83 protein-coding genes, 2 tRNA genes and 1 other RNA gene (1 of these 86 running past the window's edge) are annotated in these 93241 nt (G+C 49.2%); 51 read left to right on the forward strand and 35 right to left on the reverse strand.

Features of this window, described 5'->3' with window-relative positions; translation table 11 throughout:
- Nucleotides 1-353: the beginning of a calcium/sodium antiporter gene (locus R3289_RS15995; RefSeq protein WP_318926691.1), read on the reverse strand. It extends 613 nt beyond the left edge of the window; 353 of the gene's 966 nt are visible here — the first part of the coding sequence; the start codon lies at nt 351-353; its stop codon lies off the left edge, out of view.
- 632 nt (nt 354-985) lie between these two features.
- On the opposite strand from R3289_RS15995, the gene mlaF reads away from it, so the two are divergent.
- The 7 genes from mlaF to murA are packed head-to-tail and all read left to right on the forward strand — an operon-like array spanning nt 986 to nt 5658.
- Nucleotides 986-1810: a phospholipid ABC transporter ATP-binding protein MlaF gene (gene mlaF / locus R3289_RS16000; RefSeq protein WP_318926766.1), complete on the forward strand. Its 825-nt coding sequence runs from the start codon at nt 986-988 to the stop codon at nt 1808-1810.
- Between the two features lie 22 nt (nt 1811-1832).
- Nucleotides 1833-2615: a lipid asymmetry maintenance ABC transporter permease subunit MlaE gene (mlaE, locus tag R3289_RS16005; RefSeq protein WP_318926692.1), complete on the forward strand. Its 783-nt coding sequence runs from the start codon at nt 1833-1835 to the stop codon at nt 2613-2615.
- 39 nt (nt 2616-2654) lie between these two features.
- The gene (mlaD, locus tag R3289_RS16010) at nt 2655-3134 is read left to right on the forward strand and encodes an outer membrane lipid asymmetry maintenance protein MlaD (RefSeq protein ID WP_318926693.1); all 480 of its coding nucleotides are present in this window, start codon (nt 2655-2657) and stop codon (nt 3132-3134) included.
- Nucleotides 3135-3144: 10 nt separating this feature from the next.
- Nucleotides 3145-3804, forward strand: coding sequence for a phospholipid-binding protein MlaC (gene mlaC, locus R3289_RS16015; RefSeq protein ID WP_318926694.1), 660 nt, complete (start codon nt 3145-3147; stop codon nt 3802-3804).
- Nucleotides 3797-4108, forward strand: coding sequence for a lipid asymmetry maintenance protein MlaB (locus R3289_RS16020; protein WP_318926695.1), 312 nt, complete (start codon nt 3797-3799; stop codon nt 4106-4108). Before mlaC ends, R3289_RS16020 begins: the two co-directional genes overlap by 8 nt.
- A gap of 19 nt (nt 4109-4127) precedes the next feature.
- Nucleotides 4128-4385 carry a BolA family iron metabolism protein IbaG gene (gene ibaG / locus R3289_RS16025; protein WP_318926696.1) on the forward strand — a complete coding sequence of 86 codons (258 nt, stop codon included), beginning with the start codon at nt 4128-4130 and terminating at the stop codon, nt 4383-4385.
- Between the two features lie 10 nt (nt 4386-4395).
- Nucleotides 4396-5658, forward strand: coding sequence for a UDP-N-acetylglucosamine 1-carboxyvinyltransferase (gene murA / locus R3289_RS16030; protein ID WP_318926767.1), 1263 nt, complete (start codon nt 4396-4398; stop codon nt 5656-5658).
- 111 nt (nt 5659-5769) lie between these two features.
- Here murA and degS read toward each other — a convergent pair whose 3' ends face one another.
- The 3 genes from degS to zapG form a co-directional block, all read right to left on the reverse strand.
- Nucleotides 5770-6834 carry an outer membrane-stress sensor serine endopeptidase DegS gene (gene degS / locus R3289_RS16035; RefSeq protein ID WP_318926697.1) on the reverse strand — a complete coding sequence of 355 codons (1065 nt, stop codon included), beginning with the start codon at nt 6832-6834 and terminating at the stop codon, nt 5770-5772.
- A gap of 197 nt (nt 6835-7031) precedes the next feature.
- Nucleotides 7032-8399, reverse strand: a complete 1368-nt coding sequence (locus tag R3289_RS16040; RefSeq protein WP_318926768.1) for a Do family serine endopeptidase — start codon at nt 8397-8399, stop codon at nt 7032-7034.
- A gap of 164 nt (nt 8400-8563) precedes the next feature.
- Entirely contained in the window at nt 8564-8986 is a 423-nt protein-coding gene (zapG, locus tag R3289_RS16045; protein WP_318926698.1) for a Z-ring associated protein ZapG, read from the reverse strand.
- Between the two features lie 141 nt (nt 8987-9127).
- On the opposite strand from zapG, the gene zapE reads away from it, so the two are divergent.
- From zapE to sspB, 8 genes are all read left to right on the forward strand, one after another.
- Nucleotides 9128-10231 (forward strand): cell division protein ZapE, encoded by a 1104-nt coding sequence (zapE, locus tag R3289_RS16050; protein ID WP_318926699.1) that lies wholly within the window; start codon nt 9128-9130, stop codon nt 10229-10231.
- A gap of 302 nt (nt 10232-10533) precedes the next feature.
- Nucleotides 10534-10962 (forward strand): 50S ribosomal protein L13, encoded by a 429-nt coding sequence (gene rplM, locus R3289_RS16055; RefSeq protein ID WP_318926700.1) that lies wholly within the window; start codon nt 10534-10536, stop codon nt 10960-10962.
- A 15-nt stretch (nt 10963-10977) separates the two neighbouring features.
- Nucleotides 10978-11370 carry a 30S ribosomal protein S9 gene (rpsI, locus tag R3289_RS16060; protein ID WP_107283668.1) on the forward strand — a complete coding sequence of 131 codons (393 nt, stop codon included), beginning with the start codon at nt 10978-10980 and terminating at the stop codon, nt 11368-11370.
- Between the two features lie 314 nt (nt 11371-11684).
- Nucleotides 11685-12275, forward strand: a complete 591-nt coding sequence (gene petA, locus R3289_RS16065; RefSeq protein WP_318926701.1) for a ubiquinol-cytochrome c reductase iron-sulfur subunit — start codon at nt 11685-11687, stop codon at nt 12273-12275.
- On the forward strand, nt 12275-13540 hold the full coding sequence (locus tag R3289_RS16070; protein WP_318926702.1) for a cytochrome bc complex cytochrome b subunit: 1266 nt from the start codon (nt 12275-12277) through the stop codon (nt 13538-13540). The genes petA and R3289_RS16070 overlap by 1 nt, the downstream gene beginning before the upstream one ends.
- Nucleotides 13537-14274: a cytochrome c1 gene (locus R3289_RS16075; RefSeq protein ID WP_318926703.1), complete on the forward strand. Its 738-nt coding sequence runs from the start codon at nt 13537-13539 to the stop codon at nt 14272-14274. The genes R3289_RS16070 and R3289_RS16075 overlap by 4 nt, the downstream gene beginning before the upstream one ends.
- 86 nt (nt 14275-14360) lie before the next feature.
- Nucleotides 14361-14999: a stringent starvation protein SspA gene (gene sspA, locus R3289_RS16080; protein ID WP_318926704.1), complete on the forward strand. Its 639-nt coding sequence runs from the start codon at nt 14361-14363 to the stop codon at nt 14997-14999.
- On the forward strand, nt 14999-15505 hold the full coding sequence (gene sspB / locus R3289_RS16085; protein WP_318926705.1) for a ClpXP protease specificity-enhancing factor: 507 nt from the start codon (nt 14999-15001) through the stop codon (nt 15503-15505). Before sspA ends, sspB begins: the two co-directional genes overlap by 1 nt.
- 75 nt (nt 15506-15580) lie before the next feature.
- Here the strand turns inward: sspB and R3289_RS16090 are convergent, their stop codons facing one another.
- From R3289_RS16090 to R3289_RS16105, 4 genes are read right to left on the reverse strand one after another with little or no spacing between them, the layout of a single operon-like run.
- Entirely contained in the window at nt 15581-16120 is a 540-nt protein-coding gene (locus tag R3289_RS16090; protein ID WP_318926706.1) for a BON domain-containing protein, read from the reverse strand.
- 3 nt (nt 16121-16123) lie between these two features.
- Entirely contained in the window at nt 16124-16714 is a 591-nt protein-coding gene (locus R3289_RS16095; protein WP_318926707.1) for a phosphoheptose isomerase, read from the reverse strand.
- A gap of 3 nt (nt 16715-16717) precedes the next feature.
- Nucleotides 16718-17092, reverse strand: coding sequence for a YraN family protein (locus R3289_RS16100; RefSeq protein WP_318926708.1), 375 nt, complete (start codon nt 17090-17092; stop codon nt 16718-16720).
- Nucleotides 17070-18899 carry a penicillin-binding protein activator gene (locus R3289_RS16105; RefSeq protein ID WP_318926709.1) on the reverse strand — a complete coding sequence of 610 codons (1830 nt, stop codon included), beginning with the start codon at nt 18897-18899 and terminating at the stop codon, nt 17070-17072. Before R3289_RS16105 ends, R3289_RS16100 begins: the two co-directional genes overlap by 23 nt.
- A gap of 60 nt (nt 18900-18959) precedes the next feature.
- Here R3289_RS16105 and rsmI point away from each other — a divergent pair, with 60 nt between their 5' ends.
- From rsmI to lpxC, 16 genes are all read left to right on the forward strand, one after another.
- Nucleotides 18960-19820: a 16S rRNA (cytidine(1402)-2'-O)-methyltransferase gene (rsmI, locus tag R3289_RS16110; RefSeq protein WP_318926710.1), complete on the forward strand. Its 861-nt coding sequence runs from the start codon at nt 18960-18962 to the stop codon at nt 19818-19820.
- A gap of 261 nt (nt 19821-20081) precedes the next feature.
- Nucleotides 20082-20463, forward strand: an RNA gene (gene rnpB / locus R3289_RS16115) — RNase P RNA component class A.
- 349 nt (nt 20464-20812) lie between these two features.
- Nucleotides 20813-21760 (forward strand): 16S rRNA (cytosine(1402)-N(4))-methyltransferase RsmH, encoded by a 948-nt coding sequence (gene rsmH / locus R3289_RS16120; RefSeq protein WP_318926711.1) that lies wholly within the window; start codon nt 20813-20815, stop codon nt 21758-21760.
- Nucleotides 21757-22077: a cell division protein FtsL gene (gene ftsL / locus R3289_RS16125; protein ID WP_318926712.1), complete on the forward strand. Its 321-nt coding sequence runs from the start codon at nt 21757-21759 to the stop codon at nt 22075-22077. The genes rsmH and ftsL overlap by 4 nt, the downstream gene beginning before the upstream one ends.
- Nucleotides 22078-22085: 8 nt before the next feature.
- Nucleotides 22086-23855: a penicillin-binding transpeptidase domain-containing protein gene (locus R3289_RS16130; RefSeq protein WP_318926713.1), complete on the forward strand. Its 1770-nt coding sequence runs from the start codon at nt 22086-22088 to the stop codon at nt 23853-23855.
- The gene (murE, locus tag R3289_RS16135; protein WP_318926714.1) at nt 23842-25419 is read left to right on the forward strand and encodes a UDP-N-acetylmuramoyl-L-alanyl-D-glutamate--2,6-diaminopimelate ligase; all 1578 of its coding nucleotides are present in this window, start codon (nt 23842-23844) and stop codon (nt 25417-25419) included. Before R3289_RS16130 ends, murE begins: the two co-directional genes overlap by 14 nt.
- Complete coding sequence (gene murF, locus R3289_RS16140) at nt 25416-26801, forward strand: UDP-N-acetylmuramoyl-tripeptide--D-alanyl-D-alanine ligase (protein ID WP_318926715.1); 1386 nt, start codon at nt 25416-25418, stop codon at nt 26799-26801. Before murE ends, murF begins: the two co-directional genes overlap by 4 nt.
- Nucleotides 26798-27880 (forward strand): phospho-N-acetylmuramoyl-pentapeptide-transferase, encoded by a 1083-nt coding sequence (mraY, locus tag R3289_RS16145; RefSeq protein ID WP_318926716.1) that lies wholly within the window; start codon nt 26798-26800, stop codon nt 27878-27880. The genes murF and mraY overlap by 4 nt, the downstream gene beginning before the upstream one ends.
- Nucleotides 27881-29224: a UDP-N-acetylmuramoyl-L-alanine--D-glutamate ligase gene (gene murD / locus R3289_RS16150; RefSeq protein ID WP_318926717.1), complete on the forward strand. Its 1344-nt coding sequence runs from the start codon at nt 27881-27883 to the stop codon at nt 29222-29224.
- The gene (gene ftsW, locus R3289_RS16155) at nt 29218-30432 is read left to right on the forward strand and encodes a cell division protein FtsW (RefSeq protein WP_318926718.1); all 1215 of its coding nucleotides are present in this window, start codon (nt 29218-29220) and stop codon (nt 30430-30432) included. The genes murD and ftsW overlap by 7 nt, the downstream gene beginning before the upstream one ends.
- Nucleotides 30425-31489 carry an undecaprenyldiphospho-muramoylpentapeptide beta-N-acetylglucosaminyltransferase gene (gene murG / locus R3289_RS16160; RefSeq protein ID WP_318926719.1) on the forward strand — a complete coding sequence of 355 codons (1065 nt, stop codon included), beginning with the start codon at nt 30425-30427 and terminating at the stop codon, nt 31487-31489. Before ftsW ends, murG begins: the two co-directional genes overlap by 8 nt.
- Before the next feature lie 15 nt (nt 31490-31504).
- Nucleotides 31505-32965 carry a UDP-N-acetylmuramate--L-alanine ligase gene (murC, locus tag R3289_RS16165; RefSeq protein ID WP_318926720.1) on the forward strand — a complete coding sequence of 487 codons (1461 nt, stop codon included), beginning with the start codon at nt 31505-31507 and terminating at the stop codon, nt 32963-32965.
- A 246-nt stretch (nt 32966-33211) separates the two neighbouring features.
- Nucleotides 33212-33976, forward strand: a complete 765-nt coding sequence (locus tag R3289_RS16170; RefSeq protein WP_318926721.1) for a cell division protein FtsQ/DivIB — start codon at nt 33212-33214, stop codon at nt 33974-33976.
- A gap of 12 nt (nt 33977-33988) precedes the next feature.
- A complete protein-coding gene (gene ftsA / locus R3289_RS16175; RefSeq protein ID WP_318926722.1) occupies nt 33989-35245 on the forward strand; it encodes a cell division protein FtsA in 1257 nt (418 codons plus the stop codon).
- Nucleotides 35246-35278: 33 nt separating this feature from the next.
- Nucleotides 35279-36472 (forward strand): cell division protein FtsZ, encoded by a 1194-nt coding sequence (gene ftsZ, locus R3289_RS16180; RefSeq protein ID WP_318926723.1) that lies wholly within the window; start codon nt 35279-35281, stop codon nt 36470-36472.
- A 291-nt stretch (nt 36473-36763) separates the two neighbouring features.
- The gene (gene lpxC, locus R3289_RS16185) at nt 36764-37681 is read left to right on the forward strand and encodes a UDP-3-O-acyl-N-acetylglucosamine deacetylase (protein ID WP_107283692.1); all 918 of its coding nucleotides are present in this window, start codon (nt 36764-36766) and stop codon (nt 37679-37681) included.
- Between the two features lie 128 nt (nt 37682-37809).
- Here lpxC and R3289_RS16190 read toward each other — a convergent pair whose 3' ends face one another.
- Complete coding sequence (locus R3289_RS16190) at nt 37810-38265, reverse strand: DUF721 domain-containing protein (protein ID WP_318926724.1); 456 nt, start codon at nt 38263-38265, stop codon at nt 37810-37812.
- 422 nt (nt 38266-38687) lie between these two features.
- Between R3289_RS16190 and secA the strand changes: the two genes are divergently transcribed.
- On the forward strand, nt 38688-41414 hold the full coding sequence (gene secA, locus R3289_RS16195) for a preprotein translocase subunit SecA (RefSeq protein WP_318926725.1): 2727 nt from the start codon (nt 38688-38690) through the stop codon (nt 41412-41414).
- Between the two features lie 143 nt (nt 41415-41557).
- Entirely contained in the window at nt 41558-41956 is a 399-nt protein-coding gene (mutT, locus tag R3289_RS16200) for an 8-oxo-dGTP diphosphatase MutT (protein ID WP_318926726.1), read from the forward strand.
- A gap of 103 nt (nt 41957-42059) precedes the next feature.
- Here mutT and yacG read toward each other — a convergent pair whose 3' ends face one another.
- The 8 genes from yacG to nadC form a co-directional block, all read right to left on the reverse strand.
- Nucleotides 42060-42245 (reverse strand): DNA gyrase inhibitor YacG, encoded by a 186-nt coding sequence (yacG, locus tag R3289_RS16205; RefSeq protein WP_318926727.1) that lies wholly within the window; start codon nt 42243-42245, stop codon nt 42060-42062.
- 30 nt (nt 42246-42275) lie between these two features.
- The gene (gene zapD, locus R3289_RS16210; RefSeq protein ID WP_318926728.1) at nt 42276-43013 is read right to left on the reverse strand and encodes a cell division protein ZapD; all 738 of its coding nucleotides are present in this window, start codon (nt 43011-43013) and stop codon (nt 42276-42278) included.
- 65 nt (nt 43014-43078) lie between these two features.
- Nucleotides 43079-43684: a dephospho-CoA kinase gene (gene coaE, locus R3289_RS16215; protein WP_318926729.1), complete on the reverse strand. Its 606-nt coding sequence runs from the start codon at nt 43682-43684 to the stop codon at nt 43079-43081.
- Nucleotides 43681-44559 carry an A24 family peptidase gene (locus R3289_RS16220; RefSeq protein WP_318926730.1) on the reverse strand — a complete coding sequence of 293 codons (879 nt, stop codon included), beginning with the start codon at nt 44557-44559 and terminating at the stop codon, nt 43681-43683. The genes coaE and R3289_RS16220 overlap by 4 nt, the downstream gene beginning before the upstream one ends.
- A 191-nt stretch (nt 44560-44750) precedes the next feature.
- On the reverse strand, nt 44751-45971 hold the full coding sequence (locus R3289_RS16225) for a type II secretion system F family protein (RefSeq protein WP_318926731.1): 1221 nt from the start codon (nt 45969-45971) through the stop codon (nt 44751-44753).
- 85 nt (nt 45972-46056) lie between these two features.
- Nucleotides 46057-47742, reverse strand: a complete 1686-nt coding sequence (gene pilB / locus R3289_RS16230; protein WP_318926732.1) for a type IV-A pilus assembly ATPase PilB — start codon at nt 47740-47742, stop codon at nt 46057-46059.
- Nucleotides 47743-47745: 3 nt separating this feature from the next.
- Entirely contained in the window at nt 47746-48150 is a 405-nt protein-coding gene (locus R3289_RS16235; protein WP_318926733.1) for a pilin, read from the reverse strand.
- Between the two features lie 438 nt (nt 48151-48588).
- The gene (nadC, locus tag R3289_RS16240) at nt 48589-49476 is read right to left on the reverse strand and encodes a carboxylating nicotinate-nucleotide diphosphorylase (RefSeq protein ID WP_318926769.1); all 888 of its coding nucleotides are present in this window, start codon (nt 49474-49476) and stop codon (nt 48589-48591) included.
- Between the two features lie 349 nt (nt 49477-49825).
- Here nadC and ampD point away from each other — a divergent pair, with 349 nt between their 5' ends.
- The 4 genes from ampD to aceF all read left to right on the forward strand — a co-directional run bounded on the left by ampD (nt 49826) and on the right by aceF (nt 56118).
- Nucleotides 49826-50383, forward strand: a complete 558-nt coding sequence (gene ampD, locus R3289_RS16245; RefSeq protein ID WP_318926734.1) for a 1,6-anhydro-N-acetylmuramyl-L-alanine amidase AmpD — start codon at nt 49826-49828, stop codon at nt 50381-50383.
- A 297-nt stretch (nt 50384-50680) separates the two neighbouring features.
- On the forward strand, nt 50681-51454 hold the full coding sequence (pdhR, locus tag R3289_RS16250) for a pyruvate dehydrogenase complex transcriptional repressor PdhR (protein WP_318926735.1): 774 nt from the start codon (nt 50681-50683) through the stop codon (nt 51452-51454).
- Between the two features lie 82 nt (nt 51455-51536).
- A complete protein-coding gene (gene aceE / locus R3289_RS16255) occupies nt 51537-54215 on the forward strand; it encodes a pyruvate dehydrogenase (acetyl-transferring), homodimeric type (protein WP_318926736.1) in 2679 nt (892 codons plus the stop codon).
- Nucleotides 54216-54228: 13 nt separating this feature from the next.
- Nucleotides 54229-56118, forward strand: a complete 1890-nt coding sequence (gene aceF, locus R3289_RS16260) for a pyruvate dehydrogenase complex dihydrolipoyllysine-residue acetyltransferase (protein WP_318926737.1) — start codon at nt 54229-54231, stop codon at nt 56116-56118.
- 10 nt (nt 56119-56128) lie between these two features.
- Here the strand turns inward: aceF and R3289_RS16265 are convergent, their stop codons facing one another.
- Nucleotides 56129-56257, reverse strand: coding sequence for a hypothetical protein (locus R3289_RS16265; protein ID WP_318926738.1), 129 nt, complete (start codon nt 56255-56257; stop codon nt 56129-56131).
- A 98-nt stretch (nt 56258-56355) separates the two neighbouring features.
- Between R3289_RS16265 and lpdA the strand changes: the two genes are divergently transcribed.
- Entirely contained in the window at nt 56356-57783 is a 1428-nt protein-coding gene (lpdA, locus tag R3289_RS16270; protein WP_318926739.1) for a dihydrolipoyl dehydrogenase, read from the forward strand.
- A gap of 94 nt (nt 57784-57877) precedes the next feature.
- On the opposite strand, the gene R3289_RS16275 is transcribed toward lpdA, so the two are convergent.
- Complete coding sequence (locus R3289_RS16275; RefSeq protein ID WP_318926740.1) at nt 57878-59794, reverse strand: methyl-accepting chemotaxis protein; 1917 nt, start codon at nt 59792-59794, stop codon at nt 57878-57880.
- Nucleotides 59795-60044: 250 nt separating this feature from the next.
- Here R3289_RS16275 and R3289_RS16280 point away from each other — a divergent pair, with 250 nt between their 5' ends.
- Nucleotides 60045-62279: a patatin-like phospholipase family protein gene (locus R3289_RS16280; RefSeq protein WP_318926741.1), complete on the forward strand. Its 2235-nt coding sequence runs from the start codon at nt 60045-60047 to the stop codon at nt 62277-62279.
- A 227-nt stretch (nt 62280-62506) separates the two neighbouring features.
- Nucleotides 62507-65104: a bifunctional aconitate hydratase 2/2-methylisocitrate dehydratase gene (acnB, locus tag R3289_RS16285; protein WP_318926742.1), complete on the forward strand. Its 2598-nt coding sequence runs from the start codon at nt 62507-62509 to the stop codon at nt 65102-65104.
- 165 nt (nt 65105-65269) lie between these two features.
- Here the strand turns inward: acnB and R3289_RS16290 are convergent, their stop codons facing one another.
- The 3 genes from R3289_RS16290 to R3289_RS16300 form a co-directional block, all read right to left on the reverse strand.
- Complete coding sequence (locus tag R3289_RS16290) at nt 65270-66406, reverse strand: glycerate kinase (protein WP_318926743.1); 1137 nt, start codon at nt 66404-66406, stop codon at nt 65270-65272.
- A gap of 13 nt (nt 66407-66419) precedes the next feature.
- Nucleotides 66420-67685 (reverse strand): GntP family permease, encoded by a 1266-nt coding sequence (locus tag R3289_RS16295; RefSeq protein WP_318926770.1) that lies wholly within the window; start codon nt 67683-67685, stop codon nt 66420-66422.
- Between the two features lie 166 nt (nt 67686-67851).
- Entirely contained in the window at nt 67852-69048 is a 1197-nt protein-coding gene (locus R3289_RS16300; RefSeq protein WP_318926744.1) for a sugar diacid recognition domain-containing protein, read from the reverse strand.
- 68 nt (nt 69049-69116) lie between these two features.
- Here R3289_RS16300 and R3289_RS16305 point away from each other — a divergent pair, with 68 nt between their 5' ends.
- The 6 genes from R3289_RS16305 to R3289_RS16330 all read left to right on the forward strand — a co-directional run bounded on the left by R3289_RS16305 (nt 69117) and on the right by R3289_RS16330 (nt 75381).
- Complete coding sequence (locus tag R3289_RS16305; protein ID WP_318926745.1) at nt 69117-69485, forward strand: YacL family protein; 369 nt, start codon at nt 69117-69119, stop codon at nt 69483-69485.
- A gap of 188 nt (nt 69486-69673) precedes the next feature.
- Nucleotides 69674-70012: a P-II family nitrogen regulator gene (locus R3289_RS16310; RefSeq protein ID WP_318926746.1), complete on the forward strand. Its 339-nt coding sequence runs from the start codon at nt 69674-69676 to the stop codon at nt 70010-70012.
- 58 nt (nt 70013-70070) lie between these two features.
- Nucleotides 70071-71300, forward strand: a complete 1230-nt coding sequence (locus R3289_RS16315; protein WP_318926747.1) for an ammonium transporter — start codon at nt 70071-70073, stop codon at nt 71298-71300.
- Nucleotides 71301-71500: 200 nt separating this feature from the next.
- The gene (locus tag R3289_RS16320) at nt 71501-72514 is read left to right on the forward strand and encodes a Fe(3+) ABC transporter substrate-binding protein (protein WP_318926748.1); all 1014 of its coding nucleotides are present in this window, start codon (nt 71501-71503) and stop codon (nt 72512-72514) included.
- A gap of 198 nt (nt 72515-72712) precedes the next feature.
- Nucleotides 72713-74341: an iron ABC transporter permease gene (locus tag R3289_RS16325; RefSeq protein WP_318926749.1), complete on the forward strand. Its 1629-nt coding sequence runs from the start codon at nt 72713-72715 to the stop codon at nt 74339-74341.
- The gene (locus tag R3289_RS16330) at nt 74341-75381 is read left to right on the forward strand and encodes an ABC transporter ATP-binding protein (protein WP_318926750.1); all 1041 of its coding nucleotides are present in this window, start codon (nt 74341-74343) and stop codon (nt 75379-75381) included. Before R3289_RS16325 ends, R3289_RS16330 begins: the two co-directional genes overlap by 1 nt.
- A gap of 81 nt (nt 75382-75462) precedes the next feature.
- Here the strand turns inward: R3289_RS16330 and R3289_RS16335 are convergent, their stop codons facing one another.
- A complete protein-coding gene (locus tag R3289_RS16335; protein WP_318926751.1) occupies nt 75463-76068 on the reverse strand; it encodes a TetR/AcrR family transcriptional regulator in 606 nt (201 codons plus the stop codon).
- Between the two features lie 226 nt (nt 76069-76294).
- On the opposite strand from R3289_RS16335, the gene hpt reads away from it, so the two are divergent.
- A complete protein-coding gene (gene hpt, locus R3289_RS16340) occupies nt 76295-76828 on the forward strand; it encodes a hypoxanthine phosphoribosyltransferase (protein WP_318926752.1) in 534 nt (177 codons plus the stop codon).
- 38 nt (nt 76829-76866) lie between these two features.
- Here the strand turns inward: hpt and can are convergent, their stop codons facing one another.
- Nucleotides 76867-77523 (reverse strand): carbonate dehydratase, encoded by a 657-nt coding sequence (gene can, locus R3289_RS16345; RefSeq protein WP_318926753.1) that lies wholly within the window; start codon nt 77521-77523, stop codon nt 76867-76869.
- 97 nt (nt 77524-77620) lie between these two features.
- Between can and R3289_RS16350 the strand changes: the two genes are divergently transcribed.
- Nucleotides 77621-78544, forward strand: a complete 924-nt coding sequence (locus tag R3289_RS16350) for an ABC transporter ATP-binding protein (RefSeq protein WP_318926754.1) — start codon at nt 77621-77623, stop codon at nt 78542-78544.
- On the forward strand, nt 78541-79311 hold the full coding sequence (locus R3289_RS16355; RefSeq protein ID WP_318926755.1) for an ABC transporter permease: 771 nt from the start codon (nt 78541-78543) through the stop codon (nt 79309-79311). The genes R3289_RS16350 and R3289_RS16355 overlap by 4 nt, the downstream gene beginning before the upstream one ends.
- Nucleotides 79312-79519: 208 nt before the next feature.
- On the opposite strand, the gene panC is transcribed toward R3289_RS16355, so the two are convergent.
- From panC to thpR, 8 genes are all read right to left on the reverse strand, one after another.
- On the reverse strand, nt 79520-80395 hold the full coding sequence (gene panC, locus R3289_RS16360; protein WP_318926756.1) for a pantoate--beta-alanine ligase: 876 nt from the start codon (nt 80393-80395) through the stop codon (nt 79520-79522).
- 10 nt (nt 80396-80405) lie between these two features.
- Nucleotides 80406-81200, reverse strand: coding sequence for a 3-methyl-2-oxobutanoate hydroxymethyltransferase (gene panB, locus R3289_RS16365; protein ID WP_318926757.1), 795 nt, complete (start codon nt 81198-81200; stop codon nt 80406-80408).
- A 27-nt stretch (nt 81201-81227) separates the two neighbouring features.
- On the reverse strand, nt 81228-81713 hold the full coding sequence (folK, locus tag R3289_RS16370; RefSeq protein WP_318926758.1) for a 2-amino-4-hydroxy-6-hydroxymethyldihydropteridine diphosphokinase: 486 nt from the start codon (nt 81711-81713) through the stop codon (nt 81228-81230).
- Complete coding sequence (gene pcnB / locus R3289_RS16375) at nt 81710-83122, reverse strand: polynucleotide adenylyltransferase PcnB (RefSeq protein WP_318926771.1); 1413 nt, start codon at nt 83120-83122, stop codon at nt 81710-81712. Before pcnB ends, folK begins: the two co-directional genes overlap by 4 nt.
- Nucleotides 83123-83225: 103 nt before the next feature.
- Nucleotides 83226-84098 (reverse strand): tRNA glutamyl-Q(34) synthetase GluQRS, encoded by an 873-nt coding sequence (gene gluQRS, locus R3289_RS16380; protein WP_318926772.1) that lies wholly within the window; start codon nt 84096-84098, stop codon nt 83226-83228.
- A gap of 253 nt (nt 84099-84351) precedes the next feature.
- Nucleotides 84352-84801, reverse strand: coding sequence for an RNA polymerase-binding protein DksA (dksA, locus tag R3289_RS16385; RefSeq protein ID WP_318926759.1), 450 nt, complete (start codon nt 84799-84801; stop codon nt 84352-84354).
- A gap of 129 nt (nt 84802-84930) precedes the next feature.
- The gene (gene sfsA, locus R3289_RS16390) at nt 84931-85641 is read right to left on the reverse strand and encodes a DNA/RNA nuclease SfsA (protein WP_318926760.1); all 711 of its coding nucleotides are present in this window, start codon (nt 85639-85641) and stop codon (nt 84931-84933) included.
- Nucleotides 85638-86213 (reverse strand): RNA 2',3'-cyclic phosphodiesterase, encoded by a 576-nt coding sequence (gene thpR / locus R3289_RS16395; RefSeq protein ID WP_318926761.1) that lies wholly within the window; start codon nt 86211-86213, stop codon nt 85638-85640. The genes sfsA and thpR overlap by 4 nt, the downstream gene beginning before the upstream one ends.
- A 62-nt stretch (nt 86214-86275) precedes the next feature.
- Between thpR and hrpB the strand changes: the two genes are divergently transcribed.
- Together hrpB and mrcB are read left to right on the forward strand one after the other, a co-directional pair.
- Entirely contained in the window at nt 86276-88798 is a 2523-nt protein-coding gene (hrpB, locus tag R3289_RS16400; RefSeq protein ID WP_318926762.1) for an ATP-dependent helicase HrpB, read from the forward strand.
- Between the two features lie 83 nt (nt 88799-88881).
- Nucleotides 88882-91299: a penicillin-binding protein 1B gene (gene mrcB, locus R3289_RS16405; RefSeq protein WP_318926773.1), complete on the forward strand. Its 2418-nt coding sequence runs from the start codon at nt 88882-88884 to the stop codon at nt 91297-91299.
- 47 nt (nt 91300-91346) lie between these two features.
- On the opposite strand, the gene R3289_RS16410 is transcribed toward mrcB, so the two are convergent.
- The 3 genes from R3289_RS16410 to R3289_RS16420 form a co-directional block, all read right to left on the reverse strand.
- Nucleotides 91347-92603, reverse strand: a complete 1257-nt coding sequence (locus tag R3289_RS16410; RefSeq protein WP_318926763.1) for an HD-GYP domain-containing protein — start codon at nt 92601-92603, stop codon at nt 91347-91349.
- A gap of 381 nt (nt 92604-92984) precedes the next feature.
- Nucleotides 92985-93060, reverse strand: a tRNA-Thr gene (locus R3289_RS16415).
- A gap of 41 nt (nt 93061-93101) precedes the next feature.
- A tRNA-Asn gene (locus R3289_RS16420) sits at nt 93102-93177 on the reverse strand.
- Between the last annotated feature and the right edge of the window lie 64 nt (nt 93178-93241).

Consider the following 93241-nt stretch of genomic DNA (forward strand, 5'->3'; position numbering starts at 1 on the left):
AGGAACCCGGCGATTAAGGTGACAGCCAGCATCAGCGGTAATTCCCGACGAATGATCGTAGAGCTGATGGACAGCGGTTTTATCAGGGCAGTTAGGCCGAGGATAAGCGCAATATTGGCGATATTCGAACCCAGGACATTACCGACAGCCGTATCGGTTTTTCCTGCCAGAGAAGCGGTAGCCGAAACCATCATTTCCGGTGCCGATGAGCCCATCGCAAGGATGGTCATACCGATCACCAGCGGTGTAACACCTAAATTTTTTGCTAGCGCGGCAGCACCAAAAACGAGTCGATCTGCGCTCCATACCAGTAACACTAAACCAATACACAGCAACACTATGGCTTCGAGCATTCTTATCCCTTTAGTTTTTAAGACAAAGTTTCATTGTTAGTTCAATCACATTAACTTACAGCATTGAATGGTGTGCTGATAAATGCAATTGGTATATATAAGAGGGGGTAATTTTGACGGTAAGCAAGACAAAAGGGAAGGGAAAGCCGTGACTAATTGATTGGGACAATACTTATTATTATCAATACCTGTATTTATTGTGCCATTCTTTACTCAAATCATAATCGTACGAAGGATCGTCATCGCTAACGGTGAGTTCATTGAAACAGCGTTCAAAAAACTGTTATCCTTAACTGAGGAAAAATATAATTGGGCAGCAGAGCAGAAGATGCCAGCCGGTTACCAGGGCGCGAAATTCGGGTGATGGGCCTTTTAGTGATGAAATAACAGGAAACTAACAATTAGTCTCTTGAGTCAGTTGCATAATGTACTTATGATCGTTAGCTCACACGAATGATCAATCCCTTTGTTGTTGAAATAGTTACTATTGTTTAAACATTCTTTGTTAAGAACAATCACCGCGAGCTAAGCCGCGGCAGAGATAAATGAGATGAATGTGTTTTTATCCCTGTTAATGCATGGATATTGACGGGGAATAGGTTGAGATGGCCAAAGTGGCCGACAGGATGGATATGGAGCCGACTGAAACGCTAGTTTCAATAAAAAACCTCACGTTCTCACGAGGAGAACGGAAGATCTTTGATGATGTCAGCTTGGATGTGCCAAGAGGTCAAATCACCGCCATCATGGGGCCATCAGGGATCGGGAAAACCACCCTGCTGCGCCTGATTGGTGGTCAGTTAGCCCCGGACAGCGGAGAAATCTGGTTTGAGCAATGGAATATTCCCCGCTTGAATAGCCGTGATCTCTATGTGGCACGAAAACAAATGAGCATGCTATTTCAGTCTGGCGCACTGTTTACCGATCTGACGGTGTTCGATAATGTGGCCTACCCACTCCGTGAGCATACCGATCTACCCGACGACTTGCTGCGTACTTTAGTGCTCCTGAAGTTAGAGGCGGTCGGGCTGCGCGGTGCTGCGGAGCTGATGCCTAATGAGCTCTCTGGCGGTATGGCACGACGTGCTGCGCTGGCCAGGGCAATAGCGCTTGATCCTGACTTAATCATGTTCGACGAACCTTTTGTCGGTCAGGATCCGATCACCATGGGGATCCTGGTTAAACTTATCGACAGCCTGAATAAGGCGTTAGGGATAACGGCGGTGATCGTTTCCCACGACGTGCCGGAAGTGATGAGTATTGCCGATCGGGTGTATTTATTGTCGGGCAGTAAAATTATTGGCAGTGGTACACCTGATGAACTTCAGGCCAATCCTGATCCTCGCGTTCGTCAGTTTCTTGATGGCGATGCGGACGGCCCGGTGCCATTTGACTTCCCTGCCCAACCATTGGAACAAGATTTGTTTACTGGCGCTGGCAGTAAAAGTATTCGCTGAAATAGAAAAGGCAAGTCTCATCATGATTATTGATTTTATTGCGCGACTGGGCCGAAGGGGGATCGACAAATGTCAGCTCTTCGGACGTGCAACATTACAGCTTTACGGGGCATTGGTCTGTAAGCCTCAGCCGAGAATAATGTTTCCGCTATTGGTCAAACAATTGTATTCGGTCGGGGTGTTATCGGTCGCCATCATTATGGTTTCCGGATTGTTTATCGGGATGGTACTGAGCCTGCAGGGCTACATTGTTTTAATCGATTTTGGGGCTGAAACCAGCCTCGGGCAGATGGTTGCCTTGTCGCTGCTACGTGAATTGGGCCCTGTCGTGACGGCCTTGTTATTTGCCGGACGAGCCGGCTCAGCGCTTACCGCTGAAATTGGTTTGATGAAGGCAACAGAACAGCTTTCCAGCCTGGAAATGATGGCCGTTGATCCATTGCGCCGGGTGATCGCCCCGCGTTTCTGGGCGGGTGTGATTTCGATGCCGCTGCTATCATTGATTTTCTGCGCCGTAGGTATCTGGGGCGGACAGCTGGTCGGTGTCGACTGGAAGGGGATTGACTATGGTAGCTTCTGGTCAGTGATGCAGTCTTCCGTCGAGCTGGGGCAAGATATCGGCAACAGTATTATTAAAGCAGTGGTCTTTGCCATAACCATAACCTGGATTGCGGTATTTAATGGCTATGACACCGTACCGACGTCAGAGGGGATCAGTCGGGCAACCACGCGAACGGTCGTTAACTCATCTCTCGCGGTATTGGGATTAGACTTTGTACTGACAGCCTTAATGTTTGGGAACTAAAGGGTGTTTGGTCATTCATCGATTTTTGGGAATTAACGGATGCAACAGAATAAAAATTTAGAGTTATGGGTAGGGTCGTTTGTGCTGGCTGGTATTGTTGCCTTGCTGGTACTTGTTTTTAAAGTCGCTGATGTGCAGAACATCGGGGGTAATGATACCTATACGTTAAAAGCACAGTTTGACAATATCGGGGGACTGAAAGTGCGCTCCCCGATCAAGGTCGGCGGTGTCTCTGTCGGCAGTGTGACCGCAATTACGCTGGATGCTGAAACCTATACGCCGGTTGTGACATTGGCGATCGAGAAAAAATACGGGAATTTTCCTGAAACCAGTTCAGCTGCCATCCTTACATCAGGACTGCTGGGAGAGCAATACTTGGGCATTAGCCCGGGCTTTGTGGATGAGGATATCGCTATGCTGGAAGATGGCGATTTGATTGAAGATACCAAGTCAGCGTTAGTGCTGGAAGATATGATAGGCCAAGTGCTTTACAGCATGAACGGCGATAGTCAGGAATAGAGGGGGGATCATGAAACTAGTACGATACGTTTTACTGTGGATGGCAAGCCTGCCGCTGTTTATTACTACAACGTTTGCTCATGCTTCTTTGGTGGATGCCACGGAACCTTATCGGATGATCGAGAAAGTTTCACAGATAACGTTCGACCGTATGAAGTCTGAGCAAACCGAGATTCAAGGTAACCCGGACTATTTACGCACGGTAGTCAAAGAAGAACTACTGCCATACATCAATACCCGTTATGCCGCCTATAAAGTGCTGGGGCCGCAATTAAAAAAAACCACCAGAGAGCAGCGCAACGAGTTTGTTGATGCGTTTAGCCATTATTTGGTGGCTTCTTATGCTCAGGTACTGACCCAGTATACGGATCAGGATATTAGGGTTGAACCGCCGAAACCTATTCCCGCCGATCGTACTATCGTCTCGGTTCGGGTTGAAATTCTCGACAGGCAGCGCCCGCCGATCCGTCTGGATTTCAAGTTACGCTTAAATAAGACAACCCAGGAATGGCAGTGCTTCGATATGATAGCAGAGGGCATCAGTATGATTTCCACCAAACAGAGCGAATGGAGTGGACAGCTTCGCACTGAAGGGGTGGATGTGGTTATCCAAAACCTTAAAGACCTCGCTGCCAAGCCGATCCGCCGTGAGGATAAGGCGAATGAGTAAGCCTGAGATTTCGTTGCAGGTACTGGGAAATGGCCATTATCGCTTGTCAGGTGAGTTAGAACGTGACACAGTTCCGGACTTTTGGCGGCAAAGACATGAATGGATGCCACAAGATTCTAAGGTAACGCTCGATCTTTCAGCCTTAGCTCGGGTAGACTCTGCAGGCATGGTAATGCTGATTCATGTATATCAAGAATTGAGCAGCACGGGGTGTGACGTCACCTTGTTAAATGTGCCGGAGCAGCTTATAACTTTGCTACGCCTTAGCCATGTAGAATCAATGTTAGCTGCCTGTATTAAATAAGCAGCAAAGAGGATAGCTTGTGGAAATCTCTGAAATCAAAAAAATTCTGGAAACAGCCCTAGAACTCGATGAAGTTATCGTGAAAGGTGAAGGCAGCCACTATGAAGTGATCGCGGTGGGTGCTCTGTTTGACGGAATGAGCCGCGTCAAGAAACAACAAACCATCTATGGCCCTCTGATGGGGCATATTGCGGCTAACGATATCCATGCGCTAAGCATTAAAACATTCACGCCACAAGAATGGGCGCGTGATAAAAAGCTAATGTCGCTGTCTTAAGAGGTTAATGATGCAGAAGTTTCAAATCCAGGGCGGTGGCCCATTAAGTGGCGAAGTCTCCATTTCTGGTGCTAAGAATGCAGCATTACCGATATTATTTGCTTCGCTACTGGCCGAAGAGCCCGTTGAAGTTGCGAATGTTCCGAAGTTGCGCGATATCGATACCACGATGGAGCTGCTGAGCCGTTTAGGGGTGAAAATTTCCCGTAATGGCTCTGTGCATATCGACGCCAGTGGTGTTAATGAGTTCCGTGCACCGTATGATCTGGTAAAAACCATGCGGGCGTCGATTTGGGCGCTGGGTCCATTGGTTGCGCGTTTTGGCCAGGGCCAGGTATCGCTACCGGGCGGCTGTGCGATTGGAGCCCGTCCGGTAGATTTACATATTCATGGCCTTGAGCAGCTCGGTGCAAAAATCACCCTGGAAGAAGGTTATGTGAAAGCTTCTGTCGATGGTCGTTTAAAAGGCACCCATATCGTGATGGATAAGGTCAGTGTCGGTGCAACCGTGACGATCATGTCGGCTGCCACGCTGGCGGAAGGCACGACGATCATTGAAAATGCCGCACGTGAACCTGAAATTGTTGATACGGCGGACTTTTTAAACGTGCTGGGTGCGAAAGTGACTGGCGCAGGTACCGACACCATTACGATTGAGGGTGTTGAGCGTTTAGGTGGGGGCTACCATGAAGTCGTTGCTGACCGTATCGAGACCGGTACCTTCCTGGTTGCATCCGCGGTGTCTGGCGGAAAAATCACTTGTCGAAATACCCGGCCTTCACTGTTGGAAGCCGTGTTAGCTAAGCTTGAAGAAGCCGGGGCGGCCATTGAAACGGGTGATGACTGGATCAGTCTGGATATGACGGATCGCGAGTTGAAAGCGGTAAATATCCGCACCGCGCCGCACCCGGGTTTCCCGACTGATATGCAGGCACAATTCTCACTGCTTAACTTAGTGGCGAAAGGTACTGGCATTATTACCGAAACCATTTTTGAAAATCGATTCATGCACATCCCTGAACTTATTCGGATGGGGGCGCAAGCTGAGATCGAGGGCAACACGGTGATTTGCGGTAATACCGATGGCCTGAGCGGTGCCCAGGTGATGGCGACAGATTTACGGGCATCAGCAAGTCTGGTTATCGCCGGAAGCATCGCTGAAGGGGAAACAATTGTTGATCGTATCTACCATATTGACCGTGGCTACGAGCACATTGAAGAGAAATTCAGTGCGTTAGGCATGAAGATTAAGCGCATCAACGAAAGCGAATAAGCCAACGCCGAATTTGTTGAGAACCAGAAAAAGCCTCGTTATGACGAGGCTTTTTGCTGTTTACGTTTTTTCCATGGCTTCGAGTCCGTGACGCCAGAGGTAATGTCTACATTAATAGCCGTTAGGCTCATCAGAGACTAAAACAGACAGTATTTTTGTTTCACCATTGCGCAGAATCTTCATTTCAACAGTACTGCCAGGGCGGATTTCAGTGACGATATCCAGTACATTACGCTTGTCGGTGACTGGCCGGCCATCAATTTCCACCAGTATATCTTGGATCTTGAAGCCGGATTTAGCGGCTGGCCCTTCCGGATCCATCCCCATCACAATAATTCCGCTGATTTGGTCGGCATCATACAAGCGCGCCATCACAGGGTTAATGTCTCGCCCGTCAATACCGATATAGCCGCGAATGACGCGACCATCAGCAATCAGCTTCTGCATAATTTTATGGGTCAGCTCGTAGGGAATGGCAAAAGAGATCCCATAGGTTTCAATGTCGGTTGCCTGCTGAAACGAGGCTGTATTAATACCGACCAGCTCTCCCCGGGCATTCACCAGTGCGCCACCCGAGTTACCGTCGTTAATCGCGGCATCCGTTTGCAGGAAATCCTGACGACCAAAGCTCATACCCGAGCGACCTGTTGCCGAAATAATACCGTAGGTCGTGGTTTGACCAAGGTTATACGGGTTACCTATCGCTAACACCACATCACCCACTGCCGGTTGGTAATTAGGGTTTAATGGGATAACGGGCAGGTTGTCAGCCTGAATTTTTAAGACGGCAATATCGGTACGGCGATCTTTACCAATCAGTTGGGCGGTGAAAAAACGGCCATCCTGTAGGGCAACAATCACTTGGTCGGCTTCTGCTACCACGTGATAGTTGGTCACGATATAACCTTTATCGCTCATAATGACACCGGAGCCCAGCCCTTGGGTGCTCAATTGCAGGCGGTCTTCGGCGTTATAGCGGCGGTTGTAAATATTAACGACGGCAGGCGAGGCCCGGCGAACGGCATAATTAAATGACATTTGGCTCTGGCTTGTTTCTACCGTACTCAGAGAGTCTGGTGCCGTGAACATTTTATGGCGTAATTCAGGGATAGCGACGAGTAACACAACGGCCGTGATGATGCCAAGTAAGATGGATCGACTAAAAAAAGCCAGCATCAATGCTCCCTTGAAAACGGTTGGAAATAACGGGTAAAAATAGCATTAAATAACTGAGGTGAATGCCACTTATTTAATATAATTGCAATTAATACGAGGCAGGATATCACTCCATTGCCTTTCTCAACAAGTTTTGATGATCTGAGGCCCCCAGACCATGATGATCTGGGGGAAGGGAGCAGGAATGGAAGGGATGATTAACGAATAACCAGGTACAAGATGTTGTCAGCACGCTTAATTTCCAGTGCCAGGACATTAGGGTTCTTATCCAGTGACTTGCGCAGCTCACCTAAATTTCTTATAGGCTTGCGGTTTAGCCCAATAATAATGTCATCTTTTTGCAACCCGTAACGGGCGACAAGCGACTTTTCATCAACACTGATGACCTTAACCCCACTAACACCATCGCTGCTGGTTGTGTTGGCAAACTCAGCACCTGCTAGCCCCGGATGAAGGTTATCGGCCTTAACCTTATTCTGGGTTGCTTCTTGCAGCGTCACGGTAAAGTCTTTCTCTTTACCGTCTCGAATTACGCCTAGGCTGATCTTTTTGCCGGCACCTAATGTTGCAATTTTTGCGCGTAATTCACTAAACGTACGAATTTGTTTGCCGTTGACAGACACAATAATATCACCGGCTTTCAGGCCCGCTTTTTCCGCTGCAGAGGCAGGCATAACCTGATTGATAAAGGCTCCCTGGTTGGTTCCATAGCCGAATGCTTCGGCCAGTTCAGCCGTGAGCTCCCCGCCTTGCACCCCGAGTACGCCGCGTTTGACTTCACCAAATTCCAGGATCTGTTCGGAGAGGTTTTTTACCATATTGGCAGGAATGGCAAAGCCAATACCGACGTTGCCGCCGTTGGGGCCTAAAATGGCGGTATTAATACCAATGAGCTCACCGTTGAGGTTGACTAGAGCACCGCCAGAGTTGCCACTGTTGATCGCAGCATCCGTTTGAATAAAGTTCTCAAAGTTCTCGATATTGAGGCCGCTGCGGCCCAGGGCTGAGATAATACCCGATGTCACGGTTTGGCCTAAGCCGAAGGGGTTACCGATTGCGACGGCAAAATCACCGACGCGAAGTTTATCGGAATCAGCCAGCTTGATCTCTGTGAGGTTTTTGGCTGTTTCCACTTTTAGCAGTGCAATATCGGACATCTTATCGCTACCGATAAGTTCGGCCGTTAACTCCCGCCCGTCATACAGTTGTACTAATATCTTGTCGGCACCGTTGATAACATGATGATTAGTTACAATAAAGCCTTTCTTTGCATCGACAATAACGCCAGATCCTAAGCCTCTGAATGGCTGCTCACGGACTTGTTCGGCGGGAAAATCAGGGCCAAAGAAAAAGCGGAATGAGTCGGGGATCTGCTGCCTTGAAACATGCTTACCTTCTACCGCAATGCTGACGACTGCGGGGGTCACTTGCTCTACCATCGGGGCAAGGCTCGGAAGCTGCTGGTGATCCACGGATAATGGCAGGGCAGCGGTTGCGGGAATTGGCGCGATAACAGAACTGATGCTTAATGCCAGCGCACTTAAAACAAGCAAAGGTTTTTTCATCATAACTAAACTCCGGGTGGACAAGTGATACCAATCCACCTAAGCAATATGGAACCGTCCAGATCCTTAGGGGATTGCAATATTTCGACTTAAATACCGGAGTTTAGTTCAAAAAAATACCAAGTGATCAAATTCACGTTAACAAAGACCGATGTTACGGTAAATTAACTTGCCTTTGATTCTTCGAGTTTTTCCGGCTCACCTTTCAGTAAGCCTGTGGCACCGTTGGCATAGTCTCGAGGTTGATCATGAATTGGCTCGGCTATTTTCTGCACCGATTCCAGTGTGCTGATGCGGCGAGAGAACGGGTTGTCCTGATCAGGCAGATTCGGCATTAACTCGGTTGATGTTTTGGCCATGTGTTCGTAAAGCTTGCTGTAGTCTTTTGCAATATTATCGAGCAGCTCAGCACTGCACGCAAAATGGTCGACCAGCTCTTGACGATACTGCTCGAGTTCGTATTTTGATTTATCGAGGTCTTTCTTTAGCTCTTTTTGCTGTTTTAGGTTTTTGTTGCCTAAACGGGCTGCAAACGCACCAATGACGATACCAGCGGATAAAATAAGAAGCGCATAAATCCAAGCCATAAAAAACTCCTTGTGACTGAATTGAAAACGAGGTCAATACCTGCCTATTCATTTACTATACATGCTGAATCATAGGCATGGTACTCTATTGTTTGTTAATTGTGGTCGATCATAAAGATGAGAATAAGTGGGTGGTAAAGGATGACACCAAAGCAAAAATATCAACAAGATCTCCAGTTGCCGGCATTTTTTGCTGATCACGCGCAGGCAATCGCAGTCTCGCACCTTGATGATCTTTACCATCGCATGCTGGCCCCCAGAGCCGAACGGAAAAGCTCTTTCGTCGACCGTTTCTTTAGGCGCGATCACAAGCAACCAGAGATCGCACCTGTCAGAGGTTTGTATTTTTGGGGGGGAGTGGGGCGAGGCAAAACCTATCTGGTGGATACGTTCTTTGAATGTTTACCGATCGAACGGAAAATGCGGATCCACTTCCATCGATTTATGCACCGTGTGCATCATGAACTGCAGCGATTATCGGCACAACCCGATCCTTTAGAGCGGGTCGCCGATACGTTTAAAGATGAAACGGACATCATCTGCTTTGATGAATTTTTTGTATCGGATATTACTGACGCAATGATCCTGGGAACATTATTTGAGGCCCTGTTTCAGCGAGGTATAACCTTAGTGGCCACTTCAAACATCCCTCCTCAAGATCTTTATCGCAATGGTTTGCAGCGCGCCCGTTTTCTACCTGCAATTGCGATGATTGAGCGCCATTGTGAGGTGGTGAATGTCGACTCAGGTGTTGATTATCGGCTGAGAACCCTGGAGCAGGCAGAAATCTATCACTCACCACTCGATGCTCAGGCAGAGCAAAATATTGAGCAGTATTTTTATCAGTTGTCGGTAGAGCCGCGCACATTCGACGTAGAGATTGAAATTAATAATCGGATGCTGCCGGCCCGTCATGAGGCGGATGGGATTGTGCATTTTACGTTTAAGACCTTATGCCAGACAGCCCGTAGCCAGAACGACTATATGGAAATTGCCCGTGTCTATCATACCGTATTGCTTTCAGAAGTGATTGTCATGGGCGAGAGTGACGACGATTCTGCACGCCGTTTTATCGCGATGGTTGATGAGTTTTATGAACGCAATGTTAAATTAATTATTTCTGCCGCCACCGGATTAGAGGGTTTGTATTGCGATGGGCGGTTGGAGTTTGAGTTTAAGCGATGCTGCTCTCGACTTATTGAAATGCAAAGTCACGAGTACTTAGCAAAACCGCATTTGGCGTAACTGACCGGTTCAACATTGGCGACAGGTCGCCGACTAATTGCCCATCGATGAACCTTGTGAGGTGGGCGATATCATTCAACTCGAATCTGTGATGGGGCGATAGAGAGAAAAAACCATTTTTTTTTGAAAAAAAGGTGATTTTTTCTCCACCCTTCCCTATAATCTTCCGACCCACCGTACCTGTACGGCGAAAGCCGGGAGTGCCAACCGCTCGAAGGGGTGATGACTGGGCTCTGTACAGTAGGGAGCGTTTTTTGACGTTCCCTGTAGTGAATCAATTTAATAATCGGGTAATTATTAGCATGAAAACTTTCGTTGCTAAACCAGAAACAGTAAAACGTGACTGGTACGTTGTTGACGCTGAAGGTAAAACTCTTGGTCGTCTGGCAACTGAAATCGCATCTCGTCTACGTGGTAAGCACAAGCCGGAGTACACTCCGCACGTTGACACTGGTGACTACATTGTAGTTATCAATGCAGAAAAAGTGACTGTAACTGGCGCTAAGAAGACTGACAAAATGTACCACCACCACACTGGTTTCATCGGTGGTCTGAAGTCAATCAGCTTTGAAAAGCTTATCGATAAGAAGCCAGAAATGGTTATCGAAACTGCTGTTAAAGGCATGCTTCCTAAGGGTCCTCTAGGCCGTGCAATGTACCGTAAGCTGAAAGTTTACGCAGGTACTGAGCACAACCACGCGGCACAACAGCCGCAAGTACTAGACATCTAATTGGGAATTATGACAATGGCAGAGAATCAATACTACGGCACTGGCCGTCGCAAAAGCTCAGCTGCTCGCGTTTTCATTAAACCGGGTACTGGCAACATCGTAATCAACAAGCGTAGCCTTGACGTATACTTCGGTCGTCCAACAGCACGTATGGTTGTTCGTCAGCCACTTGAGCTTGTTGAAATGACTGAGAAGCTAGACCTGTACATCACTGTTAAAGGTGGTGGTATCACTGGTCAATCTGGCGCTATCCGTCACGGTATCACTCGCGCTCTTATGGAGTACGATGAAACTCTACGTCCTGTTCTACGTGCAGCTGGCTACGTTACTCGTGACGCTCGTTGCGTTGAGCGTAAGAAAGTTGGTCTACGTAAAGCACGTCGTCGTCCACAGTTCTCTAAGCGTTAATATTACGCACCAGGATTTATTCTGGTTACTGTGTGCAGAAAAGCTCAACCTTCGGGTTGGGCTTTTTTTTTTGCGTCTTTTCCAGGCGATTTTTGTATTTTAAAGCAAAAAGAACATACCTCTCACATTTGTTGCGGAAAAGTAGCTTTATCTTGTCATAATGTAGGCTTTTCATTATCATTTGGTAGTTAACAACAGCTAGAAAATGTAATTAATATCTGTTGTTTCTTTCCGTTTTAAAGTTAGCCGCAAGCTCCATGGACGCAAAAGGACATAATAATAATCCAGAGCGGGAGCACATTGGAGAAAGTTGGATGAGCAAAGCGCCAGTAAGTAACGGCCGACGCCGCTTCCTGACTGTGACGACTTCGGTTGTTGGAGGTCTGGGTGCAGCTGCTGTAGCTGTGCCTTTTATCAAATCGTGGAACCCGAGTGCGAGAGCGAAAGCAGCCGGTGCGCCAGTTGAAGTTGATATCAGTAAATTGGAAGATGGCCAGATGGTACGCGTCGAGTGGCGTGGTAAGCCTGTTTGGGTCGTGCGTCGTAGTGATGCAATATTAAAAGAATTGGCTGGTCATGATGGCCAGCTTCGCGATCCGGCTTCGGCTGAACCGCAGCAACCAGATTATGCCCAGAATCAATTCCGTTCAGTTAAGCCTGAAATTTTTCTAGCTGTGGGTATTTGTACTCACCTTGGTTGTTCCCCCACCTATCTGCCCGACAGCTTCAGTGAACAAGTGAGTGGTGTCAGTGCAGGTTTCTTCTGCCCATGTCACGGCTCCAAGTTCGATATGGCAGGACGGGTATTTGCGGGAGTTCCGGCACCGCTAAACCTGGTGGTACCGCCTCATTTGTTTGTGGACGATCACACGATTATTGTCGGTGTTGATGAGGGGACAGCATAATGGATGCTTTACTCGGTTGGATTGAAAAGCGATTACCCATGATGGATGCTTACAAAAAGCATTTGTCTGAATACCCGATGCCGAAGACCTTTAACTTCTGGTATCTCTTCGGTTCGTTAGCGATGCTGGTGCTGGTTAACCAGCTGATTACGGGTATCTGGCTAACCATGAACTATGTACCATCTGGTGATGGTGCGTTTGCCTCTGTTGAATACATCATGCGTGATGTTGATTACGGCTGGCTGCTGCGTTATATGCACTCAACAGGCGCATCGGCGTTCTTTATTGTCATCTATCTGCATATGTTTCGTGGTTTGATCTACGGTTCATACCAGAAGCCCCGTGAGCTGCTGTGGCTGTTCGGTATGTTGATCTTCCTGGTGCTGATGGCCGAAGCCTTTATGGGTTACCTGTTACCCTGGGGACAAATGTCTTACTGGGGAGCCCAGGTCATTATTTCGCTGTTTGGTGCGATTCCCGTTATCGGTGATGATCTGACGCTGTGGATCCGTGGTGACTATGTTATCTCGGGGGCCACGCTGAACCGTTTCTTTGCACTGCACGTTATTGCGCTGCCTATCGTACTGCTGTTACTGATTGTTCTGCACGTACTGGCATTGCACGAAGTGGGGTCAAACAATCCGGATGGTATTGAAACCAAACTGCCTAAAGGCAGCAAAGGTGAAGGGTACAAAACGCAGTTCAAATTCCATAAGCAATACAGTGATAAATACGACATTATCGATTCTATTCCGTTCCACCCTTACGGCACGGTAAAAGATATGGTCGGCATTGCCGTATTTGCCTTTTTGTTCAGCTATGTCCTGTTCTTTAACCCGGAAATGGGCGGCTACTTCCTTGAGCCACCTAACTTTGAAGCAGCTAATCCGCTGAAAACACCTGAACATATTGCGCCGGTATGGTATTTCACGCCGTTCTACGCCATCTTGCGTGCGGTACCTGACAAATTGTTAGGTGTTGTGGCCATGGGGGCGTCAATCGTCGTGCTATTCCTGTTGCCGTGGCTGGATCGCTGTAAGGTTCGTTCATTCCGCTACCGCAGCAAGCTTCACCTGATCAACATTGCTCAGTTCACGGTCAGCTTTATTGCTCTGGGTATTTTGGGAGCCTTACCGGCAACGGCAACGTACACCGTGATGGCGCAGATCTTTAGCTTAGGTTACTTCATGTTCTTTGTTTTACTGTTTTTCTACAGTAAGAATGAAGCAACTAAACCGCTACCAGAGAGGGTGACATTCAAATGAAAAAATGGATTGTAATGCTATTCGCTCTGTTGCCCTCGTTAGCGATGGCCGCTGGTGGTAACGTGCATTTAGATGCTGCGAATAATGATATCTCTGATCAGGCATCGTTGCAGAATGGCGCTAAAACATTTATGAATTATTGTTTTGGTTGCCATGCTACGCAGTATCAGCGTTATGAGCGTGTCGCAACGGATTTGGGTATTCCGTTTGACTTGATGAAAGAGAACCTGATTTTCGATAAAGATGCGAAGATCGGTGATCTGATGACAAATTCAATTTCTACCGAATATGCTGCGGCTTCGTTTGGCGCTCCTGCACCGGATCTAACCCTGGTTGCACGTGTCCGTGGACCCGATTGGATCTATACTTATTTACGTTCTTTCTATGCTGATCCTAGCCGTCCATTCGGCGTTAACAATGTGGTATTCCCAAGTGTGGGTATGCCACATGTACTGGAAGAGCTGCAGGGTGTACCAACTAAAGTGTATGAAACGCGACTGGTTGATGGCGAAGAAGTTAAAGAATATATGGGCATTGAGTCTGACGGTACCGGCGAGTTAAACTCGGACGAATACGACGAAGTAGTTCGTGATTTGGTGAACTTCCTCGAATATTCAGCCGAGCCTATCAAACTTGAACGTCAGCGTTTAGGTTGGTGGGTAATGGGCTTCATTGTTATATTCTTTGTTCTAACTGTACTGTTGAAGAAAGAATATTGGCGTGATGTCTACTGATCGGGTAATCTAGTCGGTTAAGAATCTCGCAATGGGGGCTCCAGCCCCCATTGCTTTTTGTGTATTTGATTATACTGGAGGGGTCAATGGCTGTTGCTGCCAATAAACGCTCTGTGATGACTCTGTATTCTGATGCTTCAGATATCTATAGCCATCAGGTGCGTATTGTACTAGCAGAAAAAGGTGTTAGTGTTGAAATTGAGCTGGTTGATCCAAATAACCTGCCAGAAGATCTACTGGACCTGAATCCATACAATTCTGTTCCAACTCTTGTTGATCGTGAGCTGGCTCTGTACCAGGCTGGTATCATTATGGAGTACTTGGATGAGCGTTTTCCTCACCCGCCTCTAATGCCTGTTTACCCAGTTGCCCGTGGTAACAGTCGTTTGATGATGTACCGTGTTGAACGAAACTGGTACACACTGGCTGAAAAAATTAATAAAGGTACAGCGGAAGAAGCAGAGAAAGCTCGTAAACAGTTACGTGAAGAACTGCTTGCTCTGGCACCTGTATTTGCTGAATACCCATACTTTATGAGCGACGAGTTTAGCTTGGTAGACTGTTACCTTGCTCCGTTACTATGGCGTCTGCCTGAGATGGGTATCGAATTAAGTGGTGTCGGCGCGAAAGAAGTGAAAGCATACATGACACGTGTGTTTGAGCGTGATTCGTTCCTGGCATCTCTGACTGAAGCTGAACGAGAAATGCGCCTGGCTGGTCAATAATGGATATGGAAAAACTAACGCCGCGTCGTCCGTATTTGATGCGTGCGTTTTACGACTGGTTAGTGGATAACGACCTGACGCCTCACCTGGTAGCAGACGCTACTTTACCGGGTGTTAAAGTGCCGATGGAATTCGTTAGTGATGGGCAGATTGTTCTGAACATTGCACCACGTGCGGTAGGCAATCTGGAACTGGGGAATGAAGCGGTCAGCTTTAATGCCCGTTTCAGTGGCCGCCCACACTCTGTCATCGTACCTTTGTACGCCGCTGTTGCGATTTATGCGCGCGAGAATGGCGCAGGAACGATGTTCGAGCCTGAACCGGCTTATGCTGGGGATATAGCAGCTTCTGACGAAAACGATGAAGCAGAACATGACAGTAGTGTCGAACAAAAGGAAGAGGCGTTAACGTCGGTTTCAGCTCTGGTTGAAGTCACTGATGACGGCGAACCTGAGGATGAGCCACCACGCCCTCGTGGCAGGCCAAGTCTTCGAGTCGTAAAATAAAAAAGCGCAGCCAATTGGCTGCGTTTTTATTTGTCGGCGCTAAGATTTCGATTCTATCATTTTCTCGCTACTTTCTTATCCTTCCTGATACTCGAAGACCTTCACTACTTTCTTCACCCCAGAAACATTACGGGCGATATCTGATGCGGTGTCAGCTTGGGCGCGAGTGACATAACCCAGCAAATAGACTTCCTGGCCTTCCGTTATCACCTTGATTGAGACGTCTTTCAGTTTTTTACTGCCGACGATCTGTGATTTAACTTTCGTCGTGATCCAACTGTCTTTGCTCACTTCCGCCAAGTCAGGCAATGGGCGAATACGTACCTGGTTATAAACCAACCGGACATTATCCAGCTGGCGAACATTCTGCGCCAGTAACTGGAGAATATCCTGCTCAACGGCCTGGCCAACGATCAAGACTTTGCCCTCGATGGAAATGGCATTTATCCGGACTTGCTGGCGAAATGGCGGTTTATTCGCGAGTCCGCCAACTTCCATTTCAATTTGTTGATCATGCCATTGCTGTTTGGTATCGCGAGGATCTGCCGAAGAGAGTCCTGAACAGCCCTGTAGCAGGGCTAACAAGGCTATCACCAGTAAATGGTGCCGTTTCATTGCTTATCCTTCATGTTGTGGGAATAACACCTGATCAATCAAATCACATAAACAGTGTACCGTCAGCAAATGACCTTCCTGAATGCGAGCGGTGCGCTGGGACGGGATCCGAATTTCAACATCCTGCACCCCCAGCAGGCCGGCCATTTCACCGCCGTCCTTTCCTGTCAGGGCGATAATGGTCATATCGCGGGTCAGGGCTGCTTCCATTGCCTTGATAATATTCTTGCTGTTGCCGCTGGTTGATAACACCAGCAGAATATCGCCGGCCTGGCCCAGTGCACGCACCTGTTTCGAAAATATCTCATTGTGGTGGTAATCATTGGCCACCGCCGTCAGGATTGTGGTATCGGCGGTTAGCGACAGTGCTGGCAGGCTCGGGCGCTCTGTCTCAAAGCGGTTGATCAGACAAGACGCGAAGTGCTGTGAGTTAGCGGCTGATCCGCCGTTGCCGCAAGATAAAATTTTATTACCGTTCAGCAGGCTCTGCACCATAATCTGCGCGGCTTTTGAAATAGCATCAGGCAAAGCTTCCGCCGCCGCGATTTGAGTTTGGATACTTTCGGTAAAACTTTCTTTAATGCTGTCTAGCATGGATCAACCTTCAACTAGGATGTTGGTAAACCACTCAATCTGGTGATCGGGGCCCTGAATAGCGACCACATCAAACCGAAACGCGGTGTGTTCGGATGATAAGCCATTTTTTTGTAGCCAAAACAGCGCAGCACGCTTCAGCTTTTGTTGTTTTCGCCAGTTTACGGCTTCGGCCGGGGAGCCGAAGTGGATCTGCTTTCTGTATTTTACTTCGACGAAAACCCAGCAATCACCGTCGCGCATGATCAGATCAATCTCACCGCTGCGACACTGAAAATTGCGCGTAACAGGGCTAAGGTGATGGCGTTGTAAAAAACGTTCGGCCATCGCCTCATAGACCTGGCCTTGCTGGCGCTTATTGAGCTGGCTCAATGCCATTTCCGGTAAAGACCGCCCAACTGATCTGGCGTTGCACCACACACTGGTCGTCAATGCCAAGCCGGCCGGTTTTTCCTGACGTGGTGTAATTGTCGACGACACGCATTTGCGGCAGCTCAGTGATCATCTTATAAGCATCCATCCCGAAGGCGTGGAGGCGAATTGTGGTGTTGTTCTGGTTCGGCCACAATTGGCTGAAACGTTCCATAAAGCGCTGGTCAGGATCAACCAGCAACGGAATATCACTGAACTCGATGCCTCGTAACTCACTCATGTTAGTGCTGGTGCCAGGATTACTGCGCGAGCTGGCATAGAGCTGAGGCGGTTTAACATCCGGGTTAATGGCGACGTCAATGAATGGCTTAAGCAGGGTTAATTCATTATTGCTGGCCACCAGGTAGACCGCATCGGTATCACGGCGGCTGCGTTGCTGAGATTCCAGCTCAATCTCTAACAGCTGCTGCATCTGATTGATGCGGGTCTGGCTGTCGTTAAGACCGAAAGTGGTCGCGATTTGCTGCTGGATTTCTTTGCGTGAGCCGAAGTCTTTGGTATCCGGTAATTTGCCTGTCAGCTGTTGCCATTGTTCGGCGAAAGCATCGCTCACACGCTGGCCAAAACTATTGTCGGGTGCCAGCACCAGCGGGTAACGATGACCTTTGGCAAACAGGTGCCGGGCAGCCTGCTCGGCTTCCTGCTCCGGTGATAGCGAGAAATAGCAGGCATTGGTCTGGCGCAAATCCAGCTCTTCCGGCCGGTTCAACGCCAGCATGGTGATCTGTTCAGTATTATCTTGCTGGAATTCAATCACTTTATCTTTACGCAAGGGGCCGATAACAAATTGCACGCCATCTTGCTGTAGCTTGGCCATGATGGCTGGTATCGATTCGGCTTCCGTGTCGTAAATCGTCAGCTCGGTGTCAGCATCGCGGCCAGTATCATCGAGCATGGCGTTGACAAAACCATCCCGGACGGCCTTACCCTGCGATTCAAAACGTCCGTTAAGCGGCAATAATAAGGCAACATTATCCAGTGCCGTGATTTCCAGCGCCATAATAGCTTGCAGTTCAGCAGGCAGATACTGGTTAGCCGGATGGTAAGGATTGCTGCCTAGCCATTCATCCACCACACTTTTCAGCCGTACCGGACGCGGTGAATAGGTGTTTTTCAGAATGCTCAGCTGAACCCAGCCTCGCAGTACGGTTTCATCCTCGTTAAGGCGAAGAGACTGCAGCTGATTATTGTTATAGCGTGACAAATCACGCCACAGGTTTTGCCAGTTAGCGTGTTTTTGCTCTGCGGCCAGGTACTGATCCAGTGCGGTACGTTCACGAGCCGCCTGGAGCGCCTGATCGAGCTGGGAAAAAAGCTCAGCTCTTAGCATATGGAAACGCTGGTACTGGTTGTCTGCCAGTTGCCACCATGGCTGGAAGTTCAGGGTATCCAGCGCTTGTTGTGGCTGACCTTGCTGGTAGCGAAGCGTCGCACGGGCCAGTTGCCATTCAGCCATTTGGATCTGACTGAGTGACATCCGGGCAAGGCGCTCGGCCTGCAGCTCGGCTTGCGGCCATAGGCCTTCTTTAATGAAGGCTTTCAGTGCCAGAATTTGCCAGTTAATGCTTTCTAAACCTTCACTGGATTCGGCTTTTATCAGATAATTCGCAGCGCTGTCAGTCGCGGCGGCGGTAATATCAGTGGCCACGGCCTGCTGTTGATCCGACGAGCTACAACCGGCCAACATCACAGCAAAGGCTACAGGCGCCAGCAGTCGTGATACACTTTTACGCTTATGGGTAAAATTGAGCATTGAATTCATTCAACTGTGAAAATTACTCTCTATATTAATTGCAGATGAGATCTTAGACAAATGAGTGAGACCAATTCATGCACGGTAGATGTCGCAACTTTGTACATCGTACCTACACCAATCGGTAATTTAGCGGACATCACGCAGCGTGCATTGGATGTTTTAGCAAATGTAGATTTAATTGCTGCTGAAGACACACGCCATACATCGCGTTTGCTGTCACATTTCTCTATCTCTACCCGCACCTTTGCGCTTCACGATCATAACGAGCAGCAGAAAGCTGACTTTTTGATTGAGAAGCTTCAGGCAGGTACCAGCATTGCACTTGTGTCGGATGCCGGTACTCCCCTGATTAGTGATCCAGGATACCATTTAGTCAATCGTTGTCGTCAAGCGGGTGTCAAAGTTGTGCCATTACCTGGCCCATGCGCCGTTATCACCGCGCTAAGTGCTGCAGGCTTGCCTTCTAACCGATTTAGTTTTGAAGGCTTTTTGCCCCCCAAAAGTAAAGGGCGTCGAGATTGTTTTCAGGCACTGGCCGCTGACGAGCGTACATTGATTTTTTATGAGTCTCCGCATCGTATTACAGACTCTCTGGCTGACATGTTAGCGGTGTTAGGCCCAGATCGCCAGGTTGTACTGGCACGTGAGCTGACGAAAACGTTTGAAACCATTCATGGTGCTCCGTTGGGCGAACTTATTGAGTGGCTGAAAGAAGACAGTAACCGGACTCGTGGCGAGATGGTGGTGCTGGTGACGGGTCATCGGGTTCAGAAAGATGACCTGCCGCCAGAGGCATTGCGCACTTTGGGCCTGTTGGCGAAAGAGTTGCCTTTGAAGAAAGCGTCTGCCCTGACTGCTGAAATCCATGGGGTGAAAAAAAATGCCCTGTATAAATGGGGGCTGGAGAATCTAGACTAGATAAAGCGGGAAGAGCGGTCCTAAGGTTTTGGGGTTCTAGGGATAAGAGGCTCGCGTAAGTAGGTTCGAGCGGCGAGAAAAAGCGAACGGCTTGATTCTCAACTCGGCTCGGTGAATCCGTCCTGCAGGACCACAGGACTGTTCTCAAATCTCGCCTCTAGACACTCGATTCTGACTTTTTTGCTCTATTTTCGAGCGTTTTGGCTTCTTGTGGGATTTTTCGCTGGTAACCAGGCTCTGACTCTTATAATATCCGTCGCCGGAGTTGGCCAGGTAATCGCTGCTTCGTTGATGTCCTTAGGGAGACTGACGAAGGGGAGGAAAGTCCGGGCTCCAAAGGGCAGGGTGCCAGATAACGTCTGGGAGGCGCAAGCCTACGACCAGTGCAGCAGAGAGCAAACCGCCGATGACTCGCTTGCGAGAACAGGTAAGGGTGAAAGGGTGCGGTAAGAGCGCACCGCGCGGCTAGTAATAGTTCGTGGCACGGTAAACTCCACCCGGAGCAAGACCAAATAGGTCCCTAATGGCGCGGCCCGCGTTGGGGACGGGTAGGTTGCTTGAGCCTGTGAGCGATTGCAGGCCTAGAGGAATGATTACCACCGCGTAAGCGGTACAAAACCCGGCTTATAGGCCAACTCCCCTCTTTTAGAATAAAAGGTGGTGTTGATTTCTCTTGAGAAGTTAACATCGCCTTTTGTCGTTTATACAACCTAATGCCGATCTCGGTTGGTACAATATCGATATTCCACCCTAAAACTTGATCTTGCGGGGATCTCTGGCGCTAAATCCCCACCTCTCGCTTGACAACTTTTTTGTCTCATACGTACACTTTGTGACGGATTTTGTGGGAAATTGTGGTACAACTGCCCGTCATCATCATTATTGCGGCAATAACACGTTGAACGCGATATACAACTCCAGGCTAAGGCTGAGACAGAATTGTCCCTGTGCCTTAGTGAGCTTTCACTTTAGCTGAACCTTGAACCTATTTTATGTCTGAACAATTTGAGCACGTTTCCGTTTTACTCCATGAATCTGTTGATGGCTTAGCGATTAAGCCTGACGGTATTTATATCGATGGTACTTTTGGTCGCGGTGGCCACAGCCGTTTGATCCTGTCTAAATTAGGTGAAAACGGCCGGCTGTATGCTATCGACCGTGATCCACAAGCAATTGCTGAAGCTCAGAAAATCGATGATCCCCGTTTTACTATTATCCATGGTCCTTTTTCCGGAATGGCTCAATACATGGAAGAACGTGGCTTAATCGGTCGCGTTGATGGCGTTCTGTTGGATTTAGGGGTCTCTTCACCACAACTTGATGATGCCGAACGTGGCTTCAGCTTCATGCGTGATGGTCCGTTAGACATGCGTATGGATCCAACGTCTGGTATATCTGCTGCTGAATGGCTGGCAGAGGCAGAAGCTGATGACATTGCCTGGGTGCTTAAAGAGTTTGGTGAAGAACGTTTTGCTAAACGCATTGCACGCGGCATTGTTGAACATCGAGAAAATCCAGAAAAAGAACCGCTGACACGTACCAAGCACTTGGCATCCCTGATTGCAGAAGTATCACCGTTTAGAGATAAGCATAAACATCCGGCAACCCGTAGCTTCCAGGCGATCCGTATTTATATTAATAGTGAACTGGAAGAGATTGAAATTGCACTAAATGGTGCGATGAAGGTGCTGGCACCACAAGGTCGTTTATCGGTGATCAGTTTCCACTCGCTAGAAGATCGCATGGTTAAACGTTTCATGCGTAAACATAGCAAGGGACCGGATGTACCTGCAGGTTTACCCTTAACGGAAGATCAAATTAAAGCGTTAGGTTCTGCCAGTCTAAAGCTTGCCAGTAAAGCTATTAAGCCATCTAAAAATGAATTAGGTGATAACACGCGTGCCCGTAGTTCAGTCTTACGTCTTGCTGAGCGTTTATGACTCAAGATCCTGAATTATCGTCTAATCTTGCTCACCTGATCGCCCGTGATATCGTGTCGGTCGGGCGTGTTCCTGCGATTTTATCGGTTTTTATTCTGATTTCAGCCCTTGCAGTGGTGTATATCACGCACCAGTCGCGTCAGCTGATCGCGCAGCAAGAGCTGCTGCTAATTGAGCGTGACCAGCTTGATATTGAATGGCGAAACCAAATTTTAGAAGAGAATTCATTAGCGGAGCATAGTCGTGTGGAGCGGTTGGCAGAAACCGAGCTGGAGATGAAGCGACCTTCTGCGAGCAGCGAAATCGTTGTGCATTAATCATATTTATGAAATTTCTTAAGCGTCCTCAAACTAAAAATCAACGTCGCCATGAAGCGCCACCGGTATTTATCCCGTGGCGCTTTGGTGTTATATGCGGGTTTGTTGCTCTCGCCTTGTTCGCACTGGTTGGCCGTGCGGCCTATATCCAGGTGCTGGAACCGGGCCGGCTCATTCAGGAAGGGGATTTGCGTTCGTTACGCGTCAAAGCAATGCCTTCTGCCCGAGGAATGATTTCTGACCGTAACGAAGAGCAACTTGCCGTCAGTGTACCGGTTCAGGCTATTTGGGCTGATCCGGTCCAGATCTACAAAACCGGCGGTATTCAAGAGGTTCAGCGGTGGCATGCCTTAGCGGATGTGCTGGGGGCCGACCGCCAGGAATTACTCTCCCGCCTCGAGAAAAATAAAAATCGCCGTTTTATCTACCTGCAACGTCAGGTCAGCCCTGCAATGGCAGCCTATGTCAGTAAGTTAAAGCTGCCCGGTATTGGCCTGAAAGATGAATCCCGCCGTTTTTATCCTGCAGGCGAAGTGAGCGCACACATTATCGGGGTAACCGGCATCGACAGCCATGGCCTGGAAGGTGTCGAGCGTACCTACGATGGCTGGCTGACGGGTGAGCCGGGGCGTCGTACCGTGAGGAAAGATCGCTACGGGCGTGTAGTCGAGAATATTTCACTGCAAAAGCGTGAGCCGGGTAAACCGTTGGTGCTGAGTATTGACCAGCGTTTGCAGGCTGTCGCGTATCGTGCGGTGAAGCAAGCGGTTGTGGATTACCGGGCGACGTCAGCGTCAGTGGTGATGGTTGATGTCCGAACCGGTGAGATCCTGGCGATGGTGAACGCACCGTCTTACAATCCCAATAACCGCAGTCAGTTACAAAGTTACCGGATGCGTAACCGCGCCATTACGGATGCCATGGAGCCGGGTTCGACCATTAAACCGTTTGTGGTGTTGGCGGCGATGGAAAATGGGACGGCTGATGAAAACACCATTATCAATACCGGTAACGGCATCTTTCAAATCGGTGGTAGCCGTGTACGGGATGTCTCCAGAGTCGGTAAGGCTGACCTGGCGAAGATTTTGAGAAAATCCAGTAATATCGGTGTAAGTAAGCTGTCACTGGCGATGCCGGTTGATGCTCTATTAGGGATGTACAGCAGTGTCGGCTTAGGGGATGAGTCAGGTATTAACTTAATCGGCGAGGCGATGGGATTTTTCCCCGATCGACGTCGCTGGTCTGATTTTGAACGTGCGACACTGGCATTTGGCTACGGGATTTCCGTCACGCCGATCCAATTGGTTCGGGCCTACGCCACGCTGGGTGCGCTTGGGGTAAACCGCCCGCTGTCGATTTTGAAAACAGAAGATGTCGTGCCAGGCCGTCAGGTAGTGTCGGCTGAAAATACCCGTAAGCTACTTAATATGCTGGAAGAAGTGACGCATGCCGGAGGGAGCGCCAAACGTGCGGCGGTGCCGGGTTACCGTGTCGGCGCGAAAACGGGAACGGCCAAAAAAGCCGCGGCAGGCGGTTATAGCGACGAGTATGTGGCGATGACTGCCGGGCTTGCCCCTATCAGTAATCCCCGCCTGGCGATGGTGGTGGTGGTGAATGAGCCTCAGGGCGATCAGTATTACGGCGGGGCCATCGCCGCGCCGATCTTCTCTGAAGTCATGGGCAGTGCCCTTCAAATATTAAATGTCCCGCCGGATGCCGGTACGGGAGATCAGTTAAATATCGTTCATAACAAGGGCAATATGCATGGTGATACCTAGTCAGAACCGTAAGATAGGAGTGTTGTTGTCTCCGCTGTTTTCAAACTTATGGTTTTCAAAATTACGGCTTTCCAAATTGTCTTTACCTCAATCGCTGGCTGAACTTGAGGTCAATAGCCTGACCTTAGATAGCCGAAAGGTGCAGGCCGGCGGTCTGTTTGTGGCGATAAACGGTCATGCGGCTGATGGCCGCCGCTTTATCCCTGCGGCAATAGATGCAGGGGCGAGTGTTGTACTGGCAGAAGCCGATGGTATCGCGGACCATGGCGATATCGTCGAGCAAGCGGGTACCTTCATCATTTATGTTGCCAATCTCGGCTCACAGCTTTCTGCTCTTGCCGGTCGTTTTTATGGTCAGCCTGACAGCCGGTTAACGCTGATTGCCGTGACCGGTACTAATGGCAAAACCACCATCAGCCAGCTGCTGGCCCAGTGGGCCGATTTGCTTGATTATAAGTCTGGCGTGATGGGAACAACCGGCAATGGTTTACTGAACCAGTTGGAACCCGCCGCCAATACCACGGGCAGCGCCATTGAAATTCAGCAAGTGCTGGCCGAACTGGTGGCGCAGGGCGCGAATTTGGCAGCGATGGAGATCTCTTCCCATGGCTTGGTCCAGAGTCGGGTGAGGGCTCTGAATTTTAGCGCCAGTATTTTTACCAACCTGAGCCGTGATCATCTTGATTATCATGGTGATATGGCCAGTTATGCCGACGCCAAGAAAAGCTTGTTTACTGAGCATAATACTGGCATCCCGGTGATTAATGCTGATGATGAAACGGGCCGGGCCTGGCTGTCAGAGCTGCCGGATGCCGTCGCTGTTGCGACAGAGAAAGCATCGATTGCTGGGCATCAAGGACTGGCGTTATGGCTTACCGATGTAACGTACAGTACCCAGGGCGTGAGTATCGCGTTTGACTCTTGCTGGGGACAAGGACACTTTACCGCGCCGCTGGTCGGATCGTTTAATGTCTCCAATCTATTACTGGCTCTTGCCGCGTTATTAGCATTAGGCCACCCCCTAGCCCGGCTAGTTGCGACAGCACCAAAGTTACAAGCTGTGATGGGGCGGATGGAAGTTTTTCAAAGATCTGACAAAGCAATGGTTGTTGTTGATTATGCTCATACCCCTGATGCACTGGAAAAAGCCCTGCAGGCTTTACGGGTCCATTGTCGCGGTAAATTGTGGTGCATTTTCGGTTGTGGCGGCGATCGTGACAGCGGTAAGCGCCCGATGATGGCACAAGTGGCTGAACGTTTGGCCGATCATATTATTCTGACCGATGACAACCCGCGCAGCGAAGATCCGGCGATCATCGTTGCGGATATGCTGCGGGGATTATGCCAGCCGGAAATGGCAACGGTGATCCATGATCGCAAAGCGGCGTGCCAGCAGGCGCTGGAGCAAGCCGATGCCGATGATATTGTCTTGCTGGCAGGGAAAGGCCATGAGGATTATCAAATTCTGGCCGATCGCACTATCTATTATTCTGACCGTGAAACGGTACAAGCCCTGCTGATGGAAAACGAAGGTTCAGATAAAACTAACGGGGAAAACGCATGATCGAGGTTCAGCTAACACAACTGGCTGACATTCTGGAGGCAGAGCTGATTGGTTGCGATACCAGAATTGCCGAGGTATCAACGGATACCCGGAGTATAACGGGTGAGACGTTATTTATCGCCCTGAAAGGCGAACGTTTTGATGCCCATGATTTTTGTCAGAGTGCCATGGATAACGGTGCCGCGTCGCTATTAGTGAGTCGTCACTTACCTGTTGGCTTACCACAACTGGTCGTCAAAGATACTCGTATTGCGCTGGGCCAGCTAGCTGCCTGGCTGAAACAGACCATGCAGCAAGAGCAGGGGCTGAAGACATTAGCGCTGACCGGCAGCTGTGGAAAAACCACAGTGAAAGAGATGGCGGCAGCGATTTTAAGCCAGAAAGGCAAAGTACTGGCCACGGCGGGTAATTTTAATAATGACATCGGTGTTCCGCTGACCTTGTTGCGACTGACCCCTGAGCACCAATATGCGGTGATTGAGCTGGGTGCCAACCATCAGCATGAGATTGCTTACACCACCAATCTGGTCAAGCCTCAGGTTGCCTTGGTCAATAACCTGGCGGAAGCACACCTTGAAGGTTTCGGCTCCTTGGCGGGAGTTGCCAGGGCCAAAGGTGAAATATTTGAAGGCTTAGCGGCGCAGCCTCACGGGGCACCAGCAACCGCGATTATTAATCTGGACTCTAACGAACGGGCAATGTGGCAGCCGTTATTGGCTGAACATCAGGTTTTAACCTTCTCGATCACTCAATCTGGTGCCGATCTCTCAGCAACTGACATATTTATTAACTCTGATGGGCTCGCTTGTTTTACAATGCGCACCCCTGAAGGCGAAACTGAGATCACATTAACGTTAGCGGGCACTCACAATGTGGCAAATGCCCTGGCCGCGGCGGCGTTAACAATGGCAACGGGGGCAACTCTGGCACAAGTCAAAGCGGGTCTGGAGCAGGTGGAAAACGTTAAAGGGCGGGTGGAAGTCAGCCAGCCACGTGACGGATTGCGCCTGATTGATGATACCTATAATGCGAGTGTCGCTTCGGTTAAAGCCGCGATTGATCTTCTGGCGTCGTTTAAGGGACAACGCTGGTTCATTTTAGGTGATATGGCTGAGCTGGGTGAAGACAGTGACAAACTGCACCGTGAGATTGCCGAGTATGCAAGCCGCAAAAGCTTGGATCAGGTGCTGACCTACGGCCGTGCCAGTGCTGTCGTTAGCCAGATGAACCAGGGACAACATTTTGAAGACAAGTCAGCATTGATCCAATTGTTGACAGAGCAGCTTAATCCCCAGCACCCAGAGATAACGGTGCTGGTAAAAGGAGCACGTAGTTCCCGAATGGAAGAAGTTATTGCCGCATTGCAGGAAAACACACAATGATTTACTGGTTAGCCGACTTATTAGAGTCCTCTTTTCCTTTTTTCCGCCTGTTTGAATATTTGACGTTTCGGGCAATCGTCAGTGTCCTGACGGCACTGATCCTGTCTCTGTGGATGGGACCTCGGCTTATCGCCCGTTTGCAAATACTGCAAATTGGCCAGGTAGTACGTAATGACGGCCCTGAGTCTCACTTCAGCAAGCGTGGTACGCCAACCATGGGCGGTATCATGATCCTGGCAGCGATCACGATCACGGTTTTATTATGGGCTGATCTATCCAACCCTTATGTCTGGGCGGTATTAACCGTCATGCTGGGTTACGGTGTGGTTGGCTTTGTCGATGATTACCGTAAAGTGGTGCGCAAGAATACCGATGGGCTGGTTGCTCGCTGGAAGTACTTCTGGCAGTCCGTGATTGCTTTTGTGGTCGCTTTTGCGCTGTATGTATACGGTAAAGATACTGTTGCAACGCAACTGGTGGTGCCGTTCTTCAAAGACGTGATGCCTCAGCTTGGTCTGTTTTATATTGTCTTCACCTATTTCGTGATCGTGGGCACCAGCAATGCGGTGAACCTGACCGACGGCCTTGACGGCCTGGCGATTATGCCGACGGTAATGGTTGCTGCGGGCATGGCATTTATTGCCTGGGCGACCGGCAACGTCAATTTTGCCAACTACTTGCATATTCCTTATCTGAAGGATGCCAGTGAGCTGGTGGTCGTGTGTACCGCGATTGTCGGAGCCGGACTCGGTTTCCTCTGGTTTAATACCTATCCGGCTCAGGTGTTTATGGGCGATGTCGGTTCTCTGGCGCTGGGTGGCGCTCTGGGTACGATTGCGGTGCTGGTACGCCAGGAGTTGCTGCTGGTTATCATGGGCGGGGTGTTCGTGATGGAAACTGTGTCGGTGATCCTGCAGGTGGGCTCTTACAAATTGCGAGGTCAGCGGATCTTCCGTATGGCGCCGATCCATCACCACTATGAACTGAAAGGCTGGCCGGAACCTCGTGTTATCGTTCGTTTCTGGATCATTACATTAATGTTGGTATTGATTGCCCTGGCAACGCTAAAGGTACGCTAAATGAATGGCTTAGACGGTGTGAAAAAGGTAGTCGTCATCGGGTTGGGAATGACCGGCCTGTCGGTGGTTAATCATCTGCTGCGTCAATCTGGCGAACGCGATATCAAAGTGATTGATACCCGGATCGCACCGCCTGGGCAAGATAAGTTGTCTGCGAGCGTGGAGTTATGCTCCGGGCAGTGGAACATGGATTGGTTATTAGCCGCCGATCTGATTGTTGTCAGTCCGGGCATTGCCCTGGCCACGCCAGAACTGCAGGCAGCCGCTGCCGCAGGGATTGAGATCGTTGGCGATATCGAGCTATTTGCACGGGCCGTAACCCAGCCTGTTGTCGCGATTACCGGATCAAATGGCAAGAGTACCGTTACCAGCCTGGTCGGCGAGATGGCCAAAGAAGCCGGCATTAACGTCGGTGTGGGAGGCAATATCGGCTTTGCTGCTCTGGATATGCTGGCACAAGAACATGATTTGTATGTATTAGAGTTATCCAGCTTTCAGCTGGAGACGACCTCATCACTGCAACTTAAAGCCGCGGTCTATCTTAATTTGTCAGAAGATCACATGGATCGCTACCAGGGGCTGGATGATTACAGCCAGGCAAAGCTGCGGATCTTTAACCATACGGATTTGGCTATCTATAACCGTGATGATCTGGCGACCCGTCCCCGGGATTATACCCATCCGATGACCAGTTTTGGTTTTGACGCCGAAGAATACGGTCTCAAACTGGATCAGGGTGAAGAATATTTAGCGATTGCCGGTCAATCGCAGATAAAAGTCCGCGATATTGCGCTAGTCGGTCGTCATAATGTAGCCAACAGCCTGGCCGCCCTGGCATTGGCAGACGCGGTTAATATTGATCGTCAGGCGGCTTGCCGCGCTTTGAAAAACTATACCGGGCTGTCACACCGCTGTCAGCTAGTGGTTAATCAGCATGGAGTGCAATGGGTCAATGACTCTAAGGCAACCAACCTGGCCAGTACGCTGGCGGCGCTGAAGGGGCTGAACTTATCGGGCCGGCTGCACCTGTTAGTGGGTGGGGACGGGAAAGGGGCTGATTTTTCTGAACTAAAGCCCGTTCTGGCTGACTTAAATGTACAGCTGTACTGTTTTGGCCGTGATGGTCATATTTTTGCGTCTCTGGTTGCAGCGCCGGTTTGTGTCGAAACGATGGCACAAGCGATGGACATCGCCGCAAAGGCGGCACAGGCGGGTGATATGATCTTGTTGTCGCCGGCATGCGCCAGCTTGGATCAGTTTCCTAACTTCATGGCACGTGGGGATGCGTTTATCGAACGGGCGAAAGTCCTGCAGCATCACGTAGTCGGAGCAACGGCATGCTAAGACAAGCCAGAGACGGCATGTTATCGGTGAGTGACTGGTTAACCAAACCGTCAGCGCCTTGCATGTATGACCGTCAGCTGGTGTGGATAGCCCTGGCCTTGATGATGACGGGCCTGGTGATCGTCACCTCAGCTTCCGTGCCAGTGGCTACCCGTCTGACCGATATCCCTTTTTATTTTGCCTTGCGTCACGGTTTCTTTCTGATTTGTTCACTGGTAATTGCCGCCTTTATCGTCCAGGTACCGCTGGATCGCTGGCGCCAGCTCAGTGTGCCGATGTTGCTGGTGTCAATCTTCCTTCTGATCGCGGTACTGATGGTCGGCCGTTCGGTGAATGGTGCATCGCGCTGGATCCCGCTAGGGATTTTCAACCTGCAGCCAGCGGAAGTGGCGAAGCTATCGCTATTTATTTTTCTAGCCGGTTATCTGGTTCGTCAATACAGCCAGGTACGAGAGAGTTTTTTTGGCTTTATTAAGCCGTTAGTCGTCTTGGGTATTTTGGCTGTATTGTTGCTGCAGCAACCAGATTTAGGTTCCTTTGTCGTGATGTTTGTCACGACCGTTGGCATGTTGTTTATTGCCGGGGCCAAGTTATGGCAATTTCTGGCAATGATTGCGACCGCGTTACTGGGTATCGGGGTTTTGATTGTGTTCGAGCCCTACCGGATGCGTCGTGTCACATCCTTTTTGGATCCGTGGGAAGACCCGTTTGGCAGTGGTTACCAGCTGACTCAGTCATTAATGGCCTTTGGCCGTGGCGAGTGGCTGGGACAGGGGCTGGGTAACTCGATTCAAAAACTGGAGTACCTGCCAGAGGCGCATACCGACTTTGTGTTTGCGGTGCTGGCTGAAGAGCTGGGGCTGATCGGAGTCACGATTGTACTGATACTGATTTTCGCCCTGGTATTTAAGGCGCTGTTTATTGGCCGTAAATGTTTACAGTCAGAACAGCTGTTCGGTGGCTTTCTGGCATTTGGCTTTGGTTTCTGGTTCGCATTTCAGTCTTTGGTCAATGTCGGCGCAGCAGCCGGTATGGTGCCGACCAAAGGCCTGACATTACCCTTGATCAGTTATGGTGGCTCAAGTTTATTTATTATGGCCGCCGCGGTCGCTATTTTGCTACGCATCGACCATGAGCAGCGGCTGGTAGCGAAATACGGACCTGAAGAGTCAGAACAATCGGATGACGAAAAGACCAACGATGAATAAGAATAAACGTTTATTAGTGATGGCTGGTGGTACTGGTGGCCATGTATTTCCGGGATTGGCTGTCGCGAAGGAATTACAACAAGAAGGCTGGGAAATTCGCTGGCTGGGTACTGCCGACCGCATGGAAGCAGACTTGGTGCCTAAAAATGGGATTGAGATCGACTTCATTAAAGTGAAAGGCTTACGTGGTCAGGGCGTGATGCGTTTGTTAGCTGCGCCCTTTAAGATTGTTGGTGCGATTCTGCAAGCAAGAAAACACATTAAAGCCTGGCAACCCGATGTCGTACTTGGCATGGGCGGTTATGTCAGCGGTCCCGGTGGCGTTGCGGCCTGGCTCTCAGGTATCCCCATAGTATTGCACGAGCAGAATGCCGTGGCAGGGTTAACCAACCAGTGGTTATCTCGGATCGCGACAACCGTTTTGCAGGCATTTCCCGGCGCGTTTGCCAATAAAGAGGTGGTTGGTAATCCCGTCCGTCAAGATGTGACGGCGCTGGCAAGCCCTCAAGAACGTTTTGCTGGCCGTCAAGGCCCGGTACGTATTCTTGTTATGGGCGGAAGCCAGGGAGCACGTATCCTGAATCAGACACTGCCTGAAGTTGCCGGTTTATTAGGCGATAAGGTGACTATCTGGCATCAGGCCGGGAAAGGAAGTCAGGCTGAAACCGAGCAAGCTTATGCCGCCCAAACCGACAGGACTCATAAAGTCACCGAGTTTATTGATGATATCGCGGCAGCATATGCCTGGGCGGATGTTGTGGTGTGCCGTTCCGGTGCGTTGACGGTTTCAGAGTTGTCGGCAGCCGGAGTCGGGGCGATTTTCGTTCCTTTCATGCATAAAGATCGCCAGCAGGCATTAAATGCCGCTCATCTGGTACAGGGTGGTGCCGCTAAAATGATTGAGCAGGCGGATTTAACCGCCGCGGGCTTAGCGGCAGAATTAAACCAATTAGATCGTCGTACACTTGAGAAAATGGCAAGTGCAGCACGGGATGCAGCGATTGTTGATGCTGACGTTCGGGTGGCGGGCGTGATCAAATCGCTAGCAACAAAATAAGATGAGAACAGAGTGATGAGTAAACTGGATAACCAGCAATTAGCAAAAATCAGAACCATGGTGCCAGAGATGCGCCGCGTTGAGCGTATTCACTTTGTTGGAATTGGTGGTGCCGGGATGAGCGGCATCGCAGAAGTATTAGTGAATGAAGGTTATCGTATTAGCGGGTCAGATCTTGCCCCGAACGCCGTGACCGATAGCCTGACGGGCAAAGGTGCTGAAATATTTTTTGGCCATGCGGCTGAAAATGTCACCGGCGTCAGCGTGGTTGTGGTCTCGACCGCGATAGCACAGGATAACCCTGAGCTGGTTGCCGCAAGGGAACAGCGTATTCCGGTGGTACGCCGGGCAGAGATGCTGGCAGAGCTGATGCGCTACCGTCATGGTATTGCAGTTGCCGGAACCCATGGTAAAACCACGACCACCGCTTTGCTGACCCAAATTTATTCTGAAGCCGGCCTCGACCCGACTTTTGTTAATGGGGGGTTGGTAAAGAGTGCGGGTACCAATGCCCGTTTAGGCTGTAGTCGTTACCTGATTGCGGAAGCGGATGAGAGTGATGCGTCATTCTTGCATCTGCAGCCGATGGTATCGATTGTCACCAATATTGAAGCTGATCATATGGATACCTATGGCGGCGATTTTGAAGTGTTAAAGCAGACATTTATCGATTTTCTCCATAACCTGCCATTTTATGGTTTGGCGGTGATGTGTATCGATGATCCTGTAGTTCGTGAGCTGTTACCCAAAATTGGACGCCAAATCATCACATATGGTTTTTCTGATGATGCTGATGTGCGCATAGTTGATTATAATCAGCAAGGCCAACAGGGCTATTTTTCAATTTTACGCAAAGGAAAACCTAGCCTTAACGTAAAATTGAATGTTCCGGGTAAGCACAATGCGCTCAATGCAACGGCGGCAGTGGCCGTGGCAACAGAAGAAGGCGTCAATGATGACGCGATTGTTCACGCATTGGCAGAGTTTCAGGGAACAGGACGTCGTTTTGACCATCTGGGCGAATTTGAAACAGGTAATGGCTCGGTCATGCTGGTTGATGACTATGGTCACCATCCAAGTGAAGTCGATGTGACGATTCAGGCTGCCCGTGCTGGCTGGCAAGAGAAGCGTCTGGTCATGGTTTTTCAGCCGCATCGATACAGCCGTACCCGGGATCTGTATGATGATTTTGCCAATGTATTGGAACAGGTTGACGTGTTGCTGATGCTGGATGTCTATTCGGCCGGTGAAACACCGATTGCTGGGGCCGATGGACGCGCACTGTGCAGAACGATTCGGGGACGAGGCAAAATTGATCCGATTTTTGTACCGACAATCGATGGATTGCCGGCGGCACTGGCTAATATTATTCAAAATGATGATTTAGTTCTGACACAAGGTGCCGGCGATGTGGGTAAAATTGCCCGCCAATTGGCAGACATGAAGCTGGATATTACTGAAATGAGAGGCAAATAGTCTTTTAGGCAGGTGCGGCGCTGGAAATGCCAGCATTATTATTTGTGCGCTTTGCTACTGTTTTTGTGGGTTTTATTACCGTCAGCATGGAATAAGCATCAGGTTATGCAATGAAAACGTCAACAATAGTTGGAGAGCAACGAGTTGGTCGGTATAATCGCTCAACTTTGCTTAGTGTTACCTGGTAGCCCCATGATTTACAGATTGGCAATATTGGCTGGTTAGGTAAGGGTAAGCAGACAAAATATGGCTGAAGCAGTCGTAAAAAGAGTAAGCTATTTTTCACCTTCAGTTGTTAGCAGACACTGGGGGGGATTGGCATTTTTTCTTTTTGTCATTGGTTTTACCGTATGGTTGATCAGTGCCACGATGAACTGGATGACAGACGCAAACCGTTTGCCTCTGTCTCAACTGGTCATTCAAGGCGAACTCGATTACCTGAGCACCGAAGATGTCCGTCAGGCGATTTTGCAGCTTGATCATCTGGGTAGTTTTATGACTCAGGATGTCGATGACATGCAGGCAATATTAGAGTCGTTACCTTGGGTGGCACGTGCATCAGTACGTAAGCAGTGGCCAGATACAGTAAAAGTGTTTCTTGTTGAGCATCAACCTGCTGCGGTCTGGAATGACGAGCATCTGGTTAATCAGCAAGGTGTGGTTTTTGCCGCGCAAGCACAACAGGTGGCTGATTTAGGGTTGGCTCATCTGACAGGACCTGATAAAAATAGTCAGGAAGTGCTTGCTGCGTTGCGTGAAATGCAACCAAGATTACAGCTTGCGGGCTTTGAAATTGATACGCTTGCATTAAACGAGCGACGATCCTGGCGAGTATGGCTGACCAATGGAACTCGGCTTGAACTGGGTCGAGAGGCCCGGATGGAGCGCCTGGAGCGCTTTATATGGCTTTATCCTGACTTAGAACAGCAGGATAAGGCGATAGAGTACGTAGACTTGCGCTATGATACTGGCGCAGCTGTGGGTTGGAAAATTGTTCCTGAACAAGAATAAGAGCGTGCGCTAATGACTAAGGCGGCAGATAAAAAACTCATAGTTGGCCTTGATATCGGCACCTCCAAAGTCTGTGCTTTGGTTGGAGAAGTGCTTCCTGATGGCCATGTAAATGTCATTGGGGTCGGCAGCAGCCCGTCACGTGGAATGGATAAAGGTGGGGTCAATGATCTTGAATCCGTCGTCAAATCGGTTCAGCGTGCGGTTGATCAAGCGGAACTGATGGCAGATTGCCAAATCTCTTCCGTGTATTTGTCGTTATCAGGCAAACATATTCGTTGTCAAACAGAAAAAGGTATGGTGCCTATTTCTGACAAAGAGGTAAGCCAAGATGACGTCGATAATGTTATCCATACGGCGAAATCGGTAAAAATTAGCGATGAACACCGAACTTTACATGTAATTCCTCAGGAATTTGCTATTGATTATCAGGAAGGCATAAAAAACCCGGTTGGTTTATCGGGGGTCCGGATGGAAGCCAGTGTTCATCTGATCACTTGTCACAACGACATGGCGCGTAATATCGTGAAAGCGGTTGAGCGTTGTGGGTTGAAAGTCGATCACCTTATTTTTTCTGGTCTGGCTGCCAGCTATGCCGTGCTCACCGCAGATGAACGTGAGCTGGGTGTTTGCGTGGTCGATATCGGTGGTGGAACCATGGATCTTGCGGTCTGGTCTGGTGGCGCATTACGCCATGCAGAAGTGATTCCGTATGCCGGTAATGTTGTCACCAGCGACATTGCTTACGCATTTGGTACGCCGCCAGGCGACGCAGAAGAGATCAAAGTGAAATACGGCTGTGCACTGAGTGAATTGGTAAGTAAAGATGCCAAGGTTGATGTCCCTAGTGTGGGAGGTCGCCCTTCACGAAGTTTACAAAGTCAGACTTTAGCGGAAGTGATAGAGCCTCGATACAGTGAATTACTGGGGCTGGTTAATCACAAGCTAGTCGAAATACAGGATCAACTGCGAGATGCGGGTGTAAAACATCATTTGGCGGCCGGTATTGTCTTAACAGGCGGTGCCGCGCAGATTGAAGGCTTGATTGAGTGTGCTGAGCGGGTTTTCCGCAATCAGGTACGTATCGGTCAGCCCTTGGAGCTAAGTGGTTTAACTGATTATGTTCAGGCGCCGCATTTTGCGACAGCAGTAGGTTTACTGCATTACGGAAAGGACAGTCAGGCATTTGATGACAGTGAACTGGAACCTAAACGCTCGGTTTCAGGAATATTCACTAAAATCAGTGGCTGGCTAAGAAAAGAATTTTAACCCTGATGCGAACAGGATGAACGGAGAGAACAAATGTTTGAACCGATGATGGAAATGTCTGATGAAGCGGTAATTAAGGTCATTGGCGTTGGCGGCGGCGGCGGTAATGCAGTCGATCACATGGTACGTGAGTCTATTGAAGGTGTTCAGTTCATCAGTGTAAATACTGATGCTCAGGCACTTCGTAAAACCAGTGTTAGCACGGTTATCCAGATTGGTGGAGACATCACTAAAGGTCTGGGAGCAGGGGCAAACCCACAGGTGGGTCGTGATTCTGCGCTTGAAGATCGCGAGGCGATTAAAGCGGCGCTTGACGGTTCTGACATGATATTCATCGCAGCCGGTATGGGCGGCGGCACCGGTACTGGTGCGGCTCCTATTATTGCTGAAGTGGCGAAAGAACTCGGTATTCTGACCGTCGCTGTTGTGACTAAGCCATTTAGCTTTGAAGGCAAAAAGCGGATGGCTTTCGCGGAACAAGGTATCGAAGAGCTTTCTAAGCACGTCGATTCCCTGATTACGATTCCGAATGAAAAGCTACTGAAAGTATTAGGTCGTGGTATCACTCTGTTAGACGCATTTGCGAAAGCCAATGATGTCTTGAAAAATGCCGTACAAGGTATTGCGGAGCTGATCACTCGTCCTGGTATGATCAACGTCGACTTTGCTGATGTGCGTACTGTGATGTCAGAAATGGGCCACGCGATGATGGGTAGCGGTGTCGCTACCGGTGATGATCGTGCTGAAGAAGCGGCAGAAATGGCGATTTCAAGTCCGCTATTGGAAGACATCGATCTTGCGGGTGCTCGTGGCGTCTTGGTTAACATTACTGCTGGTCTGGATATGCGTCTTGATGAGTTTGAAACTGTGGGTAACACAGTGAAAGCTTTTGCATCTGACAACGCAACGGTCGTTATCGGTACTTCACTTGATCCTGATATGAGTGATGAACTACGCGTAACGGTAGTCGCAACAGGCATTGGTAAAGAATCCAAGCCGGATATTACCTTGGTAACGACGTCGAAACCCGTTCAGGCCGTGCAGCAGGAAAAATCAGCGGTATCGGTTCAAGCGCCAAAGACTGCACCGCTTTCTCAGCCATCTGCGGCAGTAGAGAGTAGCAGTGTTCAGCCGTCTTCATCGACGGCGGCGGCACAAAAATCTAAGCCTCAAGCTGAGCATGACTACCTTGATATTCCAGCATTTTTACGTAAGCAAGCAGACTGATTTTCAGTGAACGGTCGGTAAGATTATTTTGGGTTGTTCAGACCGCTGTGATGTTGTTCAGACGCGAGACGAGAGTGCAGAGTTTATAATGATAGATGAGCACTTTCGTTACCGTTAATGAGCGATTTTCGTTAAGCACTGGAGAGCTGAAAGTAAATTGTTTGGGTTATATCTGGATATATGGTATGATTTCTGCCCATTTTCTTTATGTAACAGGTCGTTATGTAACAGAGGAATGGGCGGATTAGTAGTCTGGAGAAGACAGACTAGAAAAACAGTTGAGACAGGCAGATGATCAGACAACGTACGCTTAAAAGTATTGTGCAAACGACTGGAGTGGGTCTTCATTCCGGGCGTAAAGTCACGCTTATTTTGCGCCCAGCGGCTGCAAATACGGGTGTGATTTACCGTCGTACAGACTTAAATCCCCCTGTGGATTTTCCTGCAGACGCAAATTCTGTGCGTGATACCATGCTATGTACTGCGCTTGTGAATGAACAAGGCGTGCGTATCTCAACCGTTGAACACTTGAATGCAGCATTAGCCGGTATGGGGATCGATAATGTTATTATCGAAGTTGATGCACCTGAGATCCCAATTATGGATGGCAGTGCAAGCCCGTTTATTTATCTGCTTCAGTCTGCGGGAATTGAAACGTTGAATGCGCCTAAGCGCTTCTTACGTATCAAAAAGCCTGTTCGCATTGAAGATGGCGACAAATGGGCGGAGCTGGTTCCTTATAATGGTTTCCGTCTCGACTTTGCTATCGACTTTAATCATCCTGCGATTGATTCAGATCAGCAGCGCTTGGTGCTGGACTTTTCAAGCAAGTCATTCGTAAAAGATATCAGCCGCGCTCGTACCTTTGGCTTCATGCGTGACATTGAATATCTTCAGTCTCAGAATTTGTGTCTGGGCGGAAGTTTTGACAATGCAATTGTTTTGGATGACTACCGGATCTTAAATGATGAAGGTCTGCGTTTTGACAATGAACTCGTGACTCACAAAGTCTTGGACGCGATTGGCGACCTGTACATGTGTGGCCACAATATTATTGGTGAAATGCGTGCATACAAATCAGGTCATGCACTGAATAACCAATTATTGCGTGCAGTTTTGGCAGATCAAGAAGCGTACGAGTGGTCAACCTTCCAGGAAGAACAAGACGTTCCTGTGACGTTTGCCCAACCGGGTATGGTGCTCGCCTAAGCACAGATTAAGCATTTAAAAAAAGCCGGACTCAGTCCGGCTTTTTTATCTCTGAAGGTTGTCATTTTTCGAAAAGAGAGCCAGTAGACAGATGAATATGAATGGTTTGAACAAAAGAGTTAAGATCGTTAACTCTTTTTTGCCGCCAACTGAGCCAGGCGCTCAAGCTTCGCTTTCACTTTCTCGGGGGCGTTGGCCGCAGTGGCTAATAAGTGCTGAGCGGCAACTGCGCTGATCGGTTTTTGCACAATATCCGGCTTTTTATCTTCTTTAGCCTTCTGTACTGCAGCAAGTTCCGGATTCACCTTGATCTCAATATTGACCAGTTTCGGCAGCAGGTTAGAACGTAACTGGCTGATTAAGGTATTGCGTTCATAGTTGAGCCGCATAGACCAGGCTGCAGAAGACGTTTCAATAATTAAGATCCCCTGGCGATAGTTACTAACACGGCAATGCTGGGCACAATTTAAGTGTTGGCGCACCGCATCATTGAGCTTGCTAAGCGCAATCGCACGCTGCTGAATATTGCTCAGACTGCTGTCATCCAACAGGTTGGCTGTTGTTTGGGGACGATGATCTCTCATAACATTTGTGTTTCCTGATCAAAATTAGGCTAACCAGACTGGTATAAGTTCTAATTTTTCATATATGGAAGCAAGTCACTTGCTTTTACCATAGGCGGCACCGTTAATATGGCTTATTATATCAGCTCCATGGGAAGTCATGCGCCGAAATGATCTGTTAACCAATGGGAATGGCTGCTTATTATTGGTCGTTCCATCCGACACTATCTCATAACAATGGTATTGTTTTCTTATTTCCCTTGAAAGTGACAAGGAGTGACACAATATCATTTATAACCATTGTTTTAGGTGTTGGCCTCATTGTCACCCAAAGTGACGGATTCAGGCGGAACAGGGATGACTATGATCCCCGTCAATGACCCTCAGACTAAGCTATTCAGCGTGTATTGTAAGCTGAAATAAACAAAGAGAACGGCATCGTCATGTTATCAAAACTACTGACTAAAGTTATCGGTAGCCGTAACGACCGCACCCTGCGTCGTTTGCGCAAAATTGTTGATGAAATCAACAAATTAGAACCTCAATTTGAAAACCTTCAGGATGAAGAGCTGAAAGCAAAAACAGCCGAATTTCGTGAGCGTTTAGATCAGGGTGAAACACTGGATCAGCTGCTTCCAGAAGCATTTGCAACCGTTCGAGAAGCATCTAACCGTGTGTTTGGCATGCGTCACTTTGACGTTCAGCTGCTTGGCGGTATGGTACTGAATGATTGCCAGATTGCAGAGATGCGTACCGGTGAAGGTAAAACACTGACTGCAACCTTGCCTGCTTACTTGAATGCGCTGACAGGTAAAGGCGTTCACATTGTTACCGTGAATGACTACCTCGCTGCGCGAGATGCTGAAACAAACCGCCCACTATTTGAATTCCTCGGTATGAGCGTTGGTGTCAACGTACCCAATATGCCGCCGCAAGCGAAAAAAGAAGCTTACGCCGCCGATGTGCTTTACGGTACCAACAACGAATTTGGTTTTGATTACCTGCGCGATAACATGGCGTTCCGTCCGGAAGATCGTGTTCAGCGTGAACGCTTCTTCGCCGTTGTCGATGAGGTCGATTCCATTCTTATCGATGAGGCCCGTACTCCGCTGATCATCTCCGGCCCTGCCGAAGATAGTTCAGAGCTTTATACCAAGATTAATGAGCTGATTCCCTTGCTGATCAGACAAGATCAGGAAGATAGCGAAGAGTACCGTGGTGAAGGCCACTATACTGTTGACGAGAAATCCAAGCAGACTTACCTGACTGAAAACGGTCAGGAGTTCGTGGAAGAATTACTGCAGCAGCACGGGATGATGGCAGAGGATGATACCTTGTATTCGCCATCGAACATCAGCCTGTTGCACCATGTGAATGCCGCACTGCGTGCCCATGTTCTGTTTGAACGCGATGTTGATTATATTGTTAAAGATGACGAAGTGATCATTGTCGATGAGCACACGGGACGTACTATGCCCGGTCGTCGCTGGTCTGAAGGTCTTCACCAGGCGGTTGAGGCCAAAGAAGGTGTGAAGATCCAGAACGAAAACCAGACGCTGGCATCGATAACTTTCCAGAACTATTTCCGCTTGTACAGCAAACTGTCGGGTATGACCGGTACTGCTGATACCGAAGCGTTTGAGTTCCAGTCAATCTACGGCTTAGAAACGGTCGTTCTGCCGACGAACAAACCAATGATCCGTGATGATATGGGTGATTTGGTTTATATGACCGAGGCAGAGAAGTTTGCGGCAATTTGCGAAGATATTAAAGAACGTGTTGCCAAAGGCCAACCGGTATTGGTGGGTACAGTTTCGATTGAAAAATCTGAAATGCTTTCTAATGCATTGAAAAAACAAGGTATTAAGCACCAGGTTCTGAACGCCAAGTTCCACGAAAAAGAAGCCGACATTGTTGCCCAGGCGGGGCAGACAGGTTCTGTCACTATCGCGACCAACATGGCCGGTCGTGGTACGGATATCGTGTTAGGTGGCAGCTGGCAGAGTGAAATTGCCAAGCTGGAAGCACCAACGGATGCCCAAATCGACAAGATTAAAGCGAAGTGGAAAGAAGATCATGCCGCTGTTCTTGCTGCGGGTGGCTTGCATATTATCGGTACCGAGCGTCATGAGTCTCGCCGTATCGATAACCAGTTGCGTGGTCGTTCGGGCCGTCAGGGTGATGCCGGCTCTTCTCGTTTCTATCTATCAATGGAAGACGGCCTGATGCGTATCTTTGCGTCAGAGCGTGTTTCTAACATGATGAAAAAGTTGGGGATGGAAGAAGGCGAAGCGATTGAACATCCTTGGGTGACCAAAGCGATTGAAAATGCCCAGCGTAAGGTTGAAGGCCGAAACTTTGATATCCGTAAGCAATTGCTTGAGTTCGATGATGTGGCGAACGATCAGCGTAAGGTCGTTTATGAATTACGTGATGAACTGATGAATGCTGATGATATCAGCGAGATGATCGGACATAATCGCGAAGATGTTCTGCTTACGATCATTGACAACTACATTCCGCCACAGTCGCTGGAAGAAATGTGGGATGTGAAAGGGCTGGAAGATCGCCTGAAAGCCGATTTCGATCTGGATCTGCCGATCCAGGAATGGCTGGACACGGAAGACAAGCTTTACGAAGAAGCTTTGCGCGAACGTATTGTTGAGCAAGCGGTGTCCATTTATCAGCAGAAAGAGAATGTGGTCGGCGCCGAAGTGCTGCGTAACTTCGAAAAGACGGTCATGCTGCAAAATCTGGATATGCTTTGGAAAGAACACCTTGCTGCGATGGATCACCTGCGTCAGGGGATTCACCTGCGCGGCTATGCCCAGAAGAATCCAAAACAAGAGTACAAGCGCGAGTCGTTTGAACTGTTTGAGGAGATGCTGGAAAGCCTGAAATCTGATGTGATTGCAATCCTGAGCAAAGTGCGTGTACAGCAGCAGGAAGAAGTGGATCGTATGGAAGCTGAGCGCCGCCAGCAAGCGGAAGAGCTGGCTCGTCGCCAGCAGTATCAGCATCAGAGTGCCGATAGCCCAATTGCTGATGACCGTGATGAGCAAGCATCTGCCGGTACTTTCCAGCGTGATGAGCGTAAAGTGGGCCGTAACGAGCCTTGCCCATGTGGTTCTGGCAGAAAATATAAACAATGTCACGGTAAGATCAATTAATTGATCAAGTATCGTTCTGTTTGATATTGTAAAAAGGCCGCGCAAGCGGCTTTTTTTATAGCAGAGACGAGTGGCGAGAAGTGAGTTACGCGTGTTGTAAAGACGCGTTTCTCGTGATTCGATACGGTTAACAGGAAGTCAGTTTGGATAAAAAGCGCATTTGGATCTCGGCCGGGATCATTCTCAGCCCTGATCATGATCAGGTCTTTATTACCCGACGTGCTGCAAAAGCACACCAGGGCGGGTTCTGGGAGTTTGCCGGCGGTAAAGTGGAAGCCGGTGAAACAGCGGAACAAGCGGTCATCCGTGAGCTGTTTGAAGAGGTGGGTATTACAGCCACGGAATTAGAACATTTTATCGCGCTGGAGCATGATTTTCCCGATAAGGCACTCAAGTTCGACTTTTATTTGGTAAAAGCCTTTCGTGGTGAGGCCTATGGTAAAGAAGGCCAGCCGGGGGAGTGGGTGAGACTGACGGATTTGACACGCTATGCGTTCCCGGATGCCAATGATGCGGTGTTGGAAAAGCTGATGGGGATGTAAACTGGCCCTATGGTCCTATGGTACGGGCATTAGTACCATAGGTCCTCAGGACCGTTCTTCCCGCTTTTTAGAGAGACTCGGATCTCGCCTCTTGATACTGGAATTATTCTCCCATATCTTCCGACCAGATATCGGAATCAGACGTATCAGGCGCGCCTGGGATCGCTTTATCTTCTTCCGCCCATTCGCCGAGATCAATCAGCTGGCAGCGCTTTGAGCAAAAAGGTCGGAATTGACTTGCCTCATTCCATTCCACTTCGGCTTTACAGGTAGGGCATTTAACGATCATAGGATTCTTTGATTGTGGCACGAGGTGACCTCAGCAGATAGCTAGTTGAAATTCAATATTATCCGCAATCGCTGTGCCTTCCTCAAATGGCAGGAAACGTATGGCAAAACGGCTACGATGTCCCGATATCATAGGGTATACCCCATAGCTAGGGCAAATATACAGACGTAATAAATGTGCATTCTCTGCCTCATGCTGGAAAAAGCCACCACGTGCAATTTGCGGTTGGACTTGCCCTGATTCTCGGGTAAAACGAAGCCATAAATTGAGCGCGTCGGTCATTTCTGCCAGCTGCTTAAGCCAGTTAGCAATATCATTTTGCTTATGGGCTAAAGGTAAATGCAGCCAGTGGTGCAGGGCCGGAAGATCAAAGCAGCAACTGCCGCCGGGAATCGAGAAGCGTTGCCTTATGCCACTTAAAAAGCGGTCATCACGTAAATCCTGCCCCAGGCGCGTCGCGGCAATTAATTTGTGGTGCGCGATATCCATATTATCAAGTAACTTTAAAAGCGCGGTCTGATCCACACCCTCGACATTTAACCAATTTTTTAACCGGACTCTTTGTTTCTCAAGATCTTTAGCCAGCTCGGTTTTAAGCTGAACCTGATCAAGAATTTCCAATAAGTCAAACAGCGCGCGGAAGAATACCTGATGCTGCCATTGGTCGCTCAGCTGGCTGGCATGGGTCATTTGCCGGATCAAAGACTCAAGGCGTAAGTAAATACGCACTCTTTCATTCAACGGATGTTCAAAACGGTTTGTCTGCATGAGTGCACCTTGAATTGAACCTCTAGAGAAGGCTCTGAATGTATCGTTACTTAATGTCAGTGGAATTACTGATAAAGCCGGCTCATTTCGAGATATTGTTGATGTAATTCCGCTACTTTATTTTCAAGTACAGTGCTGTCGCCATTATTACAAATGATGTCGTCTGCAGCGGCGTTTCTTTGTTCTCGAGAGGCCTGCGCCGCCAGGATCTTTTTTACCTGCTCAGGAGCAACCTGGTCGCGCTGCTGAGTACGGGCTACCTGTATCCCTTCATCCACATCCACCACTAACAGGCGGTGAGTCATCGCTTGCAGATTATTTTCAACCATCAATGGCACCACCAGCAAGCAATAAGGGGAGGTTGCCTTCTTTACCTCATCCTGCATTTTTTCCCGAATAAGCGGGTGTAACAGGTTGTTCAGCCACTCTTTAAGAGGTTGTTGATTAAAAATGGCCTGTCTGAGTTTACTTCGGTCAAGGGTGCCATCTGTCAGCAATATGTCAGGACCCAGCTTGTTGATAATCGCCGTTAATCCGGGCGTTCCCGGCTCAACGACCTCCCTGGCAATGACATCGGCATCAATAACGTTTATCTCATATTTAGCGAATAAATCAGCGACAGTGGTTTTCCCACTGCCAATACCGCCCGTTAAGCCAACGACCATAGTCATAGCGACAGTCCTAAATATGAACCGAGGTACCAGTCAATGACTCGGCTCCCCCATAAAATACCGACCCAACCCGCCATCGCCAGGTAGGGGCCAAATGAAAAAGGTGTTTGCGAATCTGATTTTTGCATACGCAACAAGATGATGCCACAGATTGCACCTACCAAGGAAGAGAGCAGGACCACAAAAGGCAGAGTCTGCCAGCCCAGCCAGGCACCAAGCGCGGCTAACAGCTTAAAATCGCCATATCCCATACCTTCTTTGCCGGTTAGCAATTTAAAGCACCAGTATAAGCTCCATAGCGAGAGGTAGCCGGCCATCGCCCCGATAATAGCATCTTGCAGCGAGACCGGCCCCCAGCCAAGCAAGGCAACAAAAATACCGGTCCACATCAGCGGTAAGGTGATTTGATCGGGCAGTAACATTTTATCGAGATCAATAAAGGTCAGAGCGATCAGTGCAAAGCTGAAGAAAATAACGGCCAGGGCCCATGGTGAAGGCGGCAGCATCATGGCTATTGTGGCGGTCATTATTGCCGTTAATAGCTCAATCGCCGGATAGCGGGCACTGATTTTGGCCTGACAGGCACTGCAGCGACCTTTAAGCAAGAGCCAGCTGATCACCGGGATGTTCTCCCACATGGTGATAGAATGCTGGCAGTGCGGGCAGCGGGAACGGGGTACGTTGAGGTTAAACGGTGTTGCCGTTTCAGCATTCGTGCCAAATTCAGGGAAGCAGTCAATGCAATCAGCTTTCCATTGCCGTTCCATCATAACGGGTAAGCGGTAAATCACCACATTTAAGAAACTGCCAATCAACAGCCCGAAAATAGCACTGGAGAGAGGAAATAACCAAGGGTAGTAAGTAAGCAGTTCCATGAAAATGTCTCATATTAGTTATTACGGTTATTGTAGGGGATTAAGGGGGGAGATCCTAGCGATCAGGCATAGCGGCCCTATGGCCCTATGGCCCTAAGACCCTATGGCTAAAGCGGAAAAGCTGGGATCCGACGCGGCTTGGCAAACCTGTTTTCAGGACCACTTTACTCTAGGATCTCGAACCTCCATCATTACCCAATGACACTCATCAAGGTGAAAATAGGCATATACATGGCGACCAACAGGCTGCCAATAAGCCCGCCCAGGATCAGAATAATCAGCGGCTCGAGAATTTTGCCCAGATTATCGACCGTGTTATCGACATCGTCTTCATAGAGCAGGGCCATTTTATTGAGCATGTCATCCAGCGCCCCCGACTCTTCACCAATCATGGTCATTTGCAGCATAAGCTCAGGAAAAACATTACACTGACGTAGAGATAGGTATAGAGGCATCCCAGCTGCCGTACTGGTATACGCTTCGTGAATTGCTTGTTGAATATGGAGGTTGCCGGTGGTTTTACCGGCTGATTGCAGCCCGGTGAGCAGAGGGATTCCGGCACTGAACGTGGTCGCCAGGGTGCGGGCAAAACGCGCAATCGTGGCTTTGAGCAGTACTTTACCCAAGATGGGGAGCTTCAGAGTGAGTCGATTGGAGGCCAGTCTTAAGCGGTAGAATTTTTTATAGCAGGAGCGGTAGAGTAATAAGAGGGCGGTGAGCGCAATGGCCAGATAGCCTCCGTCGTTAGTCAGAAAATCCGATGCCTTAATGACCTGACGGGTAAACCACGGCAGTTCAGCGCCAAAACTGCTGAAAATACTGGCAAATTGCGGGATCACAAAGACCAGCATCATAATGGTGACCAATACGGCCGTAAAGGTCACCATTGCCGGGTAAATCATCGCCTTAATGACTTTCTTGCGGGTGGATTCGCTTTTTTCCCGGTAAGTGGCAATACGGGAAAAGACCTCACCGAGGTGTCCTGTTTGCTCGCCGGTCTCTACCAGATCACAAAAAAACGTATCAAACAGCGGGGAGCTGGTTTTCAATGCCTTGGCTAACGACGAACCCGCTTCAACCTGGGTTGTGACCTGTGACAGTACAGCCCGAACTTCCGATTTATGGTGGCTTTGTGAGATCAGTTTGAAAGATTGTACCACTGGTACGCCCGATTCAATCATGGTGGCCAGTTGACGAGTCGTTTCGGTGATATCTCCCGATGACATCTGGTTTCTCAGTTTGCTGAACGTTGACGGTTTGCGGCGTTTTATTTTTTTTATTTGGATCCGTTGTTCCGTCAACTTGCTGCGAATTTCCTGTTCCTGAAAGCCAATAATGACGCCGGAGACTTTTCGGCCCGCCGGATTGATGCCGCGCCAGTGGTAATAGCGTAATTTATTGGCTGGTTTCATGACGGATCCTTATTATTTTCGAGTTTCGAGTTTCGAGTTTCGAGTTACTAGTCACTCGCCACTAGCTACTCAAAACTCAACACGATTAATAATGCAAAACACGTTGCAGCTCAGCCAGGCTGGTAATGCCATCTGTGAGCTTTTCAATCCCCGATTGCTGCAGGCGCTGCATGCCTTGTTGACAGGCGATGGCTTCCAGCTCCAAGGTACTTGCTCCCGCGACCAGGGCTTCGGCCAGCTCGCGGCTAAAGGGCATCACTTCATAGATCCCGACCCGGCCTAAATAGCCTTTATTGCAATCATCGCAGCCGTGTTCGCTGGCTTTGAAAATCACGCTGGTTAACGGGATCGCAAGCTTATCCCGGCTGATCGGGTCAATATCATGGATCTGTTTACAGTGCGGGCATAAGCGTCGAGCCAGACGCTGGGCGATAATCAGGCTCAGCGAAGAGGCCAGATTGAAATCTTCGATCCCCATATTGGTGAGGCGGGTGACGGTCTCTGCCGCAGAATTGGTATGCAAGGTCGAAAGTACCAAGTGGCCGGTTTGGGCGGCTTTTACCGCAATGGCGGCGGTTTCAATATCACGGATCTCGCCGACCATCACGATATCCGGATCCTGACGTAAAAACGACCGCAGCGCTTCGGCAAACCCCAGACCAACCTGGGTATTGATGTGAACCTGGTTAATGCCCGGCAGGTTGATTTCGACCGGATCTTCGGCCGTTGACACATTGCGCGCGTCGGTATTGAGGATCTTAAGTCCGGTATAAAGAGAGACGGTTTTGCCGCTGCCGGTCGGCCCGGTCATCAGGATCATCCCCTGCGGCTGCTCAAGTGCCGCAAGATAGTCCTGCTTTTGCTTGGCGTTATAACCGAGAAGATCGATATCCAGACTGGCGCTGGAGCCGTCAAGAATTCGCAGGACGATCTTTTCGCCCCACAGTGTCGGCAGGCTGGAAACCCGCAGATCAACCGCGAGGGTGGGGGTTAACTTGAGTTTGATCCGGCCGTCTTGCGGCTGGCGGCGCTCGGCAATATTGAGCTTTGACATCACCTTTAAACGGGTCGATAAGCGGCGTGACAGCTGAGCGGGCGGGGTGGCATGCTGATGCAGGATACCGTCACAGCGAAAGCGGATCCGGTAGCTCTCTTCATAGGGTTCAAAATGGATATCCGAGGCTTTTTTCCGCACCGCCTCAAGCAGTACCTGGTTGATGTAGCGGGTAACCGGCGCGCTGTCCTGGCTTAAATCGGTTGTCTCGTCAATTTCACTGTCGCTGATATCAACCAGATCGTCCAGATCCTGATCGCTGACATCGCGGCGATGCTGGGTTTCGCCAATGTCGCTGCCGTAAATCCGCCGGATGGCGCTTTCAAGCTGTTTATTTTCGAGCAGCAGCGGCTCGATATTTTTGCCGGTGGCAAAGCGGAACTCATCCTGGGCATCAGTATAGGTGGGGTCGCTGATCCCCAGCAACAGGGTCGATTCGGTCAGCCCTAGCGGCAATACGTGATGGCGCAGTATCAGCTCGCGCTGGTTGAGCGTTTTACAACATCCGGTGTAATCGTACTGGTGCACATCGACCCGCTCGAGGGCAAAAATCGACTCAAGGTGACGCGCCAGTTCGCCGTCGCTGAAAACGGCCAGAGACACCAAGGCAGAAGGCACATTAGTGCCTTCTGCCCGGACAAAGTCCACCACTTGCTGCGCCTGCTCCGGGCTGATCAAGTCAGCCTGGTGCAGGATGGAAGCGAGGTTGGTTTGCATTGGTTATGAGCACGTTGATGGTTTGACTTTAGCGTCTGTAATATCTGAAGTGCATGCCCAAACACCTGTTCCCATAGTACGAGTTAGAACGATTTTTTTCCCATTTACAGGAGGGGTAGCGTTTGCAAACGTGTATGTCATTGTATTTGCTTTTGCATCAAATGCGATCGTGCCCTTAGCGCCTTTTGTTGACCCATTGACAGTCCCTGGATCAGCAGGGAAAGCACCATTATTCATGATGTGATCTTCGACATTGGTTTTTAGCGCAGCTAATTCACCTAAACCTGTATTGGCTTCTGCTTTTGAAACATAATTTTGGTATGCAGGCACCGCAAATGCCGACAAGATGCCGATAATCGCCACTACGATCATCAATTCAATTAGCGTAAAACCATTCTGTTGTTTCATTTTTGTATCCTTCGAAAATTGCCGTCAGGCATTAGTAATTGTCCAGTGAGAATAAAGTTATAGCCAATTGGTTGGGTACTAAACATGGAAGGGCCAGTTGCTCGGCGCAGTCTGAAATATAACGCAAGCGATTACATTTGTTGCATATGCAGGAGGGGGGTGGGACGCAGTTTTTTATTAAGAAAATTATCAACTTAGTGGGTGTTGGGGTCTGTTTTCTGATGGAGTATGTTGAATGTTTTGGGGGAAGAGTAAATTCGGTCCTGTGGTCCTGTGGTCCTGTGGTCCTGTGGTCCTGTGGGGTGTTAGAACTTCGGTCAGAAAAGAATAGAAGTAAAAAATAAGAAAGTCTGAAAGAAAGAAGTGGCTTTATTGTGATGTGAACTTTGATGAAGAGCAGCCCCAGGGCCTAGGACCGCTCTTACCATAGTACCGCTTTTAGACAAACCTCATCGATAGATCCATCGCCTTGAGGTGCTTGGTCAGCGCCCCGACAGAAATGTAATCGACGCCGGTTTCGGCAAATTCACGGATCGTCTCTAGGGTCACGTTACCGGAATTTTCTAATGCCGCCCGGCCCTGGTTGATTTCAACCGCTTTGCGCATCATCTCGGTGGTGAAGTTATCCAGCATGATGATGTCGGCACCGGCATCAATCGCCTGTTGCAGCTCGTCCAGATTTTCCGTTTCGATTTCGACCGGCTTGCCGGGGTTGAGTTGTTTCGCCGCCTCGACAGCTTGGGCAATGCCGCCGCAGGCTATGATGTGGTTTTCTTTGAGCAGATACGCATCAAAGACCCCGATACGGTGATTATAGCCGCCGCCGCAGGTGACCGCATATTTCAGCGCACTGCGCAGGCCCGGAATGGTTTTACGGGTATCAAGCAGGCGGGTACGGGTTCCTTCGAGTTGCTTGGCATACTGGGCGACAACGGTGGCACAGCCCGACAGGGTCTGGATGAAGTTCATGGCATTGCGTTCACCGGTGAGCAAAATACGCGACGGGCCGGTCAGGGTGCAGAGAGTCTGGTTTGGCTCTACGGTATCGCCATCCTGGACATGCCATTCGATAGTCACTTCGCCGCCCAACTGTTTGAAGACTTCATCAGCCCATAGCTGACCACAGAACACGCCGTGTTCACGGGTAATAATGGTCGCCACATTCTGGCTTTGTGCCGGGATCAGGCTGGCGGTAATATCGAGCTCAGGATTGATCGTACCGCCCAGATCTTCACGCAGGGTATCTGCGACCGCGCGGCTGATCTCTTGCGGTAATTGTTGTTTTAAGTAGTCTAAGCGCGCTTGGCTGTCGTGTTTTCTTTCCATCTTAGTCATGGCGGATCCGTAGCAATAGGTTGAGCTGCTAATGAACAGGAAAAGCGGGTAGAATTTTCCCGGATTTTAATAATGCTGATCATACCTTGAGATGCCGCGAGATGCGAGAACCCAGAACCGAGGAAAAGCAAGAAAGAGCGGTTTTAACAGCGGCCCTATGGCCCTAAGGTTCTATGGGAAGAGCAGAAAAGCTTGACTCTCAGTCGTGGCTCAGGGAGTCTGCCTGACAGGACCCGAGAAATAGAAGCCAGGGCGCTGCGCTTTGAGATGCGTGATGTGTCCTCTAGGATTTTTTCACTCGATACTCGCTTCTAGGATCTTAACCCCACAGGATTAACAAATGTTCACAATCAATAATAATCACTGGCTCGACGGCGTCAAACACGTCCCTTCCCCTTTTTATGATCAACGCCCGGAAGCCCTGGATATTTCGCTGCTGGTGGTACACAACATCAGTTTGCCGCCGGGACAGTTCGGCGGCCCTTATATTGAACAACTCTTTACCGGACAGTTAAATCCGAATGAACATCCCTATTTCGAGGTAATTTCTGGATTACGTGTGTCAGCACACTGTTTAATCAGACGAAATGGCGGTATTATTCAGTTTGTACCGTTTGATTGTCGCGCCTGGCATGCCGGAGTTTCACGTTTTGCCGAGCGAGACAAATGTAATGATTTTTCTATTGGTATAGAACTGGAAGGAACGGACACCCTCCCTTATACCCAGGCTCAGTACGACACCTTAACAGGGCTTAGCCGGGCTATCATGACACGTTATCCTCATATCAATACTTCCCGGATCACCGGGCATGAGTTTATTGCGCCGGGCCGCAAAACCGATCCCGGTCTGGCTTTTGACTGGCGATTGTTTAAAACCGCGCTGTTCAATATTTGCTAGTGTCGAATGAGATAATGGTTGGTAAGCATTTGGTCTGACCATTAACAATTTTCTACCTTCTATCACACTCCCGCCTGTTACCACCTCTTTTTAATAATGTTTTCATAAGTTGATACAATTTGACGTTTTTGTTAAATCACCCGTCATTCTATGATTTCCATCAAGTCGCGGGTGGACATCTTCAATTATTTCTGTAAACTTTATTCCCATTGTTAAATTGGTAAGACCAATTATCCGCACTTAGTTACATAGTGGATTTGTCTGAAACGATATAAGTACAAGAAGCATAAATAAAAAATGACTTATAAACGGATTCGCCAACCTAAGCTCTCCGATGCTATCGAGCAGGAGATTGAGCGTCTGATCTTGGAGGGCACCTTGTCCCCCGGGCAGCAGCTACCTCCGGAGCGTGAGTTGGCTAGGCAATTCGATGTTTCACGTCCCTCAGTGCGGGAAGCTATCCAGCGACTTGAAGCTAAAAAACTGCTCACTCGTCGCCAGGGCGGGGGTACGTTTGTGACCGAGAAACTATGGCAGAGTTTTTCTGAACCATTGTTGGATTTGCTGGCGGCTCACCCTGAAACACAACTGGACTTGCTAGAAGCCCGTCATGCCCTTGAGGGGCTTGCTGCTTATTACGCAGCATTACGAGGCAACGAAGAAGATTTCACTCGTATTCGTGACTGTCATACACGGATACAAGAGGCTCAGCAGCAAGGCGATCAGAAAGCCGAAGCCAGCGCGGTAATGCAGTACCTGATTGCGGTGACCGAATCCGCACATAACGTGGTATTGCTGCATATCATCCGCAGCCTGGCCCCATTGCTAGAGCAAAACGTATTACAAAACTTTGAGCTCCTGAACCGCCGCCCAGAAGTGGTGGGAAAGGTGCGAAAGCATCGAGCCGATATTGTGCAAGCGATTGTTTCTGGTCAGCCAGAACAAGCTCGTGAAGCATCGCATGCACATTTGGCTTATATCGAGGAAACCCTGTTGGATTTAACGCGTGAAGATAGCAGACGTGAACGCTCTCTTCGTCGGATTCAACAACGCAAGGATGGGCTGGATTAATACCCCTCATATAAGCCGAGGCAGGTAGTAAACAGTCGCGACATTGTTAGTTTTGTAGATTATCAACGAAAGGATAGATCGCATGTCTGAAGTCATGAAAAATGACGTTGACGCACTTGAGACTCAAGAGTGGCTAGAAGCTCTTGAATCAGTAGTTCGTGAAGAAGGTGTAGAACGTGCTCAGTACCTACTTGAGCAAGTGTTGGATAAAGCACGCTTAGACGGTGTAGATATGCCAACGGGCATCACTACTAACTACATTAATACGATTCCAGCTGCACAAGAGCCTGCGTATCCGGGTGATACCACTCTTGAGCGTCGTATTCGTTCCATTATCCGTTGGAACGCAATCATGATCGTACTACGTGCTTCTAAGAAAGATTTAGACCTGGGTGGCCACATGGCTTCTTATCAGTCGGCATCTGCTTTCTACGAAGTATGTTTCAACCACTTCTTCCGTGCACCAAATGAAGTTGATGGCGGCGATTTGGTTTACTACCAGGGCCATATATCTCCGGGTATCTATTCTCGTGCATTTGTTGAAGGCCGTTTAACTGAAGAGCAGTTAGATAACTTCCGTCAAGAAGTTGATGGTAAAGGTATCCCTTCATACCCGCACCCTAAACTAATGCCTGAGTTCTGGCAGTTCCCGACTGTATCTATGGGTCTTGGCCCTATCTCTGCCATCTATCAAGCCCGCTTCCTAAAATACCTGGAAGGTCGTGGTCTTAAGCAGACATCTGCTCAGCGCGTCTATGCGTTTCTGGGTGACGGTGAGATGGATGAGCCAGAATCACGCGGTGCAATTTCGTTCGCTTCGCGTGAAAAGCTAGACAACCTATGCTTCCTGATCAACTGTAACCTACAGCGTCTAGACGGCCCTGTTATGGGTAACGGCAAGATCATTCAAGAGCTGGAAGGCCTGTTCAAAGGTGCTGGCTGGAATGTGGTGAAAGTGGTTTGGGGTAACAACTGGGATGCGCTGCTAGCGAAAGACACGACCGGTAAGCTTCTTCAGCTAATGAACGAAACTATCGATGGTGACTACCAGACATTCAAAGCTAAAGACGGCGCTTATGTACGTGAGCACTTCTTTGGTAAGTACCCAGAGACAGCGGCGCTGGTTGCCGATATGACCGATGACGAGATCTTCGCGCTGAAGCGTGGCGGTCACGAGTCTTCTAAGCTGTTCGCTGCGTTCAACAATGCAAAAGAAACCACGGGTCGTCCAACAGTCATCCTTGCTAAAACCGTTAAAGGTTACGGTATGGGTGATGCGGCCGAAGGCAAGAACATTGCTCACGGTGTGAAGAAAATGGACATGACGCATGTTCAGCACCTGCGTGATCGTCTTGGCCTGCAAGATCTGGTTGCTGACGAAGACATGAAGTCTCTTCCGTATCTGAAGCTGGAAGAAGGTTCTGCTGAGTATAATTACCTGCATGCCCGTCGTAACGCCCTGTACGGTTACACGCCAAAGCGTCTGCCTAAGTTCACTGAAGAGCTGGCTATTCCTGAGGTTGAAGAGTTCAAGCCACTGCTTGACGCGCAAAAGCGTGATATTTCGACCACAATGGCATTTGTTCGTACGTTGAACATCCTGCTTAAAAACAAAGGCATTGGTAAGAACATCGTTCCTATCATCGCCGATGAAGCACGTACCTTCGGTATGGAAGGTCTGTTCCGTCAAATTGGTATCTACAACCCGCACGGCCAGGAATATACCCCTGAAGACCGTAGCGTTGTTTCTTACTATAAAGAAGCAACGTCAGGTCAGGTACTGCAAGAAGGTATCAACGAGCTTGGTGCAATGTCTTCATGGGTTGCTGCGGCAACATCATACAGCACCAATGATCTGCCGATGATCCCGTTCTACATCTATTACTCTATGTTCGGTTTCCAGCGCGTTGGCGACATGGCATGGATGGCGGGCGACCAACAAGCACGTGGTTTCCTACTCGGTGCAACGGCTGGCCGTACGACCCTAAACGGTGAAGGCCTGCAGCACGAAGATGGCCACAGCCACATTCAGGCGAACACAGTACCTAACTGTATCTCTTACGATCCAACGTTTGCTTACGAGCTGGCGATTATCATGCAAGACGGTATTCGTCGCATGTACGGTGAGAACCAAGAGAATGTGTTCTACTACCTGACGCTAATGAACGAAAATTACGCAATGCCAGCAATGCCGGAAGGCGCTGAAGAAGGCATTCGTAAGGGTATCTACAAGCTGGAATCTTACGCTGGTTCTGAGTCAGCAAAAGCGCCTAAGGTTCAGTTGATGAGCTCTGGTACGATCATGAACGAAGTACGCAAAGCCGCTCAGATCCTTAGCGATGATTACGGCGTAGCTTCTGACATTTACTCCGTTACTTCATTCAATGAGCTGACGCGAGACGGCCAAGATGTTGAGCGTTTCAACATGCTGCACCCGGAAGCAGAGCAGAAAGTACCTTACATCACGACAGTAATGGGCAGTGAACCTGCAATCGCAGCAACGGACTACATGAAGAACTATGCTGAGCAAGTTCGAGCATTCATGCCGTCTGAATCTTTCAAAGTACTTGGTACTGATGGTTTCGGTCGTTCTGACAGCCGTGAAAACCTACGTCGTCACTTCGAAGTTAACGCGGGCTACGTGGTAGTTGCGGCACTGACTGAACTGGCTAAACGTGGTGATATCGAGAAATCTGTCGTTGCACAAGCAATTGCGAAATTCGAGATCGACGCTGACAAGACGAACCCGCTATACGCGTAAGAGGCAATAAAACATGGCAATCGAAATTAATGTACCTGACATTGGTGCAGACGAGGTTGAAGTCACTGAAATTCTTGTTAGCGTTGGCGACAAGGTTGAAGAAGAGCAATCTCTGATCACTGTAGAAGGCGACAAAGCCTCTATGGAAGTACCAGCTTCTCAAGCGGGTATTGTTAAAGAAATCAAAATCGCTGAAGGCGACACGGTTTCTACCGGTTCTTTAATCATGATTTTTGAAGCAGAAGGCGCAGCCGCTGCGCCAGCACCTGCAGTTGAAGCGGCGGCACCTGTTGCAGCGGCTCCTGCGGCGGCTGAGCTGAAAGAAGTTCACGTACCGGATATCGGTGGTGACGAAGTCGAAGTGACTGAAATCATGGTGGCTATTGGCGACAGCATCGAAGAAGAGCAATCTCTTCTTACTGTTGAAGGCGATAAAGCATCAATGGAAGTACCTGCCCCGTTTGCTGGGGTACTAAAAGAAATCAAAATTGCAGTTGGCGATAAAGTATCAACGGGCTCTTTGGTGATGATCTTTGAAGTGGCAGGCTCTGGCGCATCAGTTGCACCTGCAGCACCTGCCGTTGAAGCGGCGGCACCGGTTGCAGCTGCACCAGCAGCCTCTGCAGCAAAAGACGTTCACGTACCGGATATCGGCGGTGACGAAGTAGAAGTGACTGAAATCATGGTTGCTGTTGGCGATACCGTTGAAGAAGAGCAATCTCTGATCACGGTTGAAGGTGACAAGGCTTCTATGGAAGTACCGGCACCGTTCGCGGGTACCGTTAAAGAAATCAAGATCGCGGCTGGTGACAAAGTGTCTACTGGTTCTCTGATCATGGTCTTTGAAGTGGCGGGCGCAGCGCCTGCACCGGTTGCAGCGGCGCCTGTTGCTCAAGCAGCCGCACCGGCACCTGCAGCTCAAGCGGCACCAGCCGCTCCGGCTGCAACGGGCGACTTCCAGGAAAACAACGAGTATGCGCACGCATCGCCAGTTGTTCGCCGTATTGCTCGTGAGTTCGGTGTTAACCTGTCTAAGGTGAAAGGAACGGGTCGTAAGAGCCGTATCCAGAAAGAAGACGTACAGAACTACGTGAAAGAAGCGCTTAAGCGCCTTGAATCTGGTGCTGCGGCATCAGCTAAAGGTGGCGACGGTTCTGCACTGGGTCTGCTACCTTGGCCGAAAGTTGACTTCAGCAAGTTTGGTGACGTTGAGACGAAGCCTCTGTCTCGCATCAAGAAGATCTCTGGCGCTAACCTGCACCGTAACTGGGTAATGATCCCGCACGTTACACAGTGGGATAACGCAGACATCACTGCGCTGGAAGCATTCCGTAAAGAGCAGAACGCAATTGAAGCGAAGAAAGACACAGGCATGAAGATCACGCCGCTTGTGTTTATCATGAAAGCTGTTGCTAAAGCACTTGAAGCATTCCCGTCCTTCAACTCTTCTCTTTCAGAAGACGGTGAAAGCCTGATCCTGAAGAAGTATGTGAATGTGGGTATCGCTGTTGATACGCCAAACGGCCTGGTTGTTCCGGTATTCAAAGACGTGAACAAGAAAGGTATCTACGAGCTGTCTGAAGAGCTAATGGCTGTTTCTAAGAAAGCACGTGCTGGTAAGCTGACGGCTGCAGATATGCAGGGTGGCTGTTTCACTATCTCTAGCCTTGGTGGCCTGGGCGGTACTGCATTTACCCCAATCGTAAATGCACCAGAAGTCGGTATCCTTGGGGTATCTAAGTCTGAAATGAAACCAGTATGGAACGGCAAGGACTTCGAACCTCGCCTGATGCTTCCTCTGTCACTGTCTTACGATCACCGTGTGATCGATGGTGCTGAAGGTGCGCGTTTCATTACTTACCTCAACGGTTGTCTGTCTGATATTCGTCGTCTGGTTCTTTAATTATTTTTAATTAGGAACAGACTTCGGTCACCGACAAGACAGCAACCGTAAGGTTATTACCGCCCAATTTCGGTATCAGTGAAAAATCTGATACCGGAATTGTTGTATAGCTCACAGGCTCTGTGATTTTATTTTTCACTCCGTTAACACCTCTGTAAAATGTTATGTGGCTGAAAAACAATAAAATCGAATATCTTTACAAGCCTGTCAGGGATAAAAGACTACAACGAGGTCAAGATGAGCAAAGAAATCAAAGCCCAGGTCGTGGTACTTGGTGCCGGTCCTGCCGGTTACTCCGCAGCATTCCGTTGTGCTGACTTGGGTCTGGAAACAGTACTCATCGAACGCTACAACACCCTAGGTGGTGTTTGCTTGAACGTGGGTTGTATCCCATCGAAAGCACTACTGCACGTAGCTAAAGTTATTGAAGAAGCCAAAGCGCTGGCCGACCACGGTATCGTTTTTGGCGAACCTCAAACTGATATCTCTAAGATCCGTTTGTGGAAAGAAAAAGTTGTAAATCAGTTGACTGGCGGTCTTGGCGGTATGGCTAAGATGCGTAAAGTGACGGTTGTTAATGGTTTCGGTAAATTTACCGGTCCTAACAGCATCGTTGTGGAAGGCGAAGAAACAACAACAGTTAACTTCGACAATGCGATTATTGCAGCGGGCTCTCGTCCAATTAAACTGCCATTTATCCCGCATGACGATCCACGTATCTGGGATTCTACTGATGCGCTGGAACTGAACGAAGTGCCAGAGAAACTGCTGGTCATGGGCGGCGGTATCATCGGCCTTGAAATGGGTACGGTTTACCACGCTCTGGGTTCTCAGATCGACGTTGTTGAAATGTTCGATCAGGTGATCCCTGCTGCAGATAAAGATATCGTTAAAGTTTACACCAAGCGTGTGAAGAACAAGTTCAACCTGATGCTGGAAACGAAAGTGACCGCGGTTGAAGCCAAAGAAGACGGTATCTACGTATCAATGGAAGGCAAGAAAGCACCTGCTGAGCCGACCCGTTATGATGCGGTACTGGTTGCAATCGGCCGTGTTCCTAACGGTACACTGCTTGATGCGGGTATTGCGGGCATTGATGTCGATGAGCGTGGTTTCATCAACGTCGATAAGCAGATGCGCACGAACGTTTCTCACATTCACGCGATTGGTGACATTGTAGGCCAGCCTATGCTTGCTCACAAAGGTGTGCATGAAGGCCACGTTGCGGCTGAAGTGATCTCGGGTAAGAAGCACTACTTCGATCCTAAAGTGATCCCTTCAATTGCCTATACGGAGCCGGAAGTTGCTTGGGTAGGTAAGACCGAGAAAGAAGCGAAAGCGGAAGGCATCAACTACGAAGCCGCCACTTTCCCTTGGGCGGCATCGGGCCGTGCAATCGCATCTGACTGTGCTGACGGTATGACGAAGCTTATCTTCGATAAAGACACTAACCGCGTTATCGGTGGTGCTATCGTCGGTACCAATGCCGGTGAGTTGCTTGGCGAAATCGGCCTGGCGATCGAGATGGGCTGTGATGCAGAAGATATCGCTCTGACGGTTCACGCCCACCCAACGCTTCACGAGTCAATCGGTATGGCGGCAGAGATCTACGAAGGTAGCATCACTGACTTACCGAATGCGAAAGCGAAGAAAAAGAAGAAGTAATTTTTTCGTATTCTGAAAAGGAGCCATAAGGCTCCTTTTTTTTGTGCGAAAAACAGAGGAGAGGGGCGAGTCTCGAGCGATCTCGCCCTGCTTTTTAAAGCTTAAACGTCCCCACCATTTCATCCAAACGCTTAGACAGTTCGCGTAGAGACTGGCTGGAGTGAGCCAGTTCAGTCGCGGTATCTGCCGTGCGCTGGGTGGTTTCGTTGATCTCTTCGATGTTGCGGTTAATATCATGCACCACGGTCGATTGCTCTTCAGTTGCCGTTGCCACCTGGGTGTTCATATCTGAAATCAGCGTAATGCGATCGGCTATCGAGACCAGTGCCCCGGATGCCTCATCCGTTGCTGACACTCCGTCAGAGGTCAGCTGGCGGCTCTGCTGCATCGCCGTTACTGCATTGCCTGCCTCTTCCTGCAGGCGGTTGATCATGGTTTGAATTTCATCGGTAGAATCTGCTGTGCGGCTGGCCAGGCTGCGAACTTCATCGGCAACCACGGCGAAACCACGCCCTTGCTCACCGGCCCGGGCGGCTTCAATCGCAGCATTCAGCGCCAACAGGTTGGTTTGATCTGAAATGCTACGGATCACATCTAAGATACTGCCGATAGCCTGGGTGTTGTTCGCCAGGGAGCCAATGACTTCGCTGACCTGTTCGACATCGCCCGATAACTGATTAATGGTATCTCTGGCCTGGGTCACAATAGCCTGGCCATTGTTGGTTGCTTCTTCAGCGCCATGCGCGGCCTCGGCGGCTTGGGCCGCATTACCGGCTATCTCGTTAACGGTCGCCCCCATCTGATTGATGGCGGTAACCACCTGAATGGTGCGGTCGCGCTGGCTGTGGCTATTATCAAGCGTCATTTGTGATTGAGTCGCGACCGATTCAGCGGCCTCACGCAGGGCATTACCCGTTTCAGCGACCTCTTTGACCGAGTAATGGATTTTGCCGATGAAGCTGTTAAAGCCTTCTGCGAGCTGAGCAATTTCATCTTTACCCTGAATCTCAATGCGGTGACGCAAATCACCTTCGCCTTCACCCAGATCTTTGAACACGGAGGCTAAGCGTTCGATTGGACGGGTGATGTTACTGGCCAGCCAGATAGCGAGCAGAACAAAAATGACCGCGATAGCAGCCGTCCACATCATGATCTCGTTTCGGGCCTGGTTAAGGCCGGCAAAGGCTTCTTCTTTCGGGAGTTCTGCAACGATATACCAGCCCATGGAAGGGATATAGCTGGTCGCCAACAGGGTCGCTTGTCCGCCGACCTCAGATTCTGCAAAGTTAAAGCTGTCTTTGTTTAGCAGTTGGCGGGCAATAGCCGAGCCGTAGAGTTGGTTCAGGTCGGTTTTACCCATTTTCCCGCTGTCTTTGTGCAGGCGGATCATGCCTTCGGCATCGGTAAGGTAAACAAAGCCACTTTGTTCCAGTTGAAACTGATTAATGAACGTGACCATTTCATTTAATGATTTAGACAAGCCTGACATGCCTTGGCCATTAAGCTGCTGGAAGTTCACAAAGAGTTTTACGTCACCGTTGGCTTCACGAAAGACATTTAGCATCTTGGCATCACCACTGTTCTTATAATCAAAGAACCAACCATCCTGTTGCTGATTGAGGCGGCGGAGAAATCCATCCTGGTTCCAGTAATGATTACTGCTCCGATCAGCAACAGAGGAGTCGACTAAGTTATATTGAATTCTGATATCATTCAGAATCTGAACTAGTTGCGCTTCTTGTTGAGGTGAACGGGCACCATTATAGAACTCGATAATAAAGCGGTTAGTGGCCAATTGCTCCGCAGCAGATTGTATAACCGCTATTTCTTTGTCGATAGTTTCTCTTATCTGGATCAAAGTGGCTGGAAGTTCGGACGCTAATAATCGTTCTTCGACCACATTACGGGCTTGGTTCTGGCTGATAAATCCGACCAGGGCCGTCGAAGCCAGTACGGCAAGCACTATCGCAAAGATCAGCTTTTGTTTTATGGTTAGTTGGTTGAACGTCATAATGATGAGTTACTTGTCTGTTGTGATATTAATAAGTAGCTATTTCGCTTCAGGGCGATTTGAACAGCTAAAGAAGTATTTGCAAATATGCCAATCTTAATATTATTGTAATTAATTAAGTGATTGATATTAATTAATTTTATTGGTGTATGTGTTCAGTTCACGGATTTTAAAGAGAATGATATTTGTGAATCCATCACTGAAAAATCGGCACTCCTGTGTTTATCGGTCCACTTGTTACATAACTTTAGTGATTAATATCACTTTTTGTCTGTTGCTATCCTTTAAATCGTTAGCGGATGACAGGCCTAAAATTGGCGTGGCGTTTGGTGGCGGCGGCTCGAAGGGGGCTGCTCATATCGGGGTGTTGAAAGCGCTGGAAGAAATGCATATTCCGGTGGATTATATTGCCGGAACCAGCATGGGAGCTTATGTCGGAGGCTTGTATGCGACAGGTATGAGTGCTGATGAAATAGAAGCTTTTATTGACACCGTGGACTGGAGTTCAGGCTATCAGGATCGTGTCGAGCGCAGTGACCGTCGGGTCAGGGAAAAGCAGCAGGAAGATCGTTTTCAGATTAAGACGGATATCGGTTTTGGGTTGTGGGAACTGAAAATGCCCAAAGGCTTTGTTCAAGGGCAAAAAATGGGCGAGATTTTACGCTCGACGTCAGGGGGGCTGCCTAAGTTTGAGAGTTTTGATCAGCTGGCGATCCCGTTTCGGGCGGTAGCCAGTGATATTGAGTCTTTACAACCGGTGATATTGGCCAGAGGGGATTTAGCGGAGGCCATGCAAGCCAGCATGTCTATTCCCGGTATTTTACCGCCAATGGCGTTGAACGACCAGCTACTGGTTGATGGCGGTATCACCAATAACTTACCGATCTCGGTGGTAAAGGAGATGGGGGCCGACATTATTATAGCGGTCGATATCAGCAATGATTTTAAACGCCGCGATGAGCTGAATAATTACTTTGCCGTGATGGATCAGCTGACAGATTTTATGGTTCGCAATAATGTGACGCAACAGATCGCATTGCTCAGTGAGCGGGATTTCTTGATCCGACCCGATACCCAGGGCATTAAAACCATCGATTTTCAGCGAATGCCAGAAGCGTATGAGATTGGCTATAATACGACGATGGCGATGAAAGAGCAGCTGTCTCAGCTTGGCAGCTCGGTAACCTATCAGACCTATATCGATAATAAACAGCATCGCCGCCGTCAGTTGAAGCATTTCGATAAGCTGCGGGTTGATGAAATTCGCCTTGCCAATTATAGCCAATATTCAGATGAGGCATTGCTTAAGCGGCTGGATCTCGAATCCGGAGCAACAATCAGTGCAGAACAACTCGCTGATAGCGTTCGTAATCTTTATGCTCTGGATCGATTCGAGCGGATTGATTACAGCATTGAACAAGAGCACGGAAAAAATGTCGTGGCTCTGGATGTTCAGGAAAAAAGCTGGGGGCCGAACTTTGTTGATTTACGTTTTGCGCTCGAAGATGACTTTAAAAACACCACGGATTATTCGATCGGTGTGGCATTTAATGTCACCGGCTTAAGTGATGCGGGGGCCGAGTGGCGAACCGAGCTGGAATTCGGTACCGATAAAAGGGCGGCAACTGAAATGTATCTGCCCTTTATCAGCGATCAGGAATGGTTTGCTTTGCTCGGTGCAGAGTATGAAATCAGCCATAAAAACCTGGCGCTCAATGAAGCCGAGCCTTTGTTAGCCGATATTGATGACTTTATATCAGCAAAGTATGTGAAGACAGCGCTGGATGCGTCATTGGGCTGGCAGCCAGAACTGTGGCAGGAGGTACGCTTAGGCTATCGCTATATTGACGGTGATGTGACTTTCCCGGGCTTTTTTGGTGAGCTATTAGGAACCCTGTCACGCAGCAGCAACGTTGGCTATATTAGCTATAACCTCGACACGCTGGATGATTATAGCTTGCCGAGCTACGGTAATTTACTGAAAGTAGAGTTTGCTGTTTCAGATGATAACGTTGAATATTTTGGTGAATCAATCAGCGATATTGCCTTTCTGGCCGAGGCGCGATGGAAAGGAGCCTATACCTATCAACGCCACACTGTTATGGGAAAAGCGGAATACGGGCGTGTCAAATCGGATGAAGATCTGCAGCTGGAACCGGCAGAGCTGGGAGGGTTCTTACACCTGTCAGGCATTCCGAAAAATAGTCTGGCGGGTAATAACAAAATATTTTCTGCTGCCATCTATCGCTATCGTCTGATGGATAATGACTTTGGCCTGTTCAAATCGCCGGTCTATATTGGCGGCTCGGTTGAATGGGGCGGGGTATTCAATGATAACTCGTTACCTTTTGCTGAAGTGCCTAAATACTGGGCGGGTAGTATTTTCAGCGGTATTAAAACCCCGGCGGGGCCGTTAATTCTGGCCTATGGCCGAACCGAAGAAAATTTTGACTCTTTCTATCTGTTTTTGGGCGGAGCGTTCTGAATATCCGAATTGCCGCGGCTAATTAGCTGAAAATGTGAATGTTGTAAAAACAGAGTGGATTTTAATTTTAAGTTAAAACTGGTAAAGTGAGCGAACGGTTTTGATTCCTTCTGCCCGCATTTGGATCTGAGTTTGAGAAACAATACAGCGCGCATGATGAGAGGAGATAAACCACTTCCAAGGATGTTTGACCAATTAAGGTTAAACCGTAATATGAGGAATATGTCGTGCTTGAAGCCTACCGTAAACACGTCGAAGAGCGTGCAGCAGAAGGGATTGTCCCTCAGCCTTTAAATGCTGAGCAGGTTGCCGATCTGGTCGAGCTGTTAAAAACACCGCCAGCAGGTGAAGAGTCTGCACTGCTTGATCTGCTAGAAAACCGTATTCCGCCTGGCGTAGATGAAGCTGCTTATGTTAAAGCGGGCTTTTTAGCCGCCATCACTCAAGGTGAAGCAGTCTCTCCTATTGTTAGCAAAGAAAAAGCCGCAGAACTTCTTGGCACCATGCAGGGTGGTTATAACATTGAACCACTTATCTCTCTGCTTGATGATGCCGAACTTGCTCCTATTGCGGTTAAGGCGCTTTCTCACACCCTGCTGATGTTTGACTCTTTCTATGATGTCGAAGAGAAAGCTAAAGCGGGTAATGACTTCGCCAAGCAAGTTATACAGTCATGGGCTGATGCTGAGTGGTTCCTGTCTAAGCCGGAACTGGCTGAAAAAATTACCCTGACCGTGTTTAAAGTGACGGGCGAAACCAATACCGATGATCTGTCACCGGCACCGGATGCCTGGTCGCGTCCTGATATCCCACTTCACGCCTTAGCCATGCTAAAAAATGCCCGTGAAGGCATTGAACCGGATCAACCAGGCTCAATTGGGCCCATTAAACAAATTGCAGCGCTGCAAGAAAAAGGCCACCAGTTAGTTTACGTGGGCGACGTTGTGGGTACCGGTTCATCGCGTAAATCGGCGACTAACTCCGTGCTTTGGTTTATGGGTGATGACATTCCATATGTACCGAACAAGCGTGCCGGTGGTTATGTGCTGGGCGGCAAGATTGCCCCTATCTTCTTTAATACCATGGAAGATGCCGGCGCATTGCCTATCGAAGTCGATGTCACTGCACTGAATATGGGTGACGTGATTGATGTCTATCCATTTAAAGGTGAAGTTCGCCATCACGGCAGCGATGAAGTGGTTTCGACGTTTGAACTGAAAACCGATGTACTGATTGATGAAGTCCGGGCTGGTGGCCGTATTCCGCTGATCATCGGGCGTGGCCTGACAGATCGTGCGCGCCAGTCACTTTCTCTTCCTGCTTCTGAAGTATTCCGCCGTCCGAGCGAGGTAGCAGATACCGGTAAAGGTTATAGTTTAGCGCAGAAAATGGTGGGTAAAGCCTGCGGTGTTGAAGGCGTTCGTCCCGGCACCTACTGTGAACCCAAGATGACAACGGTGGGTTCGCAAGATACCACCGGGCCTATGACCCGCGATGAACTGAAAGACCTGGCGTGTCTGGGTTTCTCTGCCGACCTAACCATGCAGTCTTTCTGCCATACCTCGGCTTACCCTAAACCCATTGATGTGAAGACTCACCATACGCTACCGGATTTCATTATGAACCGTGGTGGTGTATCACTCCGTCCGGGTGACGGTGTTATCCACTCATGGCTAAACCGTATGCTACTGCCTGATACCGTCGGTACCGGTGGTGATTCACATACCCGTTTTCCGCTGGGTATTTCATTCCCTGCCGGTTCTGGTTTAGTAGCATTTGCTGCGGCAACCGGTGTGATGCCGCTTGATATGCCTGAATCTATCTTGGTTCGCTTTAAAGGTGAAATGCAAGAAGGTATTACCCTGCGTGATTTAGTGCATGCCATTCCTTATTACGCGATTCAGCAAGGGCTGTTGACCGTAGAGAAGGCGGGTAAGATTAATGAATTTTCTGGCCGGGTACTGGAAATTGAAGGTGTTGAACACCTGACGGTTGAACAGGCCTTTGAGCTGTCTGATGCATCCGCTGAGCGTAGTGCGGCAGGTTGTACCGTGAAGCTGTCTGAAGAATCGATTACGGAATACCTGAACTCCAACATCGTGATGTTGAAGTGGATGATCGCTGAAGGTTACGGCGATCGTCGTACTATCGAGCGTCGTGTTACGGCAATGGAAGAGTGGTTGGCTAATCCTGAGCTAATGGAAGCTGACAAAGACGCGGAATACGCACACGTTATCGACATTGATTTGGCTGATATCAAAGAGCCGATTCTTTGTGCGCCAAACGATCCGGATGATGCGCGTCTGCTGTCTGATGTTCAGGGAACACAGATTGATGAAGTGTTCATCGGCTCTTGCATGACCAATATCGGTCACTTCCGTGCCGCAGGTAAGTTGCTTGAGAAATTCGGCGGCCAGTTAGAGACCCGCCTATGGGTGGCTCCGCCAACCAAGATGGATAGAGATCAGCTCACCGAAGAAGGTTACTACGGTATCTTTGGCCGTGCCGGGGTGCGTATTGAAACCCCGGGTTGTTCGCTCTGCATGGGTAATCAGGCGCGTGTTGCCGATAACGCGACCGTGATGTCGACATCAACGCGCAACTTCCCGAATCGATTGGGTACGGGAGCCAATGTCTATCTTTCTTCTGCTGAACTTGCGGCCGTGGGGGCGATCCTTGGTCGTATTCCAACCATGGAAGAGTACCTGGAGTATGCGAAGCAGATTGATGCAACAGCCGCTGATACCTACCGTTACTTGAATTTCCATCGTATGGAAAGCTATACCAAGAAAGCGGATGATGTGATTATCCAGACGGCAGTGTAGAGGTAACAGAGGCGAGGGACGAGTTGCTGGATCCGAGACATTCTTTGTTTCGTCATCATATTGATCCGTTCCGAGGCCATGTAATAAGAAAGAGCAAGCGGTGAGCTTGCTCTTTTTCTTTATGTGGGGGTTATCATTAGTTACTCGAAACTCGAAACTGAATGGTTACCTTTTCCCGACCATAAACATGGCTGCGACATTACGCGCAGTCATCTGGACATTGAAAGCGGCCTCGTTCAGAGCATCACTCAGTGCCATGGCACGAGGAACGACACTGAAGACGGCATCAATACCGTGGTCATACACGACATTGCTGTCTCGCGACACACAGCCCGCAATGGCGATCACCGGAAGGTGAAATTTTTTCGCGGTACGAGCAATACCGATCGGTGTTTTACCGTGAATCGTCTGGCTGTCGATCCGCCCTTCACCGGTGATCACAAGATCGGCATCTGCCACTATATCACTCAGGTTAACCGCATCCATGACAATGTCTATTCCCGGGCGCAGGCTGGCTTGTAGCAGACCAAGCAGTGCGGCACCTAATCCTCCGGCAGCTCCCGCCCCTGCCATGTCTTTTACGTCACGCCCGAGTTGGCGGTTGATGATTTCTGCATAACGGGCCAGGTTGGCGTCGAGCTGCTCGACCATTTCTGGTGTTGCACCTTTTTGCGGGCCAAAGACATGCGAAGCACCTTTAGGACCACAAAGGGGGTTATCGACATCGCAAGCCACTTCGAGTTTTACGTCTGCCAGACGAGGGTCTAAACCGGACATATCGATCGTATTCAGGCGAGCCAGTGCGCCACCACCATAGCCAATTTCTTTACCATCAGCATCAAGCATGCGAATACCAAGGGCTTGTGCCATGCCAATACCGCCATCGTTGGTCGCGCTACCGCCGATCCCGACAATAATATGCTCGACCCCCTGAGCGAGTACCGCTTTGATCAGCTCGCCAGTACCATAAGTGGTCGTTTGCAAGGGGTTACGCTGCTCGGTTGGTACAAGATGCAGGCCAGACGCAGCAGCCATTTCAATGATAGCTGTTTTACCATCGCCCATCAGGCCATAGAAACCTTGTACCGGTTCGCCCATCGGCCCCGTTACCGGGCACTCAATAACGGTGCCGTTGGTTGCATCAACCAGAGACTGAACCGTGCCTTCACCGCCGTCAGCCATCGGCAGTTTATAATATTCGGCATCGGGCAGTACCTGACGGAAGCCCGCTTCAATCGCCGTCGCGACTTCCATTGCCGTCAGGCTTTCTTTATAAGAATCAGGTGCAATAACAATTTTCATAGCAGTAAGCCTCTTAAACGAACAGACCAAAGACACCAAAAATAAGAGTGGAAACGACGGCAATCATCAGACCGACCGCAGATTCGTAAGGAACCAGTTTTAAACGTTCTTTAATGTCCATGTGAACAGCACCACCTGTGGCATGGAAGAAACTGCCGTGCGGCATATGGTCAACCACGGTTGCACCTGCATGGATCATTGCAGCACCAGCCAATGCGGGCACACCTAATTCAAGGATGGTATGGCTAAAGACACTTGATGCAACCGCTGTACCTGCTGTTGTCGATGCAGTGGCCAGCGACATCATGGCACCGGAGATTGGCGCCAGTAGATAAGACGGCAGACCCGATGCGGTAAGGATGTCAATCAGGCCGCCTTTCAGACCAGAATTGGCAATAATGCCTGCCAGAGTACCGGTACCTAAGAGCATGACTGCAACGGGCGCCATACGGCTCAGGCCAGAGACTGCAAAATGGTTGGTATCACGAAAACGCCCCATCATAACAGCCCCCATCAGACCGCCTAAAGGCAACGCAATAAGCGGATCAACATTAATGCCAGCAATTGGACGTAGCGCAAGCAGTGCGATAGCGACTAAAGGTGCCACAATGGCAGCGGAAAACTTAGGCAGGCGACTATGATCAACCGCGACGACCTCATATTCTTGTACTTTAGTGCCTTTGTTAACGAGCTTTTTGGCAATGAAATAGGCGAGAACTAACCCGCATAAACCGGGAATAACACCTGCCATCATGACGGATGTCAGCGGAACATTGAAGGCATCGGCTGCGGCAATGGCATTTGGATTGGGTGACATTACGTTACCGGCCTTACCACCACCAATCATCGCAAGTAGAATCGCCATTTTCGATAGATCAGCACGACGTGCGATTGCTAAGGCAATAGGTGCAACAGTAATAACGGCAACGTCAACAAAGACGCCGACAGCCGTTAGGATCATGGTGGCGACAGCGAGTGCAAGCAGGGCACGGGTTTCACCGACTTTTTTCACGATGGTTTCAGCTATCGACGTTGCCGCGCCAGATTCAATCAATACCCCAGCCAGCACACCGGCGGCGAGAATGCGCAGCACTGCAGTGACGATGCCCTGAGCACCGCCAATCATTAGGCTGACGGTGTCAGTCAGTGATACGCCACCGACAATACCACCGACCAGGGCGCCGATGATCATGCCGTAAGCGGGGGGAACTTTCTTTAAGATCAAACTGATTGCAACAATTAATGCGGCCAGAGCACCGAGGGTTGAGACTTCTACCATCATCTTCGCTTATCCATAGTGAGTGAAATATGTCGATAAACACAGTGTGTTTGAGTGGAGGCAACTGTACTGAGTTAGGGGAGACGATGCTTTAGGCAAGATGACAAATAAAATGAAGGTTAGAATCGTCAAATTGTGCAATTGCACAATTTGATATTTTCCAGGGTCAATTGATTAGTGCGAGATACAACCTTGTTTTGTCAGGTATCTTACTGAAAGATAAGGAGGTTATTTGTTCTATCTTTTCTATCCGATAACGCAGGGTATTTCGGTGAATATGAAGGCTCTCGCAGGTTTGAGCTAAGTCACAATTTTGGGCGAAAAATGTCTTCAAGGTTTTGAGCAGTACACCACGAGGATCGTGATGTTCTAATTGTACCCTCGGCTGGTTTAATAACTCATGACGCCATGGGTCATGTTTTAAGCCACTGAGTAATACCGGTAAGATGTGATCTTGATAAAACAGCACTTCATTGGTATTGCTGCTATGTTTACTTCGATCATGATGGCTTGGATCGTGGCTGCTTGGATCGTTATGGTATGTTGTGGCTTCTAATGTTGCTTTGGCGGTCATGAAAGAGCGAGAGAGCCCCTGCAATGTAGGAAAATAGTCTCCCAGTGCAATGCGAATACGGAAGTTACCTTCTTTCGCTATCCGCGTTATCAGCTTATGAACGCGTTTTTGCTCTAATGAACGGGACCAGCCGTTAGCATCTAAAGTGATCGGTTTCAGCACCACCACTTCATTCATGGAGACTGAAGCGATCCCAACCAGGTTATCGCGTTCTGGATACTCGAGAAGGTGGACCAACCGCTGAATATGTTCCAAGGATAAAATTTCCCCTTTGGTCGGGTAAACTTTAACAATGGCGGCGATACGAGGCTGGGAGAGATCGAGCTCTAGTCGCTCCGCAATCGATAAAAGTTGGTTCTCATTGAGTGCCGTCCCCTGGATCAGCTGTAATACCAACTCTTCCCGGTGACGTTTATTCCATTGAATCTGTGCCATTAAAGCGGCTTGTTCGACGATCAATTCGGCGGTCATCTTGACCAATTCGCCATAATTGTGAATCGCACTGGGATCGCCTGAAATTCCGACCACCCCGATAGCTTGATCCTGAAATATTATCGGTAGATTGATCCCTGGCCTAACTCCTTTCAGTTGCTGCGCAGTCGCCTGATCAATTTCGACAATACGGTTATCGTTTAAAGCGAGAATGGCACCCTCGTGACGTTGGTTGAGGCGAGAAGGATCGCCGGAGCCGATGATCCGTCCTTGATCATCCATGACATTGACGGAATATTTAATGATCTTCATGGTGCGCTCAACGATTTGCCGCGCAATGGTCGCATTTAGTTGCATTATTGGTTCAGATCCTGAAAATGTGCGAACTTCAACACACATTACACTACCAGATTTTGAGGATAGCTATGGACTACGAATTTAAGAAAAATACCCTGGACGGTAGCTATCATGTGATTTTTTCGATGGGCCATGAAGCACTGGGGCGCTGGTTGCTGGAAGAGGTCGGTAAAGACTTTGATAAGATGGATACGATAGAGGCCCAGATTGGTGCGCTAAAAAATAGCACCAAAGAATGGCGTTTGCTGGGAGAAGACCTCTCGCTGGTACTGCAGGATAACGAAGCTTTAGTACAGGCTAACTGCATGTTTTCAGAACAAGATGATGAGTTTGATGAAGACATGCATTTTTATGACGAAGAGAGTATGTCGTTGTGTGGTTTTGAAGATCTTGAGCAGGTTTTGCATGCATGGCGTGCATTCGTGACTCGCTTTTAATAGGTTTCCTGAATTCTCTTCTTTTTGCATCGTTTCAGTGAAAAGGCCGCACCGATATGGTGCGGCCTTTTTCGTTTCCTCGTTTTATTTTATTTAAGTTGCTGAAATTTAATAGCTTTAAAACTTGGCATAAAGCTTGTTACTTAACTTGTGTCAATCATAAGGAATTTGAATTAAAGGAGCAGGCGATGAAATTGATTAATGCAATTATTAAACCTTTCAAGCTGGATGATGTTCGTGAAGCACTATCGGATGTTGGCGTTGAGGGGATGACAGTCTCTGAGGTTAAAGGATTTGGCCGTCAGAAAGGGCATACCGAGCTATATCGCGGCGCTGAATATCAGGTCGATTTCTTGCCGAAGGTAAAGCTGGAGATAGCGACTCAGGCCGAGAACCTTGATGCCATTGTTGAGGCAATCACTAAGGCGGCACAGACAGGGAAAATTGGTGACGGCAAAATTTTTGTTTATGACCTGGAACATGCAGTGCGTATCCGTACCGGTGAGACAGATCTCGAAGCGCTTTAAGCATTGTTCTTACGTAATGGAATAAATACAAATCTAGTGGTTACAGAGGAAGACGACAATGGAACTAACAACGACGGTAACAGAGTTGCGTTATGCGCTCGATACATTCTTTTTCTTGATGTCAGGGGCGCTGGTGATGTGGATGGCGGCCGGGTTTGCCATGCTCGAAGCGGGTTTGGTGCGATCTAAAAATACGACTGAAATTCTGACTAAAAACTTTTGCCTGTATGCGATCGCCTGCACCATGTATTTGATTGTCGGCTATAACATCATGTACCTCGAGAACGGGGAAGGCGGCTGGTTACCCTCCATTGGAGCCTTAATTGGCAGCCAGGCCGAAGGCGCCGATCACTCGCTGGAATCTGATTTCTTCTTCCAGGTGGTCTTTGTTGCAACCGCGATGTCCGTGGTATCCGGTGCTGTTGCTGAACGAATGAAATTATGGTCGTTCCTCCTTTTCGCTATCATTTTTACGGCATTTATCTACCCAATGGAAGGTTACTGGACCTGGGGCGGCGGCTTTCTGTCTGTAGCGGGTTTCAGCGACTTTGCCGGCTCAGGTATCGTCCACATGGCTGGTGCCGCAGCTGCTTTAGCGGGAGTGTTATTGCTAGGTGCCCGTAAAGGTAAATACGGTAAGAACGGTTCCGTCCACCCGATCCCGGGTTCAAATATGCCACTGGCAACATTGGGTACGTTTATCCTGTGGTTTGGCTGGTTCGGTTTTAACGGCGGTTCGCAGTTGATGTTATCTGACTTTGAAAATGCAACAGCGGTTGGTCAGATTTTCTTAAACACCAACGCCGCGGCGGCTGCAGGTGCGATAGCCGCGATAGCGGTATGTAAAACAACCTGGGGTAAAGCCGATTTAACCATGGTGCTAAATGGTGCGTTGGCGGGGCTGGTTGCGATTACCGCTGATCCACTGTCGCCATCACCTATGGCTGCCGTGAGTATTGGTGTCGTTGCGGGTGTGTTGGTTGTATTCAGTATCATCGCTTTTGATAAAGTAAAAGTTGATGATCCGGTCGGTGCAATTTCAGTGCACGGAGTATGTGGTTTATTCGGCCTGATGGTCGTGCCATTTAGCAATGCGGACGCAACATTTGGTGCTCAGCTACTCGGTGCGGTAGTCATCTTTGGCTGGGTATTTGCGGCAAGTCTTGCATTATGGGGAGTGCTGAAAGTGACTATGGGTATCCGGGTAACGGAAGAAGAAGAGCTGGCAGGTATGGATTTACATGACTGCGGTATTGATGCTTACCCTGAGTTTGTCAGCGTGAAATAAATTCACTTCATCGAACGAGAGAGTAGAAACTAAGAAACGAGTAACATATATTTTGCTCACAACTTTAAGAAAGCGCTGCCAGTTGGCAGCGTTTTTTTTGTTTTTTTTGTTCTGGCGCATTGTTTTGTCGAAGTGCTTCAGTATAATTGAGTGATATTGATAACTATTATCATTCCATTTTGCGTTAGAGGGTTTATTCGATGAAAAAGCTGTTGGCTTCGGCAATTTTGTTTGGTTTGGCTGTGCCTCAGGTAGCGACTGCTGCCGAAGAAGTGAATGTTTACTCTTACCGTCAGCCTTTCCTGGTTGAGCCTATGTTCAAAGAGTTCACTCAGGAAACCGGCATTAAAGTAAATGTAAAGTTTGCCAAAACTGGCCTGACGGAAAAGCTCCAGCAAGAAGGCGAATACAGCCCGGCAGATGTTGTGCTGACAACCGATATCAGCCGCTTGGTTGAACTGTCTGATAAGCAGTTGGTTCAGTCAGTTGATAGCAAAGTCATTGAAGCTAATGTTCCTGCACAATACCGCGACTCTGAAGATGAGTGGTTTGCCCTGACACTACGCACACGTAATGTTTACGCATCCCGTGATCGCGTCGGTCACCTGCCTGCAGATTTTGATTATACCGATTTAGCGAACCCTGAGTGGAAAGGTAAAATCTGTACCCGCTCAGGTAAGCACCCGTACAATGTTTCATTGGTTTCTTCTATGATCGCCCACTATGGTGAAGCGGAAGCAAAAGAGTGGCTGGAAGGCGTTAAAGCCAACCTGGCACGTAAGCCGCAAGGTAACGATCGCGCTCAGGTGAAAGCGGTTAAAGAAGGGCTGTGTGATCTGGCTATTGGTAACAGCTATTACCTTGGCAAGATGATCAACGACGAGAAGCAAAAGCCGTGGGCTGAGTCTGTTTACATTGAATTCCCAGGACAGAAAGCGAACGGTACTCACGTTAACGTCAGTGGTATGGCGATGGCCAAATATGCGCCAAACAAAGAAAATGCCCAGAAGTTAATGGAGTTCCTGACGGACGATAAAGCACAGCAAATGTACGCGGAAGTTAACTATGAGTACCCGGTAAAAGCAGGCGTGAAACGTTCTGAGCTGGTGGCTTCCTGGGGTGACTTCAACGCAGACAAGCTCTCGCTGGAAAAAGTGGCTGAGTACCACAGTGCCGCCATCAAGCTTCTGGATGAAGTGAAGTTTGATCTATAAGTTGTAAATAAAAGGGGCATAAAGCCCCTTTTTTGTTTTAAGCCAAATATCTTTTCCAATGAGTTGTGGTAGTTTCACTTACTAAAAAATAGTGTCACTATCTCGCAAGAGTTGCAGAGTATAGCGGGGCATTCAAAGTCTGATTCAGTGTTGTTCTGAGACAATCAATGTGTTGCAAAAGGTATTAAGTAGTAGGCAATGAAAGAAAAATATATGTTTTGGCAAACCAGTGGCTGGGTATTATCTCTGCTGCTGGTTTTTCCCATTTTAGCCATCTTCTATACCGCGATGGGAGAATCCGATGAAGTGTTCTCTCATTTAATGAGCACGGTAATGGGCACCTATACCGCCAATACCTTCTGGCTGGTAACCGGTACCGTCGTGCTGGCCTTGGCTTTTGGTTTGCCGGCGGCCTGGATCATGGCAATGTGCCGAATTCCTGGCGAAAAAATTCTTCAGTGGGCCTTAGTGCTGCCTCTGGCAATGCCAGGATATATCATCGGTTACATCTATACCGACTGGTTTGACTACGCCGGGCCTATACAAATTTTTCTGCGTGACTTTTTTGGCTGGCAAAGCACGCATGACTACTGGTTCCCAGATATTCGTTCGTTAGGCGGTGCTTGTCTGATACTGGCATTGGTTCTCTATCCTTATATTTACCTGTTAGCCCGAACGGCATTTATGGAGCAGAGCGTCACCTTGCTGCAATCGGCAAGACTGTTGCGTTGCTCGCCGTGGGAAAGTTTCCGTCGTATTTCACTGCCTTTAGCACGTCCGTCAATTGCGGTTGCGATATCGCTGGTTGCTATGGAAACGCTGGGTGATTTCGGAACCGTCAGCTATTTTGCGCTGAATACATTGACGACGGCGGTATATGACACCTGGCTGGGTTATTCCAATTTAAATGCGGCCGCTAAAATATCAGCCATTATGCTGCTGGTGGTTTTTCTGCTGATCAGTGCCGAGCGTTTTAGTCGTCGCAAACAGAAACTATTCCAGCAGCAATCTGAGCACGGCGACGATGTGCGCTATCAGCTATCGGGCATGAAAAAATGGCTGGCAATAGCGTGGTGTTGGGGCTTGGTGGGGTTTGCTTTTGCTTTTCCTCTGACGCAGCTGGCTTATTATGCCTGGCACTATTTTGCACAGAGCTGGACGGCTGAATTCCAGCAGTACAGTGTAAACAGTTTATTCGTTTCGCTTGTCGCAGCTTCGTTTGCGGTTGTTCTGGCTTTGATTGTTAACTTCTACCGCCGGCTGGATGCTCATAAATATTCTGTCGTGCCGACGCGGATCGCATCACTCGGTTATGCGGTGCCGGGAACGGTGTTAGCCATCGGGGTGATGATCCCGCTGACATCGGTTGATCATTTGTTGAATGATGTGTCGCGTTTTCTTGATTTAGGCCGTCCGGGACTGGTGTTTTCCGGGACGATATTTGCCATTATTTTTGCCTTTGTTGTCCGTTTTGCAGCCGTCGCTATCGGCAGCATAGAAAGCAGTTTAGCCAAGATCCCGCCGTCATTAGACATGGCATCGAAAACCATGGGTTATGCCTCAACGGCAATGCTGCGTCGCGTGCATTTACCGTTGATTCGTCGCGGTTGCCTGATTGCGGGTTTGCTGGTGTTTATTGAATCAATGAAAGAGCTGAACGCGGCTTTGCTGCTTCGTCCTTTTAATTTTGAAACATTAGCAACCTATGTCTTTAACTTCGCCTCAGATGAACAGTTAGAGCTTGCGGCTCTGCCTGCGATTTTATTGGTCTTTGTTGGCTTGATCCCACTGGTGATGGTTAACCGTTCTTTGGAGCAGAAACACTGATGAATAGTGCATTATCCGTTCATAACTTAACGTGCCGATATAACGGTCAGGCGGTATTACGGAACCTTTCGCTGCCTGTCGAAGAGAACGAAATCGTCTGTCTGCTGGGGGCAAGTGGTTGCGGCAAAACAACCTTGCTCAAGGCGATAGCCGGCTTGTTGCCATTGGAAAGTGGTGAAATGCATATCAATGGCCGGACCATTGTTGATGCCACAACCTGGCTACCGCCAGAAAAGCGAAAAATTGGGATGATTTTCCAGGATTATGCGTTATTTCCCCACCTGACGGTGGCCGAAAATATTGCATTTGGTCTGCGAGACTGGGAGCCAGCACGGGTTAAGGCCAAAATTCAGCAAATGCTGGAGCTGGTTCATTTAACCGGTCTCGATGACCGCTATCCGCATCAGCTGTCGGGTGGTCAGCAACAGCGGGTCGCGATTGCCCGTGCACTGGCATGCGAGCCTGATCTGATTTTACTGGATGAGCCGTTTTCGAATATTGATACTCAGGTGCGCTATGGTTTGATCCGTGATATTCGCCAGATCTTTAAAGCGCAAGGTGTGACAGCGATTTTCGTGACCCACAGCCGCGAAGAAGCCTTTGCTTTTGCCGATCGTTTAGCCGTAATGAATAATGGCGTGATTGAACAATTTGGTTGTGCGACTGATCTGTATTACCGTCCGAGCAGCCGTTTTGTTGCAGAGTTCTTAGGCACGGGCTCTTACCTGCCTGCGACGGTGAAAAATGACCGTCATTTATTCACGCCATTCGGTGATATTGAATTCCAGTCTGACCATCATTATTGCCAGGATACGAATGTTGAATGGTTATTGCGCCCGCAGAATTTAAAAGTGCAGCGCGAGAATAATGGCGAAGGGGTGATCATCGAACAACAGTTCATGGGTGATAACTGCCGTTATACGGTGGATTTTCAGGGCCATAGTTTAGTGGTCAATTCACACTTGATCCTCCAGATTGGCGATAAAGTTGCGGTCAACATTGAACCGCATGATCCAGTGGTATTTGCGACTGCTTGCTAGCACTGGTAGCGTTTTGTTTAAAAATAAAAAGGCCAACATGATGTTGGCCTTTTTAATAACATTTAATGTTGATGAAATCTGTCACATCGGATAAACGGTATTGAGATAGCTTTGTGCCTGTTCACGCATTTTTTCCTGATCCGGATGGCGGTTGACCTGAAGGTAAAGAATATAACAAATCCCAAGCAGCAGATGTGCCAGATCATCAGGCGTTTTATCTGCGGCGAGTTCACCTTTTTCAATCCCGTTAGCAAAGATTTCAGTAACACGCTTGAGGCTGCTTTTGTTCTCACTTATATACTTCGGCCAGATTTCTTCGCGTACCGAGGTACTCCACTCAAACCATACCTTCAGCCAGTCTTGCTGCTCGATAACGGTATCAATCAGATTATGGGTAATACCGGTTAAACGGGCATGAAGGCTGGTATTGTGGTCTTCCAGGCATTGTGTCAGCAGTTGGCTGAAACGGTTTTCTACCTGAACAAGCACCTGCTCGACTAATGCTTCTCGGGTCGGGAAGTAGTTAAACACCGTGGCAACCGACACGTTTGCCATTTCAGCAATATCGGCATGTCCGGCTCTGCCAATACCACGTCGGGCGAAGACGTCTAAGGCAAAATCGAGGAGTTGTTGTTTCCTTTTTTCCGGAGACAAACGAGTGCGGGTTTTCTTTACTAGCGTATCCATAGTTGCTTGTTCCCTAGCCGTAAGTATTTATAAGTTTTATGTATTTCTATTTTTGTTTAACTTTACAGCAGCAATGGATATGCATCAAATTTTACTTGAGAGAAGTGTGTCGAATAATTGACACTATCTATAAAATAACTATTACGCTGAATGAGTGTTAGAATATGGCTTCGTTGTGATGTGTAGCCTACAGACGGCTGGCGCGGCCGTACTGATGGAGAAAAAGATGAAACATACCGTTGAAGTAATGATTTCTGAGCAGGATGTTCAGGCACGAGTAAAAGAGTTAGGAAGGCAAATTACCGAGTGTTACAAGGGGTCTGAAAACCTTGTGATGGTGGGTTTGTTACGTGGCTCTTTTGTTTTTATGGCCGATCTGGCACGTGCCATTGAACTACCTCATGAAGTAGACTTCATGACGGCATCAAGTTACGGCAATACCATGGAAAGTAACCGTGATGTCCGTATCCTGAAAGATCTGGATGATGACATAAAAGGTAAAGATGTTCTGCTGGTGGAAGATATTATCGATACCGGTAATACCTTGCATAAAGTATGTGAAATTCTGTCCTTGCGTGAGCCAAATTCTATTCGTATCTGTACTCTGCTTGATAAGCCTGAGCGCCGTGAAGTGGATGTGAAGGTTGACTGGTTTGGTTTTGTGATCCCTGATGAGTTCGTGGTCGGCGTGGGGATAGACTACGCGCAGAAATACCGTCATTTACCTTTCATTGGCAGAGTTGTACCGCTGGAAGAGTAAGATATAAAAAAGCGACCGGAGGTCGCTTTTTTATTGGCTTATGATAATTTCGGAACGAGTAGTGCTGACATGGCTGCTTGGTAGGTGACTTCCAGTGATTCCCGACTGGTTGCGTTGACCCCAAGATCGCGGAGGATGCCATCATCGATCCCGTAGATCCAGCCATGAATGGTAATATCCTGACCACGCTCCCAGGCTTGCTGCATGATGGTGGAGTTGCCCAGATTATAGACCTGCGTGGCAACATTGATTTCACACAGTTTATTATCCCACTCTTCACGGGATAGTGAGCCCAGGTCGCTGCGATGCTTTAGATATAAATCACGGATGTGCAGCAGCCAGTTATTGATCAGCCCTAAGGGCGGATTTTCAATTGCCGCTGTTACCCCCCCGCACCCATAGTGGCCGCAGACAATAATATGTTTGACCTTCAGGACGTCAACGGCGTATTGAACCACTGACAGACAGTTTAAATCGGTATGGACGACCTGGTTGGCCACATTGCGGTGAACGAACAGCTCACCTGAATCCAGACCGGTCAGGCGCTCTGCCGGCACCCGGCTATCTGAACAACCAATCCAGAGATATTCTGGGTATTGTGCTTCTGCCAGATGAGAAAAGAACTCTGGCTTTTCTTCCTTAATGTTCTCTGACCAAGAGAGATTATTTGCGAATAACTGCTTAATATCTGCCATGATGATGCCTTAATCTGATAGATGTCTTACTATACACAAGCTGGGCTAATAGCAAATCGGATTAGTTGTAATTTTTCTAACATTAATATTGCAGTTTATGAACGCATTAGAAATATCAAATTTAAGTAAAACCTATAAAGGCGGCGTTATTGCGCTGAAAAATATGAGCTTATCTGTCGAGCAGGGTGATTTTTTTGCACTGCTTGGCCCCAATGGTGCTGGTAAGTCGACCACCATAGGGATTATAAGTTCGTTAGTTAACAAGACATCGGGCAATGTGAAGGTCTTTGGCTATGATCTGGATACCCAGCTGGTTGAAGCCAAAAATCAACTGGGTCTGGTGCCACAGGAATTTAACTTCAATCAGTTTGAAACGGTAGAGCAGATAGTGGTTAACCAGGCCGGTTATTACGGTGTGGAAAAATCATTAGCCAGAGAACGGGCTAAAAAGTATCTTTCACTACTTGATCTCTGGGGCAAGCGCCATGAGCGGGCAGGTAGCCTGTCGGGGGGCATGAAGCGCCGGTTAATGATTGCCCGTGCATTAATGCATGAGCCTAAGTTATTGATCCTGGATGAGCCAACCGCCGGGGTTGATATTGAATTACGCCGCTCAATGTGGACATTCCTGCGCGAGATCAATCGTCAGGGGGTGACCATCATTCTGACCACTCACTATCTTGAAGAAGCGGAAATGCTATGCCGCAATATTGGCATTATTAATCATGGTGAGCTGATTGAACATACCACCATGAAAGATCTGCTCGGCAAGCTGGAAGTGGAAACCTTTGTTCTGGATATCCAGCTCAATGGCCATAAGCCGCAGCTTGATGGCGTGAGCTGGAAAATGCCGGATAACCACACCCTGGAGATCGATATCCATAAAGGGACCGGTCTGAACCAGCTGTTTGGTCAGCTAACGGCACAAGGCATTGACGTGGTTTCAATGCGGAACAAGGCCAACCGGCTGGAAGAGTTATTTGTTACCCTGGTGGCACACAGTAAAGGAGAGCGATCATGAGGCAGCAGTACTGGATTGCTTTCCAAAGCCTGATCACCAAAGAAGTACACCGTTTTACCCGCATTTGGGTGCAGACACTGGTACCGCCAGCGATCACGATGACACTGTATTTCATTATATTTGGTAATCTGATCGGGAGCCGTATCGGTGAGATGAACGGCTTCAGCTATATGGAATACATCGTGCCGGGCCTGATCATGATGTCGGTGATCACTAACTCGTATTCGAATGTCGCCTCGTCATTCTTCAGTGCCAAGTTTCAGCATAATATTGAAGAGCTGTTAGTCGCCCCGGTGCCGAATTACGTCATTATTGCCGGTTACATTGGCGGCGGGGTACTGCGTGGTTTGATCGTCGGCTTTATCGTGACGGTTGTTTCACTGCTGTTTGTCGATCTGAATATTGCTCATTTTGGGGTGATTGTCGCGACAGTGCTGATGACATCGATTGTGTTTGCGCTGGGCGGGCTAATTAATGCGATATATGCTCAGACCTTTGACGATATAAGCATCATTCCGACCTTTGTGCTAACGCCACTGACCTATCTCGGCGGGGTGTTTTATTCGATCAGCCTGTTGCCGGAATTCTGGCAAGGGGTATCGAAGCTGAACCCGATCGTTTATATGGTCAATGCATTCCGTTATGGTTTCTTAGGCGTCTCTGATGTCGGGATCGTGACATCGTTCGGGGTATTAACTGTCTTTATCACATTCCTGTATGGCGTTGCTCATTACCTGATATCACGCGGTATCGGCCTACGCTCGTAGTAACTATTTATCTCATTGCTATTTCGTCCAATATCGGCATCGAAAGTGCTCATTTATACTTATAAACTCTGCGCTTTCTCTTTGCTCTTGAACGAAATAGCTTAGAGCTGAACAGCTACATAGGGGGACGGGAGAAAGAGTATATTCGGTGCGATCAAAAAGGCCCAGCTCATCGAGCTGGGCCTTTTTGCTAAACAGATCCCGCAGGTTACTCGGTAGCTGCCGGTTGCGGCGGCGTCAGATCGACAACCAGGTTATCAATCAGGCGTGCTTTACCTAATTGAGCCGACATCAGGATCACCGCCTGTTGGGTTTCCTCGGTGATAGCTTGCAGGTTTACGGCATCGCGGATGTAGCTTTCATCCGGTTGCAGGCCCGCGGCACGCAGCTGATCATTGGCATCAACGATAAGCTCTGCGTAATCGGTCCGGCCGCCGCGCATCTGACTGCTGATCCAGCGCATGGTACGGGCCAGTACCGGCGCGCGCTGACGCTCGTCAACGGTCAGGTAGCCATTGCGAGAACTCATTGCCAGGCCATCCATTTCACGGACTGTCGGCACACCGATAACTTCAACGTCCATCGCCATATCTGTCACCATCTGACGGATAAGGGCCAGTTGTTGAAAGTCTTTTTCGCCAAAACAGGCGACGTCTGGCTGGACGATGTTAAACAGCTTGGTCACGACGGTGGCAACACCGCGGAAATGACCAGGACGCAACGCGCCTTCCAGTATTTGCGATAAGCCGGGTACATCAACGAAGGTTTGGTTATCTAACCCATGTGGATACATGATCTCTGGCGTTGGGGTAAATACCAGCTCAACCCCTTCACCGTTCAGTTTCGCCAGATCATTTTCCAGGGTACGGGGGTAGTTATTCAGATCATCAGCTTTGTCAAACTGCATCGGGTTAACAAAAATACTGACAACAACGACATCCGCTTGCTCACGAGCTTTACGAACCAGAGTCAGGTGACCGTCATGAAGATTGCCCATGGTTGGAACGAAAGCGATACGACGGCCTTCACGACGCCATAAGCGGATCTGCTCTCTGAGCGGGGCGATCTCGGCAAATGTTTGCATCTTTTATTCCTTACTCAAAGGTGTGCTGTTGGGCTGGGAAAACCCCGGCTTCAACGTCTTCTCGGTATTTCGTCACGGCAGTACGCATGTCACCGGTTTCGGCCAAGTAGTTTTTCGAAAAACGTGGCATGTAATTAGCTGAAATACCAAACATATCGTGCATAACCAGGATCTGGCCATCAGTCGTATTACCGGCACCGATACCTATCACCGGCACTTCTACCGCTTTGGTGATGCGTTCAGCCAGGCTCGCAGGAACACATTCCAGTAAAATGATCTGTGCCCCGGCATTTTTTAACAAGATAGCATCTTTTACCATCTGCTCAGCGTGGTCGGAGTTACGACCTTGCACTTTATAACCGCCGAAAATATTGACTGACTGTGGAGTCAGGCCCAAGTGGGCACAAACCGGTACGGCACGTTCAGTTAATTTGGTAATGGTTTCGGCCAGCCAGGCTCCGCCTTCCAGCTTGACCATGTTGGCCCCCGCACGCATCAGCTCAGCGGCGCTTTCACAAGCTTGCTCAGGAGTGCTATAGCTCATAAATGGCATATCGGCCATCAGTAATGAGTTCGGGCTGCCAGCACGCACACTGCGGGTGTGGTAGGCAATATCTTCTACACTTACAGGCAAGGTATCAGGTTTACCTTGCAGTACCATTCCTAAAGAATCACCAACCAGTAAAACCGGAACTTCCTGCTGCTCAAATAACTGAGCAAAACTTGCGTCATAGGCTGTTACCGACGCGAATTTACGACCTTCTTGCTTCCATTTCATCAGGTCGTTGATTGTTATCTTTTTCATAGCTTCTCCCTCACCCTGAACAATGGTCTACGATTGCCAAGTGGCTAAGCCATTGCGGTCCACCTGGGTTAACAGCTGTTGCAATGCTGTGTTGTCAGGCAGAATCAAATCAGGGGTAATTTCGGCAAGAGGATAAAGTACGAATTCACGTACTTTCATTCCATAGTGTGGAACGGTCAGACGTTCACAGTGATGCACTAGATCGCCATATAAAATAATGTCGAGATCCAGCGTTCTTGGTCCCCAGCGTTCATCTTTGCGGACACGGCCATGCGTAAGTTCGATGGCCTGAGTTTTATCCAGCAAGTTCAGCGGGGATAATGACGTGTCAATGGCGACCACGGCATTGATGTAATCCGGTTGGTTCTGCGGTCCCATCGGGGTGCTGCTGTAGAGTGAAGAGACAGCAACAACCTCAATGTCCGGGGTCTGTTTCAGTGCTGTGATAGCGCTGTTGGCCTTGGCAACAGGATCATCCAGGTTACTGCCGATGGCAATATAAGCTCGAATCATGATGGTGACTTAGCTTGTGGTTTCTTGCGCTGCTGCGGACGCCGGCGACGAGGGCGACGACTGCCGCTACCGTCATTGATTTGCTGCACCATCTTGTTGCGCTGTGCGCGTTCAGCATTTTGGAATTCGTTCCACCAGCTGGCCAGCGCCGCAATATCATCGCCTTCAAACTGCCCGCGCATTTCCAGAAAATCATAGGAGGCCCGGAATTTAGGGTGCTCTAATGTTTTGAAAGCACGCTTGCCGGTACGGCGGTTGAACCGAAGCTGCTGCTGCCAGATATCACGGATAGTGGTGGTGTGGCGGCGTGGAATCGCAATGGTCCGGACCTGTTCATCCAGAATATCGTTCGCAGCGACCATAAAGGCATCGTAGAAGGCTAAGCCGCTGGTAAATGAAATCTCTTCAGCTCGGGTCATTAGCGGATACCACAGCATAGCGGCATACATAAACGCTGGGTTAACCCGCTGATCATTGGCAATACGCGCGTCCGTAGCGGCCAGAATGTGTTCAATCATCTGCTCTGTCTGGCTGCTGTGATCTTCTGTGAAGTGCTCAGAGAGGATTGGGAACAGCTGCTGGAACAGGTTGTGCTGGCGCAGTAACTTGTATGTTTCCAGCCCTTGGCCGGCTTGCAATAGTTTAAGGCTTTCCTCAAACAAGCGAGCAGACGGGATATCACGTAACAAGGGCGCTAGCTGCTCAATCGGTGCCGCAGTTGTGGCATCAATGTCCATATCCAGTTTGGCGGCAAAGCGGACGGCACGCAGCATACGGACCGGATCTTCGCGGTAACGGGTCTCAGGATCACCCATCAGGCGAATGATGCGATTGTTCAGATCATTGATCCCGTTGGCGTAGTCGCGTACGGTGAAATCTTTGATGCTGTAGTACAAGGCATTGATGGTGAAGTCGCGACGCTCGGCATCTTCCTCGATGGAACCGTAGACATTATCACGCAGTAGCATGCCTTCCTGACTTTGTGAGGAAATCTGCTGCTTGCCTTTGGCATCAGGTTGAACGGTGGCCTCTGGTTTCGCTTTGACGTCAGGTTTACTTTGGGGATCGGAGTGGTGCCCACGGAAGGTGGCAACCTCAATCACATCACGGCCAAAAAGAATATGCGCCAGACGGAAGCGACGACCAATCAGACGGCAGTTACGAAACAGGTGTTTAATCTCTTCCGGCGTGGCGTTGGTCGCGATATCAAAATCTTTTGGCTGTTTGTTTAGTAAAATATCACGTACGCCTCCCCCGACAAGGTAGGCGTCAAACCCTGCTTTATTCAGGCGATAAAGTACCTTCAGCGCATTTTCGCTAATAGCGCTACGGGAAATACCGTGCTCTTGGCGTTGAAATATTTGCAAGGTTGGTTCCTCATTGACGCGCGAACTACTGTCGCGATTCAATACTTTACGGCAAAAGCTGGCTACTCGATTAAAGATAATACACCTCATTTTCGTGCATCTGGTTCAATAAACAGCCGCATATGATATATCACGGCGAGCCATTTTAGAATGCTAGAGTGATCGCAGTGGTTTGAGGCAGGTTATCGATATCCCAGCTATCAACGCCCCACTGCAAAATTTCAGCCATGCTGGCATTGATTAAATCAGCCGGTGGAGCCATACCCAAAAAGGTCATGGCATTTATTAAGGCCGGTTTTGGTCGTTCTTTATCAATGGCCGGAGCATGGTTCTGTTTGGATAACTTATTCCCATTGTCCGTCACCGCAAGGGGTAAATGCAGATAACTGACTTCAGGTTGCTGCAAATGGCGATACAGGCTGATTTGACGTCCCGTCGGTTCAATCAAATCGGCACCACGAACCACTTCGGTTACACCTTGTTCAATATCGTCAAGTACGACGGCTAAGTTGTATGCATAGAGGCCGTCACGACGGCGGATAATGAAGTCTTCCTGCGCCAGTGCGGCCGGGATCTCAATGCGGCCATGCAATTTATCAACAAAGTGAGTGATCGGGGTATCAACTTTAAGTCGAACCGCGCAATGGGTTGCGAGGTAGTTGAGTTCGCGACACGTTCCCGGATATAAGCCACCGGCAAGTTTAATTTGTTTACGGGTACATTGACAGTAGTAAGCGGTGTGATCACTCAACCAGGTATCAATTTGTGCCTGATAAGCCTCGTGACGCTGGCTTTGATACATCACTTTGCCATCCCAGGCTAAGCCATAAGCTTCTAACGTACGCAGGATATCGTCTGCCGCACCGGGTATTTCCCGGGGCGGGTCAAGGTCTTCAATGCGTACCAGCCATTGCCCTTGTTGTGAGCGGGCTTGCAAATAGCTGCCTAAAGCTGCAATCAGAGAGCCGAAATGCAATGGTCCTGACGGAGAAGGAGCAAACCGCCCAACGTAGTGAATGTCAGTGTTCATAAATAAATAAAATTGTCACCCTTCACGCATCATGACTTCGCTCAAGGTCGAGGGCGAAACCGCATGGACGCAACGGTCGTTAAAATGGGCTGCATAACATAAACAGTATTAATTAACGGCCTAATGTTCAGTGAATTAATACCATTGATAAACGTTTTAGCAAACTAACTTACCGCGGTATAAATGAAAGAAGGAGCTTTCGCTCCTTCTTAAAGTCCGTTGCCGAATCATACCGAAGGTATTAACCTGCCATCTGCTTCTCTTTGATTTCTGCAAGTGTTTTACAGTCGATGCACAGATCGGCGGTCGGTCGTGCTTCAAGGCGACGAATTCCGATCTCAACGCCGCATGAATCACAGAAGCCGAAGTCATCGTCTTCGATACGCTGAAGCGTTTTTTCAATCTTCTTGATCAGCTTACGCTCACGGTCACGGTTGCGTAGCTCTAAGCTAAATTCTTCTTCCTGTGCGGCGCGGTCTACTGGATCCGGGAAGTTTGCAGCTTCATCCTTCATATGGTTAACAGTGCGATCAACTTCTTCACGAAGCTGGTTACGCCAGGCATCAAGAATTTTACGGAAGTGCTCTAGCTGAGCTTCACCCATATATTCTTCGCCGGCTTTTTCCTGATACGGCTGAACCCCAGCAATAGCCAGGATGCCTAGCGATTTTTTAACGTTGCTCTCTGGCATATAGCATCTCCTAATATACCTAATAACCGTCACTGGTTAATTTTGGGCGGTATCTATAGCAGAAAGGGTTATGTGTGGCAATTGCTGCATATATTCAATTTTACACCAATGTGAAGAATGCATCATTTTTCAGCGTTGTCGGTGAAAATCTATACAGTCAGTTAATATGAGCTCATCTTGGCTTAGTGTCGCTTTATAGCAGATGATCTCAACGCCGGCCTGTTCTGCCTGTTTGATTAAATCATAATAGTCCGGGTCTATATGGTGTGCCGCCGTGATATTTTCAATCCCTGAATGCAAAATAGCGAAAAAAAGCACTGCGCGCTGACCATTTTGGGCCACTTCGGCCAATTCTCTCAGATGTTTCTGACCCCGGGTGGTCACAGCGTCGGGGAAATACCCCCGGCCGTTGTCTAATAAAGTGACGCTTTTTACTTCAATGTAGCAAACGGGTTTATCTTCAGCTTCTAATAGAATATCTATCCTGCTGTTTTCGCTACCATACTTGACTTCCGTCCGGAGCGATAAATAGCCTTGTAGTTCTGTGATGATATTCCTGCTTATTGCCTCTTTCACCAGGTGGTTGGCTCGGGCGGTATTAACACAGATCCAATGACCGGCTTTTGTCTCAGTTAATTCCCAGCTATGGGGATATTTTCGTTTAGGATTGTCGGATGTTGAGTACCACACCGTGCTGCCTGGCTCGGCACAACCTGTCATGGCACCGGTATTAGCACAATGGATAGTACAGATTTCTCCGCCAGGCAATTCTATATCAGCCAGAAAGCGTTTATAGCGCTTGATAAGCGTAGCGGATTGTAACGGGGGGTCAAACTTCATTCGGATTCCTTGTCAGGTTGCGATAGCGGCCATTGTTGCAGGCAACGGTAACGTACACCCGAGCCATCGGGTGTCAGTATCGCTTCAGAGATATACAGGCCAAAGCGGCGAAAATCAAAGTGTAAATCCAGGGGAGCGGGCAATGATTGCGGTGGATGGCGGACCTGTTTTTTCAGTGTGATATGGGGACGATATGGCCTGTCCTCTTGTTTCAGGCCGGTGTCGAGAGCGACTTGCTTCAGTTCAGCTGCCAGGGTAAGCAAGGCCGGGGGCGGATTGTTACTGTCGAGCCAGATGATTTTATTCCGTTTTCGGTAATTGAGCTGAAAGTTGCGGAGAGAAAACGCCGGGATCGCCGTGAGCTTTCCGGTGTGGTTAATCAGATCTTGTTTCTGCTCTGCCGTGACGGAGCCGAGAAAGGCCAGTGTGATGTGAAGATTGCGTTCAGCAACAGTTCGTCCATCACACTGAAGCTGTTGCTTTAACTGGCACAGTTGGCGAAAACTGGATCGGTTGACGCCGTTATGGTGTAAATCTAAAGCGAAAAATAGCCGTTCAGTTAGGTCGCTCATTTGGCCCCGATATCTTGTACAATGGCTGCAGTCTCATTTGATCATGACACAAGGTTTTAACATTGTCACAGCTGCCTATTGATGCCGTACTCCCATCATTGCTCAATGAACTTGAGATCCGCTCTCAGTTAATCCTTAAAGCACCGCCCGGTGCGGGTAAATCTACCCGTCTGCCACTGGCTTTACTGCAAAGCCGATGTGTCAGCGGGCGTATTGTGATGCTTGAACCGCGCCGTCTGGCGGCCAGAAATATTGCTGGTTATCTGGCCTCTCTGCTGGGGGAGCGGGTGGGGCAGACGGTGGGCTTACGTGTTCGCGGCGAGAGCAAAATCAGTCCAGAAACCCGGCTTGAGATCGTGACCGAAGGGGTGATGACCCGAATGTTGCAGCAAGATCCTGAGCTTAAAGGTATTGAACTGCTTATTTTTGATGAGTTTCATGAGCGCAGTGTTCATGCCGATACTGCGCTGGCTTTGGCTCTGGAAGTACAAGATGCGTTGCGTGAAGATTTGAAGCTGCTGGTAATGTCGGCCACCTTAGATGCCGAGGCGCTGACCGGCTTGCTGCCCGATGCCGGGTATATCGCATCGGAAGGGCGGTGTTTTCCGGTTGAGTACCGTTATAAGACGCTCAATGGCAGTAATCAGCAGTCTGGTGGCTTTGCGTTTGCGAATGGCGTTGCTTTGGTAAATAGTTGCGCCCGTGAAATCCTTAAGCTGCTTGATAGCGAATCAGGCTCGATGCTGGTGTTTTTACCCGGAGCCGGTGAGATCAAACGGTTAGCTGAGCTACTGGCTGACAAGGTTGGCGCGAATATTATGGTCAGTCCGCTGTATGGCCAGCTTAATATCAGCCAGCAGCAGCAAGCGATAGCCCCGGCGCCCTCAGGCCGGCGAAAAGTCGTCCTGGCAACCAATATTGCTGAAACCAGCCTAACCATTGAAGGTATTCGGCTGGTGGTGGATTGCGGTTTAGAGCGTATTGCCCAGTGGGACCCCAAAGCCGGGATCAGCCGGCTGGAGCAGGTGCGTATTGCCCAGTCTTCCGCTGAGCAGCGTGCCGGGCGTGCGGGGCGTCTGGAACCGGGTATTTGCCTGCGCCTCTACAGCGAAGAGCTGTTATCCCGTCAGCCAGCCACCCCGCAGCCTGAAATCTTACGGGCTGACTTAACATCGTTAGCCATGGATCTGGCACAGTGGGGATGCCAGGATGCCGGTGACTTATGCTGGTTAGATCTGCCGCCAGCCCCGGCTCTGGCGCAATCTCGCCGTTTACTGCAGCAGCTTGGCGCCATGGATGAACGTTGCCAGCTGACGGAAAAAGGCCTGCAGATCCAATCATTAGGGGCCGATCCGCGCCATGCTGCGATGCTGGTGATGGCGAAGGCGCAGGGCAGCGGCGCGATGTCTACGGCAGCGATGCTGGTGGCATTGCTGGAAGATCCGCCACGAGGCATGGCCAGTCCGGATTTGCAGTTGCAGTTAAATTTACTGGAGAGCGGTAAATTGCCACGTTCGGGACAGTATCAGCAACGGGCTCGGCAACATTTAACCAAACTGATCAAATCAGCCCCATTAACTGGTCGCCTATCTTCTTCACTGGTTGTTGATGGCGACTGGATCGCGCCATTGATGGCGGCAGGGTATCCCGACCGCATCGCGCGCTCCCGCGGTCGTGACGGACGTTATCAGCTGGCAAACGGCCAGGGGGCAATGTTGCCTGCCGATGAGCCAATGGCTGCAGAAAGGATGCTGGTGGTGGCGGATGTGGTGAAAACCCGTCAGGGTGACAGCCGGATCTTTTCCGCGGTAGCCGCTGATAGCGACCGTTTACAGGCGCTATTACCGCATTTGTTTACCGAGCGGGAATGGCTGGACTGGGATGATAAAAAAGGCCGTTTGACGGCGGAAAAGCATCTGTGCTGTGGCAGGCTCATTTTGCAGCGGACGTTGCTGGCAGAGCCGGATCCGGCCAAAGCCAGCGAGGCCTTGCTCAATGCGATTATGCGTAAGGGGCTGGCTGCATTGCCATGGAATAGCAAAGCAGAGAGTCTGTTACTTCGTGCCCGCTGTGCGACGCAGTGGCTTCCGGAGCTGGCTTTACCGGCGATGGATGAGGCAACGTTGTTAGCAGACGCTGAACAGTGGCTGCTGCCATTTATGACGGGCATGACAACCCTCAAGGCGGTCGCCAGGCTGGATCTGTGTGCGGCGCTAGAAGCACGTTTAGGTTGGCAGCAAGTTAAAGCCCTCGAAGCGGCATTGCCGACCCATTATCAGGTACCCACCGGTTCCCGCTATCCGATCCGCTACATCGCTGGCCAACCTCCGGTTCTGGCGGTACGAATGCAGGAGATGTTCGGTGAAAGGGGCTCGCCCCAGATAGCCAATGGACGTATCGCTTTGGTGCTTGAACTGCTGTCACCCGCGCAACGGCCGCTACAGATCACTCAGGATTTGGCCGCCTTCTGGTCGGGCTCATACCGCGATGTGCAAAAAGAGATGAAAGGGCGTTACCCTAAGCATGTCTGGCCGGATGATCCGGCACACCATGAGCCGACGCGAAAAACGAAAAAATACATATAACGTTAAATGCTTATGACTTATCGCTCTTTTTTGGGATTCACCATAGTTGACTAATTATGATTAAGTTGCCTCTTTACCTTGCCATGTCTGGATCAAGACAGGCAGGGCCAAAAACGCCGGCACCGAAGAAGCCCGTTACAACACGGCGCAAATCACCGGCTAAAACGCCAGCCAAGAAACGGGCGGCGAAAACAACGCGTTCGAAGGAAAAAACGACGGCTAAGAAACGCCCGCAAAAGCCGGCTTGGCTAAAGTGGCTGGCCGGCTTTTGTCTGAAAGTGACGATAGCGGTTATTGCCGTACTGGTGGTGATTGGGATCTACCTTGATATGATCGTTCGCGATAAGTTTGACGGGCAGTTATGGAATTTACCCGCGGTGGTCTATGGCCGGGTACTGACGCTGCAACCGGGTCAGGCCATTACGTTAGAGGAGGTCAGGCGCGAGCTGGATTTGCTGCAATATCATAAAGTCAGAAACCCGCAACGGATTGGGGAATATTCTTCATCTTCCACCCGGATTGAATTGATCCGGCGGCCGTTTGAATTTGACGATGGCCATGAAGGCCGGCGCCATGTGATGCTGACATTTGATCAGGGCGGACTGAAAAGTATTCACCAGGCCGGTAGTCAGAAGCAGCTTGGCTATGTCCGTGTGGAGCCGAAAATGCTCGGTATGCTGGCCTCTTCCAGTGATGAACAGCGGCTATTTTTATCCCGCGAGCAATTTCCTGAAATACTGGTCGATGCATTATTAGTGACCGAAGATCGGGATTTCTATCATCATGAAGGGGTCTCTCCGCTGGCGATCGGACGGGCTTTATTCGCCAACCTGAAAGCCGGACGTACCGTACAGGGGGGGAGCACCCTGACCCAACAGCTCGCCAAAAATCTGTTTCTGACTCGGGAAAGAAGCTTGTGGCGCAAGCTGCGCGAAGCCGGTATCGCGCTGATCATTGACTATCGCTACAGTAAAGATCGGGTTTTGGAGGCTTACCTGAATGAAATTTATCTCGGTCAGGACGGGGCGAAAGAAGTCCATGGTTTTGCGCTGGGGGCACGGTTGTATTTTGGTCGCCCTATTCAGGAGTTACGGATTGATCAGCAAGCCTTGCTGGTAGGGCTGATCAAAGGGCCGTCATACTATAATCCGTGGCGTAACCCGGAGCGTGCTCGTCAGCGCCGTGATCTGGTACTGCGCCTGATGATGGATAACGGTATTTTAAATGGTACCCAATATGATCAAGCCGCCTCTCGTCCGTTGGATCTGCAGTCGAAGCCGATGATTGCGACGCGTCAGCCGGCCTATTTTCAGCAGTTACAGCGAGAACTGAAACAGAAAGTGGGCGATAAATTTACCCCGGGGATTGGTTTGCGCATTTTCAGCACCTTAGATCCGCTGTCGCAGCAAGAAGCGGAAAAAACGGTGGCAGCAATGATACCGGAGCTGAATAAAAAGGCCGGGGTCAAGGTGGAAACGGCACTGGTGGCGGTGGATCGCCTGTCTGGTGAAGTGCGAGCGATGATTGGTGGCAGCCGGCCGGGTTATGCGGGCTTTAACCGGGCGCTCGATGCCAGACGCCAGATAGGTTCATTGGTGAAGCCTGCGGTCTATCTGGCGGCCTTACGCCAGCCCGAGCGCTTCTCGCTGGCAAGTACCATTGATGATAAGCCGATCATGCTACAAGGCAGCAAGGGCACGCAATGGAAACCGCGAAACTATGACCGCAGGTTCCGTGGAGAGGTGCCGCTGTATTATGCATTGGCTAAATCACTCAATGTCCCGACCGTGAATCTCGGCCTGGAGGTGGGATTAGGCCCGGTGATTGAAACGATGGCTCAGCTAGGCGTTGATCGTAATGAAATTCCGAAACTGCCATCGATATTGCTAGGGGCATTTACCTTAACTCCCTTTGAAGTTACCCAGATGTTTCAGACGATAACCAGCGGCGGTCGAAAAGCACCGCTGACAGCTTTACGTGCCGTGGTCGATTTGCAGGGTAATTTACTGTATCAGGGCTACCCTAAAGCTGCTCAGGCGGTGCCAGAGCAAGCCGCATGGCTGACAACCTATGGGATGAAAAATGTCGTCAGCCAGGGGACTGCACGCTTCCTTCAGCCTCAATTTGGCTGGGCCGCACTGGCAGGTAAAACGGGAACGACCGATCAAGCCCGAGATAGTTGGTATGCGGGTGCCGACGGGCGTGAAGTGGTGACGGTCTGGGTAGGTCGCGATGATAACACACCGGTCAATCTAACGGGGTCGGCTGGGGCATTACGTTTGTATAGCCACTATTTGCAGCGCCGCAGCCCCGAAGTACTACGACTGGCCTGGCCGAAGAAAATGACGACGGTGAAATATAACAGGCAGTCAAATGGGACGTTAGAGATGAACTGCGCAGGTCAGCAGTCGCTGCCGGTGTGGGATCAGCAAGCAAAGCTGAAAGAGCGGTGCCGAGGCGATAAACCCGCCGCCTGGATAAAAGAGATGTTCAGCTGGTAAGACATAAAAAAGCCCCGCCAGGGGCTTTTTTATGTCATTCATCAACCTTAATCGTCCGGATCGAAATAGTAGGAAATACGCACTCGTGGATTTAAGTACACATAGACGTTTTCCGGCAGCTTGTTCGGTGCAATAGCCCGCTCTATTTTCAAATTACTCTCTTCCAAATCCAGAATCGGCGCTTCATTAGACGGGACTGAAGGATCGTAGATCAGGACATTGGGGTACAGCAGGCGATCAGAGTTAACCGAGATCACCAGCCCCAATTGCTGATTGGATAATTGCACCACACTGCCTGGCGGGTAGACCCCCATCAAGCGAACCAGCAGGGCGAGATAATCACTGTTGTACTGGGCCTTTTTATTTTTGAACAAGTATGACAAGGCATTATTCGGAATACGTGTGGTGCTCGGATCCTGCGGGTGGCAGAGGTTATCATAGGCATTGACTACCCCGATTAGCTGGGCGGTTAAATCTATCTCGTTGCCTTTTAGCTGCTGCGGGTAGCCGCTGCCGTCCAACAATTCGTGATGCTGGGCTAAAATATTCTTTGCCCCGAGCGGAAAATTTGTTGCCTGATTGGCCAGATCCAAACTGTATTTGGTATGAAGCTTAAGGTAGTTCTCTTCCGGTGCCGTCAGTGGCGTTGTCTTACGAACAATAGCGGTCGGGACTTTTAATTTGCCCATATCATGAAACAGGGCGCCAAAGGCTATCGTCTTGATCTCGTCGGCCGGCATGCCGCTCGATTTTGCCAACATCATCGACATGATTGCGACATTAAGAGAATGAAAGTAAATATCTTCGCACTCTTTGTTGTCGTTCATCAGATGCAGGGCGACGTTGTCAGATTCCATCAGGGCGTCGACCATCCCTTCAACCAGAAATTCGGCTTCCTGAATGGCGGTTAATGGACGGCTCTGGACTTTGCTGACGATAGCGCGCAATTGCGACATTGAGCGATCAAAATTCTTTTCACAGCGGTGGATCTTGCGTTTATAGTTTTTAAGGCGTTCTATCCGGCTTTGCTTTTCTTGCCATAATTTTTCCGCTTGCCGGTCTAAAAACTGACTTTCCTGCTCAGATATTGGCTCTAGCGGTACATTAGGTTCAAGCGGAACGGCATCGCTTTTTTCCGGGAGCAGGTAAACATGCTGAACGCCGAGGTTTTTAATTAAGCGGATCTGTTGCTGATCTTTTATTTTGAAATGGTTCAGTAGGAAAGGATGATCGGTCCATTGCAGTGGAAGCTTGACATATAAGCCTTCGGTTAGTCGTTCCACGGATAATTTTATGCTTGCCATTATTTTTCAAAGCAACCTGTTTTTGTTATGTGTGGTGAACCAAAGGGAGCCATTCAGGGCGCTGTGATTGCATGACAAGCTTATCTACATCGATATTATGGATAAAGCATTTTCGGCTTGTCTTGTGCCGTTGCGAGGCTCTTCATTGTTCAGATAGTTAATGTGCTCAGGCAGTATATCGCGATGACTAATCTATTCTCTTTATTTTGATACCATTATCAATACCTGGTGCAGAATAATCATGGCGGAAGGACTAAAGAATAAGCGATGGATGACATCTGATTAATGGTAACGTACTAAAAAACAATAATATAAGTGATTGTCGGGAGGTGTTGTACCGGTAAAAAAAAACCTCATCGAATGATGAGGTTTTCTCATAACTGGTGCCGACTACCGGAGTCGAACTGGTGACCTACTGATTACAAGTCAGTTGCTCTACCTACTGAGCTAAGTCGGCACACAAATTTTTTGTCTTCAAGCTTACGCTTCAAGACGAATTGGCTCCCTTTGCTGGACTTGAACCAGCGACATACGGATTAACAGTCCGGCGTTCTACCAACTGAACTAAAAGGGAATTATATGGTGCCTCGAGGCGGAATCGAACCACCGACACGAGGATTTTCAATCCTCTGCTCTAC

Source organism: Photobacterium sp., assembly GCF_033720175.1.
GTDB lineage: Bacteria > Pseudomonadota > Gammaproteobacteria > Enterobacterales > Vibrionaceae > Photobacterium.

Coding starts and splice junctions, on each gene's coding strand:
- zapG (WP_318926698.1), bottom strand. CDS start 8,986: ATGGCTTGGATTTATGCGCTTCTTATTTTATCCGCTGGTATCGTCATT.
- pdhR (WP_318926735.1), top strand. CDS start 50,681: ATGACTTATAAACGGATTCGCCAACCTAAGCTCTCCGATGCTATCGAG.
- R3289_RS16100 (WP_318926708.1), bottom strand. CDS start 17,092: ATGGCATTGAGCCAGCTCAATAAGCGCCAGCAAGGCCAGGTCTATGAG.
- zapD (WP_318926728.1), bottom strand. CDS start 43,013: ATGCAGACAAACCGTTTTGAACATCCGTTGAATGAAAGAGTGCGTATT.
- sfsA (WP_318926760.1), bottom strand. CDS start 85,641: ATGAAGTTTGACCCCCCGTTACAATCCGCTACGCTTATCAAGCGCTAT.
- panB (WP_318926757.1), bottom strand. CDS start 81,200: ATGAAAAAGATAACAATCAACGACCTGATGAAATGGAAGCAAGAAGGT.
- R3289_RS16305 (WP_318926745.1), top strand. CDS start 69,117: ATGGACTACGAATTTAAGAAAAATACCCTGGACGGTAGCTATCATGTG.
- R3289_RS16355 (WP_318926755.1), top strand. CDS start 78,541: ATGAGGCAGCAGTACTGGATTGCTTTCCAAAGCCTGATCACCAAAGAA.
- dksA (WP_318926759.1), bottom strand. CDS start 84,801: ATGCCAGAGAGCAACGTTAAAAAATCGCTAGGCATCCTGGCTATTGCT.
- murE (WP_318926714.1), top strand. CDS start 23,842: ATGGTGATACCTAGTCAGAACCGTAAGATAGGAGTGTTGTTGTCTCCG.
- aceF (WP_318926737.1), top strand. CDS start 54,229: ATGGCAATCGAAATTAATGTACCTGACATTGGTGCAGACGAGGTTGAA.
- R3289_RS16310 (WP_318926746.1), top strand. CDS start 69,674: ATGAAATTGATTAATGCAATTATTAAACCTTTCAAGCTGGATGATGTT.
- mlaD (WP_318926693.1), top strand. CDS start 2,655: ATGCAACAGAATAAAAATTTAGAGTTATGGGTAGGGTCGTTTGTGCTG.
- R3289_RS16170 (WP_318926721.1), top strand. CDS start 33,212: ATGGCTGAAGCAGTCGTAAAAAGAGTAAGCTATTTTTCACCTTCAGTT.
- mraY (WP_318926716.1), top strand. CDS start 26,798: ATGATTTACTGGTTAGCCGACTTATTAGAGTCCTCTTTTCCTTTTTTC.
- sspB (WP_318926705.1), top strand. CDS start 14,999: ATGGATATGGAAAAACTAACGCCGCGTCGTCCGTATTTGATGCGTGCG.
- zapE (WP_318926699.1), top strand. CDS start 9,128: ATGACACCAAAGCAAAAATATCAACAAGATCTCCAGTTGCCGGCATTT.
- mlaF (WP_318926766.1), top strand. CDS start 986: ATGGAGCCGACTGAAACGCTAGTTTCAATAAAAAACCTCACGTTCTCA.
- pilB (WP_318926732.1), bottom strand. CDS start 47,742: ATGCAAACCAACCTCGCTTCCATCCTGCACCAGGCTGACTTGATCAGC.
- R3289_RS16410 (WP_318926763.1), bottom strand. CDS start 92,603: ATGGCAAGCATAAAATTATCCGTGGAACGACTAACCGAAGGCTTATAT.
- nadC (WP_318926769.1), bottom strand. CDS start 49,476: ATGGAAAGAAAACACGACAGCCAAGCGCGCTTAGACTACTTAAAACAA.
- R3289_RS16040 (WP_318926768.1), bottom strand. CDS start 8,399: ATGAAAAAACCTTTGCTTGTTTTAAGTGCGCTGGCATTAAGCATCAGT.
- aceE (WP_318926736.1), top strand. CDS start 51,537: ATGTCTGAAGTCATGAAAAATGACGTTGACGCACTTGAGACTCAAGAG.
- R3289_RS16275 (WP_318926740.1), bottom strand. CDS start 59,794: ATGACGTTCAACCAACTAACCATAAAACAAAAGCTGATCTTTGCGATA.
- R3289_RS16190 (WP_318926724.1), bottom strand. CDS start 38,265: ATGAGAGATCATCGTCCCCAAACAACAGCCAACCTGTTGGATGACAGC.
- R3289_RS16090 (WP_318926706.1), bottom strand. CDS start 16,120: ATGAAACGGCACCATTTACTGGTGATAGCCTTGTTAGCCCTGCTACAG.
- R3289_RS16320 (WP_318926748.1), top strand. CDS start 71,501: ATGAAAAAGCTGTTGGCTTCGGCAATTTTGTTTGGTTTGGCTGTGCCT.
- ftsL (WP_318926712.1), top strand. CDS start 21,757: ATGACTCAAGATCCTGAATTATCGTCTAATCTTGCTCACCTGATCGCC.
- R3289_RS16130 (WP_318926713.1), top strand. CDS start 22,086: ATGAAATTTCTTAAGCGTCCTCAAACTAAAAATCAACGTCGCCATGAA.
- R3289_RS16220 (WP_318926730.1), bottom strand. CDS start 44,559: ATGGAACTGCTTACTTACTACCCTTGGTTATTTCCTCTCTCCAGTGCT.
- mlaE (WP_318926692.1), top strand. CDS start 1,833: ATGATTATTGATTTTATTGCGCGACTGGGCCGAAGGGGGATCGACAAA.
- thpR (WP_318926761.1), bottom strand. CDS start 86,213: ATGAGCGACCTAACTGAACGGCTATTTTTCGCTTTAGATTTACACCAT.
- R3289_RS16335 (WP_318926751.1), bottom strand. CDS start 76,068: ATGGATACGCTAGTAAAGAAAACCCGCACTCGTTTGTCTCCGGAAAAA.
- R3289_RS16325 (WP_318926749.1), top strand. CDS start 72,713: ATGAAAGAAAAATATATGTTTTGGCAAACCAGTGGCTGGGTATTATCT.
- R3289_RS16350 (WP_318926754.1), top strand. CDS start 77,621: ATGAACGCATTAGAAATATCAAATTTAAGTAAAACCTATAAAGGCGGC.
- mrcB (WP_318926773.1), top strand. CDS start 88,882: ATGTCTGGATCAAGACAGGCAGGGCCAAAAACGCCGGCACCGAAGAAG.
- murG (WP_318926719.1), top strand. CDS start 30,425: ATGAATAAGAATAAACGTTTATTAGTGATGGCTGGTGGTACTGGTGGC.
- rplM (WP_318926700.1), top strand. CDS start 10,534: ATGAAAACTTTCGTTGCTAAACCAGAAACAGTAAAACGTGACTGGTAC.
- murD (WP_318926717.1), top strand. CDS start 27,881: ATGAATGGCTTAGACGGTGTGAAAAAGGTAGTCGTCATCGGGTTGGGA.
- murF (WP_318926715.1), top strand. CDS start 25,416: ATGATCGAGGTTCAGCTAACACAACTGGCTGACATTCTGGAGGCAGAG.
- secA (WP_318926725.1), top strand. CDS start 38,688: ATGTTATCAAAACTACTGACTAAAGTTATCGGTAGCCGTAACGACCGC.
- petA (WP_318926701.1), top strand. CDS start 11,685: ATGAGCAAAGCGCCAGTAAGTAACGGCCGACGCCGCTTCCTGACTGTG.
- R3289_RS16315 (WP_318926747.1), top strand. CDS start 70,071: ATGGAACTAACAACGACGGTAACAGAGTTGCGTTATGCGCTCGATACA.
- ftsZ (WP_318926723.1), top strand. CDS start 35,279: ATGTTTGAACCGATGATGGAAATGTCTGATGAAGCGGTAATTAAGGTC.
- murC (WP_318926720.1), top strand. CDS start 31,505: ATGAGTAAACTGGATAACCAGCAATTAGCAAAAATCAGAACCATGGTG.
- R3289_RS16330 (WP_318926750.1), top strand. CDS start 74,341: ATGAATAGTGCATTATCCGTTCATAACTTAACGTGCCGATATAACGGT.
- murA (WP_318926767.1), top strand. CDS start 4,396: ATGCAGAAGTTTCAAATCCAGGGCGGTGGCCCATTAAGTGGCGAAGTC.
- R3289_RS16300 (WP_318926744.1), bottom strand. CDS start 69,048: ATGCAACTAAATGCGACCATTGCGCGGCAAATCGTTGAGCGCACCATG.
- rpsI (WP_107283668.1), top strand. CDS start 10,978: ATGGCAGAGAATCAATACTACGGCACTGGCCGTCGCAAAAGCTCAGCT.
- ftsW (WP_318926718.1), top strand. CDS start 29,218: ATGCTAAGACAAGCCAGAGACGGCATGTTATCGGTGAGTGACTGGTTA.
- R3289_RS16235 (WP_318926733.1), bottom strand. CDS start 48,150: ATGAAACAACAGAATGGTTTTACGCTAATTGAATTGATGATCGTAGTG.
- R3289_RS16070 (WP_318926702.1), top strand. CDS start 12,275: ATGGATGCTTTACTCGGTTGGATTGAAAAGCGATTACCCATGATGGAT.
- ftsA (WP_318926722.1), top strand. CDS start 33,989: ATGACTAAGGCGGCAGATAAAAAACTCATAGTTGGCCTTGATATCGGC.
- R3289_RS16020 (WP_318926695.1), top strand. CDS start 3,797: ATGAGTAAGCCTGAGATTTCGTTGCAGGTACTGGGAAATGGCCATTAT.
- folK (WP_318926758.1), bottom strand. CDS start 81,713: ATGATTCGAGCTTATATTGCCATCGGCAGTAACCTGGATGATCCTGTT.
- degS (WP_318926697.1), bottom strand. CDS start 6,834: ATGCTGGCTTTTTTTAGTCGATCCATCTTACTTGGCATCATCACGGCC.
- yacG (WP_318926727.1), bottom strand. CDS start 42,245: ATGATCGTTAAATGCCCTACCTGTAAAGCCGAAGTGGAATGGAATGAG.
- rsmI (WP_318926710.1), top strand. CDS start 18,960: ATGAGTGAGACCAATTCATGCACGGTAGATGTCGCAACTTTGTACATC.
- R3289_RS16290 (WP_318926743.1), bottom strand. CDS start 66,406: ATGAAAATTGTTATTGCACCTGATTCTTATAAAGAAAGCCTGACGGCA.
- can (WP_318926753.1), bottom strand. CDS start 77,523: ATGGCAGATATTAAGCAGTTATTCGCAAATAATCTCTCTTGGTCAGAG.
- mlaC (WP_318926694.1), top strand. CDS start 3,145: ATGAAACTAGTACGATACGTTTTACTGTGGATGGCAAGCCTGCCGCTG.
- coaE (WP_318926729.1), bottom strand. CDS start 43,684: ATGACTATGGTCGTTGGCTTAACGGGCGGTATTGGCAGTGGGAAAACC.
- rsmH (WP_318926711.1), top strand. CDS start 20,813: ATGTCTGAACAATTTGAGCACGTTTCCGTTTTACTCCATGAATCTGTT.
- hpt (WP_318926752.1), top strand. CDS start 76,295: ATGAAACATACCGTTGAAGTAATGATTTCTGAGCAGGATGTTCAGGCA.
- panC (WP_318926756.1), bottom strand. CDS start 80,395: ATGCAAACATTTGCCGAGATCGCCCCGCTCAGAGAGCAGATCCGCTTA.
- R3289_RS16105 (WP_318926709.1), bottom strand. CDS start 18,899: ATGCTCAATTTTACCCATAAGCGTAAAAGTGTATCACGACTGCTGGCG.
- R3289_RS16075 (WP_318926703.1), top strand. CDS start 13,537: ATGAAAAAATGGATTGTAATGCTATTCGCTCTGTTGCCCTCGTTAGCG.
- lpdA (WP_318926739.1), top strand. CDS start 56,356: ATGAGCAAAGAAATCAAAGCCCAGGTCGTGGTACTTGGTGCCGGTCCT.
- R3289_RS16095 (WP_318926707.1), bottom strand. CDS start 16,714: ATGCTAGACAGCATTAAAGAAAGTTTTACCGAAAGTATCCAAACTCAA.
- ampD (WP_318926734.1), top strand. CDS start 49,826: ATGTTCACAATCAATAATAATCACTGGCTCGACGGCGTCAAACACGTC.
- sspA (WP_318926704.1), top strand. CDS start 14,361: ATGGCTGTTGCTGCCAATAAACGCTCTGTGATGACTCTGTATTCTGAT.
- R3289_RS16225 (WP_318926731.1), bottom strand. CDS start 45,971: ATGAAACCAGCCAATAAATTACGCTATTACCACTGGCGCGGCATCAAT.
- lpxC (WP_107283692.1), top strand. CDS start 36,764: ATGATCAGACAACGTACGCTTAAAAGTATTGTGCAAACGACTGGAGTG.
- R3289_RS16295 (WP_318926770.1), bottom strand. CDS start 67,685: ATGGTAGAAGTCTCAACCCTCGGTGCTCTGGCCGCATTAATTGTTGCA.